Source organism: Lysinibacillus sp. FSL K6-0232 (assembly GCF_038008325.1).
Classification (GTDB): Bacteria; Bacillota; Bacilli; order Bacillales_A; family Planococcaceae; genus Lysinibacillus.
Map to the genome: position 1 here is coordinate 1,684,970 of NZ_JBBOYW010000001.1, position 114,495 is coordinate 1,799,464.

128 protein-coding genes and 4 pseudogenes (2 of these 132 only partly in view) are annotated in these 114,495 nt (G+C 39.5%); 104 read left to right on the plus strand and 28 right to left on the minus strand.

Annotated features, from left to right (window positions below; genetic code table 11):
• Positions 1–3, minus strand: partial view of a pentapeptide repeat-containing protein gene (locus tag MHB42_RS08105; protein ID WP_340805427.1) — the 5' portion only. The gene continues 831 nt to the left of window position 1, outside the view; only the first 3 of its 834 coding nucleotides appear in the window; its start codon is at positions 1–3; its stop codon lies off the left edge, out of view.
• A 108-nt stretch (positions 4–111) separates the two neighbouring features.
• On the opposite strand from MHB42_RS08105, the gene MHB42_RS08110 reads away from it, so the two are divergent.
• From MHB42_RS08110 to MHB42_RS08155, 10 genes are all read left to right on the plus strand, one after another.
• Entirely contained in the window at positions 112–1,728 is a 1,617-nt protein-coding gene (locus MHB42_RS08110) for a PucR family transcriptional regulator (RefSeq protein ID WP_340805428.1), read from the plus strand.
• A gap of 122 nt (positions 1,729–1,850) precedes the next feature.
• Positions 1,851–3,119 (plus strand): cytosine permease, encoded by a 1,269-nt coding sequence (locus MHB42_RS08115; protein ID WP_340805429.1) that lies wholly within the window; start codon positions 1,851–1,853, stop codon positions 3,117–3,119.
• The gene (locus tag MHB42_RS08120) at positions 3,116–4,219 is read left to right on the plus strand and encodes a DUF917 domain-containing protein (RefSeq protein WP_340805430.1); all 1,104 of its coding nucleotides are present in this window, start codon (positions 3,116–3,118) and stop codon (positions 4,217–4,219) included. The genes MHB42_RS08115 and MHB42_RS08120 overlap by 4 nt, the downstream gene beginning before the upstream one ends.
• On the plus strand, positions 4,212–5,762 hold the full coding sequence (locus MHB42_RS08125) for a hydantoinase/oxoprolinase family protein (protein ID WP_340805431.1): 1,551 nt from the start codon (positions 4,212–4,214) through the stop codon (positions 5,760–5,762). Before MHB42_RS08120 ends, MHB42_RS08125 begins: the two co-directional genes overlap by 8 nt.
• A 580-nt stretch (positions 5,763–6,342) precedes the next feature.
• The gene (locus tag MHB42_RS08130) at positions 6,343–6,867 is read left to right on the plus strand and encodes a hypothetical protein (protein ID WP_340805432.1); all 525 of its coding nucleotides are present in this window, start codon (positions 6,343–6,345) and stop codon (positions 6,865–6,867) included.
• A 183-nt stretch (positions 6,868–7,050) separates the two neighbouring features.
• Positions 7,051–7,431 carry a hypothetical protein gene (locus MHB42_RS08135; RefSeq protein WP_340805433.1) on the plus strand — a complete coding sequence of 127 codons (381 nt, stop codon included), beginning with the start codon at positions 7,051–7,053 and terminating at the stop codon, positions 7,429–7,431.
• Between the two features lie 64 nt (positions 7,432–7,495).
• Positions 7,496–7,972 carry a hypothetical protein gene (locus tag MHB42_RS08140; RefSeq protein ID WP_340805434.1) on the plus strand — a complete coding sequence of 159 codons (477 nt, stop codon included), beginning with the start codon at positions 7,496–7,498 and terminating at the stop codon, positions 7,970–7,972.
• A 115-nt stretch (positions 7,973–8,087) separates the two neighbouring features.
• A complete protein-coding gene (locus MHB42_RS08145; protein ID WP_340805435.1) occupies positions 8,088–8,501 on the plus strand; it encodes a hypothetical protein in 414 nt (137 codons plus the stop codon).
• Positions 8,502–8,521: 20 nt separating this feature from the next.
• Complete coding sequence (locus MHB42_RS08150; RefSeq protein WP_340805436.1) at positions 8,522–8,749, plus strand: hypothetical protein; 228 nt, start codon at positions 8,522–8,524, stop codon at positions 8,747–8,749.
• A gap of 23 nt (positions 8,750–8,772) precedes the next feature.
• Positions 8,773–9,150, plus strand: coding sequence for a hypothetical protein (locus MHB42_RS08155; protein WP_340805437.1), 378 nt, complete (start codon positions 8,773–8,775; stop codon positions 9,148–9,150).
• A 64-nt stretch (positions 9,151–9,214) separates the two neighbouring features.
• Here the strand turns inward: MHB42_RS08155 and MHB42_RS08160 are convergent, their stop codons facing one another.
• The 3 genes from MHB42_RS08160 to chrA form a co-directional block, all read right to left on the minus strand.
• On the minus strand, positions 9,215–9,637 hold the full coding sequence (locus MHB42_RS08160; protein WP_340805438.1) for a hypothetical protein: 423 nt from the start codon (positions 9,635–9,637) through the stop codon (positions 9,215–9,217).
• Between the two features lie 21 nt (positions 9,638–9,658).
• Positions 9,659–10,045, minus strand: a complete 387-nt coding sequence (locus MHB42_RS08165; RefSeq protein WP_340805439.1) for a DUF4830 domain-containing protein — start codon at positions 10,043–10,045, stop codon at positions 9,659–9,661.
• A gap of 74 nt (positions 10,046–10,119) precedes the next feature.
• On the minus strand, positions 10,120–11,313 hold the full coding sequence (gene chrA, locus MHB42_RS08170; protein ID WP_340805440.1) for a chromate efflux transporter: 1,194 nt from the start codon (positions 11,311–11,313) through the stop codon (positions 10,120–10,122).
• A 283-nt stretch (positions 11,314–11,596) separates the two neighbouring features.
• Between chrA and arsR the strand changes: the two genes are divergently transcribed.
• The 7 genes from arsR (at position 11,597) to MHB42_RS08205 (ending at position 15,752) form a co-directional block, all read left to right on the plus strand.
• On the plus strand, positions 11,597–11,911 hold the full coding sequence (gene arsR / locus MHB42_RS08175; RefSeq protein ID WP_402895498.1) for an arsenical resistance operon transcriptional regulator ArsR: 315 nt from the start codon (positions 11,597–11,599) through the stop codon (positions 11,909–11,911).
• Positions 11,912–11,969: 58 nt separating this feature from the next.
• Entirely contained in the window at positions 11,970–12,371 is a 402-nt protein-coding gene (locus MHB42_RS08180) for an ArsI/CadI family heavy metal resistance metalloenzyme (RefSeq protein WP_340805441.1), read from the plus strand.
• Positions 12,372–12,385: 14 nt separating this feature from the next.
• Positions 12,386–13,681, plus strand: a complete 1,296-nt coding sequence (locus MHB42_RS08185; protein ID WP_340805442.1) for an arsenic transporter — start codon at positions 12,386–12,388, stop codon at positions 13,679–13,681.
• Positions 13,682–13,953: 272 nt separating this feature from the next.
• Positions 13,954–14,115 carry a hypothetical protein gene (locus MHB42_RS08190; protein WP_340805443.1) on the plus strand — a complete coding sequence of 54 codons (162 nt, stop codon included), beginning with the start codon at positions 13,954–13,956 and terminating at the stop codon, positions 14,113–14,115.
• 27 nt (positions 14,116–14,142) lie between these two features.
• Positions 14,143–14,772, plus strand: a complete 630-nt coding sequence (locus MHB42_RS08195) for a hypothetical protein (RefSeq protein WP_340805444.1) — start codon at positions 14,143–14,145, stop codon at positions 14,770–14,772.
• 2 nt (positions 14,773–14,774) lie between these two features.
• On the plus strand, positions 14,775–15,152 hold the full coding sequence (locus tag MHB42_RS08200) for a DUF4879 domain-containing protein (protein WP_340805445.1): 378 nt from the start codon (positions 14,775–14,777) through the stop codon (positions 15,150–15,152).
• Between the two features lie 123 nt (positions 15,153–15,275).
• On the plus strand, positions 15,276–15,752 hold the full coding sequence (locus MHB42_RS08205) for a hypothetical protein (protein WP_340805446.1): 477 nt from the start codon (positions 15,276–15,278) through the stop codon (positions 15,750–15,752).
• 115 nt (positions 15,753–15,867) lie between these two features.
• Here MHB42_RS08205 and MHB42_RS08210 read toward each other — a convergent pair whose 3' ends face one another.
• Positions 15,868–16,098: a hypothetical protein gene (locus MHB42_RS08210; RefSeq protein ID WP_340805447.1), complete on the minus strand. Its 231-nt coding sequence runs from the start codon at positions 16,096–16,098 to the stop codon at positions 15,868–15,870.
• A 229-nt stretch (positions 16,099–16,327) separates the two neighbouring features.
• A protein-coding gene (locus MHB42_RS08215; RefSeq protein ID WP_340805448.1) for an IS3 family transposase occupies positions 16,328–17,412 on the minus strand; the annotation gives its coding sequence in 2 pieces (ribosomal slippage) (positions 16,328–17,211 and positions 17,211–17,412; 1,086 coding nt in all).
• A 359-nt stretch (positions 17,413–17,771) separates the two neighbouring features.
• On the opposite strand from MHB42_RS08215, the pseudogene MHB42_RS08220 reads away from it, so the two are divergent.
• The 12 genes and pseudogenes from MHB42_RS08220 (at position 17,772) to MHB42_RS08275 (ending at position 28,999) form a co-directional block, all read left to right on the plus strand.
• Positions 17,772–18,896, plus strand: a pseudogene (locus MHB42_RS08220) (IS4 family transposase).
• Positions 18,897–19,179: 283 nt separating this feature from the next.
• Positions 19,180–19,818 carry a DUF2975 domain-containing protein gene (locus MHB42_RS08225; RefSeq protein ID WP_340805449.1) on the plus strand — a complete coding sequence of 213 codons (639 nt, stop codon included), beginning with the start codon at positions 19,180–19,182 and terminating at the stop codon, positions 19,816–19,818.
• 12 nt (positions 19,819–19,830) lie between these two features.
• Entirely contained in the window at positions 19,831–20,046 is a 216-nt protein-coding gene (locus MHB42_RS08230; protein WP_340805450.1) for a helix-turn-helix domain-containing protein, read from the plus strand.
• A 246-nt stretch (positions 20,047–20,292) separates the two neighbouring features.
• Positions 20,293–21,356, plus strand: a protein-coding gene (locus MHB42_RS08235; RefSeq protein WP_340808510.1) for an IS630 family transposase whose coding sequence is annotated in 2 segments (ribosomal slippage) — positions 20,293–20,814 and positions 20,817–21,356 — 1,062 coding nt in all. Because the reading frame shifts where the segments join, the coding sequence is not laid out codon by codon here.
• A 36-nt stretch (positions 21,357–21,392) separates the two neighbouring features.
• The gene (locus MHB42_RS08240; protein WP_340805451.1) at positions 21,393–22,466 is read left to right on the plus strand and encodes a transposase; all 1,074 of its coding nucleotides are present in this window, start codon (positions 21,393–21,395) and stop codon (positions 22,464–22,466) included.
• 321 nt (positions 22,467–22,787) lie between these two features.
• Complete coding sequence (locus MHB42_RS08245) at positions 22,788–24,032, plus strand: radical SAM/SPASM domain-containing protein (RefSeq protein WP_340805452.1); 1,245 nt, start codon at positions 22,788–22,790, stop codon at positions 24,030–24,032.
• Positions 24,033–24,369: 337 nt separating this feature from the next.
• Positions 24,370–25,236, plus strand: a complete 867-nt coding sequence (locus tag MHB42_RS08250; protein WP_340805453.1) for an ABC transporter ATP-binding protein — start codon at positions 24,370–24,372, stop codon at positions 25,234–25,236.
• Positions 25,237–25,239: 3 nt separating this feature from the next.
• Complete coding sequence (locus MHB42_RS08255; protein WP_340805454.1) at positions 25,240–26,025, plus strand: hypothetical protein; 786 nt, start codon at positions 25,240–25,242, stop codon at positions 26,023–26,025.
• Positions 26,026–26,658: a CPBP family intramembrane glutamic endopeptidase gene (locus tag MHB42_RS08260; protein WP_340805455.1), complete on the plus strand. Its 633-nt coding sequence runs from the start codon at positions 26,026–26,028 to the stop codon at positions 26,656–26,658. It abuts the gene before it with no gap.
• A gap of 12 nt (positions 26,659–26,670) precedes the next feature.
• Positions 26,671–27,075, plus strand: a complete 405-nt coding sequence (locus tag MHB42_RS08265) for a hypothetical protein (protein WP_340805456.1) — start codon at positions 26,671–26,673, stop codon at positions 27,073–27,075.
• Positions 27,076–27,077: 2 nt separating this feature from the next.
• Complete coding sequence (locus MHB42_RS08270; RefSeq protein ID WP_340805457.1) at positions 27,078–28,685, plus strand: ABC transporter ATP-binding protein; 1,608 nt, start codon at positions 27,078–27,080, stop codon at positions 28,683–28,685.
• A 116-nt stretch (positions 28,686–28,801) separates the two neighbouring features.
• Entirely contained in the window at positions 28,802–28,999 is a 198-nt protein-coding gene (locus tag MHB42_RS08275) for a DUF4177 domain-containing protein (RefSeq protein WP_340805458.1), read from the plus strand.
• A 136-nt stretch (positions 29,000–29,135) separates the two neighbouring features.
• Here MHB42_RS08275 and MHB42_RS08280 read toward each other — a convergent pair.
• Positions 29,136–29,894: pseudogene (locus tag MHB42_RS08280) on the minus strand (IS3 family transposase); the annotation flags it as partial.
• Positions 29,895–29,994: 100 nt separating this feature from the next.
• On the opposite strand from MHB42_RS08280, the gene nagA reads away from it, so the two are divergent.
• From nagA to ptsP, 4 genes and pseudogenes are all read left to right on the plus strand, one after another.
• The gene (gene nagA / locus MHB42_RS08285; RefSeq protein WP_340805459.1) at positions 29,995–31,143 is read left to right on the plus strand and encodes an N-acetylglucosamine-6-phosphate deacetylase; all 1,149 of its coding nucleotides are present in this window, start codon (positions 29,995–29,997) and stop codon (positions 31,141–31,143) included.
• Positions 31,144–31,176: 33 nt separating this feature from the next.
• Entirely contained in the window at positions 31,177–31,875 is a 699-nt protein-coding gene (locus MHB42_RS08290; RefSeq protein WP_340805460.1) for a glucosamine-6-phosphate deaminase, read from the plus strand.
• 3 nt (positions 31,876–31,878) lie between these two features.
• The gene (locus MHB42_RS08295; RefSeq protein WP_340805461.1) at positions 31,879–32,145 is read left to right on the plus strand and encodes an HPr family phosphocarrier protein; all 267 of its coding nucleotides are present in this window, start codon (positions 31,879–31,881) and stop codon (positions 32,143–32,145) included.
• Positions 32,142–33,857: pseudogene (gene ptsP / locus MHB42_RS08300) on the plus strand (phosphoenolpyruvate--protein phosphotransferase). Before MHB42_RS08295 ends, ptsP begins: the two are co-directional and overlap by 4 nt.
• Before the next feature lie 116 nt (positions 33,858–33,973).
• On the opposite strand, the gene MHB42_RS08305 reads toward ptsP, so the two are convergent.
• Entirely contained in the window at positions 33,974–34,741 is a 768-nt protein-coding gene (locus MHB42_RS08305; RefSeq protein ID WP_340805462.1) for a sporulation protein, read from the minus strand.
• Positions 34,742–34,852: 111 nt separating this feature from the next.
• Between MHB42_RS08305 and MHB42_RS08310 the strand changes: the two genes are divergently transcribed.
• Together MHB42_RS08310 and MHB42_RS08315 are read left to right on the plus strand one after the other, a co-directional pair.
• Positions 34,853–35,707, plus strand: a complete 855-nt coding sequence (locus MHB42_RS08310; protein ID WP_340805463.1) for a LysR family transcriptional regulator — start codon at positions 34,853–34,855, stop codon at positions 35,705–35,707.
• Positions 35,700–36,434: an urease accessory protein UreH domain-containing protein gene (locus MHB42_RS08315; RefSeq protein WP_340805464.1), complete on the plus strand. Its 735-nt coding sequence runs from the start codon at positions 35,700–35,702 to the stop codon at positions 36,432–36,434. Before MHB42_RS08310 ends, MHB42_RS08315 begins: the two co-directional genes overlap by 8 nt.
• A 33-nt stretch (positions 36,435–36,467) precedes the next feature.
• On the opposite strand, the gene MHB42_RS08320 is transcribed toward MHB42_RS08315, so the two are convergent.
• From MHB42_RS08320 to MHB42_RS08330, 3 genes are all read right to left on the minus strand, one after another.
• Positions 36,468–37,223: a class I SAM-dependent methyltransferase gene (locus MHB42_RS08320; protein WP_340805465.1), complete on the minus strand. Its 756-nt coding sequence runs from the start codon at positions 37,221–37,223 to the stop codon at positions 36,468–36,470.
• A gap of 77 nt (positions 37,224–37,300) precedes the next feature.
• Complete coding sequence (gene nhaC, locus MHB42_RS08325) at positions 37,301–38,692, minus strand: Na+/H+ antiporter NhaC (protein ID WP_340805466.1); 1,392 nt, start codon at positions 38,690–38,692, stop codon at positions 37,301–37,303.
• Positions 38,693–38,793: 101 nt separating this feature from the next.
• Positions 38,794–39,558: a sulfite exporter TauE/SafE family protein gene (locus MHB42_RS08330; RefSeq protein WP_340805467.1), complete on the minus strand. Its 765-nt coding sequence runs from the start codon at positions 39,556–39,558 to the stop codon at positions 38,794–38,796.
• 388 nt (positions 39,559–39,946) lie between these two features.
• Here MHB42_RS08330 and MHB42_RS08335 point away from each other — a divergent pair, with 388 nt between their 5' ends.
• The 3 genes from MHB42_RS08335 to MHB42_RS08345 all read left to right on the plus strand — a co-directional run bounded on the left by MHB42_RS08335 (position 39,947) and on the right by MHB42_RS08345 (position 43,572).
• Positions 39,947–40,567 (plus strand): DUF47 domain-containing protein, encoded by a 621-nt coding sequence (locus MHB42_RS08335; protein WP_340805468.1) that lies wholly within the window; start codon positions 39,947–39,949, stop codon positions 40,565–40,567.
• A gap of 15 nt (positions 40,568–40,582) precedes the next feature.
• A complete protein-coding gene (locus MHB42_RS08340) occupies positions 40,583–41,599 on the plus strand; it encodes an inorganic phosphate transporter (RefSeq protein WP_340805469.1) in 1,017 nt (338 codons plus the stop codon).
• A gap of 197 nt (positions 41,600–41,796) precedes the next feature.
• Complete coding sequence (locus MHB42_RS08345; RefSeq protein ID WP_340808565.1) at positions 41,797–43,572, plus strand: cation:proton antiporter; 1,776 nt, start codon at positions 41,797–41,799, stop codon at positions 43,570–43,572.
• A gap of 97 nt (positions 43,573–43,669) precedes the next feature.
• Here MHB42_RS08345 and MHB42_RS08350 read toward each other — a convergent pair whose 3' ends face one another.
• Genes MHB42_RS08350 through MHB42_RS08360 form a run of 3 tightly spaced genes read right to left on the minus strand, consistent with a single transcriptional unit; the run spans position 43,670 to position 44,621 of the window.
• Positions 43,670–43,837, minus strand: a complete 168-nt coding sequence (locus tag MHB42_RS08350; protein WP_340805470.1) for a hypothetical protein — start codon at positions 43,835–43,837, stop codon at positions 43,670–43,672.
• Positions 43,838–43,840: 3 nt separating this feature from the next.
• Positions 43,841–44,203: a DUF4260 domain-containing protein gene (locus MHB42_RS08355; protein ID WP_340805471.1), complete on the minus strand. Its 363-nt coding sequence runs from the start codon at positions 44,201–44,203 to the stop codon at positions 43,841–43,843.
• Positions 44,196–44,621 (minus strand): MerR family transcriptional regulator, encoded by a 426-nt coding sequence (locus MHB42_RS08360; protein ID WP_340805472.1) that lies wholly within the window; start codon positions 44,619–44,621, stop codon positions 44,196–44,198. The genes MHB42_RS08355 and MHB42_RS08360 overlap by 8 nt, the downstream gene beginning before the upstream one ends.
• A gap of 116 nt (positions 44,622–44,737) precedes the next feature.
• Here MHB42_RS08360 and MHB42_RS08365 point away from each other — a divergent pair, with 116 nt between their 5' ends.
• The 15 genes from MHB42_RS08365 (at position 44,738) to MHB42_RS08435 (ending at position 59,849) form a co-directional block, all read left to right on the plus strand.
• Entirely contained in the window at positions 44,738–45,244 is a 507-nt protein-coding gene (locus MHB42_RS08365; protein ID WP_340805473.1) for a sigma-70 family RNA polymerase sigma factor, read from the plus strand.
• Positions 45,237–46,430: a hypothetical protein gene (locus tag MHB42_RS08370; protein ID WP_340805474.1), complete on the plus strand. Its 1,194-nt coding sequence runs from the start codon at positions 45,237–45,239 to the stop codon at positions 46,428–46,430. The genes MHB42_RS08365 and MHB42_RS08370 overlap by 8 nt, the downstream gene beginning before the upstream one ends.
• Before the next feature lie 240 nt (positions 46,431–46,670).
• Positions 46,671–48,119, plus strand: a complete 1,449-nt coding sequence (locus MHB42_RS08375) for a GGDEF domain-containing protein (protein WP_340805475.1) — start codon at positions 46,671–46,673, stop codon at positions 48,117–48,119.
• Positions 48,120–48,254: 135 nt separating this feature from the next.
• Entirely contained in the window at positions 48,255–48,725 is a 471-nt protein-coding gene (locus MHB42_RS08380) for a DUF2975 domain-containing protein (RefSeq protein ID WP_340805476.1), read from the plus strand.
• 10 nt (positions 48,726–48,735) lie between these two features.
• The gene (locus MHB42_RS08385) at positions 48,736–48,957 is read left to right on the plus strand and encodes a helix-turn-helix domain-containing protein (protein WP_340805477.1); all 222 of its coding nucleotides are present in this window, start codon (positions 48,736–48,738) and stop codon (positions 48,955–48,957) included.
• 156 nt (positions 48,958–49,113) lie between these two features.
• The gene (locus MHB42_RS08390; RefSeq protein WP_340805478.1) at positions 49,114–49,632 is read left to right on the plus strand and encodes a sigma-70 family RNA polymerase sigma factor; all 519 of its coding nucleotides are present in this window, start codon (positions 49,114–49,116) and stop codon (positions 49,630–49,632) included.
• The gene (locus tag MHB42_RS08395) at positions 49,619–50,275 is read left to right on the plus strand and encodes a TIGR04104 family putative zinc finger protein (protein WP_340805479.1); all 657 of its coding nucleotides are present in this window, start codon (positions 49,619–49,621) and stop codon (positions 50,273–50,275) included. The genes MHB42_RS08390 and MHB42_RS08395 overlap by 14 nt, the downstream gene beginning before the upstream one ends.
• Before the next feature lie 44 nt (positions 50,276–50,319).
• Positions 50,320–51,894, plus strand: coding sequence for an amidohydrolase (locus MHB42_RS08400; RefSeq protein ID WP_340805480.1), 1,575 nt, complete (start codon positions 50,320–50,322; stop codon positions 51,892–51,894).
• Between the two features lie 71 nt (positions 51,895–51,965).
• Positions 51,966–53,738: a glycerophosphodiester phosphodiesterase gene (locus tag MHB42_RS08405; protein ID WP_340805481.1), complete on the plus strand. Its 1,773-nt coding sequence runs from the start codon at positions 51,966–51,968 to the stop codon at positions 53,736–53,738.
• A 196-nt stretch (positions 53,739–53,934) separates the two neighbouring features.
• Entirely contained in the window at positions 53,935–54,852 is a 918-nt protein-coding gene (locus MHB42_RS08410; protein ID WP_340805482.1) for a stalk domain-containing protein, read from the plus strand.
• A gap of 259 nt (positions 54,853–55,111) precedes the next feature.
• Positions 55,112–55,363, plus strand: a complete 252-nt coding sequence (locus tag MHB42_RS08415; protein WP_340805483.1) for a hypothetical protein — start codon at positions 55,112–55,114, stop codon at positions 55,361–55,363.
• Positions 55,363–56,880, plus strand: coding sequence for a sodium:solute symporter family protein (locus MHB42_RS08420; protein ID WP_340805484.1), 1,518 nt, complete (start codon positions 55,363–55,365; stop codon positions 56,878–56,880). The genes MHB42_RS08415 and MHB42_RS08420 overlap by 1 nt, the downstream gene beginning before the upstream one ends.
• Before the next feature lie 15 nt (positions 56,881–56,895).
• Positions 56,896–58,224: an ArgE/DapE family deacylase gene (locus MHB42_RS08425; RefSeq protein ID WP_340805485.1), complete on the plus strand. Its 1,329-nt coding sequence runs from the start codon at positions 56,896–56,898 to the stop codon at positions 58,222–58,224.
• Between the two features lie 16 nt (positions 58,225–58,240).
• Entirely contained in the window at positions 58,241–59,068 is an 828-nt protein-coding gene (locus MHB42_RS08430) for a mycofactocin-coupled SDR family oxidoreductase (protein ID WP_340805486.1), read from the plus strand.
• A gap of 13 nt (positions 59,069–59,081) precedes the next feature.
• The gene (locus tag MHB42_RS08435; RefSeq protein ID WP_340805487.1) at positions 59,082–59,849 is read left to right on the plus strand and encodes an SDR family NAD(P)-dependent oxidoreductase; all 768 of its coding nucleotides are present in this window, start codon (positions 59,082–59,084) and stop codon (positions 59,847–59,849) included.
• Positions 59,850–59,894: 45 nt separating this feature from the next.
• Here MHB42_RS08435 and MHB42_RS08440 read toward each other — a convergent pair whose 3' ends face one another.
• Positions 59,895–61,532: a PucR family transcriptional regulator gene (locus MHB42_RS08440; RefSeq protein ID WP_340805488.1), complete on the minus strand. Its 1,638-nt coding sequence runs from the start codon at positions 61,530–61,532 to the stop codon at positions 59,895–59,897.
• 295 nt (positions 61,533–61,827) lie between these two features.
• On the opposite strand from MHB42_RS08440, the gene MHB42_RS08445 reads away from it, so the two are divergent.
• The 17 genes from MHB42_RS08445 to mdh all read left to right on the plus strand — a co-directional run bounded on the left by MHB42_RS08445 (position 61,828) and on the right by mdh (position 74,427).
• The gene (locus tag MHB42_RS08445) at positions 61,828–62,619 is read left to right on the plus strand and encodes a DeoR/GlpR family DNA-binding transcription regulator (RefSeq protein ID WP_340805489.1); all 792 of its coding nucleotides are present in this window, start codon (positions 61,828–61,830) and stop codon (positions 62,617–62,619) included.
• Positions 62,612–63,898, plus strand: a complete 1,287-nt coding sequence (locus tag MHB42_RS08450; protein ID WP_340805490.1) for a class-III pyridoxal-phosphate-dependent aminotransferase — start codon at positions 62,612–62,614, stop codon at positions 63,896–63,898. Before MHB42_RS08445 ends, MHB42_RS08450 begins: the two co-directional genes overlap by 8 nt.
• Positions 63,899–63,942: 44 nt before the next feature.
• Positions 63,943–64,947, plus strand: a complete 1,005-nt coding sequence (locus MHB42_RS08455) for a phosphotransferase enzyme family protein (protein ID WP_340805491.1) — start codon at positions 63,943–63,945, stop codon at positions 64,945–64,947.
• Between the two features lie 31 nt (positions 64,948–64,978).
• A complete protein-coding gene (gene eat, locus MHB42_RS08460) occupies positions 64,979–66,373 on the plus strand; it encodes an ethanolamine permease (RefSeq protein WP_340805492.1) in 1,395 nt (464 codons plus the stop codon).
• Positions 66,374–66,394: 21 nt separating this feature from the next.
• Positions 66,395–67,150: an HAD family hydrolase gene (locus MHB42_RS08465; protein ID WP_340805493.1), complete on the plus strand. Its 756-nt coding sequence runs from the start codon at positions 66,395–66,397 to the stop codon at positions 67,148–67,150.
• On the plus strand, positions 67,143–67,442 hold the full coding sequence (locus tag MHB42_RS08470; RefSeq protein ID WP_340805494.1) for a hypothetical protein: 300 nt from the start codon (positions 67,143–67,145) through the stop codon (positions 67,440–67,442). The genes MHB42_RS08465 and MHB42_RS08470 overlap by 8 nt, the downstream gene beginning before the upstream one ends.
• A 15-nt stretch (positions 67,443–67,457) precedes the next feature.
• Positions 67,458–68,945, plus strand: a complete 1,488-nt coding sequence (locus MHB42_RS08475; protein ID WP_340805495.1) for an aldehyde dehydrogenase family protein — start codon at positions 67,458–67,460, stop codon at positions 68,943–68,945.
• A 14-nt stretch (positions 68,946–68,959) separates the two neighbouring features.
• The gene (locus MHB42_RS08480; protein WP_053995836.1) at positions 68,960–69,241 is read left to right on the plus strand and encodes a BMC domain-containing protein; all 282 of its coding nucleotides are present in this window, start codon (positions 68,960–68,962) and stop codon (positions 69,239–69,241) included.
• Between the two features lie 18 nt (positions 69,242–69,259).
• A complete protein-coding gene (gene pduL / locus MHB42_RS08485; RefSeq protein ID WP_340805496.1) occupies positions 69,260–69,862 on the plus strand; it encodes a phosphate propanoyltransferase in 603 nt (200 codons plus the stop codon).
• A 5-nt stretch (positions 69,863–69,867) separates the two neighbouring features.
• Positions 69,868–70,491, plus strand: coding sequence for a hypothetical protein (locus tag MHB42_RS08490; RefSeq protein ID WP_340805497.1), 624 nt, complete (start codon positions 69,868–69,870; stop codon positions 70,489–70,491).
• Between the two features lie 40 nt (positions 70,492–70,531).
• Entirely contained in the window at positions 70,532–70,816 is a 285-nt protein-coding gene (locus MHB42_RS08495; protein ID WP_340805498.1) for a BMC domain-containing protein, read from the plus strand.
• Between the two features lie 67 nt (positions 70,817–70,883).
• Positions 70,884–71,654, plus strand: a complete 771-nt coding sequence (gene fabG, locus MHB42_RS08500) for a 3-oxoacyl-ACP reductase FabG (RefSeq protein WP_340805499.1) — start codon at positions 70,884–70,886, stop codon at positions 71,652–71,654.
• A 24-nt stretch (positions 71,655–71,678) separates the two neighbouring features.
• Positions 71,679–71,960, plus strand: coding sequence for a BMC domain-containing protein (locus tag MHB42_RS08505; RefSeq protein WP_340805500.1), 282 nt, complete (start codon positions 71,679–71,681; stop codon positions 71,958–71,960).
• Between the two features lie 15 nt (positions 71,961–71,975).
• Positions 71,976–72,821, plus strand: a complete 846-nt coding sequence (gene pduL, locus MHB42_RS08510) for a phosphate propanoyltransferase (protein ID WP_402895095.1) — start codon at positions 71,976–71,978, stop codon at positions 72,819–72,821.
• Between the two features lie 2 nt (positions 72,822–72,823).
• On the plus strand, positions 72,824–73,090 hold the full coding sequence (locus MHB42_RS08515) for a EutN/CcmL family microcompartment protein (protein ID WP_340805501.1): 267 nt from the start codon (positions 72,824–72,826) through the stop codon (positions 73,088–73,090).
• Positions 73,091–73,102: 12 nt separating this feature from the next.
• Positions 73,103–73,465 carry a BMC domain-containing protein gene (locus MHB42_RS08520; protein WP_340805502.1) on the plus strand — a complete coding sequence of 121 codons (363 nt, stop codon included), beginning with the start codon at positions 73,103–73,105 and terminating at the stop codon, positions 73,463–73,465.
• A gap of 23 nt (positions 73,466–73,488) precedes the next feature.
• Positions 73,489–74,427, plus strand: coding sequence for a malate dehydrogenase (gene mdh / locus MHB42_RS08525; RefSeq protein WP_340805503.1), 939 nt, complete (start codon positions 73,489–73,491; stop codon positions 74,425–74,427).
• Positions 74,428–74,547: 120 nt separating this feature from the next.
• On the opposite strand, the gene MHB42_RS08530 is transcribed toward mdh, so the two are convergent.
• Positions 74,548–74,760, minus strand: a complete 213-nt coding sequence (locus tag MHB42_RS08530) for a hypothetical protein (RefSeq protein ID WP_340805504.1) — start codon at positions 74,758–74,760, stop codon at positions 74,548–74,550.
• An 836-nt stretch (positions 74,761–75,596) separates the two neighbouring features.
• On the opposite strand from MHB42_RS08530, the gene MHB42_RS08535 reads away from it, so the two are divergent.
• Positions 75,597–75,935: a hypothetical protein gene (locus MHB42_RS08535; RefSeq protein WP_340805505.1), complete on the plus strand. Its 339-nt coding sequence runs from the start codon at positions 75,597–75,599 to the stop codon at positions 75,933–75,935.
• Positions 75,936–76,066: 131 nt separating this feature from the next.
• Here MHB42_RS08535 and fumC read toward each other — a convergent pair whose 3' ends face one another.
• Both fumC and MHB42_RS08545 read right to left on the minus strand, forming a co-directional pair.
• The gene (fumC, locus tag MHB42_RS08540; RefSeq protein ID WP_340805506.1) at positions 76,067–77,458 is read right to left on the minus strand and encodes a class II fumarate hydratase; all 1,392 of its coding nucleotides are present in this window, start codon (positions 77,456–77,458) and stop codon (positions 76,067–76,069) included.
• Positions 77,459–77,731: 273 nt separating this feature from the next.
• Positions 77,732–77,947, minus strand: coding sequence for a hypothetical protein (locus MHB42_RS08545; RefSeq protein ID WP_340805507.1), 216 nt, complete (start codon positions 77,945–77,947; stop codon positions 77,732–77,734).
• A gap of 464 nt (positions 77,948–78,411) precedes the next feature.
• On the opposite strand from MHB42_RS08545, the gene MHB42_RS08550 reads away from it, so the two are divergent.
• The 5 genes from MHB42_RS08550 to MHB42_RS20670 all read left to right on the plus strand — a co-directional run bounded on the left by MHB42_RS08550 (position 78,412) and on the right by MHB42_RS20670 (position 82,736).
• Positions 78,412–79,359, plus strand: a complete 948-nt coding sequence (locus MHB42_RS08550; RefSeq protein WP_340805508.1) for a helix-turn-helix transcriptional regulator — start codon at positions 78,412–78,414, stop codon at positions 79,357–79,359.
• A 195-nt stretch (positions 79,360–79,554) separates the two neighbouring features.
• Positions 79,555–79,911 carry a VOC family protein gene (locus MHB42_RS08555; protein ID WP_340805509.1) on the plus strand — a complete coding sequence of 119 codons (357 nt, stop codon included), beginning with the start codon at positions 79,555–79,557 and terminating at the stop codon, positions 79,909–79,911.
• A 507-nt stretch (positions 79,912–80,418) separates the two neighbouring features.
• Positions 80,419–81,147 (plus strand): AAA family ATPase, encoded by a 729-nt coding sequence (locus MHB42_RS08560; RefSeq protein ID WP_340805510.1) that lies wholly within the window; start codon positions 80,419–80,421, stop codon positions 81,145–81,147.
• Positions 81,144–82,367 (plus strand): GNAT family N-acetyltransferase, encoded by a 1,224-nt coding sequence (locus tag MHB42_RS08565; protein ID WP_340805511.1) that lies wholly within the window; start codon positions 81,144–81,146, stop codon positions 82,365–82,367. Before MHB42_RS08560 ends, MHB42_RS08565 begins: the two co-directional genes overlap by 4 nt.
• A 237-nt stretch (positions 82,368–82,604) precedes the next feature.
• The gene (locus MHB42_RS20670) at positions 82,605–82,736 is read left to right on the plus strand and encodes a GNAT family N-acetyltransferase (RefSeq protein WP_445299976.1); all 132 of its coding nucleotides are present in this window, start codon (positions 82,605–82,607) and stop codon (positions 82,734–82,736) included.
• 92 nt (positions 82,737–82,828) lie between these two features.
• On the opposite strand, the gene MHB42_RS08575 is transcribed toward MHB42_RS20670, so the two are convergent.
• Together MHB42_RS08575 and MHB42_RS08580 are read right to left on the minus strand one after the other, a co-directional pair.
• Complete coding sequence (locus tag MHB42_RS08575) at positions 82,829–83,170, minus strand: VOC family protein (RefSeq protein WP_340805512.1); 342 nt, start codon at positions 83,168–83,170, stop codon at positions 82,829–82,831.
• Between the two features lie 46 nt (positions 83,171–83,216).
• Entirely contained in the window at positions 83,217–83,909 is a 693-nt protein-coding gene (locus tag MHB42_RS08580; RefSeq protein WP_340805513.1) for a class I SAM-dependent methyltransferase, read from the minus strand.
• Positions 83,910–84,062: 153 nt separating this feature from the next.
• On the opposite strand from MHB42_RS08580, the gene MHB42_RS08585 reads away from it, so the two are divergent.
• From MHB42_RS08585 to MHB42_RS08625, 9 genes are all read left to right on the plus strand, one after another.
• Positions 84,063–84,206, plus strand: a complete 144-nt coding sequence (locus MHB42_RS08585; RefSeq protein ID WP_340805514.1) for a hypothetical protein — start codon at positions 84,063–84,065, stop codon at positions 84,204–84,206.
• Between the two features lie 84 nt (positions 84,207–84,290).
• Positions 84,291–84,647 carry a CPBP family intramembrane glutamic endopeptidase gene (locus tag MHB42_RS08590; RefSeq protein ID WP_340805515.1) on the plus strand — a complete coding sequence of 119 codons (357 nt, stop codon included), beginning with the start codon at positions 84,291–84,293 and terminating at the stop codon, positions 84,645–84,647.
• Positions 84,648–84,776: 129 nt separating this feature from the next.
• Complete coding sequence (locus MHB42_RS08595) at positions 84,777–84,944, plus strand: hypothetical protein (RefSeq protein ID WP_340805516.1); 168 nt, start codon at positions 84,777–84,779, stop codon at positions 84,942–84,944.
• Positions 84,945–84,952: 8 nt separating this feature from the next.
• Positions 84,953–85,582 (plus strand): hypothetical protein, encoded by a 630-nt coding sequence (locus MHB42_RS08600; RefSeq protein WP_340805517.1) that lies wholly within the window; start codon positions 84,953–84,955, stop codon positions 85,580–85,582.
• Positions 85,583–85,775: 193 nt separating this feature from the next.
• Positions 85,776–86,990 (plus strand): ATP-grasp domain-containing protein, encoded by a 1,215-nt coding sequence (locus MHB42_RS08605; RefSeq protein WP_340805518.1) that lies wholly within the window; start codon positions 85,776–85,778, stop codon positions 86,988–86,990.
• Positions 86,987–88,228: an ATP-grasp domain-containing protein gene (locus MHB42_RS08610; protein ID WP_340805519.1), complete on the plus strand. Its 1,242-nt coding sequence runs from the start codon at positions 86,987–86,989 to the stop codon at positions 88,226–88,228. The genes MHB42_RS08605 and MHB42_RS08610 overlap by 4 nt, the downstream gene beginning before the upstream one ends.
• Before the next feature lie 9 nt (positions 88,229–88,237).
• Positions 88,238–89,299 (plus strand): LLM class flavin-dependent oxidoreductase, encoded by a 1,062-nt coding sequence (locus MHB42_RS08615; protein WP_340805520.1) that lies wholly within the window; start codon positions 88,238–88,240, stop codon positions 89,297–89,299.
• An 18-nt stretch (positions 89,300–89,317) separates the two neighbouring features.
• On the plus strand, positions 89,318–89,956 hold the full coding sequence (locus MHB42_RS08620) for a class I SAM-dependent methyltransferase (protein WP_340805521.1): 639 nt from the start codon (positions 89,318–89,320) through the stop codon (positions 89,954–89,956).
• A 27-nt stretch (positions 89,957–89,983) separates the two neighbouring features.
• Positions 89,984–91,201: an MFS transporter gene (locus MHB42_RS08625; RefSeq protein WP_340805522.1), complete on the plus strand. Its 1,218-nt coding sequence runs from the start codon at positions 89,984–89,986 to the stop codon at positions 91,199–91,201.
• Between the two features lie 35 nt (positions 91,202–91,236).
• Here the strand turns inward: MHB42_RS08625 and MHB42_RS08630 are convergent, their stop codons facing one another.
• Positions 91,237–91,737, minus strand: a complete 501-nt coding sequence (locus MHB42_RS08630; protein ID WP_340805523.1) for a DUF1648 domain-containing protein — start codon at positions 91,735–91,737, stop codon at positions 91,237–91,239.
• A 92-nt stretch (positions 91,738–91,829) separates the two neighbouring features.
• Here MHB42_RS08630 and MHB42_RS08635 point away from each other — a divergent pair, with 92 nt between their 5' ends.
• A complete protein-coding gene (locus tag MHB42_RS08635; RefSeq protein ID WP_340805524.1) occupies positions 91,830–92,570 on the plus strand; it encodes a sulfite exporter TauE/SafE family protein in 741 nt (246 codons plus the stop codon).
• A 146-nt stretch (positions 92,571–92,716) separates the two neighbouring features.
• Here the strand turns inward: MHB42_RS08635 and MHB42_RS08640 are convergent, their stop codons facing one another.
• Positions 92,717–93,016 (minus strand): hypothetical protein, encoded by a 300-nt coding sequence (locus MHB42_RS08640; RefSeq protein ID WP_340805525.1) that lies wholly within the window; start codon positions 93,014–93,016, stop codon positions 92,717–92,719.
• Between the two features lie 260 nt (positions 93,017–93,276).
• Between MHB42_RS08640 and MHB42_RS08645 the strand changes: the two genes are divergently transcribed.
• Both MHB42_RS08645 and MHB42_RS08650 read left to right on the plus strand, forming a co-directional pair.
• Positions 93,277–93,861, plus strand: coding sequence for a TetR/AcrR family transcriptional regulator (locus MHB42_RS08645; RefSeq protein WP_340808566.1), 585 nt, complete (start codon positions 93,277–93,279; stop codon positions 93,859–93,861).
• Positions 93,854–94,786, plus strand: a complete 933-nt coding sequence (locus tag MHB42_RS08650) for a PD-(D/E)XK nuclease family protein (RefSeq protein WP_340805526.1) — start codon at positions 93,854–93,856, stop codon at positions 94,784–94,786. Before MHB42_RS08645 ends, MHB42_RS08650 begins: the two co-directional genes overlap by 8 nt.
• A gap of 68 nt (positions 94,787–94,854) precedes the next feature.
• Here the strand turns inward: MHB42_RS08650 and MHB42_RS08655 are convergent, their stop codons facing one another.
• Entirely contained in the window at positions 94,855–95,991 is a 1,137-nt protein-coding gene (locus MHB42_RS08655) for an ISL3 family transposase (RefSeq protein ID WP_340804888.1), read from the minus strand.
• 272 nt (positions 95,992–96,263) lie between these two features.
• Here MHB42_RS08655 and MHB42_RS08660 point away from each other — a divergent pair, with 272 nt between their 5' ends.
• Both MHB42_RS08660 and MHB42_RS08665 read left to right on the plus strand, forming a co-directional pair.
• Positions 96,264–97,442 (plus strand): hypothetical protein, encoded by a 1,179-nt coding sequence (locus tag MHB42_RS08660; protein ID WP_340805527.1) that lies wholly within the window; start codon positions 96,264–96,266, stop codon positions 97,440–97,442.
• A 130-nt stretch (positions 97,443–97,572) separates the two neighbouring features.
• Positions 97,573–97,701 (plus strand): hypothetical protein, encoded by a 129-nt coding sequence (locus MHB42_RS08665; RefSeq protein ID WP_340805528.1) that lies wholly within the window; start codon positions 97,573–97,575, stop codon positions 97,699–97,701.
• A gap of 181 nt (positions 97,702–97,882) precedes the next feature.
• Here MHB42_RS08665 and MHB42_RS08670 read toward each other — a convergent pair whose 3' ends face one another.
• The gene (locus tag MHB42_RS08670) at positions 97,883–99,046 is read right to left on the minus strand and encodes a Ger(x)C family spore germination protein (RefSeq protein ID WP_340805529.1); all 1,164 of its coding nucleotides are present in this window, start codon (positions 99,044–99,046) and stop codon (positions 97,883–97,885) included.
• A 115-nt stretch (positions 99,047–99,161) separates the two neighbouring features.
• On the minus strand, positions 99,162–99,407 hold the full coding sequence (locus tag MHB42_RS08675; protein ID WP_340805530.1) for a YkuS family protein: 246 nt from the start codon (positions 99,405–99,407) through the stop codon (positions 99,162–99,164).
• Positions 99,408–99,543: 136 nt separating this feature from the next.
• On the opposite strand from MHB42_RS08675, the gene MHB42_RS08680 reads away from it, so the two are divergent.
• Both MHB42_RS08680 and MHB42_RS08685 read left to right on the plus strand, forming a co-directional pair.
• Positions 99,544–100,053 (plus strand): hypothetical protein, encoded by a 510-nt coding sequence (locus MHB42_RS08680; protein WP_340805531.1) that lies wholly within the window; start codon positions 99,544–99,546, stop codon positions 100,051–100,053.
• 393 nt (positions 100,054–100,446) lie between these two features.
• Positions 100,447–100,662 (plus strand): hypothetical protein, encoded by a 216-nt coding sequence (locus MHB42_RS08685; protein WP_340805532.1) that lies wholly within the window; start codon positions 100,447–100,449, stop codon positions 100,660–100,662.
• 207 nt (positions 100,663–100,869) lie between these two features.
• Here MHB42_RS08685 and MHB42_RS08690 read toward each other — a convergent pair whose 3' ends face one another.
• A complete protein-coding gene (locus MHB42_RS08690) occupies positions 100,870–101,265 on the minus strand; it encodes a glucosamine 6-phosphate synthetase (protein ID WP_340805533.1) in 396 nt (131 codons plus the stop codon).
• Between the two features lie 138 nt (positions 101,266–101,403).
• Between MHB42_RS08690 and MHB42_RS08695 the strand changes: the two genes are divergently transcribed.
• A complete protein-coding gene (locus MHB42_RS08695; protein ID WP_340805534.1) occupies positions 101,404–102,171 on the plus strand; it encodes a copper amine oxidase N-terminal domain-containing protein in 768 nt (255 codons plus the stop codon).
• A 97-nt stretch (positions 102,172–102,268) separates the two neighbouring features.
• Positions 102,269–103,921, plus strand: coding sequence for a beta-N-acetylhexosaminidase (gene nagZ / locus MHB42_RS08700; protein WP_340805535.1), 1,653 nt, complete (start codon positions 102,269–102,271; stop codon positions 103,919–103,921).
• Between the two features lie 11 nt (positions 103,922–103,932).
• Here nagZ and MHB42_RS08705 read toward each other — a convergent pair whose 3' ends face one another.
• Entirely contained in the window at positions 103,933–104,487 is a 555-nt protein-coding gene (locus tag MHB42_RS08705; protein WP_340805536.1) for a dihydrofolate reductase family protein, read from the minus strand.
• Between the two features lie 111 nt (positions 104,488–104,598).
• On the opposite strand from MHB42_RS08705, the gene MHB42_RS08710 reads away from it, so the two are divergent.
• Positions 104,599–106,746, plus strand: a complete 2,148-nt coding sequence (locus MHB42_RS08710; RefSeq protein ID WP_340805537.1) for a type IA DNA topoisomerase — start codon at positions 104,599–104,601, stop codon at positions 106,744–106,746.
• Here MHB42_RS08710 and MHB42_RS08715 read toward each other — a convergent pair whose 3' ends face one another.
• Entirely contained in the window at positions 106,747–107,358 is a 612-nt protein-coding gene (locus MHB42_RS08715; protein ID WP_340805538.1) for a TetR/AcrR family transcriptional regulator, read from the minus strand.
• Between the two features lie 203 nt (positions 107,359–107,561).
• On the opposite strand from MHB42_RS08715, the pseudogene MHB42_RS08720 reads away from it, so the two are divergent.
• From MHB42_RS08720 to cobS, 9 genes and pseudogenes are all read left to right on the plus strand, one after another.
• Positions 107,562–108,314, plus strand: a pseudogene (locus MHB42_RS08720) (glucose 1-dehydrogenase).
• A gap of 456 nt (positions 108,315–108,770) precedes the next feature.
• Positions 108,771–110,129 (plus strand): aspartate kinase, encoded by a 1,359-nt coding sequence (locus MHB42_RS08725; protein WP_340805539.1) that lies wholly within the window; start codon positions 108,771–108,773, stop codon positions 110,127–110,129.
• A gap of 105 nt (positions 110,130–110,234) precedes the next feature.
• Complete coding sequence (locus tag MHB42_RS08730) at positions 110,235–110,417, plus strand: hypothetical protein (RefSeq protein WP_340805540.1); 183 nt, start codon at positions 110,235–110,237, stop codon at positions 110,415–110,417.
• 120 nt (positions 110,418–110,537) lie between these two features.
• Positions 110,538–111,224: an adenosylcobinamide amidohydrolase gene (locus MHB42_RS08735; protein ID WP_340805541.1), complete on the plus strand. Its 687-nt coding sequence runs from the start codon at positions 110,538–110,540 to the stop codon at positions 111,222–111,224.
• Positions 111,218–112,174, plus strand: a complete 957-nt coding sequence (gene cbiB / locus MHB42_RS08740; RefSeq protein WP_340805542.1) for an adenosylcobinamide-phosphate synthase CbiB — start codon at positions 111,218–111,220, stop codon at positions 112,172–112,174. Before MHB42_RS08735 ends, cbiB begins: the two co-directional genes overlap by 7 nt.
• The gene (locus MHB42_RS08745) at positions 112,161–113,249 is read left to right on the plus strand and encodes a pyridoxal phosphate-dependent aminotransferase (RefSeq protein WP_340805543.1); all 1,089 of its coding nucleotides are present in this window, start codon (positions 112,161–112,163) and stop codon (positions 113,247–113,249) included. The genes cbiB and MHB42_RS08745 overlap by 14 nt, the downstream gene beginning before the upstream one ends.
• A complete protein-coding gene (locus MHB42_RS08750; protein WP_340805544.1) occupies positions 113,246–113,860 on the plus strand; it encodes a histidine phosphatase family protein in 615 nt (204 codons plus the stop codon). The genes MHB42_RS08745 and MHB42_RS08750 overlap by 4 nt, the downstream gene beginning before the upstream one ends.
• A 3-nt stretch (positions 113,861–113,863) precedes the next feature.
• Complete coding sequence (locus tag MHB42_RS08755; RefSeq protein ID WP_340805545.1) at positions 113,864–114,424, plus strand: bifunctional adenosylcobinamide kinase/adenosylcobinamide-phosphate guanylyltransferase; 561 nt, start codon at positions 113,864–113,866, stop codon at positions 114,422–114,424.
• A 20-nt stretch (positions 114,425–114,444) separates the two neighbouring features.
• A protein-coding gene (cobS, locus tag MHB42_RS08760) for an adenosylcobinamide-GDP ribazoletransferase (protein WP_340805546.1) crosses the window boundary here: on the plus strand, positions 114,445–114,495 show its beginning. Its footprint extends 726 nt past the window's final position; the window shows 51 of its 777 coding nt (coding positions 1–51); its start codon is at positions 114,445–114,447; its stop codon lies off the right edge, out of view.

Sequence of the window (114,495 nt, forward strand, 5' to 3'; positions counted from 1 at the left end):
CATTGTTGTTGCCCTCCTTCATTTAGTGTATATTTTATCATGAATAGGCTAGCTATTGAACGTTGGACATTTTGAAAGATGCTAGGGAATATGGTATTCTTCTTCGCAAGAATGATGGAAAAGTCGGTGATGAAACATGGGGTAACGGTCAAGGATTTACTACAATTGCCCTCCTTTCGAGGAGCAGAGGTGTTAACGGGTCAGGATAATTTGCATCGCACGGTATCTTCATTATCTGTACTAGAGGTATCGAATGTTGATTTTTACTCTAAAATTGTCAATCGTGTACAGGAGGAATGGTATGCGGAGGAGCTTGTTATTAGCTCGTTTTATTCCATTCGCGATAGTGTGGAGAAGCAATGTGAAACGATTCAGCATTTACATGATTTAGGGGAGCTTGGACTGATTTTATATTATGTAGGAATTGTGCTGCCTGATATTCCTGAGGAGGTTCTTGCTTTAGCAGAGGAGCAAGGCTTTATTATTATTTGTATGCCAAGAAATGATTACTCCTTGCGCTATAATGAGGTCATTTATGAGGTGATGGAGGCAATTGTTAACAATGAGAGCGTCAATGATCATTTTGTTCAGGAAACATTAGAAAAGGTATCCTTGTTGCCTGAGCATTTAAGAAGTGTGGAAATTACGCTAAAAATGCTATCGGATCGCTTAAAGGTCAATATTGTGCTAACAACTAGCCATTTTGATATTATGAACCAAGTGATGTGGCCTAGAAATTCCACATTGGATGTGGTGGATGTTATTGCTACATGTGCTGAAGCATATACGCACCGAGAAGCAGGCAAGCTGGCAGTGGAAAAAAGGGATGTTTCCTGTGTTGTGGAATATAAGCGTTTACAGCAAAAAAATGGTGAGCCACTTTTCTTATTTTTAATTAAGGAAAATACGAAGCTACCTACGAAAACAATGGAAAAGGTTAGTGAGGTTGTGCAAGTAGCCATTAATTTATGGGGAGATAAGCATGATGAGGTGAGTGAGTATGCCCTTGTAAAGGCGATTATTAATGATGAAAGTGAAAAAATGCGAAGATTGGCTAACCGCCTGCAGATTGATGTTTCTGCCATTCAAATGATGTGGCTTGTTTATATCCACGATTTGGCGGATGAAAAAAGCATTCGAGAGGAGTTAGAGGGACAGCTTTCCACCTATTATCAAACAAGGGTAATTCAATGTATCGACCATTGTATTATTGTGCTATTAGGCAATTGCTTGTATAAGCATCATGAGTTTGATATTGCGGTGGAATATAGCGAAACAACGATGTATGATGCACAGCTTGCCAAAATTGTCTATGCGCCAAAAATGAAAAGCACAAAAACCGTAAGGCAAATGTATCAATTGGTCAATCAAGTAGGCGACAAGGCACAGACCATTTATCCGATGCGTAAATTATTTACAGCCGCGGAAGTGCGGTCAATGAAGCGGGCAATTGATGTCAGCACACAGGGCGAGGCAATGCTTGAGGATTATTTAATGGTGATTGAGCCTATTTTGCATGATGCGGATTCCTTGCAAACCTTAATTGCCTTTTTACTTGATGCAAATGGCAGTGTAGAGCGCTGTGCGGAGCTGCTCTATATTCATAAAAATACGGTGAAATATCGCATTAAAAAAATTAGTGAGCTGCTTGGGACAGATATTACAGCTTACTCGGAATTTTATGATGTTTATATGGCTTGTATGCTGTATCGATTGATTAATGATTAGAATAATCTGAAATTTTGTCATTTTGAACAAAATTTCAGATTATTTTTTTCATTTAGGCAAAAGACGTGTAGTGTAGCTTTCTCTTATAATTAAAAACATTCATCTAACAGGGAGGGAGTCGCATGAAAAACGACAATAACGTTCAATCTTGGTATAGCCTAGGTATTATTTGGGCTGGGGCTATGATCTGTATTCCCAGCTTATTAGTAGGAAACGCACTTATTACTAATATGAGCTTACCAAAGGCACTTGCTGTTGCTTTGGTCGGCTATGCCATTGTGGTTTTTATTATGGTCTTGCAGGGCATGCAAAGCAGTGATTTGGCAAAGCCAACCGTTCATATTGCTGGACAAGTATTTGGCAAAAAAGGCTCTCGTACCATTTTATCTATTATTTTAAGCATTGCTTGTTTAGGGTGGTTTGGGATTCAGGCAAATGTTTGTGGGGTTGCACTTGCCAATTTATTAGCAGCCTATAATTTGACGATCCCCGTACCGCTTGCATCATTAATGAGCGGGCTAGTAATGGTTGTATCTGCTATGTATGGTATGAAGGTGCTACGTGTTTTAAGCTATATTGCCGTACCTATTTTAGTTATTATTTGTATTTATGGTCTAGTCCAAACATTAACAGGTGATCAACTGCAATTAATTCGTAGCTATGAGCCACAGGGCACGATGAGCTTTATGGATGGGCTAGCAGTAACAATTGGCTCCTTTGCATTGGGGGCAGTGATCGCAGGCGATTATTCGCAATTTTCCAAAAAGCGCTCAGATGTTTTTAAGGCTGCTACCTTAGGAATTATTCCTGCGGGTGTGCTGATGATTGGCGTAGGAGCTGTATTAACAATTGCTTATCAAACAAGTGATTTAACAGCCGTATTTTTGCATATTGCTACACCGTTTATTGGTGGCGTTGCTTTAATTTTAGCGACATGGAAAACAAACTTAGTCAATGCGATTTCAGGAGGCATTGCGCTTATTAATGTTTTTGATATTGCTAAAAAGAAAGAAAAAATTGCAATTGGCGTTGCAGGAACAATTGGCACAGTTTTAGCGGTGATTGGCATTTTAAACTACTTTACACCGATTATGTCGATTTTATCAGCGATGATTCCACCTGTTGCAGGGGTAATGATTGCTTCATATTGGGTGATTCATAAAGGCAATAAGGCGAGCTGGCAGGAGGTAGAGGGTGTGAATCGATTAGGCGTCTTCTCTTGGCTTGTAGGGGCAGTGATAGCTTGCTTACCTGTTGTCTTCTCTTTATTCCCTGAGTTACCAGCATTACCGAATAATCCGATGATTGGTATTATTATTTCCTTTATTCTTTACTATATTGGGTATCGTATATCCGCACAAAAAACGGTCGTACTGGAGGAACAGCAATGAGATATTTAGATCAAGCAGCTATTGAACATATTGCGATTGGCGCAGCATTTCTAGGAACAGGTGGAGGTGGTGATCCATATATTGGCAAGCTAATGGCACTTTCCGCTATTGAAAAAAATGGTCCTGTCAAGCTATATTCAGTCGATGAAGTGGCAGATGATGACTTTTTTATTCCAGCAGCGATGATGGGTGCACCATCCGTACTAATTGAAAAATTCCCGCGTGGCGATGAATTTGTCAAGGTTTTTCAAAAGCTTGCCCAATATTTAGGTAAGGATAAAATTGCTGGCACATATCCTATGGAGGCGGGCGGTGTCAATTCTATGATTCCGATTGTTGTAGCAGCACAGCTAGGCTTACCATTAATTGATTGTGATGGCATGGGACGCGCATTCCCAGAGCTGCAAATGGTAACCTTCCACCTTGATGGTATTTCCGCAACACCAATGGCGATTACAGATGAAAAAGGTAATATTGGTATTTTTGAAACCATTGATAATAAATGGACAGAGCGCATAGCACGATCAGCTACTGTTGAGATGGGGGCTAGCTCCTTAGTAAGCTTGTATCCAACAACAGGCGCGCAAATTAAGCAAAGTGGTGTGCATCATATTATTACACTATCTGAGCAAATCGGTGCAATTATTGCTTCTAAAGATCAGGAGGTAAATGATAAGCTAGAGAGCCTGCTTACGCTTGTAAAAGGATACGAGCTATTCCAAGGAAAAATTGTCGATGTTATTCGTGAAACAAAGGGCGGCTTTAACCTTGGAAAAATGGTGCTAGAGGGTATTGATACGTATAAAGCAGACGAAATGAAGGTTCATTTCCAAAATGAAAATTTAATTGCAGAGAAAAACGAGCAGGTTGTTGCAATGACACCAGATTTAATTTGCTTGGTGGATTATGAAACATTACAGCCTGTTACAACAGAAAGCTTAAAATATGGTAAACGTGTGCGTGTAATTGGCTTACCAGCGCATGAAAAATGGCGTACAGCTAAGGGCATTGAAACGGCAGGTCCAAAATACTTTGGCTATGACTATGACTACACGCCAATTGAGGAAATGGTGAAAAAGGGGGAAGCAGAGCATGTATAAAATTGGAATTGATGTAGGTGGAACAAATACGGATGCCATCCTTTTAGACCATGATAGTCAGTTAATTTACAGTGTAAAATCACCAACAAGCCTAGATATCAAATCAGGCATTGAGCAAGCATTGCAGGAGCTGCTACGGGGTGCAAATATTGATAAAACAAAAATTACCCATGCCATGCTAGGCACAACGCAATGTACAAATGCGATTGTAGAGCGTAAAAAATTAGCAAAGGTCGGTGTGATTCGACTAGGCTATCCAGCAACAGCCTCTGTACTTCCTTATACAGCATGGCCAAGGGATATGATTGATACATTATCAGGGCAATATGTGATTGCACATGGCGGCTATGAATATGATGGTCAATTACTAAGTGCGCTTGATAAGGAGGAAATTACAAAGCTATTAGCAGAATGGCACGATCAAGTAGAGTCAATTGCGATTGTGGGTGTCTTTTCTTCTATTAAAAATGACCAAGAATTACAGGTTCGCCAATGGATACAGGAGATATATGGTACGGACTTTCCTATTTCCTGCTCTTCATTAATTGGCTCTGTTGGCTTAATTGAGCGTGAAAATGCAACAATTTTAAATGCTGCTTTGTGTAAGGTAATTGATACAACGACACAGGGCTTTGTGCAAGCACTACAGGCGGAGGGAATTTCAAATGTAGAGGTCTATCTCTGTCAAAATGATGGCACATTAATGTCCATTGATTATGCCAAGCAGTTCCCGATTTTAACAATTGCCTGTGGACCAACAAATAGTATACGTGGTGCATCGTATTTATCCCAAATTCAAAATACAATGGTGCTAGATGTCGGTGGCACAACCTCCGATATTGGTGTATTGCAGGATGGCTTTCCACGAGAATCCTCTGTTGCCGTGGAGGTAGGGGATATTCGTACAAACTTTAGAATGCCTGATATCATTTCGGTTGGTCTTGGTGGCGGCAGTATTGTGCGTGTACAGGATGATAACATTACGGTAGGGCCAGATAGTGTTGGCTATCGCATTAATGAGGAGGCACTTGTTTTTGGTGGCTCTACATTAACAACAACAGATATTGCTGTGCGACTAGGCTTGGCAGACGTTGGTGATCCTCAATTAGTGGCACATATTGATGAAGCCTTTGCCAAGGCTGTGCAGGAGGAAATCGCTAGCTTACTAGAGCAGGCCATTGATAAAATGAAAACCTCCTCAGAGGATGTATCGCTTGTATTAGTCGGTGGTGGCAGTATTATTGTCCCTGAGAAAATCAAAGGCGTTTCCCGTATTGTGAAGTCAGAATATGGCGGCGTAGCCAATGCCATTGGTGCATCCATCGCCCAAATTAGCGGCCAATACGAGCAAATTTATATTTATGCAAGAGAATCTCGTGAGGATTCCCTCAAGGATGCCCAAAGCAAAGCCGTTAAACAGGCTGTTTTAGCAGGCGCAATCGAGGAATCAATTGAGCTTGTGGAGGTGGAGGAAGTCCCACTTGCCTACCACCCAGAAAACGCTACACGCTTAAAGGTGAAAGTGGTTGGGCACATGGTTTAATAAGAAAAGTATGAATTTTAGTGATTCATCAACATGTGAGCGAATGACAACTTTGCTCAGACGCTTCTATGATAAATATATAAAATAAGTGTAAAGCCAAGTCCAGTACTCAATTGATTTTGAGGCTGGTCTTTTTTGCTTCTGCAAATTAATAGTTATTAAAACGTAACTAGAGCTATTCATTCGTAAATATTTAAAAAATATCATTAGATTTTATATACAATGATGAAAGGGGAAGCGTTATCGAAATAATATAGTTTATCAGGCATGTTGATTAACCTTTATTTTACAGAGAATCGCATAGAATTCGTTGATTTCTGTTACAGGTGGACGCTTTCTGCGGGTGCGGCTTCAACTCATTTATTTCGGCAAATGCCGAAATAAATGGATTTTCAGCTCGCACTTTTTCCGCTAGAGTCGCCACCTTTCACGCCAATCAACGAGAGAATGCTTTAGACAAAGCGTTTTTCTTCTAACAACACGCAAATGAATAACCAATATTTAGATCATCAACACGCTTGATGGTTTATTATAGTATTGATTTGATGGAAGAACAGTAGAAGAAAGGAATGGAAATTATATGATTAATAAGGAAATTCAAGAGTTGTTTGATGATTACAATTCATTTGCCAGACAAATTGCAAATGTAAGGTTATCAAATTTATCTTTTGATGTATATGAATTCAGAGATAAAGCTGTCATGCAAGTGGATTTAATATTTGCGGAAAAAAGTCAGTTTGATCATATTCAAGAGGCATTTTCTGCAATATTTAAAAAAGAATTGTTCGATGCAGAGGAATGGGCTATTAATGATGACCCAGACCCTTCAGATGAACGATGGATAACAGCATTAAAAGATCGCTGGATTAATGATTATTACCCCCAAAAATATGTTTGTATGGAGATAGTAAACAAAGATGAGTTTCTATGTAGATTTAAAAATGAATTAGCCTATCTGGATGTAACAGAATCAATTGTTAAAGAGCTTTTCACTAGATTGAATCACATTGAAGCTATTCAAATAAAAAAGGGCTATACATATGATTACATATTTGGACAATCTGATAGTCATTATTTTTTGTTTGAATGGGGAATATATGATTAGTGTGACCTCTCTCTATTTTTAGGCAAATGCCAATATATCTCATAATAGATAACAATTTTCATTGTTGGTTATTTACTTTAGATTAAATAGAGGAAGCCGATACTACATATAAGGAAGGAAAGGAATACTGTTCATAGTTTACGGTAACAAAATGATAGATGGAGTGAAAGGAGTAGAATGTTAATGAAAATGACTAAGGAATTAGCTGTTAGTATGCAGTTATTTATGCTGAGAGGCGCATATGGCTACAAGGGATTTAAGGTAGATATAAAAGACGAACATGGACAAGTTATCGGGTATAGAAATGATACGAAGGGGTTTATGGATGCGCTAGAAAATGCCACTGAACCGATTGATGCAAGTAAAGTTTCTCAATTATCATTTGGTCAAATACGTATGTTAAATGGTGCATCAAGTGGCAGTTGGCTAGTTCCTTTACTGAACAGAATGGGTGAGCTAGGCATGATGGATTTACGTGAAGGGCTCGGCAATCCTAAATATGCTAGGTTATTTAAGCAAAACACCTTTACTTCAGCTATCAATGCATATACAAGGGCAATTTAAGATTTAAGTTTCTACTGTGCTTCAATATCGTAAATAACTATTATGAGGAAAGGGTGAAAATAGAATGGTAAACGCAATTACTGCTCAGCAACTTGGTTCTTGGTACACTGCCAGTCAGCGTATGGCAACACCGTCACAGCAAGCTTCATTTTCAATACAGGAGGTCAATGACACAACACCTGCTGCTACAAATAACAATGTGTGGGAGGAGCTTTCACAAACGTATAATATACGAAATGCTACATTTAATGAGGTGAAGGAAGTAGCAGCAAGGCTTTATAAAGCTGGCGAAATTACGCTTAAGGAAGTGGTAACCTTAACATTCGATTATGAAAGGGCTACTAATTATATTAAACAACATGCTCCTATACATGTTTCAGCTAATTTTAATATGTATGAAACGGATGCAGATGAACTTGGTCGAAGGGATTGGATTGCTGAGTTTGGTGCACGTGCACAAAAAGACCTTCAATTTGGAAATTTAGTAGGTTATTCTGCGAAAACGAAAATACTAACTATTTTGCAACAGTTAGAAAAGTAATGACAGGTAGGTGTAAAGAATAGCGGGGGTAGCTTTTTAAAATAAGTGGAATTTGCAACATTTTAACAATAGATGCGTCTAATTTGATGATAAATATAGCGTATAGGAGCTTATTATGACAAGAACTCCACTTGTGATTATATTGCTATCTTTTTCTCTGTTTCTTATTAGCTGTAGTGAAGAAGAACAGCCAACAGAAAAATTTCAGTTTACAGCAGAGATTGACAAGGTCATTGTGATGGGTAAAGGAATGAAAAGAGAGCTAGGAAGACGTACAATTGATGATACTGCTGACATAACTATTATTCAGGAAGCGATGCACAATGCCAGTGTATCCACAAGGAATCATACAGATGAAGGACCTTTATTTGAACTTGAAGTAATCTATAAGGATGGTTCAAGCGAAACCTTTGGGTTAAAGTATTATATTTCAGCTGAAAGAGGGATTTTTTATACAGATTCCTTCTATTATGCATTTAACAATCAAGCTTTTCCTGCGTTTATGGAACTTTTTGAGTCTTTTAAATAGCTGGTGAGAGGAGGCTGTGTATGCTATTACTTTGGAGCATATCTTTTGTTATTGCCATTTTTTCCATTGTTTTAGCCATTGTGAAACACTCATGGATGTTTATGCTTATGAGTACAATTACATCTATACCTGTTGCAGCTTATTTTTGGGGTGCTACGAATGCTTGGCAAGCTATTAGTTTTATACCGATGTTCTTATTTATGCTCACCATAGCTTTTTGGTTTTTCGAAAAGAGAGCAATAGCATAACTTAAAAAATGGAGTGGATGTAGTTGAAAAAAGTTGGAGGAGTGCTAATCATTCTTATAGCAGGTGTTCTAGCCTTGGGGTTTGTTAATAAATGGTACTATCCTGCACTGCCAATAGATGCTCTAACGCCAAAGGAGGCGCTTCAAAAACTAAAAACATCCGATCAAAAGCTTGTAGCAATCGGAACTGATAATGATGTGACTTGGTATATTACAAAGAATCCTGAAAAGGGCATGTTAGAAGTAGATGAAACAATCCAGCAATTGCTGAGCCGTAATGGATGGGCATTGAAGGAGAAGGAAGGTAGCGGTCTTTTCTTTGAAAAAGATGGTGAGCGTTTAATTGTTAGTAAGGAAATGTGGACATCACGCTATGTGCTTATTAAAGTTCCTTCATTTTAATGGAGCTGACCAAAAGGAGCATACTTTTTGGTCAGCCCTAGCTTCGATAATAACTATTGGCAGTTTATCTGACATCAACATCAAAAATAAAAGATTCTTTTCCTTTATCCCACGTTGCTTTGAGTTCATAAATATAATAGCCTTCGTTAGTTGGGGCAGTGATTTGATTGTCGTCCATTTCAACAATATCACTTGAACCATCCTCATTCCATTGAATCACCGTAATAGACAGAGGATTTTGATCAATATCAAACTTTAAGCTTTCTCCTTTTTCTACTTCTAATGTTGGAAATTCATCTGCTAATGTGTCTATATCAGGAGAACCTAAGTCTTTTATTTCAATGTTATCTTCGCTCCACTCAAGCTCATGTGGTATCATAACATACTGTTCTCCAGCCACAATTACTTTCCCTTCTGGATTACTGATAGAGCCATTACAGCCATGTAAAAAAGTAATAAGTAAGGTGGATAATACCAGTTTTTTCATGCCAACACCCTTTTTAAAAATCTATATTGCTAGCTCTTCTTTATTGGCAGGGTTAAATATACCTGGTGTTGCATTCGGTATTTTTCCGACAGCGCCAATTATTTCTCCTTGATACTCATAGATATATACAATGAGATGATCGTTTTCAGGATCTTTCTCTTTTAGTGTATAGCTTGTGACTGTTACCTCTTTTCCAATATACGCTTCCATAAAGTTAATCGTAGCGTCTTTGTAGCTGGCGATCGTTTCAGATGCTAATGCCAGTGTTACCTGCTCAGTTGAGCCAAATGATTGAATCGTCCATCCTAAATTTTCTATATATGCAAGATGTTCCTTGTCGATATTTTGAGAGGAGCAGGCAGCTAGTAGCAAAAGACAGCTTACAAGAAGTATGAAATTTCTTATCATGATCCCTCCTATTTAAGTTGCTTTCATTATAATAAATTGGAAGACGTTAGACAAATAGTAATCGATAACTATGATTAAAATAAAGATAATAGTGAGCCACCTATAGCTCCAGTAAGCACGATAACCCATGGTGGTAGTTTCCAATAGACAAGCATACTAAACAAAATGACGGCTAATGCAAAATCCAGAGGCGCTGCTATTGAACTTGTCCAAATAGGATGATAAAAGACAGAGATTAATATACCTACAACTGCCGCATTTACCCCCATTACCGCTCCATGAATGCTACGGTTATTGCGTAAATAGTCCCAAAGCGGTAAAGTGCCGACAATCAGGAGAAAGGCGGGTAAGAATATGGCAGCTGTTGCGATTAACCCTCCTTGCCAGCCGTTCATAGCAGTTCCTAAATAAGAAGCGAAAGTAAATAGAGGACCCGGCATTGCCTGTGTCACGCCATAGCCTGCTAAAAATGCTTCTTCGCTTATCCAGCCAGTTGGCACAAGCTCCTGCTCTAATAAAGGTAACACGACATGCCCACCACCAAAAACGAAAGAGCCAGCTTGATAAAAGCTATTAAATAAAGCAACCCAGTACGATCCAGTTATGCTCTTCATAATCGGTAACAGCAAAAATAAGCCAAAAAACAGCAGAAGACATATCACTGAAGCACGTTTAGAAATAGGGAATTGCGAATTAGCTTCTTCCGTTTTAGGATGCTGTTTATATAGAAGAAACCCGAAAAGCGCAGCACTTAAGATCACAGCTACTTGCGTATAAGCCGTTTGCCATAAAAGCGTACAGAGGAGCGCAAATAAAGCAATGTTTTTTCGAGTTACATCAGGCGTTAAATTTTTTGCCATACCGATGATAGCGTGCGCCACTACTACAACTGCTACAATTTTAAGCCCATGTATCCAGCCAGCATGGTCAATGCTAGCCCCTGTGAGAACAGAGGCAAAAAGGATAAGTGCTAGAGCAGAAGGTAAGGTAAAACCAAGAAAGGCTAGTATGCCGCCTACTATACCGCCTCGCATAATGCCAATACCGATGCCGACTTGACTACTTGCTGGGCCTGGTAAAAACTGTGCTAAAGCTACTAAATCCGCATAGCTTTTTTCATCCAGCCATTTTCGTCTTCGTACATATTCTTCATGAAAATAGCCTAAATGCGCAGTTGGTCCACCAAAAGAGGTAAGCCCAAGCCGTGCTGAAACAAGTAATATTTCTAATAGTAGATGGAAGCCTCTAGTTGGATTAGTTTTTTTCATTATTAGCTCCTTTAGATCAACCTTGAATGTAGGGTGGAATAGAAAGCCTCTGCATGAAATAGCTTTCATAGTTGCTTGCGATATTGTGAATATAACATCTTTAATACCATTAACCTACACTACAATAAGAAACTTTACATATGCTTAATATTTTTGTAGCTTCCCACTAGTTACATGAAAGAATTTTTATAAATCAAAAAAAGTTGATTTAATAGCTGCAATTATTTTATTATAGTGTATATACTCTATATATCAAAAAAAATTGATGAAAGGAAAGTTGTATATGGATGCTATTAAGAAGCAATTTGAACAATATGAAAAGCAATTTAAGGCACTAGCTGACCAAAAACGTTTGGAAATACTGTATGCACTTTGCCAACAAGGGCAGACCTGTGTATGTGATTTAACAGAAACTTTTGAGATGAGCCAATCGAAGCTTTCGTATCATCTTAAAATTTTATTAGATGCGAACTTGATTACAAAAGAAACGAAAGGTACATGGAGCTATTACGACTTAAATGATGTAGAAGTAAATAATTTACTATCCGAAGAACTTTGTTGTGTCTTTAGAAAAACTGGAAAAGGCTCTTGTTGCTAATTTTTTAACCTATAAATCGAATTTTTTTGATTAAATAAAATTATTGGAGGCATAACGTATGAAGTATGTTCATATTGGCGTTAATGTGACAAATTTAGAGAAATCAATGGCATTTTATCAAAAGGTATTTGGCGTAGAGCCTGTGAAGGTAGAAGAGGACTATGTGAAATTTTTATTAGAAAAGCCAGGGCTTAACTTTACCTTAAATGTTCGTAATGAAGTGAAGGGGAATCAAGTCAACCATTTTGGCTTCCAAGTTGAAACAGGCGAAGAAATACGCTTCCATAAAGCACGGCTTGAAAAAGAAGGGTTCTTTACACAAGATGAAATGGATACAACATGTTGCTATGCTGTTCAAGATAAATTTTGGCTAACAGACCCAGACGGGAATGAGTGGGAATTTTTCTTTACAAAAGCAGATTGTGACACACATAAAATAGAAGCTGCTTGTTGTTGCTAAATGGGGGTAATTTAGTGATTACAGCAATATTGGCAACAGCACTATTTTTAATAACACTTATTTTAGTCATTTGGCAACCAAAGGGGTTAAATATTGGTTGGAGTGCCTGTGGTGGAGCGATTGTTGCGCTCTTACTAGGTGTAGTAGGCTTTAGCGATGTAGCGGATGTTATTGGCATTACATGGAACGCTACGCTTTCTTTTGTCGCCATTATTCTTATCTCTTTAATTTTAGATGAGATTGGCTTGTTTGAGTGGGCAGCTCTTCATATGGCAAAAATTGCGAATGGCAACGGGATTAAAATGTTTGTTTATATTAGTTTGTTAGGAGCGATTGTGGCTGCTTTATTTGCAAATGATGGTGCAGCATTGATCCTAACACCAATTGTACTGGCAATGGTGCGCAATTTACAATTTAGTGAAAAAATGATTTTCCCATTTATTATGGCAAGTGGCTTTATCGCAGATACAACTTCGCTTCCATTTGTTGTTAGTAACTTAGTCAATATTGTATCAGCAGATTTCTTTCAGATTGGCTTTGCAGAATATGCTTTTAGAATGGTACTGCCAAATCTTTTTTCCATTATAGCGACTATCACTGTCTTGTTTCTTTATTTTAGAGGAAATATCCCTAAAAGATATGATTTATCGAAGCTAAGAAAACCGACAGAAGCGATAAGGGATAGGATGATGTTTCGTCTGTCATGGCTTATTTTAGGGCTGTTAATGCTCGGCTATTTTTCGAGCGAATTTACGAAAATACCTGTTTCCATTATTGCTGGGAGTATTGCTATTTTCTTTTTAGTAATGGCTCATAGAAGTTCCGCTGTACATACAAAGAACGTTCTTAAAGGAGCACCTTGGGCAGTGGTTTTCTTCTCTATCGGTATGTACGTTGTCGTATATGGTTTAGGAAATGCTTGGCTTACAGAATCATTAGCTATGATCATTCAAGCAACCGCTGAACAAGGCTTATTTATCGCAACAATCGGTATGGGGTTTATTGCCGCTTTCCTATCATCCATTATGAATAATATGCCAACTGTTATGATTGATGCATTAGCTATTGCCGAAACTTCTACAAGTGGTACGTTACGTGAAGCGTTAATTTATGCCAATGTGATTGGCTCTGATTTAGGACCCAAAATTACACCGATTGGGTCATTAGCAACATTAGTGTGGCTGCATGTACTGTCACAAAAAGGCGTGAAAATCTCATGGGGTACTTATTTCAAAATAGGGATTCTTTTAACCATTCCAATCTTATTTATAACACTAACAGGACTATATCTTACATTATTAATGAAGTAATCAGAATATAGCGATTGCTAAATTGGACGTCGATGATTAGATAATTTCTTTTTCTGTAAATATATGACTATTATAGAGGTGGCTGAATACGTATTTTGTTAAATTTTGGAAAATATAATATATACTATATCATAGTATGATTATGCAAAAGAATTATGGAATGGAGGGTAGGCTTGATTTGAAAAGGGAACGATTACTTAGTATGCCAGCAGTTGTAGGGCTAGGTTTAGCAGCTTGATGTAACAGCAATATCGTTGTCTGCGGAGAATGGGGTGGCAACGCTTCATGATATTTATCTAGACGCGAAGTTATCTGTAGCAGAGAAAAAATTTAAGCTTGTTTACGATATAAATGGCTTTGATGATAATAATTCAACAAGTGCAAAATCTGGTATAATCTTGCTAAATGAATCCTCTGATGAGATTTTTACTTAAAAGGAGGAATTAGGAGGGTGGTAGTTTATGGAGATAAAACCAATTTCGTTTAAAAATTTAGGAACTATTGCTAGTTTGCAAGTCCATCAAAATCAAAAGCCTTTTCAATTGGAAGAAATGAGAACAGATTATAAGCAAGGTAAAATTGAAGCATCACGTAAAAGTTATGCTGAATTAGTACAATCCTATAGCAATATTCGTAGAGAGATAAGCCCAACAAAACTCGTTAACGAGCAAACCAATTCCATTGATATTGCGAATGGTGTGTACTATCATCTAGGTTTAGTAAATGGAAAACCTCTGAATGGGACACTTTTAACTGGTGGCGGTTTTAATTCAAATTTCAGTCCTATGATATGGGATAATCCAAACTCTAATGTTGTAACACCAGAGCAACGAGAAGCCCTTAAAATACATCGCTCTTATTCACAAGTTGAACGTCAAGGAGCCAATGAACTTGTGAATGTTTTCATGAGGCTTGCTCGTATGACCGATGGAAATGCTGTAGCAAATGCCAATAATGATAAAATGTTCACACAACATTTTCCGAAGTTTGCGGAAGGAGTAGGACTTGATTTAAGTAAGCCCTTCACTATTAATGGCAAGTCATTTATGTATTCAAAGGGGGTATTACAGGCACTAAATAACGAAGTTTAGAGATGGTAGTATTGGTATTGTCAGTTCCGCATTTACTCATAAAACATACCTACCTGTTTCCATTTGTTGATATAACACCTGAGGAGTATGAGCAGCAGAAAAAAATAAGTGTTATACCTTATGCTTCTGCCCCACCTTTCAGTTATGTAGAAGTTTATGTAGCAGTATCAACTAATTACCCTACTTATGAGTATTTTAGCCAAAATCAATTATCTTTTGTTCAAGACCATGGTGGAGCTGAAATATACATCGTAACAGAAGAAATCGGTTATGGACATATAAGAAAAGCAGAATTAAACGGTAGTAAACTAACAGAAAAACAACGCTTATTTATAGATTATAATAATGATACTATTGTAGATGGTTACTATATTTGGTGAGATGCTAGTGGCTACGAGGATGGCTCTTTCTATTATGAAAATACATCTACGAATTACCCATGGAATAAAATGTTTGATTCAATGTATATTAAGTAAATATTAATAGGAAAGGGTGAAAATAGAATGGTAAACGCAATTACTGCTCAGCAACTTGGTTCTTGGTACACTGTCAGTCAGCGTATGACAACATCGTCACAGCAAGCTTCATTTTCAATACAAAAGGTAAATGACACAACACCTTCTACTACAAATAACAATGTGTGGGAGGAGCTTTCACAAACGTATAATATACGAAATGCTACATTTAATGAAATAAAAGAAATAGCAAGTACACTCCATAAAGCAGGTGCAATTTCTGGTAGGGATGTAGCGATCTTAACATTTGATTATGACAGAGCTGCGAATGATATTGGAAGATATGCACCAATATCTGTTTCTACTAATTTCAGCCTGTATGAAACGGATGCAGATGAACTTGGTCGAAGGGATTGGATTGCTGAGTTTGGTGCACGCGCACAAAAAGACCTTCAATTTGGAAATTTAGTAGGTTATTCTGCGAAAACAAAAATACTGAATATTTTGCAGCAGCTAGAAAAGTAAGCTAGGCATTTCATTTAGGTGATAAATATAAATAAAGAGTAGCAAATGAGTAGTCATTCAAAGTAAATTTTACTTTTGAAGATACCAACTTTGCTACTCTATTTTTGTCATTATTTTAGTTAGCAAAGGAAAAGAGTTTAAAAACTGGAGTGTCCTTATCTTCATCATAGTTATCTAGTGTGTAAAGTTGATTTGCTTCCTGAGGTGTAAGGTCAGAAAAGGTTGATTCTTGTGCTTGTTGTTTTCGCTTTTGTCGATAAACATCAACCGCTTCATGCTTTAATACTTGTTTACAAAAGCTATTAAATGCACAACGCACTTGCCACTCGGTACGAATAGATTCCATGCGCTCACCTCTCTTCACTAGCGCAAAGGTGTCGGTGATTTCCCCTTTCATAACCTTCAACGGAATTTTTTCTAAAATGCCAAAACTATGATGAAAATTTTTAGACTTTGAAGTAAAAAGTTGAATCTAAGTCAAGTAGATATAAAACAGCATTCAAATAGGTTTTATGTAATAAGGGAATTTAGGTAATAAGAGATGGTTGGAATGTCAACACTAAACTAGACAAAAATTATGTGGGCTGTAGCTTGAATTCCATCGGCGTTAAATAGCCCAAAGTTCCATGGATACGGATGTTATTAAACCAGTGAACATAATCATCCAGTTCAAGAGCGAGCTGTTGAAGGGAAGAGAAGTGGGCTTGGTTGGCGAATTCGGTTTTAAATACCTGAAATGTCGCTTCGGCCACGGCGTTATCATAAGGGCAACCCTTCATACTTAACGAACGCTGGATACCAAACGTTTCAAGTGCTTCAGAAATCAGCTTGTTATCGAATTCCTTCCCTCGATCGGTGTGAAACATGTTCACTTCATTTAGGTTCGTTTTCATACTTGCTAATGCTTTATACACAAGGTCTGCTGTTTTGTTTTCTCCAACACTATGACCAATGATTTCTCGATTGAAAAGATCAATAAATAAGCATACATCGTGCCACTTTTTTCCGACACGGACGTATGTTAAATCACTAACAACGACAGCTAATTGCTTGTCCTGTTTGAATTTTCGTTGTAATTCATTCTTTACTGGTGCTTCATTACCGTTTGATTTATGTGGCTTAAATTGCGCTACTGTGTAGTTTGAAACCAAGCCGATTTCACGCATTAAACGGCCAATTCGGCGTCTTGAAACTTGTTTTGGCTCTGCTAATTTCATTAGTTCCTTTTTGATTTTGCGTGTACCATAGTTATTTCGACTGGCTTTGAAAATACGTGCAATTTCTTTTGAAAGAGCCGCATCTTCTGCTTTTTTCGCACGTTCACCCGATAAATCTGCATGGTAGTAATACGTGCTTCTTTTAATCTCGAGGACGGCACACATTGCTGATACCGAATACTTGTGAGCGTTATGACGAATCACATTTATTTTCGTCCCATGATCAGCGCCGCTTGCTTTAAAATATCGTTTTCCATCAGTAAGCGTTGATTTTCTTTTCGTAAGCGATTCAGTTCATTTTCTTCTTCTGTACGGTTATCCTTTGCAGCGAAAGAACCGGTTGCTTGGTGATTTTTGATCCATTTATCTAAGGCTGACGCAGTTAAATCGTATTCACGGACAATATCTGCACGTGACTTTCCGTTTTCATAAAGCTTCACCATTTGCAGTTTAAATTCAGGTGTAAATGTTCGACGTTGACGTGTTATAAAAGCACGCTCCCTTTATTTAATAGTCTAAGTTTACAACCCCTCATTTATTCTGTCTAACTTAGTGTAGCCTATCCACTACTAGGTCATCGTTTTGAGTACTGTATCACCTAAACTGCTAATTTCCGAAGTGCTTATTATATAATATGGTAAGCCATTTTAAAATATCTATTTATAATCACTAGCGTCGCATTAAAATAATCTAACACATTCAAGGAGATTGAATTTTCTGTAATATAAGCCAAGCACAAAAAAATCCTTTATACTGGTTGGGCGGTAGGTAACCATCCAAATCCAAAATAAAGGACACATACATGAATAAGTTTACACGAAAAACATCCTTTGAACAATGGCTTTCACCAATTTCTACTACAAAACTTGCGGAATTGGTTGAAATCCATCAATTAAATGCCTATACCAAGAAGCTACACATTACTTCCTTCTTGAAATTACTGCTGTTTGCGCAGCTAAATGAAATTGAAAGCTTACGTGCGGTCAGTGAAACACTGTTTTCAGATGACCTTCAACAAGCAACTGCATTGGATTCTATCAGCTTTTCACAACTAGGCCGCCGATTGAATCAAGTCCCAACTGAAGTTTTTCAACAGGTGTTTCTCGATTTAGTCACGCAAATTCATAAGAAGTCGCAGTATGAACAACGTCGTAAGGACTCGACACCGCTGAAAATCATGGATTCGAGTACATTGCCACTTCATTTAAACCATCACAAATGGGCTGAATTCCGCAAAACCAAATCGGGCATCAAGCTTCATTTGCGCTTTGTTTTCTTAGAAAAAGGCTGTTCCTACCCAGATAAAGCGGTGCTAACAAACGCGAAAGAACACGATCGAGGCCAGCTAGAAGTACTCGTTGACGACAAGGAATGCCTGTACGTGTTTGACCGTGGTTACTTGGATTACGAACGCTTTGATCGCATGACAGACGATGGTTATTTCTTCGTCTCTCGCTTGCGGAAAAACGCTGTTATTCGTGTAGTTGAACGGTTTGAACGTTCAAAAGATTCACTTGTCTCATCGGATGAGATGATTTTAATTGGCAGCACACAAAATCGAGCAGAAAATGTCTTTCGTCGCATCCAAGTGTTGGATTCAAGAGGAAACGAACTGCAACTCATCACCAATCGGTTCGACCTCAGCGCTGACGAAATCGCGGAATTGTACAAATCACGCTGGGCCATCGAGCTGTTTTTCAAATGGTTAAAGCAGCACTTGAACATCAAAAAGTTCTACGCGCAGCGTGAGCAAGGTGTGCACAACCAAGTGTACATCGCGCTGATTGTCTATTGTCTGCATGTGCTAGCACAGCTGAACACAAACAGCTCAAAAACGTACTGACAAATCAGTCGTTTACTCCAAGCAGCACCGTGGAAATCCGCTCACTTATGGATTCGAAAAATCGCCGGAAAAGTAGTACCATAAAGGCTTGACCATTTCTGTCGCATTCGCCAAAAGTTATAGTAAAAAAATGGATGATTACTACCGCTGTTCAAGTGTCTTTGTTTTTCTTCTCAAACGGAAAAATAAAAAAACAGAAAATTCAATTAAAATTTATGCAACGCTAGTGATTTATAATATATACTAAACTCAAACTTAAAGTTTGAAGTTAGAGTTGTTTAAGAAGTAATCTTTAGAAGGGAGGCTATAATAATTTATACTACAATAATTAGAAAAGGACTATATAAATGAGGGGTGTTAAGTATTTATGGATCAATCGTTAGCTATTCGGAATATTAAAATTGTTCTGAGAATATTAAATGTATTATTAATATCTACAATAGTAATCATATCTTCATTAATTTTATTACTCTTGGGTGTATTAATTGTAGCTTTAACAGTCTCTGGTGATAAGATTAGTGAACTAGTTTTACATTCTAACATTGACATTTCTTTTAATTTTAATGGAATAACGATTCTTTTAAATAAAGATATTGTAAGTAATTTTGTTTATGATAAAAGTGAAACTATCTTATTAATAATACTCTCGACGATCTTTACCTTGGTTATTATGTCAATTCTTGTTTTATTAAAAAAGTTTATTAAAGCAGTAATTGCTGGGGATATATTTACTGTTAGAAATAGTAAAAGAATAGAGTTGGTAGCATATAGTTTATTGGTTTTAAGTTTTTTAAGTAATACGGTTCATGCATACTTAATTTCAACTGTATTACATATGTTTTTAAATAATAATGAATTACAAAATATTGAATGGATTCAATCAGTTTCTCTTAGATTTTTTGATATAAATTGGAGTATACTACTTTGTAGTTTTATAGTTTGGACAATAGGTAGGATATTTAGATATGGATCTTTTTTACAAGAAGAGTATGATGCAACAGCATAGGAAGTGAAGAGATTGGCGATTATAGTAAGGTTGGACCGTGTATTGGCTGATAGAAAAATGCAATTAAGTGAGCTTGCAGAAGCAGTAGATATTTCGATTGTCAATTTATCTAATTTAAAAACGGGGAAGGTAAAGGCAATACGTTTTTCTACTTTAAATGCAATTTGTAAAGTTTTGCAATGTCAGCCAGGGGATATTTTAGAGTATGCTGATGATACCAATGAATAAAAAAATATATTTTCTAAAATGGGGCTGGGACAAAACCCATTCCCAAATTTAAAAGCCGGTGAAATTTTACTGATTGTAAAATTTCACCGGCTTTTATTTTCGGATTAAAAATAAGGACCTCTTCTGATAAAATTAAGTTACCACACAAAATCAATCTATATATAAGGTGATTAACTTTTAGACTTACACTCTTTTTCTTCGTTTTCCTGTATACTATTCTTAATAGATATGAAACGGAGAAAAATGATGCGTAAAATTGTCCTAATTCCTGAAGAACAAATTCCTGCTGCTTTAGAAGAATTAAAGCTTGTCATGAAAGAAGAAAACAATCATAAAATGTTCGTTCGCTACCAAGTGATTTATATGTTACTTTCCGGCGAATCGTATGAAAAAATTGTCGACTATACAGGTCTTTCTTTAGCGACGCTGTTCAATTATCGCAAAGCTTATTGTGAAAAAGGGATCGCTGGACTTGGACGTAAAAAACAACCTGGTCGAAAGCGTCATTTAACGGCTGAACAAGAAGCACGAGTCGTCGCGACAATTGTCAACCAAACGCCTAAAGATGCTGGTTTTCCCGTTGAAATGAACTGGACAGCGCCTCTTCTTCGCGATTGGATTGAGCGAACATTTGGTGTGTCTTTTTCTGTACGTGGGACACGTGATTTATTGTACCGTCTTGGTTTAAGTTATACGAAACCAACGTATACATTGGAAAAAGCAGACCCCCTCAAACAAGCAGTTTTCCTTGAAAAATTTGAACAGGCGAAAAAAAACTAATTCATGGTCAAATTGATCGTATTTTATTTGAAGACGAGTCAATGATCCGTGATTACCAAGCGATTTCCAACACGTGGTTTCTTAAAGGTCAACAAAAAATCATTCCAACATATGGCCGACATCAAGGGGTTAAGCTAATTGGTACATTGGATTACGAAACGGGCGATGTATTTTGCGTGCAAGAAGAACAATATACCGCTGTTGAATTCCTAAGTTTTTTAGAAAAAGTCATCGCTCGTTATCCGAATGAACGCATCGTGATGGTATTAGACAATGCGCGCATACACCATGCGAAATTGATTCAACCATTTTTAGAAAAGTATCAAGATTTCTTTGAATTTCTGTTCCTTCCGCCGTACAGTCCCAATTTAAATTTAATCGAAGGACTGTGGAAATGGATGAAGACAACGGTGATCCACAATGTCTTTTACTCAAATGTCGGAAAGATTCAACGTGCTGTCCAAGGCTTTATCCAAATGATTAATCAAACACCTGAAAATACGGTGAATAGGCTGTGCTTGAAACTCTAATTTTCTTTCACCGTATATATAGAAAGAAGGATCCTTATGTTTAAAGATTATAACATGAATCAACTTGTTTTACCGCTGGATGTCGAAATAAAATTACAAGAAAATGATATCGCCTTCTCTATTCATCAATTAGTGGAAAGTATCCCCTCAGAAGCTTTCGCTCCTTTTCTTCAACAAACTGGCTGTCCAGCGTATCATCCACGTATGATGTTAAAGCTCATTTTATGTGGTTATACCCAATCGGCTTTCTCCGGTCGTCGAATCGAGGACCTCACAAAAGATAGCCTACGTATGATGTGGCTGGCACAAGGCTATCAACCAAGTTATCGTACCATCAATCGTTTCCGTGTTCACCCATTGACAAAGGAGCTGCTTCGTCAATGTTTCGTGCAATTCCGTTGTCAATTGGTGAAGGAAGACCTGATTGCGCAAGAAGCCATTTTTATTGACGGCACGAAAATCGAAGCAAATGCGAACAAGTTCACCTTTGTGTGGAAACGTTCAATTGAAAAATATGAAGCGAGTTTGGTGGAAAAATCAAACCAGCTGTATGAGGAATTACTGCAACAACAAATTATACCAGCCATCGAACAAGAAGTGGAAACGCAGCTGTCCATCACTGAATTAAAACAAGTGGCAGAAAAATTAGAAGAAGTCGTAGCCGACTATACAGAAAGAATCGAGCAATCCGAAGAGGCCCAAGAGCGAAAGCAGCTGCGCAGCGAACGGAAAACGCCAAAACAACAATGGAAACAAGTAAACGAGTGGATCACACGCAAACAGAAATATGAACAGGATTTTGCGATTTTCGGCAAACGAAATAGCTATGCCAAAGCAGGGACTCTCTACCGTCAACGAAAAGTAGATATAGAACCAGTTTTTGGATGTCTGAAGGCTAATTTAGGTTTTACTCACTTTTCGGTTCTTGGCCAATCGAAGGTAGAAAACGAAATTGGCTTCGCTTTGATGGCCGTGAATCTACGAAAGTATGGGAGGAAGAGGAAATTTTCTGCCAATTTTTCCACCCACACATCAAAAAATCGAAATCACCTGATGCGATTTCGATTTTTTGTATGGACTAGAACTATTTATGTCCCAGCCTCTTCTTAAATTTGGGAATGGGTTTTGTCCCAGCCCCATTTTTTTGTGCTGTCTTAAGAAGAACCTTATTCATTTTTCGCACTCACAAGTGAAACATAAAAATTACGCTGTTGAGAAGGTTGTATTTTGATAAGTTTCTAAATAAAGGATATTTATTTGATTGACCATTATTCAAAACAAAAAACTTATTGAAAATCGGAATTTTTGAATAATTTATGAAAATGAATAAAAAATTAATGTTTTTCGTTAAAAAAATATTGATTGTAATTAAATAGAAGGTGTATATTAGTTTTAAAGAAAAACAAATATTCCGAAAATGAGGGTGTGTATATGTTAAAGAATAACTTTTGTTTTGATAAGAATGTTAGGATGTTTGAAATCGAAGGGATTAAAATGATTGGCAACACGGCAAATGGGTCAATTATAGGGCTTGATGATGATGGGGATGAATTAGTTCAAAAGTTAATGAATGATCAGTCACTAACAGAAGAAGATTTAAATGAAAAGACAGTACAGATTTTAGAATGTATGAAGGACTTAGGGTTTTTTGAAGGAGCTAGTAATGACAGTAAATTAAAGGCTGCTTACTTACATTTAACAGATCGCTGTAATTTAAATTGTATTGGCTGTTATTCATATGTTGAGAATCGTAATACACAAGATGTTTTACCATTTGAAAGTATATGCAGAATACTAGATGAGTTAACGAAAAATGGAGTAGAAGAACTTGTGTTTTCCGGTGGAGAACCCTTTATTAGGAAAGATATTGCTGACATTTGCCGCTATGCAAAAGAAGTGGCAAACATAAAGTCTTTAAGTGTTATTACAAACGGAACTATGCTTTATGAGCGCCATTTAAATGCACTCCAATATATTGATATCTTAAATATATCAATAGATGGCTATAATGAAGAAACTCAATTTATTAGGGATACAGGAATTATGAAGCGAATTGTTTCAAATATTGAATATTTAAAACCTCTAGTATCACTCAATTTAATTGCAACTATTCATAAAAGGAACTTGGAATATGCGCAAGAGTATATTAATTTCGCAAATGATTTAGGAGTTCGACTTTCATTTAGTATTTTTACAGTTGATCCAAATAATGAAGAGTTCAAGGATTACATTTTTGATAATAAATCACTTGTTGATTTTTCTAAAAAGGTTCTAACGTTTGATGAAGATGTTCCAATTATGGATATGCCAACTGGCGAAGTCTGTTTAACTTGCCGAGGTAATTGTGAAGTAGGAAAAGAGATGGTCAGTATTGCCGCTGATGGATCGATTTATCCTTGCCATATGCTACATGATAATGAACTTCGAATGGGAAATATTTTACAAGATGAATTAGGCAGCATATTAAAATCTGAAGAAAACGTATTTAATTTCTTGACTGTTGAAGAGGTTAATGGCTGCAAGGATTGTTCGTATCGCTACTTATGTGGGGGTGGATGTAGGGGGAGAAGCTGGTTATATAATAAAACATTAACCGATAGAGATTCGTATTGTCCTTTCATTAAAACTTTTTATCGAGGGACAGTGAAACGATTGAAAGAAACTATAACTCAGTAAACTATAGAACCTTGAAAGGAGATGAATTTCATATGTTATTCGCGACTAAAAAAGCTGAAGCAAAACCAAACTGCGTTAGTGTGGGATACTTTGTTTGTGTAAGTTATGGTAAAGACTGGTAAATTGAGGAACTATAGCTCAATGAACTTTAGAAATTTCACTTGAAAGGAGGTGGATTTACATATGTTATTCGCGACTAAAAAAGCTGAAGTAAAACCAAACTGTGTTTCTGTTGGGTTTGTTGTTTGTGTAAGTTATGTCAAAGATTGGTAATTTTCTAATAGGTAGCTTTTACATGCTATAAAAGCTACCTATTCAATATTGTGAGGTGATGATTATGTTATTGCAATTTGATAATGTCACAAAGATATATAAATCATCTACTACAAAAGCCTTAGATAATTTCTCTACAGAAATTAGAGGTGGAGAAGTCGTGGGCTTAATTGGTAAAAATGGTTCGGGAAAAACTACATTAATGAATTGTTTAACAAATAATATACATTTAACTTCAGGTGAAATTCATTATAAAGGAAAAAACCTGATGGAGAACAAAAATGAAATTTCAGAATTTGGTGTTTTAATAGAAAGTTCCTTTGTAGACTATTTAAATGCCTATCAAAATTTAGAACTATTATTGATTGCTGAGGGTTTAAGTAATAAAAAAGAAATTAAAGTAGAAATTGAAAGAGTTCTAAATCTTGTTGGTTTATTAAATCGTAAACAGGATTATGTAAAAAGTTTTTCATTTGGAATGAGGCAAAGACTGGGGCTAGCACAAGCATTGTTACGTGATAAAAGAGTTTTAATTTTAGATGAGCCCTTAGTGGGGTTAGACGTTATAGGGCGAAATTTAGTGAAAAATTTGATAGTTGATTTAGCAAAGAAAGAAGGCAAAGCAATTATATTCTCAGATCACAACTTAAGCGAAGTTAAAGATGTTTGTGATCGAATTATCTATATCGAAAATGGTGTAAAAGTTTTTGATGATGTCTTTGATGATAATAAAAGATATATTGTGGAAATTGACGAACGTTCCAAAGTCTTTGAAAGTGAAAATTATCAGCGTTCAGATGAAAATTGTATAGTTATAAAAGAAAAAGAGCAATTAAATGAAGTAATTACTCAAATTGTTCAACAAGGGATACCTATAGTTGATATTAAAGTAAATGAATCTTCCTTAATGGAACTGTTCAAAGGGGAGTAAATTATGGTGAACTTTAATACAGTCTACAAAATAGAATGGAAAAAATTGATAAAAAGAAGAGAACTTATAGCATTTGTAACTATGATAGGAATCCCTTTACTATACAGTTTAGGGGCATATTTCGAATCCTCAATTATAGTTTTTAATAGTGATGAAAAAGAATATGCAGGAAGCTTTGTAATAAATATGCTCATATTTGGTAAAATGTTATTCATTTACTTTTTAATTGCTGCTTTATTTGCAACAAAATCATTGGGAGGAGAAATAGAGAACCGTAGTATTCTGCTATATACACAACGTATACCAAATAGAGCAAAAATATATCGTGCAAAGCTTGTAAGTATGTACAGTGCAGTTATTTCTGTAATTATATTTTATTCGATTATCTCTTTAATACTATATTACTCTTTCGTAGTACATAGAGAAGATATTGCAACAAAGCAATTTATAAGAGCTGATGAATTTTTAAATTTATTATATGTTGGGTTAGGTATAGCATTTCTGTATTTACTTGTTATTTCGTTTAGTATGATGTTAAGCACAATCTTAAAATCTAATACAGCCACAATCATATTTTGTTTAATATTCATAGTACTTACATTTATGGCTAATTTCCCGGTGTTTAAATATATATCATTTGATTACTATCTAGGTGAATTAATTGATATGAATTTTACAAGTAATTACGAACTTACTAAATTCTTTTTAACATATGTAGTTCTTATACTAGTAATGATTATTACTAGCAATAGAATTGGGATATATCTTTTTACAAGGAGGGACTTGTAAATGAACTCATATAGTGGCCATATAACCACCTCTAAAGACAAATCTAATATAGTTATCGACATTCTATTTGTTCTCTTTTTACCTCTTCTCTTAGTACCACTTTTGGGATTGATCTTATATTTCTCATTTCCCAATGTCGATTCTAGAGCATTTAGTATTTTCGTAGTTTTCTTAAGTATGGCGTCTGGCTTCTGTATACTTCCTTATATTTACATGAAAAAGAAATATGATCTAACTATTGGTGATTTTGGTATTAGAGCGCTAAATATAAAAACAGCAATAATAGGAATTGTGTATTTAATTTTACTAGAAGTCTACCTGTTTTATACTGGCCACACAGTCTCATTTCTTGTAGTTAACAGTATTCAAATGGCTATAGTAGCATTTACAGAAGAATTTTGGGCAAGAGGGGCAGTGTGTTATTTATTGTATAAAATTTCTAACAGGCCTTGGTTTATTATTTTGTTGAGCAGTTTGTTTTTTGCATTTTTAACTCATATTAATGAGCCATTTATAGATAATTTACTTTATAGATTGCCGGGTGCTTTAGTAATGGGGATTATATATGTCCGAACTCGAAATCTACTGTATACTATATTATTCCACTTCTCTTATAACATGATTTTTATTTAGGGGGGATATTAAATGAAAAATAAAATTCTTTACTTCTTGACGGTGATCGTTCAAATTTCATTTTTCGTAATATTTTTATTAATGGAAGAAATAGATGTAATCCAGTTATTAATACTTATTTTTTTCCCAATGATAATAAGTGTTATTCTTTTACTGTTTGTTAACTTGCCAGAAAAGAAACCATATATAAGTTTTATTTTATTCGCATTACCAAATCTTTTATTCAGTATTGCTACTACTGTAGTTATTCAGCCGCGTATAGATGGGATTTTAGAAAGAAGTATGAAGTATCAATCAGGTAATTTAGAGGTTACAGCTAGTAACTCGATTTTTGGATCGTTATTATTAATTCTAATGGGCAGTTTTATTCTGCACTATGTTTTCGGTCAGTTAAAGTTTAGATTAAGTAGGACTTAAATATGAAAATGATTCGATGGAATCCCCAATTTATTTTTGTTTTAATATTACAGTTTTTTGCTGCTTCTGTATCTGTATTATTCCCAATTGCGTTAATGTATATTACAGACAGTTTAGTTGAATTAAAAATCGAAAAGTTGTTTCCGTTATTTGGAGTGTGTTTATTGCTGGGCATTGGACAAATGGTATTGCAATATTTTGCAGGAGTTATGGGGAATATCTATATTGCAAATTGTATGATCAATTTGAGAAGTACACTACATCGAGCAATGATTAGCACTTCATATGATGAATTTAAAAAGTACAACACAGAAGAATATAACACCTTATATTTTTCAAATCTTAATCAATTAGAGACAAACTACTACTCGTCTATTTTTAGCATAATAAATAAAGGGCTTTTATTAGGCTGTTCTATTGTAACTTTAATCATATTACAGCCTATTTTGACATTAGCCCTTGTCTTTATTATAGGATTAGTGAGTATATTACCAGTATTGTTTTCTAAACGTATTATCAGATTGAAAGAGGATCATATTTCTGCAAATGAACAATATGTCAACATCATTCAGGAGATGATAGCGGGCTTTCCTATAATAAGAGTGTATAGAAAAGCAGATATTTTTAGTTCTAGAGGAGATAAAGTAGTAAAAAGCTTAGAAATTAAAAATATGAAGCTACAAAATATGATTATTTTAGCTAATGTATTGTTTGGAAGTATAACGATAGTAATGATGTTAGTTATTTTCTTGTTTGGAGGGTACTTAGTAAGCCAAAAATTACTTACAATCGGAGCACTCATTGCATTCATTCAATTAATAATGTATGTTGTTGAACCGGCTATTAGCATAGCGCAAGAGTTTAATAAAGTTAATTCTACTAAACCTATTAGAAAGCAAATGCAATTCATTTCAGATCTACCGGTAGCTCAATATATGCATCTTGAAAATGAAGAGATTTCTACTATAAAGTTACGAAATGTTTCCTATTACTATAGTAATAATGAGAAACCATTATTCAAAGAATTGAACCTTTGTTTTGAAAAAGGGAAATCATATGTTTTAGTTGGAGAAAATGGGTCAGGTAAATCTACATTATTAAAAATTATAGCTGGATTAATCGAAAAATATTCTGGAGAATTATTGGTTAATGATGTACAACAGAAAGGCCCTTATTTATCAGTAGGTTACGTTGACCAAAATAACTTTTTATTTAAAGATACATTATTGAATAATATTCAGTTGTTTCAAGATAACGATACGGATATAAAATCCTTACTAAAGCATTTAAAATTTGACCAGCTTGAGGAAAGACTTAAAACAGACGTTGGTTATAATGGAGAGTATTTATCGGGAGGACAACGTCAAAAGGTGGCTATTGCAAGAGCAATTTTAGATAATCCCCAAGTAATACTGTTAGATGAACCGAGCTCAGCTCTAGATAAGGAAAATGTTAAGGTACTTCACAAAGTGATAAGTACACTAAAGGATTGTATTTGCATTATGGTTACCCATGATGAAGAATTGATCTCGTCTGCATTTGATGTAATCATTAAGTTGAAAGATGGAGAAGTCGAAATCTATGATTCAACTTATATAGGTAGTGAATGATATTAATCATAATTCTATGTTGATTATTTAATAATCCCGATTATTTAAATCGAGTATTTAGTTTTTAAGATAGGAGCCATTGATACATCAACATTTATAGAGGGAGGGTAGACATTATGAAAGAGTATAAATTTGAGCGGATTAAACTAAAAGGCCTACCAGGATTTTATACGAAACCTCAAGAAGACTATATAGAGATTATAAACGAGAATGTAAAAGAAGGATGGGAAATAGTGCAACTATTCGCTCCTCCATTTTCCTTTTATGGAGGAGCAAAATATATTGACCTTATTTTTCAACGTGAAAAAAATTAAGTATAGATAAAAACATCCGTTTGCTAATAAGGTAAACGGTTTTTTGATGTAACAAGTATAGCTATCATAGTTCAAAGTGTTATGTCTAACGATGGTTTTTGTTTTGCAAATGGAGTACTGGTATGTCAACACTAAACTAGACAATTTTTTTAAGGTGTCTATGTTTGTACTCAATTGGGCTTTCATATCCAAGGGTTCCATGAATTCTTATGCTATTAAACCAGTGAACATAGTCCTTTAACTCCCTTGTTAATTCTTCTAAACTACTAAAATGTCTGCCCTTCACAAACTCTGTTTTGATGATTTTGAATGTTGCTTCAGCTACTGCATTATCATACGGGCAGCCCTTCATACTTAAGGATCGTTGGATATTAAAAGTCTTTAAAGCATCATCAATCAAATTATTTTTAAACTCATTTCCACGATCCGTATGAAAAAGCTGTATCTTATTAAGATCGACTTTGATAGAAGCTAACGCACGATAAACGAGTAATGCATCTTTATTTGGCCCTGTACTAAAACCGACGATTTCCCGATTAAAGAGATCGACAAAGACACATACGTAGTTCCATTTTTGATTGACTCTTACGTACGTTAAATCGCTAACGATTGTGGTCATTTCTTGTTCCTGTGCGAATGCACGATTTAGTTCATTTGTTTGTTCTGATTCATTACAGGATTTTGTATGTGGTTTAAATTGAGCGATTGTGTATGAAGAAACGAGACCCTGCTCCTGCATGATGCGCCCAATTCTTCGCCTGGAAACAATATGACCGCGCTTTTTTAATTCTACTTTGATTTTACGTGTTCCATAGTTCTGACGGCTTGCGTGAAAAATATCGATTACATCAGAGGTAACGGGATCCTCCGATACTCTTTCTTTTGCTTCATAATAACAGGACATTATCCTTGAAAAAGCAGGCTATCAACGAGCAGGCTCGACAAATATTGTGTCAGTGAAAAAATAAGTTGTTCAAGAATAGGAGAGGTTTTTCTTGAGTTTATTAATTCGAAATATCACAGTCGTCAATGCAACTCATCGTGCTGAGCAAATGGATGTATGGATGAAGGATGGCAAAATTGCACAAATTGCACAGCATATTGACGCACATACTACACAACAGCTAGATGGCTCAGGAAAATTTTTATTGCCAGGTTTTATTGATATGCATATTCATGGCTCTGCTCAAATGGATACAATGGATGCCTCTGATAAGGGGCTGCACCTGATGGCACAATCATTGTTAAAAGAGGGCACAACAAGCTTTTTAGCCACAACGATCACACAAAGCTATGACAGGATTGAGCGTGCCCTGGCTGTGATTGCACAGTTTCAATCACAGCCAGATGAGGCGGAGCTGCTTGGTATTCATATTGAAGGACCCTTTGTATCGAAGAAGCGTGCAGGTGCACAGCCTCTTGAGTATATGGTGCAACCAGATATGGAAGTATTTCAGAAGTGGCAGGCGCTAAGCGGGCAAAAAATTAAGCAAATTACTATAGCGCCTGAGGAGCCAAATGGTATGGCAGCGGTGCAAGCTATTGCGGCAAGTGGTGTGGTTGTGTCGATTGGTCATGCGGATGCAACATTTGAGCAAATGAAGGAAGCTGTTCGATTAGGTGCAACACAGGGAACCCATTTATACAATCAGATGCGTCCATTCCATCATCGTGATCCAGGTGTTGTTGGGGGTGTACTACTGCTCGATGCACTTAAAGCGGAGCTGATTGTTGACTTTATTCATGCACATCAGGGGGCAGTAGAGATGGCCTATCGTTTAAAGGGTGCAGATGGCATTATTTTAATTACGGATGGCATGCGTGCCAAAGGGATGCCCTATGGTGACTATGATTTAGGTGGTCAAGTGGTGCATGTAACAGCAACAGGGGCGCATTTAGCCAATGGTGCATTAGCTGGCAGTATTTTGACAATGAATCAGGCTGTGTGCAATATGCAGCAAGTCACAAATTGTACATGGGAGGAGCTTGTGAAAATGTCGAGCTTTAATGCTGCCCAGCAATTACAGCTAGCAGCTAAGGGGCAGCTTGTAGAGGGCTATGATGCGGATGCGGTGATAATGGATCAGCATTGTAGCTTGCAGCATACCATTAAGGCTGGGCACATTATGTATAGCGCAATTTAAACAGCGCATTTATTGTTAGAGGGGGGAGAGCTAGTGAGAATTGAACGATTTTCCTCACAGGCAGCACTATATACACGAGCAGCGGCTATTGTCATAGAAGCCAAACAGCATGGTGCTACAACATTTGGGCTGGCAACAGGTGGCACAATGGAGCCACTGTATGCCAATATTTGCAAAGCAGCGATCGATTTTTCACAGTGCATAAGCTTTAATTTAGATGAATATGTTGGGCTAGCAGCAACACATCAGCAAAGCTATGCCTATTACATGCACAAGCATTTATTTCACGCTAAGCCATTTCAAGCCTCCTATTTACCGAATGGCTTAGCGGCTGATCCACAAGAGGAGGCAGCTCGCTATGAGGCTTTATTACAGCAGCATCCAGTAGATTTTCAACTGCTTGGCATTGGTCAAAATGGGCATATTGGGTTTAATGAGCCAGGCACATCCTTTGATTCCGTCACACATCTTGTGACATTGGAAGCCTCCACGCGTCAAGCTAATGCACGCTTCTTCCAATCCATCGATGAAGTGCCAACACAGGCATTGACAATGGGCATTCAATCCATTATGCGTGCAAAATGTATTTTATTAATTGCTGTGGGTGAGGCAAAGCGTGAGGCTTTAGAGCGTGTATTGGCAGCGGATTATACCGAGGAGATACCAGCAATCGTGCTAGCCAAGCATCCAAACGTAATAATTTTAACAGATTTACAGGAAAGAGGCGTATAAACAATGAAAACACAACAATTTACAGTGATTGATCCACTAGGCATTCATGCACGTCCAGCAAGTCAGCTTGTGGCAAAGGCAACACCATTTGCTGCGGCTATCGAGGTGCGTACAGAGGAAAAAACAGCGAACTTAAAATCAATTTTAGGTGTAATGGGGCTGGCACTTAAGCAACATGCACAGTTTACGCTTTATGTAGAGGGCGCTGATGAGGAGCAGGCATTTGAGGCATTAACAACGCTTATCACAGAAATGGGGTTAGCACAATGACAAAGCTTACTGGTATTGCCGCTTCTGATGGCATTGCCATTGCCAAAGCCTATCGTTTTGTCCAACCAGATTTAAGCTTTACAAAAACAACTGTTGACAATATTGAGGCGGAACAGCAACGCTTGGTGGCAGCCCTTGCCAAAGCAGAGCAAGAGCTAGTAGCGATTCAGCAGCAAACATTCAAAAAATTAGGGTCAGAGGAAGCAGCTATTTTTGAGGCACATTTATTCGTTATGAATGACCCAGAATTAATTGGGCCAATTCAGCAAAAAATTGCAGAGGAAGCGATGAATGCAGAGTATGCACTGCATGAGGTTGCCTCTATGTTTATTGCATTATTTGAGGGAATGGATAATGACTATATGCGTGAGCGTGCGGCGGATATTAAGGACGTTTCCAATCGTATTTTAGCCCACTTACTTGGTGTGCATATTCCAAATCCAAGTAATATTAATGAGCAAGTAATTATTGTTGCCAATGATTTAACGCCCTCTGAAACAGCTCAATTGGATCGCGACTTTGTGCTAGGCTTTATTACAGAAATTGGTGGTCGTACCTCGCATTCTGCGATTATGGCACGCTCTCTAGAAATTCCAGCGGTAGTAGGAGCAGCATCGGCTACAGCAGCGATTCAGGCTGGTGATTTAGTCATTGTCGATGGCTTAGCAGGAGAAGTGCTTATTAATCCAGATGCAGCAACGGTGGCTCTTTATCAGGAAAAAGCACAGCGCTATCGTACTGAGCAAGCTGAATGGTCAGCCTTTGTTCATCAGGAAACGGTATCCAAGGATGGCGTCCATGTGGAGCTAGCAGCGAATATTGGCTCACCAAATGATTTAGCAAGCGTGCTGCGTCATGGTGCTGAGGGAATCGGCTTATACCGTACAGAGTTTTTATATATGGGACGAGAAAATTTGCCATCAGAGGATGAGCAACTGATAGCTTATCGTACGGTTCTTGAAGGAATGAAGGGCAAGCCAGTTGTAATTCGTACACTTGATATTGGTGGCGATAAGCATTTACCGTATTTACCATTGCAGGAGGAACTCAATCCATTCCTTGGACATCGAGCGATTCGTTTATGCTTAGAGCAGCAGGAATTATTCCGTACACAATTGCGCGCATTGCTCCGTGCATCGGTCTATGGGCCTTTAAAAATTATGTTCCCAATGATTGCAACAATTCAGGAGTTTCGGGATGCGAGGGCTATTTTACTAGAGGAAAAGGAGCAACTTATCGCAGCAGGTGTTGCTGTAAGTGATACGCTTGAGGTTGGGATGATGGTGGAAATTCCATCAACGGCTGTGATGGCGGATGTTTTTGCAAAAGAAGTAGACTTTTTCTCAATTGGCACAAATGATTTAATTCAATATACAATGGCTGCGGATCGGATGAATGAAAAGGTATCCTATTTATATCAGCCGTATAACCCAGCTATTTTACGTTTAGTGCAAATGGTCATTAAAGCTGCACATCAGGAGCATAAATGGGTAGGGATGTGTGGAGAAATGGCAGGCGATGAGCTAGCCGTGCCGTTGTTGCTTGGCTTAGGTTTGGATGAGTTTTCGATGAGTGCCACTTCAATTTTAAAGGCGCGTGCATTCATAAAGTAGCTCACTGTAGCCGATATGCAAGCCTTAGCAGCAGAAGCATTACAGCTAGCAACGGCTGAAGAAGTAATGGAAAAGGTAAGGCAAGTTGTGAAAAAGTAGTTGAAGAAAGCTTCAACTACTTTTTTTATGGTGCTCGCGGGTAATGGCTTAGTATTCGCGAGTAAATACCTCTCACTCGCGGGTAAACGCCTAGCATCCGCGGGTATTTCTCTACCTTAACTATACTTTGTAATTATTTGCTGAAGCTTGGCTTGAATAGTAGGTAGATCATGCATTGTAATGGTTGTTCGGACATGGCTTTCGTCCATATCCAATGCCTCTGCAAAGAAGCCGCCAATGCCTTTTGCTTTACGGTCAACTTGCAGTAGAATTTCTGCTGAATGGTTGGATTGTGATAAGAACACAATTTCTAGCTCATCTAAATGCCGTCTATATTGACCTGTTGGCACAAATTCAAATTCTTGCACAAATGGGTAGTAGCCACGGAAGCGTGCAGGTGCTTGTTCACATTCGGCTTCACGTAAACGAAAGCCTAGGTCACGAATAGCATCTAGTATATGCCCTGCAAGCGTTGTTGGCAGGACACGGATATAGTCCTTATCGCCAGGGTCAACGGCATTTTTAATATCGAGCCCTGTTTGAATCCACACTTGTGTTTTGCCAGCGGTAATCGGCGTTTCAAATGGCAATGTTAGCGTAATCGGAAAGCCCTTTTCTTCACCAGCCGAAAGTGTAAAGGGCTCTGTTACTTTTACTTTTTGCAAAGTGGCTACTTCAGTATGCTTGTTGTCATTGGATTCTCGAATATAGGTTGTATTGATTGATAAATAAATGGCATCGACTTGCTGTGCCACTTGGCCGCCACGCACAATGATTTCTCCTCGCATAACCTCTCCAGCCTGATACGTATCCTTTTCTAATCGTGTATCAACCGTTGCTGCACCTATTCCAATACTTGCTAATGCTTTATGAAAAAAAGACATTTTTCATTCCTCCTACAGATTTAATTAGCTATACATACGCTTATTTAGAAAAAAGGTTTCAAGCAAAGTAAATTTTTCGTTATACTGATGGAAAACGAAAGAGGCAGATAAATGGAAACAGAATGGCTACGCACCTTTATCGTTGCTGCTCAAACTGAAAATTTTCGCGAAGCGGCTGAAAAACGATTTATTACCCAATCAACCGTAACAAAGCATATCCAGCATTTAGAACGGGCATTGCATACAGCATTATTTGATCGGCAGGGCAAGCAAGTGCTATTAAATCGCTCAGGTGCTTATTTTTATCAGCAGGCACAAACTATGCTCACAACCTTAGATGAAGGGCTGCAAAATATGGAGTCCTTTGTGCAAGGCTATACAGCGAAGCTTACCATTGGCGTTGCACCACAAATCGCTAATTCTACATTACCTGCTATTATGAAAGAATTTCAGCGCAGACAGCCAACGATTCAAGTAGTGATTGAGCTATTAAAATCCAATGAAATTGGTGAGGCTGTTTATACAGGTGCAGTCGATATTGGCTTATCAAAATTAACGTCGACACGCGAGCTGCAGGCGGTGACTTTAGCACAGGAGCCACTCCATTTAATTGCGCCTATCGCCAAAAAAGAGCGGGATGCATTAACGCTTTTGCAGCAGGAAACACTGTTAACCCATGAATATGCCCCTTATTGGCAGGAGGTGCAGCAGGTGCTTCAGCAATTTTCAAGCTATCAAACGATGCATATTAATCAAACAGAGGTCATTAAAAATTTTGTTAAGCATGGGCTAGGCATTGCTTTTTTGCCAAAAAGTGTGGTGGAGGCAGACTATCAGCAGCACCTTTTGCAGCGCTATGCAGTGAAGGAATTTGCCCATATTCAATCCAATACCTATATGCTAACGAAATATATCTCTGCAGATTTTGAGGCATTTTTAGAGGTGTGTGAGGCTGTTTATGTATAGTATAATAGCAACAATTAGTCAATCGATAAGTGAGCCTATTACCCAGTTTTTGCAGCACTATCAGCACTCGGCATTGGTGATGGCGGTGCTACTGGGCTTGCTTGGGGCATTGGCTCCATGTCAGCTTACGGGAAATATTAGTGCTATGATGTTTTATGGCAATCGAACATTGCAAAGGAAGGGCAATTGGCAGGAGATTTTATGCTTTATGCTCGGCAAAGTCATTGTTTTTAGTGGGCTTGGTCTTTTAGCTTGGCTATTTGGGCAGTCATTTGAGGCAAGGATGACACTGTATTTTCCGCTATTTCGTAAAGCGATCGGGCCTCTTATGGTACTAACAGGGCTGGTGTTGCTTGGTTTATTTCAATTAACGTTTTTACAGCGTTTATCAGCGCTTCTTCCGCCTGTTGTCAAGGAGGGGAAGGTAGGCTCCTTTTTAATGGGGGCTAGCTTTGCCATTGCCTTTTGCCCAACAATGTTTGTGCTATTTTTTGCTTGGCTTATGCCGCTTGTGGCAAGTGCTTCCTACGGGCTGATCTTGCCAAGTATTTTTGGGATTGCTACATCCATGCCGTTACTAGTAATGCTGCTACTTATCTATTTATTCGATGCAAGGCGTCTGGTGCTGCGTGCAAGTATAAAAATGGGGAAGGTAATCCAACTGGTGGCAGGGCTCTTGTTACTGTTAATCGGAATCATAGACACTATAACATATTGGCATATATAAAAAGGCTACTAGATTGCTCTAGTAACCTTTTTTCTATTTATAAGCAATAAAGCGTAGACGACAGTAGTCCGCAATCCATTGACCCTGCTGGAAGAGGGTTGGCTTTAATAATTCGTCGCATTTGGCATAAACCTGCTCCTTTTCCGTTTCCGATAGATGCTGTAGTATATTATGGCTAAACATCACGAGCCAGTTGCGTAGCCCATCATGCCCTTGAAGCGGTGTAGGGCGTTGGTAATGTGTAATCATCTCCACCTTAAAACCTGCGTTTGCTAATTTTAATTGATAGCCCTCAACACTTGGAAAATACCATGGGAAATAGTGCTCATGGTAAGGAAAGCCTAATGCCTCCATGCTTGTTTGCAAAGCCCAAACAATGGAAGCAATATTATCTTGTCCACCCATTTCGGCAATAAAGCGCCCACCATCTTTTAATGCCTGATAAATATGCTGAATTGCTAAATCAGGCTGCTTTATCCAATGAAGGGCAGCATTTGAGAACACGGCATCAAAGCTATTCGTAAAGGGCATAGCTGTTGCATCCATTGCTTGGAAGGCAATGGCAGGGTATTTGTGCTGTGCAGCAGCAATCATTTCAGCAGAGGCATCTACTCCTATTACGGTAGCCCCATATGTTGAAATTTCATAGGCTAAGTCGCCTGTACCACAGCCCACATCTAAAATACTTTCGCCATTTTGAGGGGCTAATACATCAATTAAGCTTTCACCAAATTTTGAAACAAAGTCATGCTTATAATCGTATAATTGTGCATTCCATATTGTTGTCATCCTCTTTCATCTCCTTTGTTTGAGCATAGCAAAGAAACAAGGACAACAGAAATGCTTAAAATAACAGCTTTTGATGCTTAATTGGAATTAGGCGCTAGCTTTGTTAATGTTTTGCCGCTCCAGCCAAAGAGCACCGTTAAAATAGGTCCAAGCAAGCAGAAGAAGGCAAATGGTAAATAAGCTAATGTCGCTATACCAAGCACACTAGCGATAAAAATACCGCAAACGCTCCAAGGCACAAGCGGATTAACAACCGTACCTGCATCCTCCATAACACGAGAAAGATTTTTGGGTGCAAGTCCAACTTTCGCAAATGGCACTTTAAAGGCTTGCCCTGTTAATAAAATGGCTAAATACTGCTCACCAATTAATGTATTCACACCAATGCCTGTAATAGCTGCCCCTGTAATGACAGCGCCAGCACTTTTAAATAAGCTTTCTACCTTAGCTAAAAGACTTTGAATAATGCCTAATGTAAACAATAGTCCGCCCATTGTTAAAGCGAGTAGGACAAGCGCAATCGTGCCAAGCATACTGCTCATTCCACCACGTGTTAGCAGGGCATCAACTTCTGGATAATTCGTTTGTGATACATAGCCATTAAACAGAATATGAAAAATATCAGCAACTGGTAGCGGGTTGATAAATGTGCTAAGCCCGACACCAAGCAACGACACAGCGGCAAGCGTAAGAATAGCAGGTGCTTTATAAAAGGTCATGATAACAAGAACGATAATTGGCAATAATGTATACCAATGAATCATGCCCGTTGCAAGCAAGCCTTCTTTTAATTGCTCCACTGTAGCAAAGGATGTAGCAGTAGTTGTTGGCGATAAAATGGCGTAAAGCACAAAGGAAATGACAAAGGCAGGGATCGTTGTCCAGCCCATATTTTTAATATGCTCAAATAGGTCCACCCCAACTGTACCTGAGGCAAGATTTGTTGTATCGGATAATGGTGACATTTTATCGCCAAAGAAAGCGCCAGATACAATAGCCCCAGCAGTGATGGCTAGCGATAAATCCATTGCACCAGCAATGCCGATAAATGCTACGCCCACCGTTGCTACGGTTGTTAATGAGCTACCAACAGCGATACCAACAATGCTACAAATCAAAAAGACAATAGCAAAGAAAAAGCTTGGTGAAATCGTTAAAAAGCCATAATAAATAAGCGTTGGAATCGTGCCGCCCATAATCCAGCTTGAAATTAATAGACCGATAAAGAAAAAAATAAAGACAGCACCAAGCCCAGCGCTTGCCCCCGCAATCATGCCTCCTTCAAGGTCGCGAAAGGGCACTTTTTTCAATAAACCATACACAAGTAATAAGGTGATAATAAGAAAAATAGGAATATGAGGTGTTGCCTGCAAATACCCAATACTAAAAGTCATAATGGCAATGATAAATACAATGATAAAAGCTGCCTCTAGAAAGCGAGGGCTGCTTTTTGCTTCAATATGAAACATATAAATCCTCCTATAAAACACTTCTTCGCTTCAATGCGTTGAAGCCGAAAAGTATTATAGCATACAGATAGGTTTTGTCAATTGACAGAAAACGGCTAGCATCAATGCGAAAAATAGTCCCATGCATTTTTAACAATTAACAGACATGTCATCGTAATAAAAATAAGGCGCATCATTTTTGTGCCGCCCTTTAGCGCAAATTTCGATCCTAAAATGGCTCCAAAGATCATCACAAAGCCCATTGAAAAGCCATATAAAAAATTAACTTCCCCTAAATATAAAAACATGAAAAGTGCCGCTAAATTTGAGGTAAAGTTAAAGGCTTTAGCATTGCCAGCCGCCTGCAAAAAATCATGCCCCATCATCAATAATAGAAAAATAAAAAACGAGCCTGTGCCTGGTCCAAAAAAGCCATCATAAAAGCCGATTGCTGCAAAAGCACCCAGATAGGCTAGTTTTTTCGCTGTATGAAGCTTGCGTTGCTGCGGCTGCTGGCCCCAATCCTTGTTCCATATTGTATAAATTGTGACAAGAACGAGCATAACAAGCATAAGCGGCTTTAAAATAGCAGGAGATACAAGGTGAACAATATACGCTCCAAGTAAGGAGCCTAGAAAAATAAAGGGAATAATTTTACCGATTTTTTGGAAGTCTACTTTTCCAGCCCGCAAAAAGGTGAGCATGCTTGTCCCATTGCTAATTGTATTGGCTAGTTTATTCGTAGCAATCGCTGTGCTTGGTGGTAAACCAAAAGCCAGCAATGCAGGCAAGGAAATGAGTCCACCCCCACCAACAATGGCATTTAAAAAGGATGCAATAAAACTGATTAGTAGTAATAAAATAAGTGATAGTAAGTCGATATCCATATGTAGAGCTCACATCTTTCTTGATCAAATTGTTCCTATAAGCGTACTGCGAAAGACAAAAAATAACAATGGAATTGGCATTATTTTATGTAAATGTCGTTTACAATTCCTTAACATTTCCTGCGTAAAGTGAAAAAAGTTTTTTCAAGTATTTTTGTAAAAATAACAGAAAAACGGCTGTTTTTAAAGAGAAAATAGTGATTTTTAATAGTTCGTTTCCAACGATTTCTACTTGCAAAACAGTGTAAAAATAAATGTGACGAAATTTATATTACAGTTTTGTAAATTCAACATAATTATCTTTAATTTTTTGTAGATTTGTGTAAATCTTTTGTTATGCTGATTGCAGCAATCGACAATTTTTATTTAACGGGAGGAACCGAACAGAATGTTCAACTCAAATAAGCAAGATCCATTTTTTCAATCATTATTAAAAATCGCTAAAAATGTTAACGAGGGTATTTATTATGCCCACAATGCTCGCATTGAAAATATAGATGCGTTGAAGGAAATTGCAGATACAATGAAGCAATACGAAACAAGCGGTGATCAATTAATCCATGAGCTAATTGTTATGCTCAATAAGTCATTTATGACACCAATTGAACGTGAGGATATTTTAGCATTAGCGAATAAGCTAGATGATGTGATTGATGGCATGGAAGGCTGTATTGCACACTTCAATATGTATAACTTAACAGAGGTAACAGAGCCAATGCGCCAATTCCTCACGTATATTGCGAAGAGTACGGATGAAATGGTACAAGCAATGGAGCTTTTAAATAATAAGAAGCTTGTTGATATGCGTAAGCATGCGATTCAAATTAAGGATAATGAGCGCGAATGCGATGAAATTTTCCGTTCCTCTATGAAGCAGCTATTCATCCAAGAAAAAGACCCAATGCGCCTAATTGTTTTCAAGGACATTTATGAGCAATTTGAGGATATTGCGGATAGCTGTCAAACAGTCGCAAACACAATTGAAACAATAATTATGCGTAATGCGTAAGATGGAGTGTACGAAATGGATACAATCTTATTAATCACCATACTAGTCGTTATATTCGCACTTGTATTTGACTTTATTAACGGCTTCCACGATACAGCAAATGCCATTGCCACTTCTGTATCAACCCGTGCGTTAAAGCCCCGTACAGCTGTTTATATGGCTGCGGTGATGAACTTCATCGGTGCGATTACATTCGTTGGGGTAGCCAAAGCCTTAACAAAAGATATTGTAGACCCATTTAGCTTAAATGCCTATGATGGCGATATTACTGGCTCTGTTGTTATTTTAGCCGCTTTATTATCAGCCATTACATGGAATTTATTAACGTGGTATTTTGGGATTCCATCGAGTTCCTCCCATACATTAATTGGTTCTGTCGCAGGTGCAGCCATTGCCGCAGCAGGCTTTAGTATTTTGAACTATGAAGGGTTTATTAAAATTATTCAAGCACTTATTTTTTCACCATTGCTTGCCTTTGTGGCGGGCTTTGTGATGATGACAATCTTAAAAACAATCTTTAAAGATATGAATTTATATCGTACAAATAAAGGCTTCCGTACAATGCAAATCGGAACGGCTGCCTTACAATCCTTTACACATGGTACAAACGATGCACAAAAAGCGATGGGGATTATTACCCTTGCTTTAATCGCAGGTGGCTTACACCAAGGCGAGGACATTCCGTTTTGGGTACGTTTTGCAGCAGCGGCTGCCATGGGGCTAGGTACATCTGTTGGGGGCTATAAAATTATTAAAACCGTTGGCGGGAAGATTATGAAAATTCGTCCTGTAAATGGAGTTGCCGCAGATTTAGCTTCCGCTTCGATTATTTTTGGGGCAACATTAATCCATTTGCCTGTATCCACAACACATGTTATTTCTTCATCCATTATGGGTGTAGGAACAGCTCATCGTGTAAAAGGTGTAAAATGGGGAACAGCCCGCAAAATCGTTACAACATGGGTTATCACAATGCCAATCTCTGCTATTATGGCAGCATTGATTTACTATATTTTAAGTTTATTCTTCTAATAGAAGGAACGCACATGGAGCTGTGCGTTCTTTTTTGGTTGTGACGGATAGAAAGAGGGAAATGACGGATAGGATGCTATAGGAACCCAAATGGGCAGCCGCTGGTAGAGGCTACATCATAATTAAAGTGAAAAATGTACATAATAGGTTTATGCTGAGTGGAAAACAGGAATAGGGAGTATAAGTAGGTGATACATATGTTTGATAATTTATTGTTTCAGTTGCCGTTTATTATTTTTATCGGCTTATTTTCCCAATGGCTTGCGTGGCGTTTTCGGATGCCAGCGATCGTTGTAATGAGTATAGCAGGGTTGGTAATTGGTCCTTTTACAGGGCTAGTAGCCCCGAAGGAAACGTTTGGACCAATGTTTCAAACGCTTATTTCGTTAGCGGTAGCGGTAATTTTATTTGAAGGAAGCTTGAGCCTTGATTTTCGTGAAATACGAGGGTTTCGCAAATCGATTTTACGCATTTCTACAGTAGGGGCGGCTATTGCGTGGATAGCAGGCTCTATTGCTGCCCATTTTGTTGCAGGCTTATCATGGCCTGTATCATTTGTTATTGGGGGGCTATTTATTGTTACAGGCCCAACGGTGATTTTACCCTTGCTTAGACAGGCAAAACTAAAGGAGCGGCCAGCAACGATTCTGAAATGGGAGGGCATTGTTGTTGATCCGTTTGGGGCTTTGCTAGCTTTATTTGCTTATCAGGTTGTGCTAGGTATTTATCAGCTAGAGGGTGGAACCTCCTTAACTGTCTTTTTTATTTCTGCTTTTTTAGCGGCTCTGTTAGGTGGTCTTGTAGGCTTTATCATGGGGCAATGCTTGGAGCGAAGTTTGATTCCAGAGTTTTTAAAGTCGCCTTTACTGCTGGCACTGATCTTACTGGTGTTTGCGATCAGTGATGCGATTATGCATGAAACAGGTCTGCTGGCGGTGACTGTGATGGGGCTAGTGATGGCGAATATGCATTTAAAGAGCCACCACGAGTTGCTGCATTTTAAAGAAAACATTTCTGTCATTTTAATTTCCAGTGTGTTTATTATGCTTACCTCGTCATTGACTGTTGATATTTTATGGCAGCTTTTAGATTGGCGTATGCTATTATTTGTGCTGGCGATGATGTTTATTGTGCGACCACTCTCTATTTGGATTGCTACGATTAATACAGGCTTAACGCTGGAGGAGCGGGCATTGATCGGCTGGATTGCACCAAGAGGGATTGTGGCATTAACGGTTTCAGGGTATTTTGCGACAGCGCTGCAGGAGGTAGGGTTTCAAAGTGCACAGATGTTGACGGCTTTAACATTGGCACTTGTCTTTGCAACCGTTGTAGCTCATGGCTTTAGTATTGGCTGGCTGGCAAAGAAGCTGAATTTACAGGCCTCCTCTGGTACAGGTATTATGATTGTAGGAGCCTCACCATTTACAACACAATTAGCGGTATCGCTTAAAAATAATGATATTGATGTGTTCATGATGGATCGTTCATGGGAGGATTTATCACCAGCTAGGCAGCAAGGCATTACCACAGAAGCAGGTGATATTTTAAGTGAGCATACGGAGTTTTATGTAGATTTAACGCCTTATGACCAGCTAATTGTGGCGACAAAGCAGGATGCCTATAATGTGCTTGTTTGTGCTGAGTTTGCCCCAGAGCTAGGACATCCGAATATTTATCAAACGGCACTGCATTCAACAGACCCTAAAAACTATTCACGGAAATATGGTGGACAATTATTAGTAGATGCCGAGCATGATATTCATCAATTAAATGCGCTGATAGAGCAAGGTGCACAGCTACGTCAAACGAAAATTACAGAGGTATTTACGTGGGAGGATTATTTAGCGCAAAATCCTCAAGCGGTCATGGTCTATGCAATTACACAGGATGGGGATATTGTGTTAGATATGGTCAATAAATATGATGATATAAAGCATGAGCCACATACGATTATTAGTTTAATTGGCTAACATCAGCCACTCTAGTCGGGAATTGACCGTTTAGAGTGGCTGTTTTTTTAATGGAATGCCCAGTGCAAAAATAATAGCTACCGAAGCCTTGCCAGTGTTATACAAAGCAAGCATAGCCAATAAAGGGATGCAATGACATCATGGCTTTAAATGACCCCAAAATGCTCCATAGCCCAATACCAAGGAGGAATTGGAAAATCGGATTTTCCCCTGCTAATTGGACATCGATTTCTAAGAAGAAACGTAGTGTTACATAGAGTGCCATGGCTCACATAATTCGCTGTAAATGTGTCTTGCTAAAAGCGTCAGCATATTTTAGACCATAGCCTAGTGCGCGATCTAGGAAAATATGTGCCAGCCAAATCAAAGCCGTCATCAGAAGCGTTGGGATTGATGCTATAAAAGCAATCACCATAAGGAGCGCAGGTAGTACAAAGCTATGCCCGATATTATAGAAGGAAGCGCCTGCTTTTGTATGCCATAGATAGCCGAGCATTGTAATATCAGGCAGCAGGAGGAATAATAGAAAAGAAAGCCATGAAAAATCTAAGTATCCATAAAAAAAGATTGTGATGCCAAAGGCAATCAGATATTCGACAGTGATAATGTTGCGGGGCTTCAGCTTAATCACGCCCTTTTCGTAAATTTTGATACATATCCTCTATTAATTCAGCGATTTTTTCCTGATTTTCTTCATAGTGTCCATCTGCCATATATGCTTGCGTAAGCTGTAAGGATTGCAATGCATGCTGATAAAAATGTAGCTGCTGCTTGATAGCAGTAATTTTTGAGGTGAAAAGTTGCATGGTTGCCTGATTGCAGGATGTTGAGATGGGTTTTTGATCGAGTGCCAGTAGCTGCTTTATTTCTTGTAATGTAAAGCCAAGCTGCCGTAGCACAATAATTAATTTCATGGTGTGCTCGCAGTCAGTATTGAAAATACGATAGCCATTGTCCTGCTTTAGAGGATGGAGCAGCCCTTCCTTTTCATAGTAACGAATTGTATCGGTTGTCACAGCAAATTTCTCAGCGAATTGTTTAATTTTCATGATACACACCTCCTATAGTGATCCTAACATTGGAGAAGACTCCAAGGTCAAGAAGTATTTGCGAGAAGATGAAACGGTCGGCTATTGGCAATCGTTTTATAGTGTAAGAGGGGGAGGTGGACGCCATACTTGACAACATAATCGATGAACATGCAGAGCATTTATTACGTCTTGCCTATTTTTATGTGAAAAACCGTTATGCGGCGGAGGATATTGTGCAGGAGGTTTTCATTAAATTTTCACAGCGGGATTATGAGGAGCGTGGACAGCTAAGGGCTTATTTATCAACGCTAACAATTAACCAAAGCAAGGATTATTTAAAAAGCTGGCATTATAAAAAATTATTATTACAGGAAAAAATATTTCCTGCACAGGTAAAGAGGCAGCGGGATGAGCTTGTTGCGGCAGAGGAGCGTTCCCAGATTGGAGCCGCCATTTTACAGCTATCATTGCTCTATCGAGAGCCGTTAATTCTTTATTATTATGAGGAAATGAAGGTTCATGACATTGCTCAGCTACTCGGCGTTTCTGAAAATACGGTAAAAACAAGGCTGAGGCGGGCAAGGGAAGCTTTAAAGCCTCATCTACAGCAGGAGGAATGGGAGGTGCTACAGCATGAATAATCTACAAAAGGAATTAGCAAAGGTTGCAGGGGATATGACAGCCAGCAAAGAACGAGTGAAGGTACGCGTCTTACAGCATCAAACAAAGCGCCGTCAAAAGCCACTACGTTTTGCAATACTGACAACGATTGTAACGCTGTGTATAGCAGGATTTATACTTGTGCAGTTTGCAGCGAAGGAAACTGAGCAGGGAGCCTTACTGTTGAATGAAGCGCAGTTTGAGCATTTTAAGCAGCTCAGTCGTATTTGGGGGTTTAGTCAGGAGGAGGGATTTTCTAAAGAGAATATTTATCGTAGCTATGAACAGCTTGTTGCCTCCTACTATTTTGGCGAATCATTAGGTCTTACGTATACAAAGGCAGAGCTGGAGGTGGAGCGACAAAAGCAAATTGATGAACTAACATCGTTTCAGCAATTACCTAACCACGCAAAGCTATTTCATGGGTTAGCGCCAGCAGAATATGTAGAAGCCTATGCGGAGTCATTGTTACCGATGTATACAATGAGAACAAAGCTGTATGAGATGTATCGGGAAAAATATCCAGAATTTGCTACTTTTTATGAAGTGGCTGATCTGGATGCTAAGCGTTATTTTCAAGCTCATTTTGCGGAGCAGTTAAGCGCATTTCAGCAGGCACATCATATGAAGCAAGCTGATTATGCCCAAGGCTCCAATAAAGTAGGAACCGTTGCTCATATAGAGGAGAATATGTTTTTATTTGTAGAAGGAGTTATCCCAGCAGATATTGAACAGCTATCGAAGGAAGAGGTTTTCCAGCAATATAAAGGCGCTAGATGGTATCCACTATTAGCTGACTTTTCGATAGCACAAGGAGATTATTTAACATTGCGTTCACTGCAAGAGATGGTCAGTGAAAGGAATGGAGCTATCTATCAATATGGTTTAGCAGATAGCGTGAAGGTTTTTCAGCCAGATGTTACAAAGCGGCTGGAGGTGCATAATGAGCAGGAGGTAGCGCAAATTTTGCAGGGACTGAGCTGGCAGCCGAAAGCGTATCTTGGTAGACCACCTGCGTATTCCTTTTTACTAGAAGGTGTGCGTATTGAAATTTGGAAGGGCTATGATGGGGCATTACATCTTTATAAAATAGGGAGCGGGGAGCTTCAGCTAAAGGGTGAGCAAGCACAGCAGTTAAAAGCCCTTTTAGGCATAGCAGCATCTTAAATTATTATTTTTGAACAAGTTTCCATTATGGAAGCTTGTTTTTTTATTATGATGCATATGTACCATCTTAACAGAACTTCTAAGATATAATACAATTAAATTGTACAATACCTAGATAAATATACTAATAATTAGGATGAATGACTTAATTACTGTGGCATAAATGAGTCTAAAGGATTGTAATATTTTATCGGTGTGGGTAGTATTAAAGAAGTGAGGGCAAAGAGAAGGAGGGGCGGTATGAACACACAAGAATTTGAAGAATTATGGATTACGCTCAATGAATTGTATAATGCGAATCGCTTTTTAGAATATATAGAAATTAGCAGTGCCGCAATTGACAGTGCCATTAAGCTTGGGGTGTACGACAAAGCTATTCTTTTATTAAACTATAGCTGTGCTAGTTATTTTTATACAGGTGATTTACAGCTTTCTATGAGCGTATTGGAGCGCTATCGAGAGCTAACCTTTCAGCATGGCAACGACATTGATGTTATTCAATATTACAATTTAGCATCGATTTATTGGGGAACATTTGGTCATTTAAAGAAATCGGAGGAGCTCATGTTAAAGGGGCTAAAAATTGCTGAACATATTCAGCATGCCAAGAGCTTAGGAAAGCTTTACAATAATTTAAGCGATTTAGAAATTTCAATAGGTAATTATCAAAAAGCAAAGGACTTCGCCTTTAAAAGTCTTTACTATGCTAATGCTTTTGAGGTAAAGCATCAAGAGCCTTTTACAGATATTTTGCACCCTAAAACAAACTTAGCGATTGCTCATATTGAGCTGGGGGAATTTCAGGAGGCGAATACACTGCTGCAGGAGCTATTAGCAACGATTCAGCAGCCGCCATACTCAAAGGTGCAGTTAGAGGTATTTAATGCTTATGCCTTGCTATGTGAAAGGCAGGGACGTGTAAATGAAGCAATTGATTTATATCAAAAAACAAAATATTATGCTTTGCAAAATAATGATTTAGCCATGCTGCAAGCAATTTATAATTCCCTAGTAAAGCTCATCGAGGAGCAGGGCAATAAAGTTGTTTTATGTGCTGTGCAAAAAGAGTATATTAATATATTGCTAGAAATGCAGCGAGAAAACTATGCGCATGTTTTGTTTGAAATGGAATATAACGACCATAAAAAGCAATTTGAAAAAAATGCCTATATTGATCCGCTGACAAATATTTATAATCGTCGTTATTTTGATGAGCAGGCAGAAAAAATGACGGAAAAAGCAGCCGCAAGCCATCAGTCATTAGCACTTATTATGGTGGACCTAGATCATTTTAAAGAAATTAATGATAAAAATGGTCATTTATTTGGCGATGATGCCTTAACAACGACAGCCAAAACGTTAAAGGACTTTTTTCAGTTTCTTCCGTCGATTGTCGCCCGCTTTGGTGGGGATGAGTTTATTATACTGAGTGAAATAGCAGAGGGAGAAACAATTCAAACAATGGCTGCCAACCTTTATCAAACATTATCCTCACTATCCTTAACCGTGCAGGAGGAGGTTGTGCAGCTAGCGTTTAGTATTGGCGTAAGCACAAATGAGCAGGGCAAGATTGTAAAGGTGGAGGAGTTGATTCGCCGTGCAGATACAGCGCTCTATGCCTCTAAGCGTAATGGGCGCAACCAAATTACACACTATAACCATTATTGTGATATGGGAAATGGTATATAAGCAAAAGGGGGCACTTCATTAAAAGGAGTGCCTCTTTTTCATGGAATACAATAACTTTTATCAACAAAAATTTATTGTAAAACGATAAATTGTATGATAAAGTCAACAGAAGAATTAATAAATGAGGTGTATGAAATGAAACAGCAAACACTTTTTTTAAAGACGGCTGTTGTGTTAATGGGGTTGCCTATTTTAGTGTTATGTATATGGAGGGTTCCTTCGCTTGCGTTGAAGGCCATACAGTATTTTCCGAAAACAACGCTGTTTGCTTTACTAATTATTTATGGAGCGGCGATTGCCTTTTTTATTGCTTTGTACATGGCTTTGAAGCTATTAAGCTATATTGACCAAAGCATTGCCTTTTCGGGACAGTCTGTCAAGGCTTTAAAGAATATTAAATTTTGTGCGATAATAATTAGTAGTTTGTATGTGATCGGTATGCCGCTTATCTACTACGTAGCGGAGGCTGATGATGCGCCGGGGCTTATTATTATTGGTCTAGTAATTATTTTTGCTTCCTTTGTGATAGCGGTTTTTGCGGCTGTGCTTCAAAAGCTTTTGGAAAATGCCATCGCTATCAAATCAGAAAATGATTTAACGATTTGAGGTGAAGATTATGGCGATTATTATTAATATTGATGTGATGCTGGCGAAACGGAAAATGAGTGTAACGGAGCTTTCGGAAAAAGTGGGCATTACAATGGCGAATCTTTCAATTTTAAAAAATGGCAAGGCAAAGGCTGTTCGTTTTTCAACGCTAGAGGCGATTTGCGAGGCGCTGGATTGTCAGCCCGGCGATATTTTAGAATATCAAAAAAATAAAGATACATCATCATAGTACAAAGCTAAGAATCCGTAATGACCGAGCGCATTATGGATTTTTTTGTATCGAAAGTGTTAGCGACAGGTACAATTACGCTGGGGCGTAATTGATGGAAAAATGAATCGTAATGACAGTGGCATCCGTCAGTAGTGGAGAAAGAGGGTGAGAGCAATGATGGATATTGAACAAATTATCGAGGAGCATGGCGATTATTTAGTAAGGGTTGCCTATTTATATGTGAAAAATCAGGCGACTGCTGAGGATATTGTCCAGGATGTGTTCATTGCCTTTTATCAAAAGCAGGAGCAGTTTCGCCAAGAGGCATCATTGCGTACATATTTAGTAAAAATGACGGTCAATCGTAGCCATGATTATTTACGAAGCTGGAAAAGCAAACGCTTAACATTGTTGGAGAAAATAACAGGCCGTACAACAACCGTTACGCCTGAGAAGGAAATGCTCAAGAAGTCCGTGAAGCAGGAGCTAATTGAGGCATTATTTACATTATCAGTCATGTATCGAGAGGTGTTGATTTTGTATTATTTTGAGGAGCTGTCAACCGTAGAAATTGCGCAACTTATTCGCTGCCCTGAGGCAACCGTTCGCACACGATTACAGCGGGCGCGCAAACAGCTTGCAACAGCCATTGGTCATTTTGATTGGGAGGTGCTACGCCATGAATCGATTTAAAGAGGATGCGCTAAAGGAGCTACAGCACATTAAGCTGTCACCACAGCGCAAACAGCAAATGGCTGATAAAGCACGGCACGCAAAGCAGCGTCAGGCGGGCAATCAATGGTCATACCGTTTGGTGCTTGCAGCGTTTACAATACTGGCGCTAGGCTTTAGCTATTTAATCATGCAAAAGGGACAACAGCCACTAGGTCAACAAACAGCAAGCTCAGCGGATACATGGAGCTTGTGGTCATTATGGGCATCAGATATTGTCAGAGGGCTTTGTGTGCTGGGCTTATATATGGGGCTGGGCTATTTTGTTAAGTACGTGCTGCGGAAAAAGGGCTATGGTTTACCTGTTTGTATTGCATGTGGAGAGAGCTGGTCGAAGAAGGAGGCGCGTCAATTACATCGCAAAAATGATAATATTATTTGTCCATCTTGTGGGAAAAAGCAATATCGCACAAAGAAGTCGATTCAGGCTAGTGGTGTGGTAAGCATTCCAGTAAGCTTTATTGTTTTAGCACCACATATCTTCCAAAATTTTTGGCTGGGTATTCCTATTAGCTTAATCGGGATGTGGCTATTTTATCGTCAAGTAGCGCCATATACATTTAAGCTGCAGGACAAGGATTCTGTAAATGAGCCTTTATGGTAAAATGATAGGATAAATGTAAGGTTATAGAGGAAGGAGGAATGCTTGTGGCTACATTATGGACTGGTGGGAAAATTTATACAATGGCTCAAGCTGGTGGCACAGTGGAGGCGGTTCTTGTTGAGGATGGCAAAATTATAGCAACGGGCTCTGCAGCAAGCTTGTCATCCCAAGCGACTGCGATTCAGCATTTACAGGGCAATGTCATGTATCCAGGCTTTGTAGATAGTCATTTACATATTATTGGCTATGGTGAAAAGCTAAAGCATATTGATGTATCCACTATCACAAGCAAGGAGGCTTTACTGGCTAAGCTACAAGAGCCAATGTCGAATGCCTTGCCGCATGAGTGGGTCACTGCTATTGGCTTCAATGAAAATCAATTTGAAAGCCCCATTTTTCCGACATTGGCGGAGCTAGATGCACTTGGTGGTGCACATTTAATTATTAAACGTAGCTGTCATCATTTAATTTTAGCCAATTCCAAGGCACTCGCCTTTGCGGGAATTACAGCCGATACACCTTCACCAGAGGGTGGTGTAATTGAGAAAGTAGACGGTAGGCTAACAGGTGTATTAAAGGACGAGGCTTTATATTTAATGGTGAATCATATGCCACATATTACACCTGCCTATATTGAGGATGCCTTAACAAAGGCTATTGCTTCCTTGCAGTCCTATGGTTTAGTCGGCGGGCATTCTGAGGATTTAAGCTATTTTGGACCACCAAGCCAGCCGATTCAGGCTTATCGCAAAATTGTCGAGCAGCAGCAATCCTTTAAGGTGCATTTATTACAGCATCATACGGTGTTTGAAGAGGTAGCCAAGATGAATCAAGCCTCTTCGCCATATGTGGAATTTGGCGCAATGAAAATTTTTATAGATGGCGCATTTGGTGGGCGAACGGCTGCCTTGCGTCAGCCCTATTGTGATGACCCTCATCATGCAGGAATGCTTATTCATACAAAGGAGCAATTAGTGGACTATGTGCAGCTTGCTCGTCAATATGGACAAGCTGTTGCTGTGCATGCTATTGGTGATTTAGCGGTGGAGCTTATATTGGACGTTTTTGCCGCATATCCACCATTGGCAGGGCAGTTGGATCGAGTGATTCATTGTAGCTTGGTGGATAGCGCTATTTTAGCTAGGCTTGCTACCTTACCTGTGGCAGTTGATATGCAGCCGCAATTTGTGCAGGGCGAGTATGAGGCGGAGCTGGCAAAGCTTGGGGAGGAGCGGGCACAGGGCTTGCATCCATTAAAGTCCCTGCTTGATCATGGGCTTATTGTAGCAGGTGGCAGTGATGCACCAGTGGAAATACCGAATCCGCTTTATGGTATTTATGCGGCTGTGACACGATGCAATATTGGGGAAACACATGATGGCTACAATCCACAGGAAAAAATTTCACGCTTTGAGGCAGTGCAATTGTATACAGTAGGAGCGGCAGCTATTATTAATCAACACCATGTTCGTGGTAAAATTATGGAGGGCTATACAGCAGACTTCACGATTTTAAAGGATGATATTTTTACGGTGGCAATTGAGCAGCTACCATTTATACAAGTTGCTTCTACAGTTGTGGATGGGCGTATTGCCTATGAAAGTCGTTGCGAGGATTAATCCTTGCAGCGATTTTTTGCTGTTTCGTTGCATATGTTATGTTAACGATTGATGGAAGCAGGGGGGAGTATGTGCATCAGGCAGGACAAGTAATGCAACAGGCACTACGTAATATTTATAACTACTGCTTAGATTATGTACAGGTGTTTGCATTGATTCGAATTTTCCAGTTTTTATGTATCATCCCTGTCACATCTATTGCCTTAAAGCTTATGCTACGCATTACAGGCTATACACATATAACAGAGCAAAACTGGCAAAGCTTTGTGGCACATCCTTTGGTGATTGCTATGATTTGCCTGTTAATTTTGCTATTTTTATTATTTATTTATTATGAAATGGGCTTTTTATTTTTAATGGCCTTTCATCAGCAAAGAGGTATGCGTTATCGCTTTTTTCCTTTATGGCAGCAGCTTAATCGAAAGGTTATTTACTTTTGCAGTATTCAAGTAGTGTTTTTAATTGGATACATTGCGCTTTTATTGCCACTAGCATCCTTTCTGTTGCCACTCACCTTAACCCAAACGATTGCCCTTCCACAGTTTTTAACAGAAGAAATGATGAGCAGCCGAGCGGGCAGGTTAGCCTATACAGTGGTGGCAAGTATTGCTGTGATAATCGGTATTCGCAGTATTTTAACATTGCCGATTTTTACCATTCAGCCTAATATTTCAATTTTCCGCTCCCTTGTGCAAAGCTGGCGTTTTTCCAAGCGAGGCTTATTTGAATTGGTAGTGCTATTAGCGATGCTACTAGCAGGTCATTTATTTGTGATGCTCGGTATAACGGTGATTAGCCTGTTTCCGCTTTATTTGATAGAGCGTATCATGCCAAGTGCTGCCCTTGTTACGGCTGGGCTGACGCTGGCATTTTTAGAGATCGTCTTTGTCGTGCTGTTTAGCTTATTGCAGGCAATGTTTTCACAGATAATGGTAGCCATCACCTATAATACGCCCGTTTTAGGGAAGGTTTCCATGGCTGTGCGGCACAGAAATCGCTACTATAAGCTATTGTTTGTCATAAGCTGTATTATTTTTAGCGTATTAAGTGTGATGAATATCCAGTCATTGGAGAAAAGTGTTTATGCACCTGATACAAAAATTATTGCACATCGTGGCTATGTCGCAGGCAATGTGGAAAATACGATTAGCGGCATCGTGAGCGCTGCTAATGCAGGGGCAGATTTAATTGAAATTGATATTCAGCAAACCGCTGATGGGAAGTTTGTCGTATTCCATGACCGCACATTGCGCCGACTTGCTGGTAAAAGTGGTGTGATTGCCAATATGACGCTTAGCGAATTACAGACATTAACCATCCATCAAAATGGCTATAGCGATAAAATTGCCTCCTTAGAGGATTGTATTGAAATTGCTAAGGCGTTGGATGTGGCATTGTTAATTGAATTAAAGGTGCATGGTCAGGAAACGGAAGATATTTTGCCGCAATTAGTGGAAACATTGCGCAAATATAAGGTGCTGGACACCTACTATGTGCAGTCGGCTGATGGGCAGAAAATGATGCAATTAAAAAAGCTTGTGCCGCATCTGCGGGTCGGCATTGTTTATGCGTTGAATATCGGACCGATGGAGGAGCAGGTTGATTTTATTGCATTAGAGGCATCATGGGTAACGGAGCCGTTAATTGAGGAGCTGAAGCAGCGCCCGATGGATTTATTTGTCTGGACATTAAATGATGATCGGTCATTACAAATATTTATGGAGAAAAATATTAGCGGCATTATTACTGACCATCCTGATATTGCTCGTGAGCTACGAGCAAAGCAAAGCAAGCATCAATACTTTCTGCAGCGAGTCCTCCATCGCCTACGCTTTATTTTTTAGCAGCACAGAGCGAGGAAGGGAGAGTACCCGCGGAGTCGAGAGAAATACCTGCGAAATGAGAGCGAATATCCGCGGAGTCGGGAGAAATACGCGCGAAAGCAGGTGAGTGATGAAAATATTTCCTCTAGGTGTAACTTTTTGAGGAGCAGGGGCGACTACTTCTATGAATTCGCGAAATAAAGGAGATGCTTTTTGTATGAAAATGACGAAAGTCGTACCATTTGCTCTAACAGCATTATTAGTAGGGGGCGCGATTGGAGCTCCAGCTGCAGCAGCAAACGAAGGAGAGGCTGTTGTGACGAACGCAGAAAATAGTGAGCAACAAGTGCAGCCAGTTTTTATTCAAGTAACAGGTACAGTGGAAAATGTAGAGGTACGTGAAAACGCAACCTACTATACAGTGGTTGACGGTGACAATACCAATATAATGGTTGTAACAAACGAGTCATTAGTGTTCGATAACACAGGAAAAGAAGTTAAGCTGCAAAAAGGAGATAACGTATCGTTTTATTCCTATGCGAAAAAGCCTATGCTTGCGATTTATCCGCCACAATACCATCCAGAAGTTATTATTGTGGAAACAGCAGAAATGGGCACTGTAGAAGTGGATTTCTTCAATAAAGAATTGATCGATACAGAAAACTATGTCAAATTAACAATTGGTCAGGATACAAAGCTACAAAGTGCTTCTGGCAAAGCAGTAAAGGCTGAGGATTTAGCAGGACAGCATTTAGTTGCATTCTACACAGTGGCAACAATGAGCATTCCAGCACAAACATCCCCTTCAAAGGTCATTGTGTTAGATCAAATAGAGCAGGATGAGCCCGCTGCAATTCCAGCAGCTGTGCAAGACATCATCAACAAGGATTCCTATGAAGTGGATGGCACAACAATGGTGCCGCTACGAGCAATTGCAGAGGAGCTTGGCTTTACAGTAAAAGCAACCGCAACAGGAGCGATTATTTCTAAAGGCGCACTATCGTATACGATTACACGTGGGCAAAAGGAATATGGCTACAATAAAGCACTGCGCCACTTCAATGTAGCACCAGCTTTATTAGAGCCTTCAAAAACATATGTATCTGTTGAATTTATTGAGGAATTAGTAAAATAAGCAAGTCAAACCCCTTTATGGCAAAACCATAAAGGGGTTTTATAATGGAAAGATTTAAAAAAAGTTTTGGACAATAAACAAAAGAGGAGAGCTTATTTTTGTTTTTTTCAAAAGATTTTTAAAAATCTGATAATTCATTGACTTTCCTTGTGCTTAAAAATATGATGTTCATTAACCGGTGAATGAAGAAATGCTTTAAAGCAGAAAATTGCTAACATAGAAGAGGTGAAATTGTTTGAAATCTATAGGGAAAAGAAATTTGTTTTTCGCTGCTAGCTTTATTGTGCTAGTTTTACTCGCTAGTTTTCCAGGGTTATTTGATTTTAGTAATAAAATTGAGCCACGTATTTTAAGCTTACCATTCTCATATTTTTGGCAATTCTTTATAAATATTTTGATCTTCCTATTATTAATAACGTGGTATTTGGTAGATGCCAAATATGGTGATTTAGATATTGATATTGAACCTTTGACAAAAGCACAATTGCAGGAATTGGAGGTGAGAAAATAATGCTATCGATAATCTTTATTGTTGTGTTCTTTGTTATTGTGTTTGCGATTAATGCGAAAAATTTTGGTGTTAAATCCTTTGAGGAATACGCAACAGCACGAGGCAGCTTTGGGGTGCTGGCGATTTCATTAGCTGTATTTTCTACATGGTATGTAGGCGCTACCTTTACAGCATTTGCAGGATACTCGGTTGGCTATGGCTTTATTGGACTGTATGTACTGACCTATGCAACATTAACAATGCTTTCCATGTACCTAGTTGCCGAGAAAACATATATTTGGGGGAAAAAATATCATATTGGCACTCAAGCAGAGCTAATGGATTTGCGCTATAAAAGCAGTATGGTGCGTTTAGTGGTGGGGATTGCGGGCATTGTCTTTACAGCGCCTTGGCTATTGATGGAATGGATTACACAGGGCGTTATTTTTAACTACGCTACAAATGGTTTAATCAGTCCTGTTGTTGGTATGCTAATTGGCATTGTGGTCGTGCTTGCCTATGTGTCCTTAGGTGGTATGAAATCAGTAATTACAGCGAATATTTTCCAAGGTGCATTTATGTTTTTTGTTGGCACTGGCGTTATGCTCTATATGATTTTTAAATTTTCGGGTGGTATTGCGGCAGGGATGGATTCCTTAGTGGCGAATCACCCAGAAACATTAACATTCCCGGGACCAGGCTGGGAGTTGCCTACCGCATTTTGGACGTCCATTATTGTGACAAGTGGCTTGGGCGGCTTTATGTGGCCGTGGGTTTACAATAAATTATTTGCCTCAGATAGTATTCGCTCCATTAAGCAGTCTGCATTGATTGCACCGATTATTGGCGCAATATTCTATGTGATATTCCAATTATTAGGAAATGTGCTATATATGAATGACACTGCCCGAAATAAGCCTGAGGAAGCCTATATGTGGGCTGCTGGAGAAATTGGTCCAGTCGTACTTGCGCTTATGTCGACGGTTATTATGGCAACAAGTATTGCAACGGTAAGTGGTATTATTCAAGCGATGTCCACGTCCATTTCTCGTGATGTAGCGACGGTGATTAACAAGGATATTTCTGAAAAAACAGCGATGAAAATAGCGAGAATTTCAGTGTTTATTATTGGTGCAATATGTGCTGTTCTTGCAACGGTTGATGTTGGCGCATTAATCAATATTGCCTTGCTATCCTACCAAGGGATTATTATGATTTTCCCTGTTGTGATTTTAGGGCTTTATTGGAAGCGTGCCAACAAGGAAGGTGCTCTTGCAGGAATGATTATTGGCACAATTGTTTCCATGACATTAACGGTAACGGAGCCTGCATTGATTGCAAATTTAGGCTGGTCTGCTGGTGTTTATGGACTTATTACCACAACGGTTATTATGCTTATTGCTGGCTATGCAAAGCCTGTCGAGGCACATGTGGAAGACCTATGGAACGATATTGAAACAGCCAGAAGCAATAAAAAATCTGTACCACTCAATGCTATTGACCCTGCATTGGCAAATACGAACCTAAAAAACGAGTAAATAAGGAGGAATAATATGAAAAATGTTTTATCTTCTGAAAAAATAAAGCAAGAGCTGGTGGCAATGATTGATGAAATGCGTGAGGACATTATTCGTTTAGCAAGTGATATGGTGAAAATTCCAAGCGTGAACCCAAATTATGATGGTGTCGTGAAAGAGGAGGTCATCGGTGGGGAAAGGAACGTCCAAGAATTTCTGAAGCCTCTTTTTGAGGAAATTTGTGATGAAGTGGATATGTGGGAAGTAGAAGCACAAAGACCAAATTTAGTTGGCGTGATAAAGGGGGCGGGTAATGGCAAGTCATTGATTTTCAATGGTCATATTGATGTAGTGCCACCAGGCCCGAACACTGATTGGAAATTTGAAGACCCCTTCTCAGGGAAAATAGAGGATGGCAAGCTATATGGACGTGGAGCCTGCGATATGAAGGGCGGGATAGCAGCCCAAATCATGGCTGCTAAAGCATTAAAAAAATTAGGCATTCAATTAAAGGGTGATCTATTGCTAGAAACAGTTGTTGGCGAGGAAACAATGGATCATGAATTGGGTGTTACAGCAACAGTAGAAAGAGGCTATACGGCAGATGCAGCGATTGTATCTGAGCCATCTGGACCTCCGCAAAGCTTAGCCGTAGTACCTGTAAGCCCTGGCGTTATTCGTATGCATATTACCGTGAAAGGGAAAACAACACATGCTTCTGTAAGAAGAGAGTTTATTCGTGCAGGAGGCAAGCATGGTGAGGTGGGCATTAATGCGGTAGAAAAAGGGATGTATATTGTCCAAGCCCTTCAGCAATTAGAGGAGGAATGGGGATTCACCAAGACGCATGATCTTTTTGAGCCAGGTCATTTCTCCATTCATCCGGGCATTATTCATGGCAAATCCTATGATGTGGACTTACCGTTTGTTGTTTCTGATTATTGTACGATTCAATATGCGGTTTGGCATCATCCATTAGAATCCTTTGAGGAAGTAAAAGCCGAAATTTTAGCACATGTCGACAGAGCTGTCCAAAATGATTTATGGCTACGAAATCATCCACCAGAGATTGAATTTTTATTGCATTGGCCAGCCTTCAATGTGCCGACAGATCATCCAATTGTACAAGCAACAAGCCGTGCGCACGAGGAAGCAACGGGAGAGGAAGCGGTTATTCATGGCTTTGTGGCAGTGGCAGATGCAGCGTTTTTAAATGCGAAAGGAATTCCTTCTATTATATATGGTCCCGGTAGCATTTTAGTAGCACATGCAGCGAATGAGTATGTACTAGTCGAGGATTTAATCAAAGCGGCAAAAACCTATGCCTTAACAGCCTTAGAGTGGTGTGGCATAGAAGAAATATAATAGAGGGGATGCTTATATGGGGAAATTAACAGGAAAAGTAGCATTTATAACAGGTGGCGCACGTGGGATGGGTAAGGAATATGCATTAAAATTTGCAGAAGAGGGCGCGGCAATTGTCATCACAGATATTGCTAAAAATTTGCAAAGTGTTGCCTATAATATGGCTGATGAATCGGAGCTAACGAAAGCAGTAAATGACATAAAGGGCTTCGGTGTGGATGCTTTAGGATTTATCGCAGATGTACGTCATTCACAGGAGCTGGAGGAGGCTGTGCAACAAACAATTGCACACTTTGGCAAAATAGATATTCTTGTGACCAATGCTGGTATTCTTTCCTATAACAAGCTATGGGAAATGCCAGAGGATCAATGGGATGATATGCTCGATATTTGCTTAAAGGGCACGTGGTTAACGTGTAAGCATGTCCTTCCGTATATGATTGAACGTCAAGCGGGAAAAATTTTATGTGTGTCCTCTGTTAATGGCTTACGAGGCGGGCAAAATGTAGGGCATTATGTAGCGGCTAAGCATGGTGTATTAGGGCTTGTAAAATCAATGGCAATGGAGGTCGGTCCATATAATATCCATGTCAATGCGATTTGCCCAACGGCTGTCGATACAACAATGGCAAACAATCAAGCCACCTATGACCGCTTAGCAAATAAAAAAGGGGCAACAAGAGAGGAGGCAACACCTGCATTTGGCAACCATCATGTGTTTCCAAATCAAGATTTTATTGCACCAAAGGATGTGATTAACGCAGCATTGTTTTTAGTATCAGATGATTCCAATAATATATCAGGCTCACATATTGCGGTGGACGCAGGTTATTTAACAATGTAAGGGAGAGAAGTATATGGCAGGAAGATTACAGGATAAAGTGGTCGTTATTACAGGTGCAGCACAAGGAATCGGCTTTGCGACAGCGCAAAAATGTGGGCAGGAGGGCGCAAAAATCGTTCTGTCAGATGCGAATGTAGAGAAATTGCAGGAGGCAGCTCTTCAATTACAGCAAAATGGCTATGATGTTCATGCAGTTGTTTGCAATATTACCGATGAAGAGCATATTGCCAATCTGTATCAGGAAGCTGTAGCAGCATATGGTTATGTAACGACGGTTGTTAATAATGCAGGGATTTTTGTCAATAATACGGCTGAAACATTTGATGCCACTACGTATGAAAAAATTTCCGCTATTAATATTAAAGGCGTTATGCTAAGCACAAAGCACGCCATTCCATATTTAAAGGGGCAAGCGGGTAGCTCCATCGTCAATTTGGCATCCATTTCGGGCATGATCGGTACGAAAAACCATAATTTATATATTATGACAAAGCATGCGGTGGTAGGAATTACACGCAGTACGGCTGTAGAGCTTGGGCAGCATGGTATACGAGTTAACGCTGTTTGCCCGGGGTTAACGGATACAAATATGGCTGACCAGCTTATTGAGGGCGATGGCGGTGGGCAGGCTATTCGACAAGCCTATGAAAATGCCTATTTATTAGGACGGTTAGGCAAGCCAGAGGAGGTTGCGAATACGATTGCCTTTTTAGCCTCTGATGAAGCGTCCTTTATTACAGGTGCATTAATACCAGTGGATGGTGGCTATACAGCGACTTAAGTGTAAGAAGGGTGGCTCACATAACCGTTGAGTCACCCTTGTTTATTATTGAAAGGCAGGAAGTTGGATTTCCTCAAGCAAGAAGCCAATATAAAATAAAATTTGATCTTGCAGCTTTTCGGGATTGAGCTTGGAGATTTCTTTAATTAAACTTAGACGGTAGCGAACTGTATTTTTATGAACAAAGAGCTGCTCCGCGGTTTTATTAAAATCCGCATTATTAAATAAAAAGACTTTCAGTGTATGATATAGCTCCGCTGCTTTTTTCTGATCAAATTCCTTTAATGGTAGTAAATATTCCTGCTGAAGAAAGGAAGCTTCTTTTATTGGATGGTTCGAAAACAAAATGCGCTCAAAGTTTAAATGCTCAAAATGAATGACCTTTGCCAATAAATTTTTCTTTGTTTTGGCAAAGTGCAATGAAATTAATGCCTCGTTATAGCTTTTGACAATAGCTGATAATGTATATACTCGTCCGACTCCACCAAAATAGGTGACTTGGAGTTGATATTTTGCTAATAAAAAATCAATTTTCTTACAAATAAAATCAGCCGTTATTTCTGATGTAGTATCGAGCAGCAACACTAAATAATTATTGGAATCAAAGCAAATTTTCGTTAAAGTATACTTTTCTAATAAAAAGATTAGCTGAGAGGTTACGATAAAGGCATCCTGCTTCTGATCATCAGGAAATGTTAATTCAAGTAATAGTAATTGATAGGGATGATCTGCTAAATTCCAATTAACCTCTTTTGAAACGCGCACAATCTCCTCCGTACTATTAAATTTGCCACGAAACACATCTAAAAGAAAGCTACTTCTATTTTGCTGCGATAATGAAATAATGCTTTTGATTTTCTGTAGCTCTGTTAATAGAATAGCGGTTGCTTGCGAAATTGCCACATTGTGCCAAGAAGCACAAAGCGTTTGGCATTCCCAAATAATAATACAGCCCTCCAAATGGCGATTTTCATAAATCGGCTTTACATAGACAGAGATTGGTAGCTCTTGAAAGCTTTCTTTTGTCAAATTTTGTGTTTTCATCGTTTGGACAATGTTTGACAAGACATTCTCAAATACAGGCGGTAATGCAAAAGAGCTGTAGGATTTATCAATGGCATGCAAATAAATGGTTGTTTTTTTAGCAAGCAATTTTTCCATTAATAATGGTAATTGCTGAATATCGGATTTTGCTAATAGAAAGGCTTGGAATGCTTCATAAATATTTTTTATTTTTTCCAATTCAAGCTTTTGCTCATAGTTAATATAGTTGACAATAGGAATCATTAGATCAGCCCAAGGAATATTGCTATCCAGCTCAATGATCACTAGCTTGTAGTGCTCTGCAAAGCTTTGGATATCTGAAGAAATAGACGGAATATTTGAACCGATTTTAATGCCTAAGCCACTGACGCCTTTTTCAGCGAGTGAGCGAATGAACTGTTTGAAGGCTTCATCCGTGAAGGACGGAAAACCAGTTGTAAGAATGAAATTTCCGCGTTCGACTGAAGCACAGCCCTCTAGTGTATTGACGATTGTAGCTCCGTTTACTTCTGTAGCTAATAAACTTTTTCCCGATATTATTTTGGCATATTGGAACTCCTGTAGAAGCAATATATCTTTTATCCGCAAAGTCATCACCTCATTTATTTTAATGAACGGTGATAATGTATGCTCTATCATTTGTAGAAGGATTTGCAATGCTTTTGTTATAAAAGGTGAGATTACTAGTATAATACACGAAGTTTTTGTAATTTTCACTTATTAATTAGTAGAATTCATGTTTTTTGTGGATTTATGTTGTACATTTGGGGGTGAAATGGGCTATGCAACCTTAATAAAGAAAAAATCAGCCGAATAGTATTGACAATTGTGTGACTATTCTTTAAAATTCAAAACAAATCCACATAAATACAGAAATTTAGTGTTGGATTTGTGGATTTTATTGGATTTAACTTTGTGTTTGGAGTGATGGTGTATGTCTCTTTCATTTGAAGAACGTAAAAAAGTAATTTTAGATATTTTAGATTTAGAAGGAAAAGTGAAAGTAAGTGATGCTGAACAGTTATTAAACGTATCGGGTGAGACTATACGGAGAGATATGGATCGTTTGGAGAAGGAAGGGCTCTTACACAAAGTCTATGGCGGTGCTGTGAAAGCAAAGCAAAAGTATGAACGTACATTTGAACAGAAAACGTCACTGAATAACTTAGAGAAACGATTGATATGTAAGGCTGCCGCAAATATTGTGGAGGATGGTGATGTGATTTTTATTGGTCACGGCACAACAGCCTATGAAATTGTACGTTTCTTAGGTGATAAGCCAAATGTCATCGTGGTGACAAATTCTCTCCCCGTGCTATCGCTAGCAACAGAATGCTTTCAAGGAAAGATCCTTTTTGCAGGAGGTGAGTATGAGCATCGACAAAAATTTATGGGTGGTCCATTAGCCGATTTATTTTTCAATCAATTAAAGGCAAATAAAGCCTTTGTTGCTGCTGGTGGAATTTCCTTATCTGATGGCATTACCGATTATGATATTACTGGTGCAGCCATTTCAAAGAAATTAATAGAGCGTGCTGAAACAACCATAATTTTAGCGGATCATACAAAGTTTGGAGTTTCTACATTTGCGCATATTTGCCATTTAGAGGATGTTTCAATGATTATTACAGATCAAAAAAGCTCTACACAATGGCAGGAACGCTTAGCCCAGAAAAAAGTTGGGTTACTAATAGCAAGTGAAATGTTGGAGGACATCCATGGATAGGAAGGTGGAAAATATGGACTATTTTGCGAGTAAGCAAGAAACCTTACAAAAATCAATTGACTGGTGGAATCCAGGGAAAACGAAGCAATGGCAAGTGGATGGCGTAGATGTTGTGATCGGCAAACGAGAAGGCTATTACTTCTATGATGTGGATGGCAAAAAATTAATGAATGCCCATCTCAATGGTGGTACGTATAACTTAGGGCATCGTAATCCAGAGGTCATTGCAGCACTAATAGAAGGAACCAATTATTTTGATATTGGTAATCACCATTTTCCATCGACAGCGCGCGCTCAATTAGCTGAAGCATTAGCACAATGCACACCAGATGGCTTGAAATATACGATTTTTTCCAGTGGTGGGAGTGAGGCGATTGATGCAGCATTGAAATGCGCACGCTATGCGACAAAGCGTAAAAAAACGATTTCGATTAAAAATGGCTATCACGGGCATTCAGGCTTAGCCGTATCACTTGGGAATGAACGCTATTCCAAGCCATTTTTAAGTGAAGGCGATCCCAATGAATTTGTGCATGTGCCATTTAATGATCTCGATGCAATGGAACGTGAGCTTGCCAAGGGTGATGTTGCAAGCGTGATTATTGAAACGATCCCCGCAACATACGGCTTCCCATTACCGCATGCCAATTATTTAGCAAGCGTCAAGGCGTTATGTGAGCGTTACGGCGCACTTTATATTGCAGATGAGGTACAGACAGGCTTAATGAGAACAGGTAAGCTTTGGGGCATTGAGCACTACGGTGTTAAGCCAGATATTTTAGTAACAGCAAAGGGGCTAAGTGGCGGTATTTATCCAATTGCTGCGACAGTAGTGAATGAGCGCGCGGGTGGCTGGATGCAGGAGGATGGACTCGCACATATCTCTACCTTTGGGGGAGCAGAGCTTGGCTGTGTTGTGGCAATGAAGGTGCTGGAAATTTCACAACGACCTGAAGTTATTAAAAATGTTGACTATGTGGCACGCTATTTACGAACGGGCTTAGAGCAAATCCAGCAAAGATACCCAGATTTCTTTGTCGGTATTCGCCAGCTCGGTGTTGTGATGGGCTTAGAGTTTAATCATCCTGAAGGTGCGAAATATGTGATGAGCTCCCTGTACAAGCATGGTGTATGGGCGATTTATTCAATGCTTGATACACGTGTTTTACAATTTAAACCAGGATTATTATGTGATAAAGCATATTGTGATGAATTGCTGGAAAAATGTGAGGCAGGTATTAAAGAGGCAGCACAGCTTGTAAAGTTTGCACGTTATTAAAGGGGACAGGCTTATGATTTTAGTCAAACAAGGGGGTTTTCTAAATGGATTTTGTTGATTTAGAAGTGGCACTTTCTAACTTCCATCAAGCAGCGAATGATGCGTTGAAGGAATTTAGTTGTTTAGTAGAGGCATCTTGTAAAATGATTGATTATTCTGAAAATGCTACGTATCTTGTAGAAGATGCACAGGGCAAAAAATATATTTTACGAATTAGCCGACCCAATTACCATAAAAAAGAAGAAATAGAGGCGGAGATTGCTTGGTTAAATTCGCTCCATGAGCAATCTCCTATTGATGTATCATTACCAGTGCGAGCAGATGACGGTGACTACGTACATGCTCATCGCTATAATGACACAATTTATTATAGCACATTATTTACATTTTTGGAGGGGAATGCTCCTGATGAAAATAATGAAGAAAACCTAATTCAACAATTTGAAACATTAGGCAAAATTACAGCACTGTTCCACAAGCATACAATCGAGCAGCACGATCATTACGAAGATTTTCAGCGGATGATATGGGATTATGACACGATTTTAGGGCAATCACCAAAATGGGCAAGGTGGCAGGATGGGCTTGGCATGACACCCGCACGAATTGCTTTATATGAGGAAGCGTCCGAGGTCATTCGACAGAAGCTAGAGGCATTTGGCAAATGTAAAACACGATTTGGACTTATTCATGCGGATTTACGCTTAGCCAATTTACTCATCTATGGTGATGAAATTAAAGTGATTGATTTTGATGATTGCGGTTTCGGCTGGTATTTATATGACTTAGCAACATCTGTAAGCTTTATTGAGCATATGCCGTATTTGGAGGATTTAATTGCGTCATGGATCAAGGGCTACAGTCAAGTGCGGACATTAACTGATGAAGAAATTGAGATGATTCCAACCTTTATTTTAATGAGAAGGTTACAGCTTATCTCTTGGGTAGGTAGTCGTGATAATGAAACAACACGCTTGCTTGGCGAAAACTATACCATTCAAAGCGATGCCTTAGTGAAAAATTATTTAACAAAAAATAAAATTGTATAACATCCAAATAATTGTAAAGGTGGCGAACTAAATGACTTCAAAAAAGAATGAAATCATTGTTTTAAAGAAAGCCCTTACACCTATTCATTTATGGACAATTGGTGTTGGAATTGTTATTTCAGGAAATTATTTTGGATGGAACTTTGGCTTAAGTCAATCGGGCTATTTAGGCATGCTGATTGCTACGATATTTATGGCGATTATGTACTTAACAATGACGCTAGGAATCTCTGAATTATCGACAATGCTGCCATATGCCGGGGGACCATACTCGTTTGCTAGACGTGCCATGGGCAGATATATGGGCTTCATTACAGGCATAGGGGTTGTGCTGCAGTATGTGATTGCTGCACCTATTATTGCAATTGGGATTGGTGGTTATATAAGCTTCTTGTTCCCAGCAGTGCCAACAGTTGTCGCCGCAGCGTTTATGTATGCGCTCTTTATGGGGGTACACATTTTAGGCATTAAGGAATACGCAACGATTGAGATGGTGCTTGTATTTATCGCATTGGGATTATTAGTGCTGATGTATTTTGTGGGGCTGCCACAGATTCAAGTGGAGAATTTGTTCCCAGCAAGCGGTGAGCTAGTGCCAGGTGGCTTTAAAGGCGTGTGGTCTGCGCTACCATATGCAATGTGGCTATTTTTAGCGATTGAAATGCTACCGATGCTGTCAGAGGAAACGAGAGATGTACAAAAGGATATGCCTAAGGGGTTAATTTCTGGCATGGTGACACTGTTAATTTTATCTGTGCTTACAACGACAGTGGCGATTGGGCTTGCGGGCATTGATACGATGACAGTAGCAGAGGACCCACTACCAGCAGCGATTGCGGCAGCCTTTGGCAATACGTATTGGCTAGCGCAGGTTTTAGCATCTGTTGGATTAGTTGGTTTAATTGCAAGCTTTTCAGGTGTAATTTTAGCTTATTCACGTCAGGTTTATGCGCTATCACGTGCAGGGTATTTGCCAAGCATTTTATCGAAAATGCATAAAACACGTCAAACGCCTTATATGGCAATTATTTTACCGGGCTTTATTGGCTTAGTGCTTGTTATATTGTTCAATCCAGATGATTTAATTTTAATTTCTACATTTGGTGCATTAGTATCGTATATTACGATGAATTTATCTGTGTTGATTTTACGTAAAAAGGAGCCGAATTTATCGCGAACTTTTCGGACGCCATTGTATCCATTGACACCGATTGTTTCTTTAACACTAGCTATCATTGCGATTTTTGCGAGCTTCTTTGCCAATTTAACGTTTTTCGTTGTCTGTCTTGCGGTTTTTGCCGTTGCAAGTATTTACTACTGGCTATGGGCAAGACATCAAATCAATGAGGATGCACCAGAGGAGCGCTTTGCAAAGGAAGCAGTCGAGGAAGATAGCCAAATAACACAAGCATCTATACTAGAATAAAGCGTAGAGGATGTGTGCTTTATGCAAAAAGTAGAGTGGGTCATTTTTGATAAAGATGGCACAATTATTGACCTGGATTCTATCTGGATTCCATGGGCTAAAAATTTTTACCTAAATTTGACTGAAAATTCTGATTTAAAGATTGCGTTTTCATTACAGCACTTTTTAACAACAATCGGTGTAGCAGCCGATGGAGCAACGATTGACCCAACAAGCCCACTAGCTGTTGGAAGCATCCAGGAAGCAGAAACAATTATGGCTTACTTGCTTTATCAGCAAGGTATTGCTTGGAGTGAGGGTGTTACGCTAGCAAGAACAGCATCGAGCTTAGCAACAGCCCAGCAGGAAAATATAACGGTACAGGAATTACCGGGTATTCGACAGCTTCTGATGCGCTTAAAGGAGCATGGTATTCGCTTAGGCGTTATCACAGCAGATTCAACAGCACGAGCAGAATTACATGTAAAGCAGCTTGGGCTATGGTCGCTATTTGAATTTGTGCTTGGCAGTGACCAAGTAGCATCCAGCAAGCCATTTCCAGATTTAGCGCATTTGGCACGGGAACGCTATCAAGTATCGCTTGAACAGACAGTGATGATTGGTGATTCCAATGCGGATATGCTATTTGCTAAAAACGCAGGCATGCTCTATTCAATTGGCATTATTCCACAAGATGTCTATCCAAAAGATTATTTACCAGATGCCATGAAAATTATCGAAGCGTATGATGAATCGCTTATAACCTTGCTGACAGCGGAGGAGGATCAATATGGATAATGAACTTATTGCGAAAATTACAGCGTTAGTGATGGAGAAGGTGGCACAAATGCCAAAGGAGCAAATTCAAGGCTTAACACAGGCTGAATTGCAGGAATGGCAGTCCTTTCGTTTAATGACAGCAGCGAGTGACAGCACTCAGCAAGCGCCAGCTATCATTGGAAGCTATCAGCCATTGTCAGCGCATGAGCTGCAGCATTGGGAGGACCTGCATCGCCAGCAAGCATTCACGCAAGCAACAACAGCTTCATCTTCATCGTCTGATTTCATCGCATTTAAAAAATTTATATGATAGGCGGTGTCAGCAATGATAAAAGATCGAGATTTACTCTCTATTCAGGAGGTGCGCGATGCTGTTGCAGAGGCAGCGGAGGCTCAAAAAGTGTACGCTAGCTATTCTCAGCAGCAAGTGGATGCTATTGTTCAGGCGATTGCAGAGGAAGCCTACCGACAAGCTGAAAAGCTAGCTATATTGGCAGTAACAGAAACAAAAATGGGTGTGATTGAGCATAAAAAAATTAAAAACGAGCTCGCTTCAAAGGGTGTTTATGCATCCATCTGTCATGAAAAGACAGTAGGGATTGTGCATGAGGACCATACAGCAAAGCAAATAGAAATCGCCTATCCATATGGTGTGATTGCTGCTGTATCACCAGTAACAAACCCAACTGCCACTGCTATCTATAAAACGCTCATCGCGTTGAAGGCGCAAAATGCAATTGTCTTTAGCCCGCACCCAACGGCGGTAAACTGTACGATTGAAGCATTGAAAATTTGTCATGAGGCGGCTGTCCGTGCAGGTGCGCCTGCTGGCTTGATTCGCTGGGTAGCTCATCCGACGATAAAGGGCACAGAGGCATTAATGCAGCATAGGGCTGTGCAGCTTATTTTAGCGACTGGCGGCTCAGGGCTTGTGAAGGCAGCCTATAGCTCTGGCAAGCCTGCCTATGGTGTGGGACCGGGGAATGTTCCTGTTTATATCGATAAGACAGCGAATGTTGCCCGCGCTGTGCAGCACATTATTGATAGCAAATCATTTGATAATAGTACAATTTGTGCAACAGAGCAGGCAATAGTTGTGCATCAGGATGTGAAGGCACAGGTGATGGCAGCGTTAGCTCAAAATGGTGCAGCTATTGTGACGGGAGAGGACAGGCTAAAATTAGCACAGGTGATTTCCCCAGTGCCACGTACATTAAATACGGAAATTGTTGGGAAGCCTGCGATAAGCATTGCAGAGCTGGCACAGATTCAAGTGCCAGCAGGTACAAGGGTGCTTGTGGCAGAGGAGCAGTATATTGGTAAAGAGCATCCCTTTTCCATAGAGAAGCTATCGCCCATTTTAGGCTTGTATACAGCACATTCTCAGGAGGAAGCGATTCGACTATGTCAGCAATTGTTAGATGTAGGAGGACGTGGGCATAGTGCGGCGATCCATGCGGAAAACGATCAATTTGTTAAAGAATTTTCCATTCATATGCCCGTGTCACGGATTTTGGTTAATACGATGGCTTCTGTAGGGGCGGCGGGTGGCACAACGAGCTTAACGCCATCCTATACATTGGGCTGTGGTGCATATGGCGGCAATATTACAAGTGATAATATTACAGCTCGTCACTTAAGCAATAAAAAGCGCGTTGCCTATGGTATCAAGGAGCTAGCAGTGCCAAAGCCACAGCATCCGCAAAATATTCAACAGCCAGCAGTAGCAGTAAACACAGATGAAGAGGTAACGATTGATCCTGCGATGATTCGCAAAATAGTAGAAGATATTGTTACGAAATTAACCGTTTAGAGGAGGAGTTCACAATGAGCGTAGAAATTAATGGTGCATTAGGAATGATTGAAACAAGAGGATTGATCGGTTCGATTGAGGCAGCGGATGCTATGGTGAAGGCAGCAAACGTTAATATTGTTGGCAAAGTCCATGTTGGTGGCGGTATTGTCACGGTGTTAGTAACAGGTGATGTCGGCGCAGTCAAGGCGGCAACGGATGCGGGCTCAGAGGCTGCTCGTCGCGTGGGTGAATTATTGTCTGTGCATGTGATTCCTCGCCCACATTCAGAGTTACTTGCTATTTTACCAAAATAAGTGGAGGGGGTTGTCTTAATGCAGCACAATCCAATAGCGATCGCTGACAAAATCCCCATCGCTGTTTCAGCAAGACATTGTCATGTTAGCGAGGAGGATTTCCATTATTTATTTGGCACACAGGCCGTATGCACAAAATGGAAAGACCTGTCACAGCCCGGGCAGTTTGCCGCAGAGCAGGTGATTACCATTCAGGGTCCTAGAGGCTGCATTGACAAGGTGCGTATATTAGGTCCTTTTCGCGAGCAAACACAGGTGGAGGTCAGCCAAACGGATGCAGTGAAATTAGGGGTCACGCCACCTATTCGCATGTCGGGTGATGTGCAGAACTCCGCACCCATTACATTAATTGGCCCAGAGGGAACGATTCAGAAACAGCAGGGGCTTATTATTGCACAAGCCCATATTCATATGTCAGAAATGGATGCACAGGCTCTTTGTGTGCAGGATCAGGAAATTGTGAAAGTCGAGATTATAAATGACGTACGACAGCTACAAATCATGAATGTGGTTGTCCGTGTATCCCCAGATTTTGTCTTAGAAATGCATGTTGATACGGATGAGGCAAATGCAGCCTCTGTTGTACCAAACCAGTATGGCAGGTTGATTAAAATGGAGTGAAGTGAATGAATGTTCAACAATTACAGCAGCTCATTCAAGAAATTGTGACAACGCTTGTCCAGCCTAAAAAAAGATTATTGATTGTTCATCCCCAGACAGCAATCTCTTATAAGCAAATGGAAGCATTAAGCAGCTATTGTACAGTGGAAGAATGGCAAGAAGGCACAGATGCTACGAACATCCCCCAAATGTTCTACGATGCCATTGTTTTTCTGGAAGTTGACCAAGCGTTTATTGTTGCGAGTGCACAGGGCTTGCCGAATTCCCCAGCAGCCTTGTTTCTAGCAGACCTACTACTGAGGGGCGAGCCAGCTGTGCTAGTCCCTCAGCAAAAAATGGCTGAGGTGATGACCGCCCAACAGCCAAATGCCTATCGTAGTATGCTACAACAGCATATGGCAAGCCTAAAGTCGTTTGGCTGTGACTTGCAATTATTTTCACAGCTTATCCCTTCTATGAAGGCGACACAGCAGGATTTGTCCTTTGCCGATCAGCAGCCAGCATATATTACTGAGGAAATGCTTCGGACATTTCAGGGACAGCAGCTTGTGATTCCTGCTACTACAAGGCTAACGCCATTAGCTCTTGATGTGCTGCAGGAAAAAGGGATTACCATTCAACGAAAATAGCGAGTAAGAACATGTCAAAGTACGAGTGGAGTGTTGTTGCATGACAAAATCAATTGGTATTGTTGAAACGAGAGGGCTAGCGATTTCGATCCAAATAGCAGATGCCATGTTAAAAGCAGCAGAGATACGATTGCTTCGACAAGAAACGATTGATTTAGCGCTTGTAACAATCACGATTGAAGGTGATGTAGAGGCAATTCGAGAGGCAATTGCGATTGGTACACGGATGGCAAAAGCAGCGAATCAATGGATTGCCTCTACCACTATTTTACGGCCTGATGCTACGCTCACAGCATTAGTAGAGGAAATTGCGATAAAGCCGTAATGCTTTAATAGGCTATAAAAACAAGTGAAGGTTCACTTGATTAATCATGAAAGGGTGGGAAATAGAGATGAAGGTAGATTTAACTGGAAAGGTTGTATTGGTGACAGGTGGCAGTAAGGGAATCGGCAAAGGGCTTTCAACGGTTTTTGCTAAGCAAGGCGCACATGTCGTTATTGCGGCAAGAGGTCTTGATGCGGCTAATGAGCTAGTCACGGCATTAAAGGCTGATGGCTATTCGGCATCCGCCATCGCCGTGGATGTAGAAAGCTATGAATCTGTTGATCAGATGGCACGTGAAATAGCTGCTACCCATGGCGGTATTGATATTGTTTGTGCCAATGCGGGTATTTTTCCTTCTGTGAAGCTAGAGGAAATGACGACAGCCGATTGGGATCATGTGCTCAATGTGAACGCAAGAGGGACTATGTTTACTGTGAAGGCTTGTCTTCCTTATTTAAAGGAAGCAGCGTATGGCAGGGTCATCATTACTTCGTCGATTACAGGACCTGTAACAGGCTATGCAGGCTGGACACATTATGCAGCAAGTAAGGCAGCACAATTAGGCTTTATGCGTACAGCAGCGCTGGAATTAGCCCCCTATAAAATTACGGTGAATGCGGTTATGCCAGGCAATATTGCCACAGAAGGCTTGGATGGTCTTGGGGAGGATTATCTTCAAAAAATGGCAAAGGCTATTCCATTCGGCGGGCTTGGCAGTGTAGAGGATATTGCTTATGCGGCTTTATTTTTAAGCAGTAAGGAAGCAAGCTTTATTACAGGGCAATCCATTATTATTGACGGTGGACAAACATTGCCAGAGGACTCAGAGGCATTTTAACTTGCTGGATAAGGAGGAATAGAGATGAATCATTTAGGTGCATTAGGCATGATTGAAACAAAGGGGCTGGTAGGCTCGATTGAGGCAGCAGATGCCATGGTAAAGGCAGCAAATGTGCATTTGGTTGGGAAAGTACATGTGGGTGGTGGCATTGTAACCGTGCTAGTACGTGGTGATGTGGGCGCTGTCAAGGCTGCAACAGATGCTGGTGCTGCGGCAGCACAGCGAGTAGGCGAGTTGCTATCTGTGCATGTCATTCCGCGTCCTCATGCAGAATTAGAAGCCATTTTACCTGTACAATCGTGAAGGTGAGGTGGCTTTATGAATCCACAAATAATCGAGCAACTCGTTAATGAGGCGCTTGCCGAAGTACTAACGACCAATCAGCCAACACCACCTTCCACAAATGCTATTCCAATTGCTGTTTCGGCAAGGCATATTCATTTAAAGCAGGAGCATGTGGAGCATCTTTTCGGCAAGGGTGCAGCATTAACCGTTCAAAAAATGCTCTCCCAGCCTGGACAATTTGCAGCACAGGAAACGCTTATGATTGTTGGCCCTAAAGGCAGCATTGCCAATGTGCGCGTCTTGGGACCTGCACGAGCATTCACACAGGTAGAAATTAGCCATACAGATGCAATTGCATTAGGCATTCATCCACCAATAAGGGAATCAGGCAATATTGCAGGCTCTGCTAGCTGTACATTAGTTGGACCAAAGGGTAGCTTATTTTTGCATGAGGGTGTCATTATTGCACAGGCTCATATTCATATGTCACCACAGGACGCCAAGCATTTAGCTGTACAGGATGGGGAATATGTGGCAATCCAAGTGTCAGGTGTTCGTCCAATAACCTTTCAGCAAGTTAAAATTCGTGTAGCTGAGCATTATCAATTAGAAATGCATATTGATACAGATGAAGCGAATGCAGGCTTAATAAAGCAAGGGGCAATCGGCTCTATTTTCACAGCTTGTCAGCAGATTGCTTCAAGCGCTAGCCCACAAACGATGACTGTAGAGCTTACGCAAAAAATTATTACTGAGCAGGATATTGCACAGTATCAGGGCAGCACAATCATTGTCCCACAGGCAGCTATTTTTACCGCGCTTGCAAGGGAAACAATAGCGAACTTAGGCATTGAAATACAGTATAAAAAGGATGATTAAGCATGCGTATAGGGACAGTTGTTGGGAATATATGGGCTACTCGTAAGGAGGAGGGGCTACAGGGTCTAAAGCTACTTATTATTCAGCCTAAAAAAATAGATGGTCAGCTTGCTGATGAGCAAATTGTTGCAGCAGACCGTATTGGTGCAGGGGTTGGCGATGATGTGATTTTAACGATGGGCAGTGCAGCCGTTCGCAGCTTTTCTAAGGAAGTGATTTGCCCAATTGATGCCATTGTTGTTGGTATTATTGATAGGTCAGACGAATAGTGGGGTGAAAAAATGAAAGAAGCCATTGGGATGATTGAAACATTTGGCATGATTGGCTCCATTGAAGCGGCAGACGCTATGCTAAAGGCTGCTGATGTCCAGCTAGTGAGGCATGAGCTTGTAGATGGAGGCATTGTCACAATTATCGTTGCTGGTGATGTAGGAGCGGTGCAGGCGGCCGTGGAGGCAGGAAAAGCGACCGCGGAGCGTATTGGAAAGGTGCTTGGTGCACATGTAATTCCGCGCGCAGCAGATGATATTCACAGCATTATTCTTGAACAAAAGCCTGCTGCTAAGCCAGCCACAAAAGCATCCAAGCCAGCCGTGCGTAAAGCACAGTCGAAGGATGCTACGGATAGCGCAGCAGATCAATGATGAAGTGAAAGGAGTGATTGACAATGGGCTTTAAGCGTCCTAAAATTGCGATTATTGGTGCTGGGCATACTGGTACAACCGTTGCGCTGATGGCTGCACAGCAGGAGCTAGGCGATATTGTGCTTGTAGATATACCAGAGCTTGAAAATCCAACAAAGGGAAAGGCATTGGATTTATTACAAACGGCTCCTATTCAACAATTTAATGTGCAGATTACGGGCACGGCGGACTATACTGAAATCGCTCATGCTGATATTGTCGTGATTACAGCAGGAATAGCGCGCAAGCCGGGCATGAGCAGGGAGGATTTAATTAGCACCAATGCGGCGATTATTAGCACCGTTAGTCAGCAGATTCGGCAATATGCACCAAATAGCTATGCCATTGTCCTAAGTAATCCTGTCGATGCAATGACTTATGTTTGCCTGCAAGCAACAGGCTTTCCGAAAAACCGTGTGATGGGGCAATCAGGTATTTTGGACACAGCTCGCTTTAATACCTTTATTGCGGAGGCACTCAATATAGCTGTTGAAGATGTTTCTAGCTTTGTATTAGGGGGACATGGTGATGAAATGGTGCCGCTTGTCCGTTATACGTATGTTGGTGGCATTCCTTTAGAAAAATTAATGCCCCCTGCACAAATCGAGCAATTGGTAGAGCGCACACGTAAAGGTGGCGGTGAAATTGTGGAGCTTTTAGGAAATGGCAGTGCCTATTATGCACCTGCTGCATCCATTATTGTAATGCTAGAAGCTTTATTAAAGGATAAAAAACGAATTTTACCTGCTATTGCGTATTTACAAGGCGAATATCAAGTACAGAATGCCTGTATCGGTGTACCAGTTGTGCTTGGTGGCAATGGCATTGAAAGTGTGGTGGAGCTGCACTTAAATGCAGAGGAGCAGGAGGTCTTTGCCAACTCAGTGCAAGCTGTTTATCAAACAATTGACTATGTAAAATAGACATTGTGTATGTAGCTTGATCATATCCCCTTTAAATAGACAAACTGTATTAAAGGGGATTTTTGTATGCCAATTGAAGCAGCCTTTCTTCAGATTTTATTATTTTTAGTGCTGTACATACTAGTAGTTTATTATATTTTTAAATATATCTTTAATATTGATAATAAAGTCATCATAAAGTGATACGTTAAACGTGAGGACAGCCTCTGCTTTTTCCCTCTCTGTTATCTCCTCCCAATCAGGAATAACGGTATAAACATTATCTAGGTCGTAGCTCCCGTTTGGCTTCAGGATGTCATGGTTATAGACTACTCTATTTTTTTCGTCTACCATCTAAATATTTATCAAATAATACCGCTCAATTAGTAATGACTCGATTATGCTTAAGTATTGGACGTGGTGACATCAACATTGTTTCACCGTCAATGATTTTATAGCGAGGTTCTCTATTGCCCAATACTTTTTATGGGTGCTTACAGTGTAGCTATTTTATTGATAGGGGGCAGTCCAAGCTTCCCTATTCCTAGAACTGTTTTTCGAAGGATATGGATGGAAGTTTCACGTGATCATGAACGAAAATAGCCTATTCCTCATAAAATAGAGAAGAATGATTGAAAAGGGTGAGGGGCTATGTTAGTCAGGAGTAAAGAAAAAGAAGAGCATCGTCAGGACATTGACCGTTGGGAAAATGATGGTGGAAGAAGCTTTTATGTATCATTCAAAAAATAATGAAACCAATTTTTATGTTGTCCGTATAAATAGATAAGTTTATTGAAAAAGGAGCACTATTATATTTTGAACCATTGAACAAAGCAATTATTATTTGTGATTTACCTCATTGTTATTGCGGATGCCTATTATACAACCTTGTATATTGAGCCCAAAACGCCACCGCAGCATCAGACCGTTAAAGCGTCTGTGATCACATTGATTGAAATTCGGTAGCAAGCCATATCAAAAGAAGCGGACAATCCGTCAGCAAGCTAATTTCCTGCAATTTCTACAGCAACGATTCTCTCAAAGGCATTTGACTGTATATCACGTTATACAAAAATTAGCTTTACGCCACGAAATTTTACGTTGCTAAGCTGTAAAATAGGATTGGGGGGCACAATCACCCACAATCCTATTTATGTTGTTGAAAAAACGATTTTGAAAGGAGAGGTTTTATGCAAAGAGAGCGACTTAAACAAAGAATAATAAGAGAACCAGCTAAATTTATTTCCTATTTAAAGAAGCTAATTAGCGAGAATAGATTTGACGATGGGGAAGCGTTAGCCTTAGCATTGCTTATCATAAAAAATGGACCTGAAAGTTTATCGGATCAACAATGGTCTATCTTTTTAGAGAACGGTATTTTACGTGATAAGTACGTAGATCATTGTGAAAGATGTGCTGAACAAATTCCTTGGTCAAATATGTACAGTGCTATATTTATCAATAGAGATCATCTTTGCGCTAACTGTAGCTATTTTGAAAATAAAGTTACCTTCTATAATGATTTGTGAGGACTTATCAAGTGTCCCAATAAAAAAGATTGAAGCATTTAGCCTCAATCTTTCATATGTGTGCCTAGCTTGTAAAATAGCCCTAAGGCTACACGAATATACTTCGTTTATAAGGGGTTTTTCCATCTAAATCATTTGACATTTGGATAAATCATTGTTGCTGGGTCTACATATTCATTGAACTGCTCTTCTGTTAACAGACCGCTTGCAATTGCTGCCTCTTTTAATGTTGTGCCTTCCTGATGTGCTTTTTTCGCAATTTTAGCGGCATTTTCATAGCCAATATACGGATTTAATGCCGTAACGAGCATTAATGAGTTTTGTAAATTATGGTCAAGCACCTCTTTATTTGGTTCAATACCTACTGCACAGTGATCATTAAATGATTTCATTGTGTCAGCAAGTAGGCGAGTTGATTGTAGGAAGTTATAAATAATGACTGGCTTAAAGACGTTCAGCTCAAAGTTACCCTGAGAAGCGGCGAAGGCAATCGTTGCGTCATTGCCAACTACTTGCGTGACAACCATTGTCATTGCTTCACTTTGCGTAGGGTTGACCTTCCCTGGCATAATGGATGAGCCTGGCTCGTTTTCTGGAATCGTAATTTCACCAATACCTGAACGAGGGCCACTTGCTAGCCAGCGTACATCGTTGGCAATTTTCATTAAATCGGCTGCTAATGCCTTTAATGCGCCATGTGCCACAACTGCTTCATCATGGCTTGTTAAAGCATGGAATTTATTTGCTGCCGATGTAAAGTGCTTGCCTGTTAGCTCACTAATTTCTGCTGCTACACGATCACCAAATTCAGGGTGTGCATTAATGCCCGTACCAACCGCTGTTCCGCCAATTGCAAGCTCCTTCATATAATCAATATTTTGAATAATCATCTGCTCCGATTTCGCTAGCATGGCAGCCCAGCCGCTAATTTCCTGACCTAATGTTAGGGGCGTCGCATCCTGTAAATGTGTACGACCAATTTTAATAATATCTTTAAATTGTACTGCCTTCTCTTCTAATGTAGCTTTTAATAGACGTAGTCGAGGTAATAAATAATCCTCTACTTTTAAGACAGCCGCAATATGCAAGGCTGTTGGGAAGGTATCATTTGAGCTTTGTGATTGATTAACATCGTCATTTGGATGAATGCGATCAGCCTCACCAGCATCCTGTAAAAGCTGATTTGCGCGGTGTGCAATGACCTCATTGACATTCATATTTGTTTGTGTGCCACTACCTGTTTGCCAAACAACAAGTGGGAATTGGTCGTCCCATTGTCCATTTAAAATTTCATCGGCAGCCTGTACGATGGCATTTGCTTTAATAGCAGAAAGCTTACCTAGCTTGTTGTTCGCAATCGCAGCACTTTTCTTTAAGATCGTCATTGCTTGTACAAGCTCAATTGGCATTTGCTCTGTCCCGATTTGGAAATTTTCCTTACTGCGCTGTGTTTGTGCGCCCCAAATTTTATTGGCAGGTACTTTGATTTCACCCATCGTGTCTTTTTCAATACGATAATCCATGTTCAACCAGCTCCTTTAGTATGTATGTTTCCCCAGATATACAGATAAAAAACGGATACTCTTAGTCTGACATAAGAATATCCGCCTCATACGTGCTTATTCAAAAAAGAGGGGGATTTTGAATAAAGCAATTTGGAGAAAAGAAATAATCTACTGATAATGATAATTGTTATCAATTAAAAAGTCAACGGTTTTGCTTAAAGAAATTTTATAATGAGAATAATTCGCAAAGATGATTATTTAATGCCCGAAATTTGAAGGAATAAACATATGTTATCTCTTTTTCTTGCCTAATTCTTTAAGCGGCTGTTTTTTAGGAATTTTTTCGAACACTATCTTTACATGAAAATTATTGTCATCGACTTGAAGTACCTCCAACACCTTTGCCTTACGTCCTTTAATGCGAATAGCCTCCTCCACAGCAGGTAGTGTTATGAGCAATTGACTTAAAACAGCCGTTTTATTTTCATAAAAATGTGTCACAAACATCACGATTCTCCTTCTGACTTTTAATTGTTACTCAATTTATGAGCGGAAGATAATAGTTAGAACTTTTGAGATGGTGGAAGACGGTGAATATAGATGAACCACGTTCAGTCCGCTTACAAAAATGTTAGAGGTGATCGTACAGTGAGGAAATACACCTGGAAAATATCAATTTTGGATTTATTTTTAAAATATTAAAATTATTATCTTTCGCTATATGTAGTAGAAGACAATTAAGTAATCTAAATGTAAAATGAAAGAGAAATTAAAATGTGGATTTAAAATAAGCTTCAATAATGTACATTTTTTGTTTAGTAATCGGGTCAGTTTATGAAACAACGCAACAGAACCATATTACCCTTATTTTTAGGGGTTTCTGATAAATACTAGCTCCCGATTCACTAAATCATCTTCTCCATTAAGATGTGGTACTATTATTTTGCAATAAACAACAAGGTGGGCAACCAATGAACAAAACAGACCGATTATTTGCCATCGTGCTGGAGCTGCAACGTAAAGAAGTTGTACGAGCCGAAGATTTGTCAGCCCTATTTGAAACTAGTGTGCGGACCATTTATCGTGACATGGAGGCGCTGAGTGAAGCGGGCGTGCCGATCATAGGAGCACCTGGTACAGGATATTCCCTGATGGAAGGTTATTTCCTGCCACCGATCAGTTTCACGGTACCGGAAGCCGTGAGCTTGCTGATTGGAACAGACTTTATTGAACAACGATTTGATGATGATTATCGCGTCAAGGCGCAAGACGCTCGCAGCAAACTCGAGATCATTCTACCGGAAAACGTTCGCAATGAAACATCTCGTGTACGCAACGCTATGCGCTTGCTCAATTCCGATAAACAGGCCATGCCGTCAAAAGAAAAGGAATATCTAGAAAAGATCCGTCAGGCGATATTAGACAAGCGAAAGATTGGCTTTCAATATGTAAAAGGACTTGCGGATTCTGAGGGGAATCGCCATAGTGTTCGTACTGTTGCGCCCTATGGATTGGTGCTCGTTCAAGGCTCGTGGATGCTCGTGGCCTATTGTGATCTGCGCGGAGACATTCGCCATTTCCGATTATCCAGAATGACGGAACTTATCGATCTGGAAGAACGATTTAAAATACCGGCACACTTTAACTTTAGAGATTATACTCCTGCGGATGATCGGCACTTACTGGTTCGTCTCCGATTTAATCTTGAGATCGCAGATAAGGTGAAGGAATCTAACTATTATTACATAGAGGATATGGTAGAGCATCAAGATGGATTGGATGTGTTCATACGCGTTCGTCAACTGGACGAAGTGTTGCAATGGGTGCTTGGCTGGGGAGCGGGTGTGATAGTGTTGGAGCCTGAATCGTTTCGAAATCGAATTCGTGAGGAAGCCAAAAAAATGTTAAAACGCTACTGACATACCGTTGTCAGTAGCGTTATTTTATAATCTGGGTAAGTAAGCCTAAAGGAGTGAGAGAAATGCGAAGTAGTATATCTTACATTGGTTGGAGAGATGATAAGATACGAAATTGTATCGTTTATTTAGAATGAAATCGTTCAAAAGACAAAATGCCAATATAGCACACAATAAATATTTAAGGAGATGGAATACATGGCTACACCTCAACTCGACTTTTTATCAATTCAGGTAAGGAAGCTTGAAAAATCACGTGAATTTTATCAGAATACTCTTGGTTTTGAAATTGAAAATGAAAATCCAGAAGCCTATATCTTTAAAAATGAAAAGGGCGCTTCTTTTGCCATTAGAAAACCTTTGGTTGATTTGGACAAAGCAGGCAAACTTGGATGGGGAGTCGCACTTTGGTTTTCCGTTCTTGACGTGGAAAAACGATATGATGAAGTGCGTGGTAAAAAAGTGAAGATTGTTAAGGGTTTAGCAGATAGTCCCTTTGGTAAGGTGTTTACAGTAGAAGATCCTGATGGATATTATATTACTCTTCACGGATAAATCCTCATTAGTTTGTACAAAGATAAAAATGTTTTGCCATTAAAGGGCGCGATTGTGGACAACGAAAAAAGTTTAATTTCTCAGTTTTAATGCTGAGAAATTGGGCTTTTTTTATTTACTTATAGTGCAAAAAATCATTAAAATAGATGCAAATTAGCTTCTAAAGTGACACTAAAAGGAACTCTAAGTGATCATAATAATGAGGCAACCCTCTCAAAAAGATAGAGGCAACATTTTTATCAAAGATAATCAATAAACAAAGCCCTGCTAAATAAAGTCTATATGGAAATCACTTAATCATTCAGGAGAAAGGAGGTCAACATTCACTTAGTTTATAAAAAAATCAAAAATATGACATGATTTTACATATGGTAACTGCAACTTTCGACATATTTTTTATTTATTTCTCAGGAAATATTTCATAGGTTTTGAGGGTGGAAATTGGAGAGGGTGCTTTTGTTTCAGCGCTGTTAAAGTTCGTTATAATAAAAGAAAGGAGGCAGTGTTATGTATTTAAAATCATGTAAGGTATTGCAGCATACAATTCCAACGAAAGGGGTTTATCCATTTAACATTCCGAGCCTACAGCATTTAGAGGAGCTGGAGTTCCCGACAAATGTTACATTCTTTGTAGGGGAAAATGGTTCAGGGAAATCAACATTGCTTGAGGCGATTGCAGATCGCTGCGATTTTAATACAGCGGGTGGTGGTCGTCAAAATTTATACGAAGTACATAAGGCAGAGGCTTCACTGGGGGAATATATTCGTCTATCATGGATGCCGAAAATTTCAAATGGCTTTTTCCTACGCTCAGAAACCTTTTATCAATTTGCCAGTCATATTGATTCGTTAGAGCATCCAAATAAATATGCCGCTTTTGGAGGGAAATCATTGCACCATCAGTCGCATGGAGAATCATTTTTATCGTTATTTATGAATCGCTTTAGAGGCAAGGCGATCTATTTATTAGATGAGCCTGAGGCGGCATTGTCCCCTACAAGACAGCTTAGCCTGCTGAAAATTATGAAAGACTTGGAGCATGAGGCACAATTTATTATTGCCACACATTCACCCATTTTACTTGGCTATCCGAATGCGACGATTTATAGTTTTGATAATGGCGAAATTGAAGCAATTCGCTATGAGGAAACGATTCATTATATCGTTACGAAGCGCTTTTTAGATGCACCTGACAGTATTTTACGCGAGTTATTTGATGAGGAGAGGGAATTATGAATCAACGAAAAGGCTTAGTTATGCGCGATATTCGATTAGATGAAATGGCACAATCCATTGATTTGCTCAATTATGTCTTTCAAATGTCGATGTCCATTCATAAGGATCGTCGCTTTGTTAATGCGAAAAGCAGGCAATTTAATGAGGGGCATGCAATCGGCTGGTTTGATGGCTCACAGCTTGTATCCCAAATTTTAAGCCTACCCTTTGAGGTCAATGTCCATGGAAAAATTTATGAAATGGGTGGGATTACAGCGGTAGGCACGTACCCAGAGTATTCGGGTCATGGCTTAATGGAGGGCTTAATTATTGAGAGCTTGCAGCGGATGCGTGCAGAGGGGCAATATATATCTTATTTATTTCCATACTCAATTCCCTATTATCGTAAAAAGGGCTGGGAAATTATGAGCGATATTGTGGAATTTCAGGTGAAGGATACACAGCTACCACATTATGCAGGTCTTTCTGGAAAAATTCGACGTGTCAACCCAAGGCATGAGGATGTTGTAGCAATTTATGCGCGCTATGCCAAAAAAACACATGGTGTCATGGTGCGAAATAGTATTGCTTGGAATGAAAAATTTCAGGAGGATTTCTGGGAGGAAAAATTTATTGATAGTGATGTCAATCTTCAAGCAGCGGTTTACTATGATGAAGAGGACACACCGCAGGGCTATTTGTTTTATCGTATTATGGAGGAAAATTATTATATTGATGAAATCGTTTATTTGCAGGAGGAGGCACGGAAAGGTTTATGGAATTTTGTGTCTGCACATAGCTCGATGATTTACAATGTTTACGGCAAAACGACGGGCAATGAAGCGGTGGCATTTTTATTAGAGGATAGTGAAATTATTCAAAAGGTTTCGCCTTATTTTATGGCGAGAATTGTCGATGTTAAAGAGTTTTTATTGCGCTATCCATTTAGCGACCATGATTTTCAGCTACAGCTTGCTGTGAATGACCGCGTTATTGCATGGAATAATGGCACGTTTATTGTGAAGATGAAGGATGGCAAGCTAGCGGTTCAAAAGGTAAGTGAGGCACTAGGCAATGATGCCGTCCATTTAACGGTGCAAACACTTGCTACAATGCTACTAGGCTATAAACGACCAAGCTATTTAGAAAAAATCGAACGCTTACAGGGGCGTGCCGAGGATATTGTGCTGTTAGAGGCAGTGCTACCTGTAGGTATTCCAACGTTTATTGATTATTTTTAAACAGTGTTGATGCCCAAGCCTTCTTTAATAGCTGAACTCCTTTGCTAATGTCTATATGTTATCTTACTAAACCCTAGTTGTAGCATTGGCTCTGTATGTGGCTGATGGTGGAAAAATGGGCTTGTTGGATATACCTTGACACCATGGCGCTATGCTTGTCCAATTATTTTTCTTGCTTATCATGGGGAGGAGGCTGTGGGCTTTGCATAGCTCTATCCAACCCTTTCCGCCGTAGCCATGAAAAAAGCCTTTGTCTTAAATGATTTATTTGTTGCACCACATGCAAGACAGCAAGGAGTCGCACAAGCTTTAATGGAGCAATACTATGGCTATTGTCAGCAGGAGAATGCGCTCCATGATGCTAGATAATAGATAGGCATAAAAGCTCTATAGCAAGCTTGGCATGACCAATGATCAAAGCGTTTATTATTATAATATTTATTGGTGAAATTACAGCAGCACTACTCTGCTAACACTTCAATGGTAAAGCTCCCCGGTGCTTGGACATAAAATGTATAGCCATGGGATTCAATAGGGGTATTCACCTTATAGCCATCATTTTTTAAGCGCTTATTGATAGCATCCACCTTTGCCCTACTGTCCTGTGGGAAACCAATATGAAAGGTAGCTGGGTATTGCACATCTTTTCCTTTCATTAATGTTAAAACAAATTGTTGGTCATCCAACATAGCGGCAAAGCTTTTGCCACGGCTGCCAACGCATATCATATCAAAATAGGTTTCTAAAAATTGACGTGTGGCATCCACATCATTGACTGTTAAATTTAAGTGATTTAATTTCATCGTGCACCTCTGTTTGGAATAGTATTGGGGGGAGTGCCTTATTAGCTTAGGTATGGCACATCCAGCCTGCGAAAAGACCTGAAGTGAAAAAGCGAGTAATATGGTGAAAGCCTGCTTCACGCAATAATTGTTCGATTTGCTGATCTGTTATAAAGGAAATATTCAGAATGACCTTGCCCATATCCGCCACTTTCTCAGGACGATAGCCAACATTTAAAAAGAAGCTTTGCCATATTTTAATGCGATCTTGCAGCTCCTCACTATCTCGCTGTCCATAGGCACTCACAAGGACAAAGGGCTTACCGGGCTTTAATTGCCTATGAATAGTTTGCAGCAACGCTAATTTTTCCTGCCACTGTTCAATAAAGTGCAGCACTAAAATACAGCTAGCCGCATCAAACTTGCTCGTTGCTGCTGGCAACTGCTCAATAGTACCTTGAATAAGCTGCACACGGCTCTCTAAGCCAAGCTGTGTCGCCTTATAAGAAGCGATTTGCAGCATTTCCTCTGATGGATCAACCCCAGTAAAGGACCAGTTGGGATTAGACTGCCCCCATGCGGTAAGCTCATTGCCACCGCCAGCGCCTATAATAAGCAGCGAAGCCTGTTGCTCCCCTAATTGCGCGCGCAAATATGCCTCTGTCATTGTAAATAATGTATCATACCCTGGCACGGAAATGCGTGTATTTTTCTCATATGCCTGTGATTTATTGACAAGCTGTGTTGTATCCTGAATCATGAATATTGCCTCCAATACATATATTATAGACCCTTAATGTCCGTAATTGAGTATACAGAAAAATAACGAAAATCACAAAGTAAAAACACTATAATAGTATGGATAAATGTATTGTCAAACATATAGTATTTAATCTTAAAGATACATAATTTAATGATTATCATTTATGCTTATCGTAACGAAGAAATAGGAGGGACAATGATGGTGAGTGCCATTCTACAAGTTCTATTATTTGCAGTTATACCATTTATTTGGTGGTTTTTTACTGCAAGAAATAAAGAGCCCTTTCAGGCATAGCTAGGTTTTCGCAAGCCGATTATCAGGCATAAAGGAACGTATATGACTTTCTTACTGCTATCCAAGGCTCTTTTAGTTGTATCTATGAATATTTTTATCTTTTTCTATATTGACGATTCCTTATTAGCAGCCAATCAATTTGCTGGTCTTGGTGTCGCTGCAATTTTACCAGCTCTGCTTTATGCAGTAGTTCAAACAGGTTTATCAGAGGAGCTTTTTTTCCGTGGCTTTTTGTTAAAAAGATTAGCGCAGTCGTTTGGGGTTCAGATGGGCAATATCATGCAAAGCCTTCTTTTCGGCTGTATCCATGGTGCACTATTATGGTTAGCGCTGCCTGCCCTTGCTGTGCTTCTAGTGATACTGCTAACAGCACTAGCTGGCTATATAATGGGCTGGCTAAATAAGCGACTATCAGGCGGCTCTATTTTGACAAGCTCATAGCATGGCAAATTTTTTAGCGACTAGTATGGCCATGTTTTAACGCCTAGAATGCATTTGCAATTCTTGGTGGGCACTTGCATAATGGAAGGGAGCTTAGTGATGCTGAGAAACTAGAAAGCAGGGGGTCTTATGAGTAAGCTTACACTGTTTACGTTAGCAATGGCTGTCTATTATATTGTTGTTGTTGTGCTTGTTAGTAAGTTCGTTCTTATTCCTATTATGAAGGTAATGCTCTTTATTTTCTTTTTAGGAGCAGGCTTTCTATTTGCACGAAAGATGCGTAAAAAATTACAGTAGGAGGCATTATGCGAATTGTTCGGTTAACATTATTTTATTTAGCGATTATGCTATTAGGGGTAGGGCTAGCAATGGCAGGTGTACATTTGTCCATTGCACTTGGGCTATTTGTGGTGATTGCGCTTGCAGTCATCTATCGCCATATACATATTGTCTTTCGCACCAATAATATGAAGCTGGTGGATCAATTGGTGAAGCGTCGTCACAAGGAGCCTATTTTTGGAGGGCTTTATGCTATGGCCTATGGCACAAAGGAGGAGCAGCTTCACGCATTGAATGTCATTATCCAGCATTATAAACAGCCAGCCATTAAGTATAACTATCAATTTGTTAAGGCAATTCTGGAGGAAAATTTGAGTGCGGCAAAGGTCGCTGCACAGCAAATTCAAAAAGAGCCGTTATCGAGCTATGCTTATTGCTATATTGCGGCGCTGGAGGGCAGAACGGCTGATATGCGTAGTGATAAGCTGACACAGCCATGGATGCAGCCAGCGATTGAGGCGATCTATGCCTATACGTTAAAGGATCAGGCAATGTTTCGTCGCTTTGCGGATGCTAGCATTGGGCAAGCTCGTGGCATCCAAAAATATAGCTTAATCCATAATTTTCAGCAAATGGAGCAAGCGCTTAAAGCATAGAGATTTATACAAATGTCAGGAACCTTGTGTAAGCAAAGTTCTTGGCATTTTTTTGTCTAGTTTTCAATAACTATGGCTCCCTTAATTGTTGTTATTTTACATGGTAATTTTATAGAAAATGGTTGTTTTTTCTTAATTTTGGTAGTAATATGGAATCTGTTGCTGTTAATTTTTCTAAAATTTGGAGGGTACAATGAAGCCTACAAAAGAAAGTGTTTTATTACTAAACAGATTTCCTTATTGGATTTATGCATCTGCTGGCTATCCTTTCGACAATGTGGATGTCATTATTCTTCAGGAAAAAGGGGTTCCACTAGATTTTCCTAAGGATCGTTATAAGGTAGCACTGGAATGTGATCTGTCAAATGAGGAAGAGCTAAATGATACGATTAAACATTTGCATGCTACATATGCATTTACAAGAGTTATCAATAATACCGAGCGCTATATGTACACTGCTGCAAGAATAAGAGAGCTTTGCAACATTTCTCAGGGTTTAAACGTGGAGGAAACGCGAAGATTTAGAGATAAAATGTATATGAAAAATATTTTACGAGCAAAAAATATAAAGGTTCCTGAGGCTAAGCTATTGAAAAGTCGATTAGAGGCTATCGAATTTTTTCAGCAATATGGAAAATCGATTATTAAGCCGATAGATGGCACTGGTACAAAGAACACCTATGAGATTGCAAGCGTTCACGATATAGAGAGCATACAAGAGCCGATTTTTAATGATAACTTCGAAATAGAGGCATTTATTTTTGGGGATATGTATCATTGCGATGCCATTATTGAAAATGGCAATATTCGAATGTGTTCTGTCAGTAAATATTTGAATTCTACTTTGAACTTTCATACGGATGGCTACTTAGGGTCTGTCATGATTGATCAGGGAGAGCTACAAGAGCGCTTACAGCAATTTAATAAAGAGGTTATTCATGCTTTGGCATATGAAAACGGGGTTACTCATTTAGAGGCTTTTGTTCAGCCAGATGGACAAATTGTTTTTTGCGAAATTGCAGCACGTCCAGGCGGCGGTGGAATTATTCCCTCCATCGACAATGTATATGGAGTAGATATAGCGGAATGCTCTATTCGATTACAGTTAGGTGAGCCTTTACAGCTACCTCCCAAAAAGGATATTTTATCAGGCTTCCTTATTATCCATCAAAAGGAGGGGGTTGTGGCGGAGATTAGTGCTGAAGCTGAATTTGATGATGATTGGATTACCTATAAAAATATCCATGCTAAAGAGGGAGAACGGTTAACTGCTGCTAATAGTTCAATTTCCTCCATCGCTGACTTTACGATTATTGGCGATACACAGGAAGCATTAACGAATAGAATGGTAGCTATACGCAATAGATTTAGATTGTCGGTAGATGCAGTAGGGAGTAAGCACTTATGAACAATATTTTAGTATTAGGAGATATTTTAAGCATTAAAAAATATCTGAATTTTAAAGAGCATCAATACTTTGTTATTACTTCAGAGGAGGAGCTGGCAGAGGCTCCAGCAGAACTAAAGGAAATCATTGATTTTTATAGTGTCTATACGCCAGCAGGCTTTGATGTTGCATGTTTTGAAAATAATATTGCGGAAATTCTGGCAATCGTGGATCGTATCCTTGCAAAAGAAGGCACCATTGACTATGTTGTGACGACTTACGAGCATACCGTGTTACCAGCCGCCATTATTAGAAGTAAATATCATATTAATGGTTTAACGGAAGATAAAGCTTATGTGCTACGCAATAAAATGACTATGAAGCATTTACTAGAGGAAGGGGGATTAGCTACGCCAAAATATAGCGAGCTATCTCCTGAAAATTATCAGAGCATTATTCAATCCTACTTAAGCACTTGCGCCAAGGCTGTTATTAAACCAATGAATCAAGCGGGCAGTCAAGGAGTGCTTATTGCGAATAATTATGAGGATTTAGTAGTACATACAGAAAATTTATTTCATTCTGAAGAGAAGGTGATGATTGAGGAGTTTATTGATTCTCCTATTATCAATATCGATGGCATTGTTCAGCACGGGGAGATGAAATTTTTATCTGTTGCTAAAAAGCTTGGAAATTGTTATAGCTTTGTTGAGCATAAGGAGAACCTAGCGACCATTTTACCAAATGATGCTGCTTTATATGAGCAAGCCGAGGCGTATGTCAAAGCAATTTTAGCGATTTTAGAGATAAATTCATTAGTGTTCCATTTGGAAGCTTTTGATTCACATGATGGGTTTATATTTTTAGAAATGGCAGGCAGGTATCCGGGGGGCAGTATTACAGAATTGATCGAGCGTGTTCACCATTTTGATGTTGTAAAAGAAAGTTATGACTTTGATTGTCAAAAAGCGCTTGCCAAAAGAGCCTTAGCTGCTCCAGCTAAAGTATCTGCAATGCTGCTAGTACCTTTACCTGAAAAAAGGGATATAACAATACGTAGTATAGAAGGGCTAAACGCATTGCCTAATAATATTATAGGTTCCAGTATAGTAGGACCGGGGGAGAAAGTAACCTATCACGTGCTACATCCCTTTGCATATCTTGCTAAATTTTATATTGAGGATGAAAGCATGGAGGGTGTAATCGCCACAATCAATATTATTACGAAGGAAGTCAGCTATCATTATGATTTCATGTAGGAGGGGTTCATGTTGAGGGATGTAAAGTTTTGTTGGTTTGCTCCAACTTCAGGAGATTTTGAATATGTTTGTTCAGCAACACCATCTGAAGAAGCAAGTATTAGCAGTATTATTAACATTGCAAAGGATGCAGAAGCAATGGGTTTTGATGATATTTTAATTCCAATAGACCCACGCTGTATGGACTCCATTATAACTGCATCCTTTATTTTACAAAATACGAGTAAAATAAATACGGTTATCGCCTATCGCCCCGGTATTACAACGCCTCAAGTATTAGGAACAATGTTAAAAACATTGGATAATAATACGAATCGGGTAAAGCTAAATTTAGTGCAAGGTACTGTCAATGATGCATTGGCACAAGGGTATCCCGCAGATAGCTTGGCGTTTTTGCAAAATAGAATGTATAGCTTTGCAAAAAGCTTCACGGAGTTACTGCATGCGAATGGATTCCATAATTACGAAGATGAGCATTATATTTACAAAAATGCGTCTATCAATCCTATCCATCAGTCCTTTGAGCTCCCTTTATTCGTAAGTGGTGGGGAATTTGCCATGCGTTTAGCAGGCGAATTTTTTGATTACTATATGACCTTTGGCGATAGCGTAGACAATATAAAAGCGTATATTGAAGCGGCTAAAAGCTATGCTCGTGTGCACCATCAGCGCACGATTAAAGTGGGGATGGGTGTGAATATCGTTGCTAGGGCAACTACTGAGGAAGCTTTAAACGATTGCCACAAGATGATTTTACATGCATCCGATGAAAGCTTACAGCAAACGAGAGCCTACTATCGTCAGCATTTAGCATTAGGAAATCGAAAATTTGAGGATTTAGCAAGCAATGATTTTATGATTGACCGCAATGTTTGGGCAGGCCTAGCACAAGTAAGAACAGGCCCTGTAGCAACCATTTATGGGTCCTATGAAGAGGTAGCCAATAAAATAGCAGACTATATCGACATTGGCGTCGAATATTTTAGCTTAACAGGCTATCCTTATCGGAAAGAAGTAGAAAATGTTGGGAAGGTTATTCATTTACTAAAAAAAGAGCTTGCAAACGTTTAAATAAAGGAGATGAGTTAGATGGGGAAGGAATTTCTTCCAGTATTTGATGAATGGGCAATAACATATGATCGCACTGTTCAGGGTGGGGAGAATGAGTATTCTGCGTTTTTTGAAAATTATGAGGAAATACTGACAGCCGTTGCAGAAAAGGCACAAGATGGTGTTTTAGAATTTGGGGTTGGAACAGGAAATTTAACGATAAAATTGCTAGATAGAGGGTTAACCGTTATCGGAGTTGATCCATCGCCAGCTATGAGAGCACAAGCTAGCAAGAAGCTTTCTCAAGCAGTGATAGTAGATGGAGATTTTGATCGGTATGAAGAGCCCATTATAAAAATTAATAGCATTGTGAGTACATATGCCTTTCATCATTTAACAGCAGAAAGTAAAAAAATAGCACTTGCTAAATTTAAGCATACGCTCTCGCCTGATGGCAATATTGTCTTTGCGGATGTGTTATTTGAAAATGAGGCAGCCTATCAACAAGCAATAAACGATGCACAAGAGCAGCAGCATTTGAATGTTGTTAGGGATTTAACAGAGGAATATTATGAAACACTTGCCAGCATGACAAGTATTTTCGAGGACAGTGGATTTAAAGCTACGTTTACCCAAAAAAATCAATACGTTTGGCTACTAGAAGCTGTTCATGCTTGAAAAAATAAACAAGGTGGATATCGTTAATTGATTAGTTTAATAAAAAATAGCAATTTAAGAAATATAGTGATGGCTAATTTATTTTCCAGTGTTGGAAGAGGGATGACACTTATAGGAATCGCTTGGTATGCGGTGTCCAAAAATGATATGGCTAGTCCACTAGGTATTATTATGTTAATTTCTACGTTTTTGATGTTAGTGCTAGGACCAAACGTGGGCATTATTATAGACAGATTTCCGAGAAAAAACATTTTAGTGCTTGAAAATATTATCGGCTCATTCGTATTTTTAGTGTTTGCTATTATGGATATACTTTCGGGCACTTCTTATATATTATTAACGATTATGTATATTTCATCGATGACATTATCGCAAATACATTTTCCTTCACAGTCCGCATTAGTGCAAGAAATTTTTAGCGCGCATGAATACCAAAAGGTGAATAGTACACTAGAAGTACAAATACAAGTAACGCAAATGCTGGCAGGGGCTTTGGCTGGTATTTTATTAACCAACTATGATTTGAATATTGTATTATTTATAACGGCTTTTACATATTTGATTGCGGTTATTTTCTCTATGCAAATTCAATCAACGAAGAAAACAGGGGCAAGTAGGGAAGGCGGCAGGAAAAAGGAGCATAACAATTGGTGGGTTGATTTATCGACAGGCTTTAACTATTTAATGCAACATAAGCTATTATTCTTTTTTGGTGTATCCTCTTTTATGCCCTTTATTATGTTAATGGTTAGTAATTATTTAGCGCCTGTCTATATAAAAATAGGCTTACAGGAAAATGTTAGTGTTTTTTCTACTGCTGAATTTACGTATGCCATTGGGGCCTTTCTATCTGGAATGCTTATGATGTATATTGCTAGCAAGATTACGCCTGTCAATTTTCTTATTATAAATACAGCACTCTTTGCTATCGTAATGATAGGAATGATTATGACATCCAATAAATGGAGCTTTATTGCTTTTTATGGCTATCTTGGCTGGACTGTTGCCACTACTCGACTTTTAAGTCAAACGATTTTTATGAAAACAGTCCCACAGGAGCTTATGGGCAGGGTGATTACCTCTATTGATATGATTGCGCTTGTTATTCGCGTAATCTTTATAGCCATCTTTACACTTTCTTTGGATACTATCGGAGCTAGAATGGGCTATGTGTATTTGTTGATATTGGTGTTATTTAGCCTGCTATGCTTTTATCAAACAAGAACAATTGAGCAGAAAAACTAAAAATAGAGGATTAGACGTATGAAGGTGTTATACTGTCATACGTCTTTTTTATCCAATAAAAGCCCGCGCACAATACCTATGCTCAAGATGCCGCATAGTAGCACTAAAAATAGATAGGCATGCCACTGCTGTAAAATACGGTCACGACCAAGGGCGATGGTGAGGTCATTGAAAAGAGAGTAGGTAAAGTATAGTAAAATACTATTTTTTATTAGACAAAATGTGATAATGCCGTTTTGTCGCTGCTTATGTGAAAGCGGTGACTTGTTGCGACGCAGCACAGGATAAGCTGCTTTTAGCTCTAAATAGTGCAACAGTAAAAAAAGCATAAGGGCAACAAAGGGTAAATAAAAAATAGCTATTTTAGGACCAAGCTGGGCATGGTCACTTGTAAAGCTTTGTAAAACAGGGATTGTGGCAGGAAGCTTATGATATTGGATGAGTGTTGCTGTAATACCAGCGAAAAAAATAATAACTACGATGATTGTGAGCTGGTGACAAAAGCGTGGTGTAGGTGTTTTTTGTTGGTGCTGCATCTATGTCCCTCATTTCCATCCTCATTCAAAATAGCAATCTGTTATACTGTATCATAGAATGACCGCTTTTGGATGAGAGAAAGAAGGATAGCATGGAATACTTATTATTTTTAGTCATTGGCATTATTGGCAATATTATTGGTACATTGGTGGGAGGCGGTGGCTTAATTACGCTACCAACAATGCTGCTGATGGGTGTGCCTGTTCATTCGGCAATTGGTGCAAACAAGGTGTCCAATATGGTCAGTGCTTTCTCAAGCTTTTATACGATTTATCGTAGAAAAGAACTGGTGTGGGCAGAAATGCGGGCGGTTTTACTAGTGTCTTTAATTGGCGGTACTTGTGGTGGGCTTGTTGCCTCATTGATGAGCAGTCAGGCATTAACGCTAACTGCTATTCTGTTATTAGGCTTTGCCCTTGTAATATCCTTTATGGGGGGAGCGGATTTTGGGAATCAAGAGCGCTTTGTGATGAATCGGAAAAATGGCTCAATTTTGCTTGGCGTAGGGATTTATGACGGGATGTTTGGCCCTGGCAGTACCACGCTGGCACTTTATACATATGCACATGAAAAGATTGCTTATATAAAAGCAGTAGGGCTATCACGTATTGGCGTCTTTGCAATGTGCGCAGGGGCAGCCATTACCTATATCGCGACGGGCAAAATTGAATGGTCGCTCACATTGACTTTAATGCTCGGCTCGGTGATTGGCGCACAAATTGGCATTGTCTTAGCACGAAAGGTCAAAGCCAATCAAGTGAAGCTCTTGCTACGCATTGTGACGGTTGTCCTCATTGTGCAGCTTGTCTATGACTTTATCCATCAATTATAAAAGCTGGCTTCACTACAATTGAGGAAGTCAGCCTGCTGTGCCATTATTTTTTTGTAATATAATGTTCACCAAGAATTTCTTTGAATGCATAAGCATCTGCTGCAAGGTTATCTTTGACAAAGCCTGTCACAGCAGCTTGGTCGAGCTCATACATTTCCTCGATTTTCTTTTGAGAAAAGCAGCTCTTCTTTTGTCAGTAGATTGGCAAGAGAAGGCGGCTCTTGTGGCTGTAGCTCTTTGCCAAGCACTTGCTGTAATCCTTGTACATACATATTGAGCGAGCGACTGCCAACAATTTTCACGCCTTTATTTTCTTCGTTAATCATAATGATGGTAGGGAAGCCTCTTGCACCAAGCTTGCCTGCAAGGGCAAAGTCCTCGTTTAACATTTTATGACCAATTGGGCTTTCCGCTTCTTCCACAATAGCTTTGCTATCAAGCCCCATTGCATCAACGATATTTGCTAATACAGCTAAGGCAGAAACATTTTGATTAAACAGAAAATGTCATCCTCGTCAGCAACATCGCAGATACCTGTTTGTAAATCACACATCATATTTTTATTAGTCATGGAAGTGCCTCCTCATTAGCGTATTCTATTTGCTTTCTAGCTTTATTGTAGTAATAATAAAAATACCAATAGATGATGAGATATGTTGTTTACCCAACAGATTGGCAAAATTGTTGAAAAAGTAGGAGGGGCATGATGACGCAAGAAAAAATCGATCCTCGTGTGTTGCGTACAAGAAAATCTATTATGGATGCATTTATTGAGCTTTCCACTAAAAAGGAATTGAAAGATATAACGGTTAAAGATATTACAACAGAGGCTATGGTGAACCGTGCAACCTTTTATGCACATTTTGAAGATATTTATGATTTATTAGAAAAAGTGCTATCAGAAGTGTTTTTAATCAATTTAGATCACCGTATTTTGGCTGAAAATACATTCAATGAAGAAACAGTCATCAGTATTTTTACAGCGATCACAAACTTTCAGCGCTCCCTATCATCACGCTGTCATCGTGGCTATGAAGATACGATTGCCCGTATCATTAGAGATCAGCTGGAGGTTATTTTTGATAAGCTGTTAGCTGCAAAGCATGCAGAAAAAGATGATGACATCGTTAAAAGAACGACAACTATGCTAAGCTGGGGGATATACGGCGCATCAGTAGAATGGCGAAAAAATAGTATGCATATATCGCCTGAAGTGTTTATTAAAAAGGCGATCCCGTTTATTTTTGGTGGGGTTGAGCTTTCATATGTGGGAGGTGATGGGGATGTTTGAGGTAACACCATATCCAACCTTCTCATGGTCGCTATCACGCCATAAAACATTGACAGGCTGTGCGCGCAAATATGGCTATGAATACTATTTTTCACATAATGGCTGGCTTCGCTACAATGTTGAGCCCTTTCATCAGCATGTCTATCGTTTAAAAAAGCTCCAGCCAATGCCGATTTTATTTGGGCAAATTGTCCATCGCTTTATTGAGCAGGCAATAAACGACTACCTACAGACAGGCACAGCTTCTACGGTAGAGGAGCTAGTGCAATATGCGCGAGGACAGCTAAATGCAGCATTTATTGACTCAACACGTTATACGGAGCAATGGCGACAAAAGCCAACGAAATATTATATGATGCAGGAAATTTACTACTATGGCAAGCTCCAGCCTGCTGTTATTCAAGACTATAAAGAGCGTTTACAGCTTGTATTTAAGCATTTTTTAAGCAGTGCAACATTCCAAGAAATTACCGCGCATAAAGGCTCCTTACGCATTGGCGAGCCTGAGCAATTTCGCTCGATGAAAATGGACGGTATCCAAGTATTCGTTGTCATGGATTTTCATTATTATAATGAACAAACGGATAAATGGGTCATTATCGACTGGAAAACAGGTGGAGAATCGGACGATGACCGCCAGCAATTAGCGCTATATGCTTATTATGTGCAGCAAAAATATCGTGTATCATTGGCGCAAATCGAGGCGTATAATGAATATTTGCTAACGGGTAAACGTAAAAAATATCAATTTACAGATTTTGATATGGCTAATCTACTCCATACATTTCAGCATAGCGTGTTGGAAATGAAAAAATACCAAGCCGATATTTTTGCTAATGAGCCTGTAGACCTAGAGGATTTTGAGCAAACAAATGAGAAGTGGCAATGTCAAAACTGTAATTTTAGGGAATTATGTAAAATCTGATAAAAAAAGCAGAGGGGAGCCTTTGCTTTATTTTTTTGGTTCTTCACCAAAAGCCGTGGGTGACAAAATCAGTGACCTATTTCTAAACGTAAACGAAGAAATAAACGGTTTTCATTTCGATAGCCAAAACCACGTCTTTTAATAAGTTTAATTTTATTATTCGTTCCTTCCATCATGCCATTTGATAGCGGTGAAATAATGGTATCTAGCAATGCTTTTTCACGTGTACTCAATGTTTTTGCGATTTTAGAAACGGCACTACAAAGATGAAATTGATACCGTTTAAACCATTCTGTTAATCGTCGTTTTGCTTGTGTCATCGTTGTTGCTTTTAGTACATAACGCATATGATTCAATGCTTGATAAATGTATTTTGTAGGCAAATCTTCCTGATGCCACTGTGCAACAAATCCACGTTCTTCATCCGTTAATTGTTCAGGTTTTCGTGCCAAACAACGGTCAATGAATCGCGATTGATGATGCTTTTTGGCTTCTCCTAAATACCGGCGTCTTCGCTGCTGGGCATCGGTGAAAAATTGCACGAGATGAAAGCGATCCAGCACATGAATCGCAGTGGGATAAACGGCTTGTATCGCATTCGCCATCGCTGGAGCGAAATCACTGACCACCGCACGAATTGGACCTGTTACTTTTTGTAAAGCAGTGGTAATAGCGTCCTGATTTCGATGAGGAACAATTGCCAAAATACGACCTGAGTCGGCATTTAAAACACTGGTCGCATAATGATGTCCTTTGCGCAAAGCGAACTCGTCTACACAAATAGTAGTGGCGATTTCATCCGTTAATTCATTAGCTGCCAGCAAGTAATACCAACGCTCAACCGTCGTGTAGGGCAGTTCATATTCACGTGCCACATCAGCAATGGAACGCCCGTGGCAACGCCTTACAAGTTCTTTACGAAACATAGCTGAAGACGCTTGGATAATTCCTAAACCGAAGTCATAGGTAAATGTGAGGTCGCAAGCAACACAACGATGACGTGGAATCGCCATCTCAATCCAAATAAATCCGAGGTGCCAAGCATAGCCATGACGAAAACGACGTAATGTTTGCGCATGACGAATCGTTTTCCCTTGGCAAATTGGACATGGCACTGAATAAGCACCTACAGTAGCAGGAAATACATTTGGTTCTTCGTCAGATGGAAAAGAAACTTCGAAAAAAGATGGTAACGGTAATAGCATTTTGATAAACTTGGAGTACAAAGCGAAAACTCCTCTCGTGGTTTGTCTCGACAACAATTACGATACGTGAGTTTTCGCTTTTCTTCTATAGAAAATATGAAATTATTGAATTAATAGAAAGTCAACCACAAGTTATGGTGAAGAACCATTTTTTGCGATAATAGTAAATTTTTAGTAGGTTGAGTTTGGAAAGATAATACCATATACATATTGTGGAAAATATGAGGTTTTATATAATAACAAGTAACACTATAAAGGAGGAGTATCGTAGAATGAAAAAGCTATTCATAATGTTTATCACAGTTGTTTTCTTCGCCAGTGTACAAATGCTCACACCAGCCAAGGCCGCAGCATCCACGGTTTCAGCCTTTGAAGCCTCAAAGCTTGTTTTTAATGAACACTTTGTCGCAGGGAACCATCTAGGAACAGATCATAGCACCTCACATTATATGCGCTTAGCGATTGATATTGGCTTTTTAAGCGTTTATACTTCTCAGGCAAAAAATAAAAATGATGCCACATATGCAACGGCACTGGCAAAATTAAATCAGGCAATTGATACATTGTATACAGATGTTTCGTCAAATGCGAATAATTATGCCAATAATGCCTTCCAAGACCCAGGCACTGCTCAAATATTTACAGCGTCTATTTTAGTGAAAAAATTCAATATGTCTGATTTAACAGCTACAAGACAGACAAGAGTGAATTACTTATACAATAATACAAAGTCGTGGCTCAATAATACGTATAACAATAAGCTCGTGAATAATATGACGCAAACATTCCGTCAAGTAGTGGAAAGCCAAACGACAAACGCAAGTGGTGATGCACCATTTTCAGTGAATATTGTTGCTTTATATGGCGGCGCATTAGCATTAGATTCTGACTTTTTATTTAAGCAATATGGTGTTAATCAGCCAACAGATTATCCTTTTAGAAACAATATTGCGAATATTGGTAACTATATTAAAGCCATTAATTTCGGGAACTATACAACGGAGGGGCGTTTAAGCCATGTTGGAAGTGTACGTAATTATGTGGATGCAGGGTATATTAGCTGGCACGGTAAAGGACTAGCATTAATGGCACATGGTACGGTTTATACACCGAGCTTTGCTACTAGACCAAGCTCTGTATTTATGACAGAGGCAGATGCCATTGCAAAAGGTTTCCAGACCGTATATAGTAAGCATAATTATATACCAGAGCAATTTTATGGCTTTGGTTCAAGCGTGAAAGTATCGACAAATAGAAGTCAATGGTTATACCCATTAACATGGACAGGCAGTCAGCAAACAGTCAATTGGCTAGATGCCATTAATCGACCAAGCGGCTCCTATAGTGGACCTGTCATTGTAGCTGTTGCAAGGCAGGATACACAAGCGCTTCATCGAGCAATTGAGGGGCTAACAGGCGCTATGCTCAAAGGCTTGTATTTTAATCAATAGGCTTTAACAAGTCACATCGACATCGGTGTGACTTTTTTATCTTGGTTCAGCAATTTTTTTGTATCGGCAGCATTAGTAACAGGTTGAAGGGAGGTGTAAATAGCATGAAAAAAGTAACAAGGTCTATATTGTGTATGCATTAGTGAGCGGGCATCCGTTTCATGAGATTATCGTAGGCTGCTTTAGCACATATGACAAGGCACAGCAAGAAAAAGTGCAGTATGCCATTGCACGTATTCAAGAATTTGAGGTAAAGTAGATGATCAATGACTTAACAATGGAGAAGAGGCTGGGACAGAACTCGTTTTATTGAGAAAATCAAAAATGAATGTTATTTTGTGATTTATTAAAGTATATGTGTTCTAATAACGCAAAAAAATGTTAGACCAAACTTGTAAATGGTCTAACATTTTTTCTTTTGTCCCAGCCTCTTGTTGCAGTTATTCTTCAATGGTTTCAGCAAATGTTTTACGTCCTGGGCTAATTTTATTAATATGGATATCAATTTTACGAATAGAGTCCTCGGTTAGGGGAATTTTGCCATCCTGTTCTACCTTTTTCCATACCTTTACATTATTCCGATAAAGATATTCGGATAAGCGAAAGACATCTGTATCCATTTCCAAGCCTTTCTTAAAGGTATCCATAATTTCTTTTTTGATTTCTGCGCTTACTTTCTCTCGCACCTCATCAGATGAGAGCTTACCCTTAAAGCCATTTAAAACAACATTAAATTTTAAAAGCACATCAAATGCTGCTTGATTATTATGCACAATGGGCTTTACGTTCACGCTTAGCTTTTTAATATCAACGGTTAAATGATCTTGCTCGTCATTATTTAACTGGACGGTTACTTCTGCTTGATTTGTTTCATCGCTCATCCATTCAATGCCTCTAGCTGCTTGCCCTTTAATAAAGCCTTTGAAGCTATCTTTGGACAGCACACCAACACCTGAAAAGCTCGTTTCTGTTGTATCCTCCTGCTCTGTTTCCCAGTTTTTATTGATGGTCACATAAGGAATGCTAATCTCATAGCTTGGCTCATTTAAGCCAATCACAAGCTGTCTTAAATTAATAGGATCAACAAATGAATTTTGCTCTGCAATATTTTTAGGATTACTTAGCTTCGCAGCGGTTGGTGACCGTTTTAATAATGGCGATACTAATAAAACATCCTCGATAGGGTCTTGTGTACAATATACCCAAATATGATAGCGTGTTTCCCGAAAGCGTAAAAATGTATCAATCACCGAAATGGCATGCTCATTTTGCAGGGCTTTTTCAGAGAATAGCAGAAAGGTCATATGCCCCCAAAACACGTCCTGATCCATGGAGCGATATAATTTATAAATGGCTTCCTCAACTGTTTTCCCTCTTGCTTGCCCAATTTCAGTAGGCGCAGCATCAGGGTTCGCCTGCTCTGTTTTGGCAACAGTGGCAAAGTTGATAATTTGTAAATAGGTTATATATTCATTATCCTCGTAATCAACGCCAACACCTCGTACATAATACATTCGCTGCGGCTCTGTCACGTCCCAGCAACCTGTTAATAGCAACGTTGCAACTAGCATAAAAATCATCATTGCGATATTTTTTCGGCTCATATATCTCCCTACTTTGCAAAGTTCATATACTTTAGTGTGGACGAAAAAGCTATGTATTATAAGCCAAAGTAGCAGAAAAACCGAGCTATTCCATCAAAGCTCGGCTTTTCTCTTATTAATGGAAATATTTCTCGACACGCTGTACAACTTCATTGGCAGAAAGTCCATCCGCATCAATAACAGGCCCAGCCATCACAGGATCGCTAATGCCCATTACATCTCGGTCTTGCCCTGTAATAACGCAAGCATCACAGCTTTTAGCATCCTCTTCATTGCGTAGCTGAATCACTTCATAGCCCTTTGCCTTTAAAGCATCCTCAATATTTGATAAGGATTGTTCAACACCAATAATTTTAGACATGCTTTGTCCACCTCCTACAACTAATGTGCCATTTCTTCTTGCTTCTTATGCATTTGGCATCGTCTAAATAAATTGCCTCACTGATTGACTAAAATGTGTATAGAATGTCTAGCTTAGTAAAAAGGGAGGATGAGGTATGTATTCCATCGCCAATTTTAAAATACTTGTTGACAAGCAAGCAGAAATAGATGCAATTTATCAGCAGTGTACGCAACTTATTGAATCAACGGTTACACCCAAATTACATGTAGAGGCGGAGCGCTTGCTAAAGCTTATGGAAGATAGGCTATCAAAGCAGGGCTTTACGGTGACCAAGACATCCACGGGCTTAATTGCCAACTATCAGGAGGCAACGGTTAATGTGGATCAGCATTCAAAAAATTTAGAGGAATGGTTTTATATTAATTTAAATAGCTATGCCGAAGATCAAGTAGGCATTGTTTTAGATATAGCACCCATAATGTTGTCGAAAATATCCAATCAGCTAGATGGGTATACAGATATTATTGAGCAAATGACAGATACGTTAAAGCAAGCGAAAAGCCTATACAAAGCTTGCACAAATCCAACATTTATTTATAAAACCCAAGATAATAAAGTGTTTCAGTCTGTGCAGGATGTGGTGGATTATTATTTTCAAGCATAAAGGGAGAAGCCACTCTATGCTTGAAGTAGGAGTGCATCGTCTAAATGTTTTCACAAAATAGACATATGTAGTAGCTGGAAGACATAAAGATATAGAGGACAAACTATAGGCATGGTTGGTTCTCTATATTTTTTGATATGGAGAATGATAAAGGGTGCTTCCTAACTATATTTGTTAAAATCTATCAATACACAACTATATTTCACGAATATTTAATAAAAAATTGATATATTCAAAGATATAGGTAATTTGTAAGGATGGTTGTTTACCGTAATTTGGGTAATAAATAATAAAATAGATGGAGTTTTGTCGCAGCTATTTTCGGTTATAGTGCTAATATGAGCATTAATTCATACAATGATTAAAAAGTTTATAGGTGAGGGGCTGGGTGACATGGAGCAATATAGCACAGCTTATTTTCAAAAGCTAGATTTACTAGCAAGCTTATATGCAGGGCAAGCCGCTTTAAAACATTCCATACCAACGGAGAAGATTAGTCAACTGGAGCGCTATCAACAAATTGAAGCGGCAATTACGAAATTAAATAATGAAATTCGCTTGATTGAGCAGACGATTTTACGATCCGCCCGCTCTATCGAAAATTGTTAATAGCAGCTCAACCCATGCAAACCATTGCATGGGTTTTTTGATGGGCAAATGAGGCTGGGACAAAAGAAAAAATGTTAGACCATTTACAAGTTTGGTCTAACATTTTTTTGCGTTATTAGAACACATATACTTTAATAAATCACAAAAATAACATTCATTTTTTGATTTTTCTCAATAAAATGAGTTATGTCCCAGCCTCTGCTAAGTCTATTGAACAAGTGCCAGTATAAATTGATCGCGATCTGCTTCCTCCTGCATTTTACTATCAGCAAGCATTGCACCTGATTGGACGCTTGTCATATCTTTATCTACAAGAAACTGCACATTGACTTTCGTTACTTTATTATCAACAGGACAATCCCCCTTGAATTCGACTACATCCTGCCCCTTTTGTGTTTCAAAATAAACCCAATATGGATTTTCACAGGCAGAGGCAAAGGCATCCTCTAATGTTTTTGTACTATTTTCATAGGAATAGCTTTTTACATATGTAATATATTCATTGTCCGTTATATCTTTTTGCGGACCATAAAAGTACCAAAATACCCCTAAAATTGCAATAGGTATAATCCATAATATATTCCTTTTACTTAATTTTCTCATTGCAGCATCCCCCTTTATAAGCATATTTTAACACCTTTTTGCTAGCTTACAATAATATTTTTAAAGAAGGAAAAGTATTCCATGCAAGCTGGTTATTTGGTACAGTGAATATAATAGAACGAAAGGAGTGATAATTCGATGAAACGTTCTGCATATTTACTCAGCAGTATATTATGTAGTAGCTTACTATTTACAACTGTCCAGGCTGATGCAGCAACAACTGATCGTCCAACGATTTCGATAAATGGTGCGCAGCAGGCATTACAAGGAATAATTACGCCAAGCGGGCATACACTTGTCCCATTTAAAGAGTTTTTTGCCGTACTAAATATGAAAGTAACCTTTAATAATGACACAAAAACCGTTGTGGCAACAAATGATCATACAACACTGTCGCTTACTGCTGGTAAAAAAGCAGTGTTGCTAAATGGCAAAGAGGTACAGCTTCAACAAGCACCACAAATTATCAATGGTCGTATGTATGTGAATTTGCGCTTTATTGCTGAAGCTCTTGGTGGAACGGTGCAGTTCGATCAAAAGCAGCGAGGAATCTCCATTGAATTTCACGATATCGAAAGCTTAACAGCCATTTGGGCACATGCCTTAAAAACAAGGGATGGTATGCCGCGCTATCAGATGATGTCAGACAAGGCTAAGGAACGATTTATGCAGGAGCAACTCCATGTAAATGGGGAAGAAGGCAAGTTTGTAATTGGTGTATCAAGCCCATGGGTTGTTGCGTTTGATTTTACGATCGATGATATGACCGCAACGATTACATATAAAACGACAACAAGTGAGCCTGCATTTTATCAAACAAAGGAAATCTTAACATTTATCGAGGAAAATGGTCAGCTAGTGGTCGATGACTATCAAACCATTTTTGAGGATCAGCCGATCAATTAGGGCATACTATAGTATGCTAAGAATAAGAGGCTGTCTGGAGAGATAACTCTTTCCAGGCAGCCTCCTTTCTTGCTATAGAGAAGAAAGGAGGTTGCCTATGCACAACAGAAAACGTGCCTTGCTGCTAGTCATTGTACTTCTTATTGCAGCTTGTCTATTATTGATTGGTATAAGGATGCAACCAGCAAAAGAGTCAGCGCCGCCTCCCGTTGAAGAGGATACGCCGAATCATCAGGCATTGATTCAGGAGGTTGCAAGCTTGGCGAAGGAAGGGAAAGTGCCAGCAGTGCCATTTGTAGTGGGCGAGGCACAGAAAAAAGCCGTTTATCAGCAATGGGGAGAGCCTCAGCAAGTAGCACAAGCAGCAGGTGGCGAGTATGAGGAGTATGTCGATCAGCAGGTCACAATTGGCTATCAAGGAACACGTGCCTTTGATATTCGCTCCTTTCAAGCCGATATACAAGCCATTGATCTAGCAGCAATTCAGCAAACAATGGGTGAGCCTGATGAAGTCCGCTTTTATCAGGATGATACAGCAGATCAAATCATTTTAGTTTATCAGGTAACGGACATATACCAGCTAAAATGGATTTTGCCAAAGCCAACAGATGCCAATGCAAATCCTGTTGTCCATCATATTTCTGTTTATACAGCATTAGAGGAGGATATTGTGGAGCAGATGAGCTTAGATGAAAAAGTTGGTCAAATGCTATTTGCAGGTGTGTCAGGTACAGCACTTCAGCAGGACACAATAAACCTGATTCATCAGTTGAAAGTGGGCGGGCTTATTTTCTATGCCAATAATCTAGCAACGCCTGAGCAAACAGTAGCACTAATCAATGCTATAAAGACTGAAAATGCCTCTAATCGTTTCCCGTTGTTTATTGGCACAGATCAGGAGGGCGGTGCTGTCACAAGGCTACCAGGTGGTCTGACAAACCTCCCAACCAATCAAAAAATTGGGGAGGTTAATGAAGCGCAATTTTCCTATGAGATTGGTCAATTGCTAGGGAAGCAATTACAGGCATTTGGCTTTAATCTTAATTTTGCTCCTGTGCTTGATGTTAACAGTAATCCCAATAACCCGATTATTGGCAATCGTGCGTTTGCAAGTGAGCCTGCTATTGTGAGTAAGCTAGGGATTCAAACAATGAAGGGGCTAGCAGCGCAGCAGGTGATTCCAGTGGTGAAGCATTTCCCGGGACATGGTGATACAGCGGTGGATTCTCATTTAGCATTGCCCAAGGTGACAAAAAGCTTGGCAGACCTACAGCAGCTAGAGCTTATCCCATTTAAGACCGCCATTGAGAATGGTGCGGATGTGGTCATGGTGGCACATATATTATTGTCAGAGCTTGATGCTCAGTATCCTTCCTCGATGTCAACGGACATTATTACAGGCATTTTACGCAATCAGCTTGGCTTTGATGGTGTTGTGATGACAGATGATATGACCATGAAGGCAATTACCAATCATTTTGATATGAGGCAGGCGGCAGTGAATGCTGTGAAGGCAGGCAATGATATTGTGTTAATTGCCCATGAGTATGGCAATGTGCAGGTGGCTATAGAGGCAATAAAGGCGGCTGTTGCTAATGGTGAGCTCACTGAGGAGCGCATTGATGACAGTGTACGTAGAATTATTCAGCTCAAGCAAAAATATGGGCTCAGCAATAACCAAGCAGCACCAGTTGATATTAATAAGCTTAATACAGCGATTAATCATGTTTTAAATACGTATATGAAATAGTAGAGGGGGGACTAAACATCCCCCTTTTGATAAATAAGCTGCACAACACCAGAGGAAAATGCTTTTGTTTGGATAAGCGTTAGCTGAAGTCGCTCCGTAATATTTGTAAATAATGGCTTGCCTTCACCTAAGACAACAGGGTGAACAGAGAGGCGAAATTCATCGATAAGCCCTAAATTAATAAATGTTGTAATCAAACTTGCCCCACCATAAAGCCAAATATTTTTGCCCTGCTTTTGTTTAAGCTTGAACATTTCCTCGGCAATATTTTCGTGAATAAGGGTAACATTATGATGCTGGTCTTGCAGTGTGCTGGAAAAGACGTACTTGCCTTTGCTATGAATAAGTGACCAAAATTGTTTGTCTTCCTCATTATTAGTATCAGGTGTATATTGCCCCCATGCCTCATAGCTTTTTCTGCCATATAAAATCGTATCAATCTCATGTAAAAAGCTTGTAAATTCCATATCAGGCTCCATAATACACCAATCCACTTCGCCATTTTTACCTTCAATAAAGCCATCTAATGTAACCGCTAAATCTAATATGATTTTTCTATCTGCCATAGTTACGTTCCTTTCAATTTTAATCTAGCATTCATCATAACAGCTCCTTTGAAACATTGCGAATTTCTTAGTATAATAAAGAACAAACATTCGGGTAAGGAGCGGTCATTCATGAAATTTATTTTAGCGGAGAAGCCCTCTGTTGCGAAAAATATTGCAGATGCCTTGCATATTAAAAAGAAGCAGGACGGCTTCTTTGAGGGCAATGGCTATATTATTTCGTGGGCTTTTGGGCATCTTTTACAGCTTTATGATGCGAAGGACTATGATTCAAAAATGGCAAAATGGCAGATGGAGAACTTTCCATTTATGCCAGAGCACTTTCGCTACAAGGTGAAAATGGATGCGAAAAAGCGTGGTAAGGAGGATGCGGGCGCAAGAAAGCAATTACAAATTATTCAACGCCTAATTAATCGTTCAGATGTACAGATGATTATTTCAGCCTGTGATTTTGATCGTGAGGGGCAAATTATTGGAGATAGTATTATTTATCAGCTAAATCGCCAAAAGCCTGTGTACCGTTTGCTATTAAATGAATGGACAGCGGATGAGGTGCGTAAAGGGCTGGCGACGATCAAGCCGAATAGTGAATTAAAGCCATTGCAGGATGCAGGGGTAAGCCGTCAATGGGCGGACTGGCTGATTGGCATTAACTTAACATCTGTTGCGACATTAAAATATCAGCAAGGCACAGGTAAAGCGTTAAACATTGGGCGTGTGCTTTTGCCTACATTAAAAATCATTTATGATCGCGATCAGGAAATCGAACGCTTTGTCCCTGAGGACTATTTTAAATTAGCCGCACAATTTAGCACCGAGGATGGGCGAGCCTATGAGGGCATTTATTATGAAAATAAGGTCGATAGGTTTAAAAATAGAGAGGATTTAGAGCGTATTGAGCAGGCGCTTGATCAGCAGCAAGCCATGATTGTGGATAAAAAGGTAGAGCGTAAAAAGGAATATCCACCAATGCTCTTTAATTTATCGAATTTACAGGGCTTTATTACAAGTAAATATAAGGGCTGGACATCTGATAAGGTGCTTAAAGTGGCACAAACACTTTATGAGAAAAAGTATATTACGTATCCTCGTACAGCCAGCGTCGTGTTAGAGGAAAGCTTAGTGGAGAAAACCGCTAACGTGCTGGAGCGTCTAAAAGCAGGCTTACCGTATGAGCATGAGATTCAGTTTACAAAGAACAAGCGAATTTTTGACAATGCAAAAGTGGAAAGCCATAGTGCTATTATTCCTACATATGTGCTACCGAAATCATTAGCAACAGATGAGGCAATTGTTTATCAGGCTATTAAAAACCGTTTTATGATGCAGTTTATGCCTGTTGCAGAATATGAGGAAACACGTATTACAACGAAGGTGCAGGAGATACCGGGAATTTTTGCGACAAAGGGGAGGGTGCAATTAGTAGAGGGCTGGAAAAAGGTTGAAGCCATTGCCTCAACGGATATTATTTTGCCACTTGTGCATGTTAATGAGCCTGTTCATATTACGGAGCATCAAATTACCAAGCATGTAACAACACCACCTAAGCGCCATAGCGAAAAAACATTGCTGCGTGTAATGGAAACATGTGGAAAGGGTGTGGATGACCCTGATACAATGGCGGCTATTTTAAGCGGCTATAGTATTGGCACACCTGCTACACGCGCCGAAACGATTAAAAAGCTGCTGACGGTTGGCTATATCACCATGGACAATAAAAGCTTAGTATGCACAGAGCTTGGGCGCAATTTAGTGGAAACCTTTCCTGTGAAAGATTTATTTGATTTAGAATTTACAGGACGGCTAGAAAAAACATTGGCTGACATTGAAAAAAGAAGATATTCCAAAGAGCAGTTTTTACACTTTATTTGCCAATTTACGGTTCAAGCTGTGCATACCATTAAAAGCAGCGAGGATGTGCTATTAACGAAGGTCACACGTACAAAGAAAAAATTTGAGGCAGTTGGCAAATGCCCTCTATGCGGCCATCAGGTCATTGAAGGGCAGAGGGGCTTCGGCTGCAGCAATTGGCAAAATGGCTGTCCATTTGTTATTTGGAAAAACGATAAATTTCTTGTAGCCTTAAAGAAAAAGCCAACGAAAACAATGGTAAAAGCCTTACTTGCCAAAGGGACGGTGCTGGTGAAAGGCTTAACAAGTAAAAAAGGGCAGAAATTTGATGCCTATTTACAATATACAAAACATGCAGATAACAATTATTTTAGCTGGCAGATGCATTTTCCAGATAAAAAGCAATAGCTATTGCTGAAAGGGATTGTCCATATATGGTCCCTTTATCGTAAGTCGCATAAGCTGTGTCGCCATAAATTTGGGTGTATAGGGCATATCATGCTCAAGCCACCAAATAATGACCTCAAGAAAGGCAGCGGCATAAAAGCGCACAGCCATATCACGCGGCACAGTAAGCTTCTGATCATTAGGCTCCATTAAAGCAATACCGTTTGCTACAAACTCAATAATAATGTCCTTTAAGCCAGCCGCAAAATACGGAATATTTTGCTCTGTTAAATAAACCTTATAAAGCTTGCTATTAAGCGCAATTTGCTCAAATAGATGCATAAATGTTTCATGTGGCTGGTCATAATTGGGCAATAAATTAACTTCCTTTTTTTCTCGCACGGTTGGCTGAATACTGCTTACTAATTCCTGCAAAATCTCCGCTGAGCTTTGATACAGTAAATCTAGCTTATCACGATAATGTAAATAAAAAGTGGCACGGTTTAGGGTTGCACGCTGTGTAATATCCTGCACCGTAATTTTCTCATAGCCTTGTTCATCAATTAATGCCACTAATGCATCTCTTAATAATTGGCGTGTTCTTCTTACACGAGGGTCTAATTTTTTCGACATTTTCATGCTCCTTGTATTAAATTTAATTGTTTGACAACAGATGGCTCGAAAATGTTGTCAATGCGTCATAAATGGCGTGAGTGTTGTTTGCCCTTTGTGCGTAAAAGGTTATAATTATATTAACGACACAGTGTCGATAATACAACTAGTTGTTAATGTATTCACGGATTGTTCATTTCTAAAAGAGAAGGGAAGTTTTTTAGATGGGTCGTTTAACTGGAAAAGTAGCAATTATTACAGGTGCAGCCATGGGTATGGGTGCTTCAGAGGCAAAGCTTTTTGCACAAGAAGGAGCAAAGGTCATTGCAACAGATGTGCAAATTGAGCCACTGCTGGGCTTAGTCGCAGATATTAAAGAAAATGGTGGAGATATTATTGGTCTTCAGCATAATGTAACGTCTGAGGATGAATGGAAGGCCGTCATTGCAGAGGCAGTAAAGGCTTATGGCAAAGTCGATGTGCTTGTCAACAATGCGGGCGTGTCATCACCAAAAACAATTGCTAATATGGAAATGGATGAATGGAATAAAGTCATGGATATTAATTTAAATGGCTGTATTATTGGCATGAAATACGTTATTCCTGAAATGCAAAAGGCTGGCGGCGGTTCGATCATCAATATTTCTTCTATTGGCGGTATTGTTGGAATGGCTGGAACAAGCCCATATACAGCTGCAAAAGGAGCGCTACGTGTGCTTTCGAAATCGGCTGCTATTGAGTACGGCAAAGATAAAATTCGCGTCAATTCGGTTCACCCAGGAATTATTGTGACACCAATGACAGCCCCTACTATGGAGGAAGGCGGCGCACTGCCTTATTACCAAGCATATACGTAGCTACCGTACTTTGGTGAGCCTGAGGATGTAGCATATGGCGTTGTCTTCCTTGCCTCTGATGAATCACGCTTTATGACAGGCGCAGAGCTAGTCATTGACGGCGGCTGGACAGCAATTTAATCATATAGATGAAAAAACTAGGCATCATACTGAGATGAGCCTAGTTTTTTTATGGACAAAAGAAGCGAATACTCGCGGAGCATGAGCGAATATCCGTGAAGCAGAAGTAAATACTCGCGAATCGAAGCGAGAGCAATCTCCTTTATAGTCCCCCATGCTTTATTAAAATCATGATAAACACAAACATCGTTATGCATTGTGCATATGATAGGAAGAGTAAGCGTTTTCTTCATTAACATTATGTGAACATCCTGAAAAAAATGCATAAAAACCTTAACTATTTCAAATGAAATCCGTATAATAAATCAAATAGTACGAAAATTGTCCATTTTCTCGATAAATTGCGTGAATTTTTGAAATTGTATTGACGTGGGAAATGATAATTTGTACACTGTGTAAAGTCAAATGTTTTTTATAGGAATACAATTAATTTGAAAAAGTTAGGATTTGATAGATATGATCGTATGTAAATTTGGTGGAACATCTGTAGCAAGTGCAGAGCAAATTCAAAAGGTAGCAAATATTGTGAAATCGAATCCAGCACGTAAAATCGTTGCTGTTTCAGCGCCGGGGAAACGCTCTGGTGACGATATAAAAGTAACAGACCTATTAATTCAATTAGCAAATGCAGCGTTGCAAAATGAGGATATCGAAGAAAAATTACAAACAGTTGTGAATCGCTATAAGGCGATTGCAGACGGCTTAGCATTAGACCATGCTATTTGTGATATTATTGCTGAGGATTTACGTGAACGTGTACAAGGTGATAAAGCGAATATTGATTTATTTGTCGACAGCCTTAAAGCAGCAGGTGAAGATAATAACGCGAAGCTTATTGCCGCCTATTTTAATGCAATCGGTATGCCTGCTCGCTATGTAAGCCCGAAGGAAGGTTTGGTGGTCAATGATTTACCAGAACGTACCTTTGCTTTACCAGAGGCATATACAAATTTAGCGTCATTAAAAGATACAAAAGAAATTATTGTGTTCCCTGGTTTCTTCGGTTACACTAAAGCGGGCATATTGCGAACGTTTGACCGTGGCGGTTCTGATATTACAGGCTCTATTTTAGCGGCAGCCGTTGAAGCAGAGCTTTATGAAAACTTTACGGATGTAGATTGTGTGTTCTCTGCAAATCCGAAGGTTGTTAATGATCCAGTGGAAATTAAAGAAATTACGTATCGCGAAATGCGTGAACTATCCTATGCAGGCTTTTCGGTATTCCATGATGAAGCGTTAATGCCTGTCTACAAGATTGGGGTGCCAGTGAACATTAAAAATACAAATAATCCTTCAGCCCCAGGTACACGTATTGTACCAAGCCGCCCTGCAACAGGTCGTCCTGTTACAGGTATTTCGGCAGACAGTGGCTTTTCAACATTATATGTTTCTAAATATTTAATGAACCGTGAAGTAGGCTTTGGACGAAAGCTGCTTCAAATTTTAGAAGATGAGCATATTTCTTATGAACACACACCATCTGGCTTAGATGATATTTCCGTTATTATGCGTTCGAATCAGCTAACACCAGAAAGTGAAGCACGTATTCTTAGCCGTGTGAAAGAGGAGCTGCATGCAGATCACGTAGAGATGCGCCATGGCTTCTCAATGATTGTGATTGTTGGAGAGGGAATGCGCCATAATACAGGATTAGCTGCTCGCGCTGCCACAGCGATTTCAAGAACAGGCGCAAACATTGAAATGATTAATCAAGGCTCGTCTGAAGTAAGTCTTGTGTTTGGTGTACTTCAGGAATATGAAAACCGCATTTTACAAGCGCTATATGAAGAGTTTTTCGCGCATGCAAAGGCTTAACAACAATAACCACACTAATCCAAGGCTTTCTAGCTTGGATTGGTGTTTTCTTTTTGCCAAGAATACGGTAAAATCGAGGGCATACATAGTTGGGAGGGTCTTCGCGTGAAAAATTTATCAATCGGGATGCTATTTTCCGTAATCGGGATACTTTTTGTTTGTTTAACGATTATGGATATTTTGCCATCATCCACAAAGACGATGAAAATTGTTTATATAGCCATTGGATGGGTCTTTATTATTATCGGCTCTGTTATTCGCTTTAAGCATCTAAAACAAAAACAATAACAGCGCTGTGCAAGCATAAATAATTTAAGTATAATATGAGAGCATCAACAGTACAAATTCTTCTTGTAAGAATTTGTTTTTTTATATTCCGTTCTAGACGGATAAAAAGGAGATGAGAAGATGCCCATACTTGGCAAGGAGCATATTGAGGTTTTCGACAACTATATTGCACTGCGAGTTGCTTCACCACTCAAGGTTGTATCCTCAGCGATGCATAACCCCGGCTTTGGCTACTATACACATTTAATGAACCGTACAGTGCCAATCACATATGATGAAAGACAGCCCCATCAGGAGTACCAGCAATTTTTGCAGGCACAGGGCTTTCCAATCGACAATACGGTGGCAATGATGACGGCTGTACAAGCGAAATTTGCGACCGTGCGAGAATTTACATATGAAGGTATCCAGATTGTTATTATGATTACAGCAGGGCTTGGTAATGCGGTTGATATTACGCGCGCATTCCATCGAGAGGAGCAGTACCATGCAGGCACGATTAATACATGGGTGCTCATTAATGGCAAGCTGTCTGATGAAGCATTATTTCAGGCAATGATTTCGACAACAGAGGCAAAGGTCAAGGCAGTAGTGGATGAAGCAATCATAGACCCTACAACGGGCACACAGGCTACAGGCACTTCAACAGATAGCTTGCTTATTGCCTCTACAGAAGAGGGCGACTACCATCAATATGCAGGGCCTATTACGCTGCTTGGCAAGGTGATTGGCTATGGCGTTTATACAACAATGCGTGAGGCAATTGCCCGCTATAAACAAGATAAAGAGGAGAAGGCACAATGTTGACACTGATCATTGCCTGTCTAATAGGGCTGTTATTCGACTTAGTGGTAGGGGACCCGCCAAGGCTGCCGCATCCTGTACGCTGGATTGGTAAGCTGATTCAAGCGCAAACGGCTTTATGGAATAAGGGGAAATGGCGTAAGCTACGTGGTATGGTGATGGCGTTGGCTGTTGTGGGCACAACGATGTTTGTGGTGACCCTCATTGTACTGCTAAGCTATCAAGTAAGCCTGCTTTTTGGCATTGCGGTAGAAGGGCTGCTCATTGGCATTGGCTTGGCACAGCGCAGCCTAAAGGAAGCGGCGCTGGCGGTATATGAGCCGCTTGTACAGGGCGATTTTGCCGAAGCACGTGTCAAGCTATCATGGATTGTAGGGCGTGATACCGATCAGCTTGGCGAGGATGAAATTGTCCGTGGCGTGGTGGAAACCGTTTCTGAAAATACAAGTGATGGTGTAACGGCTCCGCTTTTTTATGCATTGCTCTTTGGCGCAATTGGCTTATGGGGCTATAAGGCTGTCAATACGTTAGACTCCATGGTTGGCTATAAAAATGAAAAATATCAGGACTTTGGCATGTTCTCGGCGAAGCTGGATGATGTGTTAAACTTTATTCCAAGTCGTCTAACAGGCTTACTTATGGTGCTAGGTACAAAAAATGAAACAGACTGGTCGCTTGGCAAGCGCTTAAAGCGTTGGGTTCAGGATGCAAGGAAGCATCCAAGCCCTAATAGTGGCTATTTAGAGGCAGCAACGGCTGTACAGCTTGGCGTGCAGCTTGGAGGCAGAAATAGCTATCAAGGGGTTATTTCACATCGTGCATTAATGGGAGAAAGGCTAGTGCCGTTAACGAAGGAGCATATTGTCACATCCATTACGCACATGCGTATGGCTACGTGGCTCTTTATGCTTGTCATGGTGGCAGTGGAGGTGTTGATCTATGTTATTGCCTAATCATGGCGCAAATCCACAGCATGTTTATCAGCGATTAGGCTTGCAGATGCCAAAGGAGGTCTATGATTTTAGTGAAAATGTCAATGCCGCAGGACCACCAGCCTTTGTGGAGGCATGCTGGCAAGCATTTTATCCATTGCTTCAGCGTTATCCAGACCCAAATGGCGAGCCATTTCTAACAAAGGTGGCAGCCTTTCATCAGGTGGCAAAGGATAGGATTGTACTAGGAAATGGCGCAGCAGAGCTGTTTAATGCGCTGGCAAGACGCTATGCACAGAAGCAGGTTATTGTTGTGCATCCAACCTTTTCGGAATATGAGCGTACACTGCGTGCTGTCGGGGCAACGATTATACCAGTAATTGTGACGGATTTTATGGCGTATACATTGCCAATGGAGCAGCTTAAGCGGGCAATGGTGCAGGCAGATGCACTTTATCTTTGTACGCCTAATAATCCAACAGGGGTATTGCCTACAAAAGAGGACATAGAGGCATTAATAGCGTATGGAGCCGCAGTTGACTGTGAGCTTGTGCTGGATGAGGCTTTTATGGATTGGGTGGACGAGTCATCTTCCATGATTCAAGCTAGCGCTAAAAATCCACATGTCATTGTGGTACGTTCCATGACGAAAATGTATGCGATTCCGGGCTTACGGCTTGGCTATTTAGTGGCACATCCACCAATTGTAGCGACATTGCGAGAGGTGCTACCGCATTGGAATATAAATGCCTTTGCACTAGTAATTGGAGCAGGCTGCTTGGATGAGCAGCACTATTGTCAGCAGGCAATTGCCTATGCTGCCACACAGCGGGAGCAACTTCAGCACTATTTACAGGGCAATGGCTGTCAGGTGACAAATAGTGTAACCAATTATGTATGCTTCTCGTTGCCGAAAGACCAGCGGGCGGATGACTTTTTTACATATTGTTTAGCAAAGGGCGTTGTGCTACGCCATACCAAAAACTTTCAGGGCTTACAGGGGCAATGGTTCCGCATTGGCATCAAGGATGTAGCAGCGATGACCTATTTATATCATTGCTTACAAGCATGGTTTAATAAGGGGAGAGCAATGTGACAACTTTTTATTTAGTAAGACATGGTGAAACCGTGTGGAATCAGGAGCAGCGCTTACAGGGCTGGCTAGATTCACCATTAACGGCTGCTGGCAAGGAGGCTGCACAAAAGCTCCAGCAGCAATTACAGTCCATTCCGTTTGTGGCTGGCTATAGTAGCTCAAGTGGTCGTGCTAAGGAAACAATGGCAATTTTAACGGCGACGCGACAGTTACCTATCTATTATGAGGAGCAGTTACGCGAAATCTATTTGGGGGACTGGCAAGGGCAGCGAATTGAAGATATTATGACGACAGATCGGCTGAATTATGAACGGTATACACATGACCCTGCACAATTTATAGCAACACATACGGAAAGCTTTAGTGCTGTGACAGCACGAGCTATGTCTGTGTTAGAAAAAATTGCTAAACGGCATAGGAATCAGCCAGTGTTGCTTGTGTCACATGCCGTTACGATTAAATGTATTGTCAATGCTATTTTACAGCGCGATATTTGTGAGCTATGGGCAGCACCCTTTATCCATGGGACAAGTGTGACGGTTATTGCTTATAAAGACCAGCAGTGGCTTGTGAAAGAGATTGGCAATATCCAGCATTTACAGGAGGTGTGAGAAATGCCACTTATTTTTATAGCAGGCGGTGTGCGCAGTGGTAAATCCCAATTTGCTGAACAAATGGCAGCACGCTATTGCCAAGCACAGCGGTTTATTTATCTTGCCTCTGGTGTTGCCTTGGATCAGGAGATGCAGCAGCGCATTTTACGTCATCAGGCAGATCGGCAAGCACAGCCTATACATTGGCACACGGTGGAGGCCCCCTCTGCAATAGCGGATGCGCTTGCTGAATGCAAGGCTGGCGATATTGTGCTATGGGATTGTGTTACAACATGGCTGGCAAATATTTTTTATGAGGGCTTTGATGATGGTACACCTTGCTTTGCACAGCCAGGCTGCTTAGATAACAAGCTTGCACAGGTCAAGCAGGCAATCGAGGCATTGCTAGCACAAGATATTGTGCTGCTTGTTGTGTCGAATGAGCTGTTTGATGAGCCGCCCTATGCAAGCCATGAGGTGGAGCTTTATCGACAAACGCTGGGGCAATGCCATCAATGGTTTGTCGCTACCGCACAAGAAGCCTATGAAATCCATTATGGTATTGCGAAAAGATGGAAGTAATCGAGAAGGAAGGCAAAAAAATGAAAACGATATGGTCTAGCCTACTGCTAGCATTTCAATTTTTTACGGTA

Excerpts from the sequence above, each read along its gene's own strand:
- MHB42_RS08110 (WP_340805428.1), top strand. The coding sequence starts at position 112 with ATGATGGAAAAGTCGGTGATGAAACATGGGGTAACGGTCAAGGATTTA.
- MHB42_RS08115 (WP_340805429.1), top strand. The coding sequence starts at position 1,851 with ATGAAAAACGACAATAACGTTCAATCTTGGTATAGCCTAGGTATTATT.
- MHB42_RS08120 (WP_340805430.1), top strand. The coding sequence starts at position 3,116 with ATGAGATATTTAGATCAAGCAGCTATTGAACATATTGCGATTGGCGCA.
- MHB42_RS08125 (WP_340805431.1), top strand. The coding sequence starts at position 4,212 with ATGTATAAAATTGGAATTGATGTAGGTGGAACAAATACGGATGCCATC.
- MHB42_RS08130 (WP_340805432.1), top strand. The coding sequence starts at position 6,343 with ATGATTAATAAGGAAATTCAAGAGTTGTTTGATGATTACAATTCATTT.
- MHB42_RS08135 (WP_340805433.1), top strand. The coding sequence starts at position 7,051 with ATGAAAATGACTAAGGAATTAGCTGTTAGTATGCAGTTATTTATGCTG.
- MHB42_RS08140 (WP_340805434.1), top strand. The coding sequence starts at position 7,496 with ATGGTAAACGCAATTACTGCTCAGCAACTTGGTTCTTGGTACACTGCC.
- MHB42_RS08145 (WP_340805435.1), top strand. The coding sequence starts at position 8,088 with ATGACAAGAACTCCACTTGTGATTATATTGCTATCTTTTTCTCTGTTT.
- MHB42_RS08150 (WP_340805436.1), top strand. The coding sequence starts at position 8,522 with ATGCTATTACTTTGGAGCATATCTTTTGTTATTGCCATTTTTTCCATT.
- MHB42_RS08160 (WP_340805438.1), bottom strand. The coding sequence starts at position 9,637 with ATGAAAAAACTGGTATTATCCACCTTACTTATTACTTTTTTACATGGC.
- MHB42_RS08165 (WP_340805439.1), bottom strand. The coding sequence starts at position 10,045 with ATGATAAGAAATTTCATACTTCTTGTAAGCTGTCTTTTGCTACTAGCT.
- chrA (WP_340805440.1), bottom strand. The coding sequence starts at position 11,313 with ATGAAAAAAACTAATCCAACTAGAGGCTTCCATCTACTATTAGAAATA.
- arsR (WP_402895498.1), top strand. The coding sequence starts at position 11,597 with ATGGATGCTATTAAGAAGCAATTTGAACAATATGAAAAGCAATTTAAG.
- MHB42_RS08180 (WP_340805441.1), top strand. The coding sequence starts at position 11,970 with ATGAAGTATGTTCATATTGGCGTTAATGTGACAAATTTAGAGAAATCA.
- MHB42_RS08195 (WP_340805444.1), top strand. The coding sequence starts at position 14,143 with ATGGAGATAAAACCAATTTCGTTTAAAAATTTAGGAACTATTGCTAGT.
- MHB42_RS08200 (WP_340805445.1), top strand. The coding sequence starts at position 14,775 with ATGGTAGTATTGGTATTGTCAGTTCCGCATTTACTCATAAAACATACC.
- MHB42_RS08205 (WP_340805446.1), top strand. The coding sequence starts at position 15,276 with ATGGTAAACGCAATTACTGCTCAGCAACTTGGTTCTTGGTACACTGTC.
- MHB42_RS08210 (WP_340805447.1), bottom strand. The coding sequence starts at position 16,098 with ATGGAATCTATTCGTACCGAGTGGCAAGTGCGTTGTGCATTTAATAGC.
- MHB42_RS08225 (WP_340805449.1), top strand. The coding sequence starts at position 19,180 with ATGGATCAATCGTTAGCTATTCGGAATATTAAAATTGTTCTGAGAATA.
- MHB42_RS08240 (WP_340805451.1), top strand. The coding sequence starts at position 21,393 with ATGTTTAAAGATTATAACATGAATCAACTTGTTTTACCGCTGGATGTC.
- MHB42_RS08245 (WP_340805452.1), top strand. The coding sequence starts at position 22,788 with ATGTTAAAGAATAACTTTTGTTTTGATAAGAATGTTAGGATGTTTGAA.
- MHB42_RS08250 (WP_340805453.1), top strand. The coding sequence starts at position 24,370 with ATGTTATTGCAATTTGATAATGTCACAAAGATATATAAATCATCTACT.
- MHB42_RS08255 (WP_340805454.1), top strand. The coding sequence starts at position 25,240 with ATGGTGAACTTTAATACAGTCTACAAAATAGAATGGAAAAAATTGATA.
- MHB42_RS08260 (WP_340805455.1), top strand. The coding sequence starts at position 26,026 with ATGAACTCATATAGTGGCCATATAACCACCTCTAAAGACAAATCTAAT.
- MHB42_RS08265 (WP_340805456.1), top strand. The coding sequence starts at position 26,671 with ATGAAAAATAAAATTCTTTACTTCTTGACGGTGATCGTTCAAATTTCA.
- MHB42_RS08270 (WP_340805457.1), top strand. The coding sequence starts at position 27,078 with ATGAAAATGATTCGATGGAATCCCCAATTTATTTTTGTTTTAATATTA.
- MHB42_RS08275 (WP_340805458.1), top strand. The coding sequence starts at position 28,802 with ATGAAAGAGTATAAATTTGAGCGGATTAAACTAAAAGGCCTACCAGGA.
- MHB42_RS08295 (WP_340805461.1), top strand. The coding sequence starts at position 31,879 with ATGAAAACACAACAATTTACAGTGATTGATCCACTAGGCATTCATGCA.
- MHB42_RS08305 (WP_340805462.1), bottom strand. The coding sequence starts at position 34,741 with ATGTCTTTTTTTCATAAAGCATTAGCAAGTATTGGAATAGGTGCAGCA.
- MHB42_RS08310 (WP_340805463.1), top strand. The coding sequence starts at position 34,853 with ATGGAAACAGAATGGCTACGCACCTTTATCGTTGCTGCTCAAACTGAA.
- MHB42_RS08315 (WP_340805464.1), top strand. The coding sequence starts at position 35,700 with ATGTATAGTATAATAGCAACAATTAGTCAATCGATAAGTGAGCCTATT.
- MHB42_RS08320 (WP_340805465.1), bottom strand. The coding sequence starts at position 37,223 with ATGACAACAATATGGAATGCACAATTATACGATTATAAGCATGACTTT.
- nhaC (WP_340805466.1), bottom strand. The coding sequence starts at position 38,692 with ATGTTTCATATTGAAGCAAAAAGCAGCCCTCGCTTTCTAGAGGCAGCT.
- MHB42_RS08330 (WP_340805467.1), bottom strand. The coding sequence starts at position 39,558 with ATGGATATCGACTTACTATCACTTATTTTATTACTACTAATCAGTTTT.
- MHB42_RS08335 (WP_340805468.1), top strand. The coding sequence starts at position 39,947 with ATGTTCAACTCAAATAAGCAAGATCCATTTTTTCAATCATTATTAAAA.
- MHB42_RS08340 (WP_340805469.1), top strand. The coding sequence starts at position 40,583 with ATGGATACAATCTTATTAATCACCATACTAGTCGTTATATTCGCACTT.
- MHB42_RS08345 (WP_340808565.1), top strand. The coding sequence starts at position 41,797 with ATGTTTGATAATTTATTGTTTCAGTTGCCGTTTATTATTTTTATCGGC.
- MHB42_RS08350 (WP_340805470.1), bottom strand. The coding sequence starts at position 43,837 with ATGGCACTCTATGTAACACTACGTTTCTTCTTAGAAATCGATGTCCAA.
- MHB42_RS08360 (WP_340805472.1), bottom strand. The coding sequence starts at position 44,621 with ATGAAAATTAAACAATTCGCTGAGAAATTTGCTGTGACAACCGATACA.
- MHB42_RS08370 (WP_340805474.1), top strand. The coding sequence starts at position 45,237 with ATGAATAATCTACAAAAGGAATTAGCAAAGGTTGCAGGGGATATGACA.
- MHB42_RS08375 (WP_340805475.1), top strand. The coding sequence starts at position 46,671 with ATGAACACACAAGAATTTGAAGAATTATGGATTACGCTCAATGAATTG.
- MHB42_RS08380 (WP_340805476.1), top strand. The coding sequence starts at position 48,255 with ATGAAACAGCAAACACTTTTTTTAAAGACGGCTGTTGTGTTAATGGGG.
- MHB42_RS08385 (WP_340805477.1), top strand. The coding sequence starts at position 48,736 with ATGGCGATTATTATTAATATTGATGTGATGCTGGCGAAACGGAAAATG.
- MHB42_RS08390 (WP_340805478.1), top strand. The coding sequence starts at position 49,114 with ATGATGGATATTGAACAAATTATCGAGGAGCATGGCGATTATTTAGTA.
- MHB42_RS08395 (WP_340805479.1), top strand. The coding sequence starts at position 49,619 with ATGAATCGATTTAAAGAGGATGCGCTAAAGGAGCTACAGCACATTAAG.
- MHB42_RS08410 (WP_340805482.1), top strand. The coding sequence starts at position 53,935 with ATGAAAATGACGAAAGTCGTACCATTTGCTCTAACAGCATTATTAGTA.
- MHB42_RS08420 (WP_340805484.1), top strand. The coding sequence starts at position 55,363 with ATGCTATCGATAATCTTTATTGTTGTGTTCTTTGTTATTGTGTTTGCG.
- MHB42_RS08425 (WP_340805485.1), top strand. The coding sequence starts at position 56,896 with ATGAAAAATGTTTTATCTTCTGAAAAAATAAAGCAAGAGCTGGTGGCA.
- MHB42_RS08430 (WP_340805486.1), top strand. The coding sequence starts at position 58,241 with ATGGGGAAATTAACAGGAAAAGTAGCATTTATAACAGGTGGCGCACGT.
- MHB42_RS08435 (WP_340805487.1), top strand. The coding sequence starts at position 59,082 with ATGGCAGGAAGATTACAGGATAAAGTGGTCGTTATTACAGGTGCAGCA.
- MHB42_RS08440 (WP_340805488.1), bottom strand. The coding sequence starts at position 61,532 with ATGATAGAGCATACATTATCACCGTTCATTAAAATAAATGAGGTGATG.
- MHB42_RS08445 (WP_340805489.1), top strand. The coding sequence starts at position 61,828 with ATGTCTCTTTCATTTGAAGAACGTAAAAAAGTAATTTTAGATATTTTA.
- MHB42_RS08450 (WP_340805490.1), top strand. The coding sequence starts at position 62,612 with ATGGATAGGAAGGTGGAAAATATGGACTATTTTGCGAGTAAGCAAGAA.
- MHB42_RS08455 (WP_340805491.1), top strand. The coding sequence starts at position 63,943 with ATGGATTTTGTTGATTTAGAAGTGGCACTTTCTAACTTCCATCAAGCA.
- eat (WP_340805492.1), top strand. The coding sequence starts at position 64,979 with ATGACTTCAAAAAAGAATGAAATCATTGTTTTAAAGAAAGCCCTTACA.
- MHB42_RS08465 (WP_340805493.1), top strand. The coding sequence starts at position 66,395 with ATGCAAAAAGTAGAGTGGGTCATTTTTGATAAAGATGGCACAATTATT.
- MHB42_RS08470 (WP_340805494.1), top strand. The coding sequence starts at position 67,143 with ATGGATAATGAACTTATTGCGAAAATTACAGCGTTAGTGATGGAGAAG.
- MHB42_RS08475 (WP_340805495.1), top strand. The coding sequence starts at position 67,458 with ATGATAAAAGATCGAGATTTACTCTCTATTCAGGAGGTGCGCGATGCT.
- MHB42_RS08480 (WP_053995836.1), top strand. The coding sequence starts at position 68,960 with ATGAGCGTAGAAATTAATGGTGCATTAGGAATGATTGAAACAAGAGGA.
- pduL (WP_340805496.1), top strand. The coding sequence starts at position 69,260 with ATGCAGCACAATCCAATAGCGATCGCTGACAAAATCCCCATCGCTGTT.
- MHB42_RS08490 (WP_340805497.1), top strand. The coding sequence starts at position 69,868 with ATGAATGTTCAACAATTACAGCAGCTCATTCAAGAAATTGTGACAACG.
- MHB42_RS08495 (WP_340805498.1), top strand. The coding sequence starts at position 70,532 with ATGACAAAATCAATTGGTATTGTTGAAACGAGAGGGCTAGCGATTTCG.
- fabG (WP_340805499.1), top strand. The coding sequence starts at position 70,884 with ATGAAGGTAGATTTAACTGGAAAGGTTGTATTGGTGACAGGTGGCAGT.
- MHB42_RS08505 (WP_340805500.1), top strand. The coding sequence starts at position 71,679 with ATGAATCATTTAGGTGCATTAGGCATGATTGAAACAAAGGGGCTGGTA.
- pduL (WP_402895095.1), top strand. The coding sequence starts at position 71,976 with ATGAATCCACAAATAATCGAGCAACTCGTTAATGAGGCGCTTGCCGAA.
- MHB42_RS08515 (WP_340805501.1), top strand. The coding sequence starts at position 72,824 with ATGCGTATAGGGACAGTTGTTGGGAATATATGGGCTACTCGTAAGGAG.
- MHB42_RS08520 (WP_340805502.1), top strand. The coding sequence starts at position 73,103 with ATGAAAGAAGCCATTGGGATGATTGAAACATTTGGCATGATTGGCTCC.
- mdh (WP_340805503.1), top strand. The coding sequence starts at position 73,489 with ATGGGCTTTAAGCGTCCTAAAATTGCGATTATTGGTGCTGGGCATACT.
- MHB42_RS08530 (WP_340805504.1), bottom strand. The coding sequence starts at position 74,760 with ATGGTAGACGAAAAAAATAGAGTAGTCTATAACCATGACATCCTGAAG.
- MHB42_RS08535 (WP_340805505.1), top strand. The coding sequence starts at position 75,597 with ATGCAAAGAGAGCGACTTAAACAAAGAATAATAAGAGAACCAGCTAAA.
- fumC (WP_340805506.1), bottom strand. The coding sequence starts at position 77,458 with ATGGATTATCGTATTGAAAAAGACACGATGGGTGAAATCAAAGTACCT.
- MHB42_RS08545 (WP_340805507.1), bottom strand. The coding sequence starts at position 77,947 with ATGTTTGTGACACATTTTTATGAAAATAAAACGGCTGTTTTAAGTCAA.
- MHB42_RS08550 (WP_340805508.1), top strand. The coding sequence starts at position 78,412 with ATGAACAAAACAGACCGATTATTTGCCATCGTGCTGGAGCTGCAACGT.
- MHB42_RS08555 (WP_340805509.1), top strand. The coding sequence starts at position 79,555 with ATGGCTACACCTCAACTCGACTTTTTATCAATTCAGGTAAGGAAGCTT.
- MHB42_RS08560 (WP_340805510.1), top strand. The coding sequence starts at position 80,419 with ATGTATTTAAAATCATGTAAGGTATTGCAGCATACAATTCCAACGAAA.
- MHB42_RS08565 (WP_340805511.1), top strand. The coding sequence starts at position 81,144 with ATGAATCAACGAAAAGGCTTAGTTATGCGCGATATTCGATTAGATGAA.
- MHB42_RS20670 (WP_445299976.1), top strand. The coding sequence starts at position 82,605 with ATGAAAAAAGCCTTTGTCTTAAATGATTTATTTGTTGCACCACATGCA.
- MHB42_RS08575 (WP_340805512.1), bottom strand. The coding sequence starts at position 83,170 with ATGAAATTAAATCACTTAAATTTAACAGTCAATGATGTGGATGCCACA.
- MHB42_RS08580 (WP_340805513.1), bottom strand. The coding sequence starts at position 83,909 with ATGATTCAGGATACAACACAGCTTGTCAATAAATCACAGGCATATGAG.
- MHB42_RS08585 (WP_340805514.1), top strand. The coding sequence starts at position 84,063 with ATGATTATCATTTATGCTTATCGTAACGAAGAAATAGGAGGGACAATG.
- MHB42_RS08590 (WP_340805515.1), top strand. The coding sequence starts at position 84,291 with ATGAATATTTTTATCTTTTTCTATATTGACGATTCCTTATTAGCAGCC.
- MHB42_RS08595 (WP_340805516.1), top strand. The coding sequence starts at position 84,777 with ATGAGTAAGCTTACACTGTTTACGTTAGCAATGGCTGTCTATTATATT.
- MHB42_RS08600 (WP_340805517.1), top strand. The coding sequence starts at position 84,953 with ATGCGAATTGTTCGGTTAACATTATTTTATTTAGCGATTATGCTATTA.
- MHB42_RS08605 (WP_340805518.1), top strand. The coding sequence starts at position 85,776 with ATGAAGCCTACAAAAGAAAGTGTTTTATTACTAAACAGATTTCCTTAT.
- MHB42_RS08610 (WP_340805519.1), top strand. The coding sequence starts at position 86,987 with ATGAACAATATTTTAGTATTAGGAGATATTTTAAGCATTAAAAAATAT.
- MHB42_RS08615 (WP_340805520.1), top strand. The coding sequence starts at position 88,238 with ATGTTGAGGGATGTAAAGTTTTGTTGGTTTGCTCCAACTTCAGGAGAT.
- MHB42_RS08620 (WP_340805521.1), top strand. The coding sequence starts at position 89,318 with ATGGGGAAGGAATTTCTTCCAGTATTTGATGAATGGGCAATAACATAT.
- MHB42_RS08630 (WP_340805523.1), bottom strand. The coding sequence starts at position 91,737 with ATGCAGCACCAACAAAAAACACCTACACCACGCTTTTGTCACCAGCTC.
- MHB42_RS08635 (WP_340805524.1), top strand. The coding sequence starts at position 91,830 with ATGGAATACTTATTATTTTTAGTCATTGGCATTATTGGCAATATTATT.
- MHB42_RS08640 (WP_340805525.1), bottom strand. The coding sequence starts at position 93,016 with ATGGGGCTTGATAGCAAAGCTATTGTGGAAGAAGCGGAAAGCCCAATT.
- MHB42_RS08645 (WP_340808566.1), top strand. The coding sequence starts at position 93,277 with ATGACGCAAGAAAAAATCGATCCTCGTGTGTTGCGTACAAGAAAATCT.
- MHB42_RS08650 (WP_340805526.1), top strand. The coding sequence starts at position 93,854 with ATGTTTGAGGTAACACCATATCCAACCTTCTCATGGTCGCTATCACGC.
- MHB42_RS08655 (WP_340804888.1), bottom strand. The coding sequence starts at position 95,991 with ATGCTATTACCGTTACCATCTTTTTTCGAAGTTTCTTTTCCATCTGAC.
- MHB42_RS08660 (WP_340805527.1), top strand. The coding sequence starts at position 96,264 with ATGAAAAAGCTATTCATAATGTTTATCACAGTTGTTTTCTTCGCCAGT.
- MHB42_RS08670 (WP_340805529.1), bottom strand. The coding sequence starts at position 99,046 with ATGAGCCGAAAAAATATCGCAATGATGATTTTTATGCTAGTTGCAACG.
- MHB42_RS08675 (WP_340805530.1), bottom strand. The coding sequence starts at position 99,407 with ATGTCTAAAATTATTGGTGTTGAACAATCCTTATCAAATATTGAGGAT.
- MHB42_RS08680 (WP_340805531.1), top strand. The coding sequence starts at position 99,544 with ATGTATTCCATCGCCAATTTTAAAATACTTGTTGACAAGCAAGCAGAA.
- MHB42_RS08685 (WP_340805532.1), top strand. The coding sequence starts at position 100,447 with ATGGAGCAATATAGCACAGCTTATTTTCAAAAGCTAGATTTACTAGCA.
- MHB42_RS08690 (WP_340805533.1), bottom strand. The coding sequence starts at position 101,265 with ATGAGAAAATTAAGTAAAAGGAATATATTATGGATTATACCTATTGCA.
- MHB42_RS08695 (WP_340805534.1), top strand. The coding sequence starts at position 101,404 with ATGAAACGTTCTGCATATTTACTCAGCAGTATATTATGTAGTAGCTTA.
- nagZ (WP_340805535.1), top strand. The coding sequence starts at position 102,269 with ATGCACAACAGAAAACGTGCCTTGCTGCTAGTCATTGTACTTCTTATT.
- MHB42_RS08705 (WP_340805536.1), bottom strand. The coding sequence starts at position 104,487 with ATGGCAGATAGAAAAATCATATTAGATTTAGCGGTTACATTAGATGGC.
- MHB42_RS08710 (WP_340805537.1), top strand. The coding sequence starts at position 104,599 with ATGAAATTTATTTTAGCGGAGAAGCCCTCTGTTGCGAAAAATATTGCA.
- MHB42_RS08715 (WP_340805538.1), bottom strand. The coding sequence starts at position 107,358 with ATGTCGAAAAAATTAGACCCTCGTGTAAGAAGAACACGCCAATTATTA.
- MHB42_RS08725 (WP_340805539.1), top strand. The coding sequence starts at position 108,771 with ATGATCGTATGTAAATTTGGTGGAACATCTGTAGCAAGTGCAGAGCAA.
- MHB42_RS08735 (WP_340805541.1), top strand. The coding sequence starts at position 110,538 with ATGCCCATACTTGGCAAGGAGCATATTGAGGTTTTCGACAACTATATT.
- cbiB (WP_340805542.1), top strand. The coding sequence starts at position 111,218 with ATGTTGACACTGATCATTGCCTGTCTAATAGGGCTGTTATTCGACTTA.
- MHB42_RS08745 (WP_340805543.1), top strand. The coding sequence starts at position 112,161 with ATGTTATTGCCTAATCATGGCGCAAATCCACAGCATGTTTATCAGCGA.
- MHB42_RS08755 (WP_340805545.1), top strand. The coding sequence starts at position 113,864 with ATGCCACTTATTTTTATAGCAGGCGGTGTGCGCAGTGGTAAATCCCAA.